We start from the raw sequence: 91498 nt of genomic DNA, 5'->3' as shown, positions 1-91498 counted from the left end.
TGGTGAGGGGCGCTGCTCGGCAGCTCGGCCGACGGGGGCGCAATCATGCTGATCGAGTAGCGGCCGCAGGGCGCGTATCGAGATCCGACGCGGGTGATCGCCGTCGCGACGGCGGTGCGCGCGGCAGAACATCAGCCCAGAGTGCATCTCATCTCCGATGGGCGATGAGAGGCGCTTCCAGCTGATGTTCTGCGGTGGTGCCGGTGGCGTGGGTCTCGATACGCCGCTGCGCGGCTACTCGACCAGCATGCAGGGTGCCGCTGCGCGGCTGCTCGGCCGGCATGGAGGGGGCCGCTGCGCGGCTGCTCGGCCAGCATGCGGGGGCGCTGTGGGGCTGCTCGACCGGCAGGGGTGCGTTCATGCTGATCGAGTAGCGGCCGTAGGGCGCGTATCGAGATCCGCTGCGCACAACCTCAGCTGAGAGTGCCCGGCCTCCTCTGTCAGCGGAGGGACCCCCTTCTCAGCTGACGTTGTGCGGCCCGGGCGGTGGAGGACCGGCGAGCGTGGGTCTCGATACGCCGCTGCGCGGCTACTCGACCAGCATGCAGGGGGCCGCTGCGCGGATACTCGGCCGGCATGCGGGGGGCCGCGGCGCGGCTGCTCGGCCGGCTTGCAGGGGGCCGGCGGGCGGCTAGTCGGTCGGCGGGGTGGGGAGCTGGTCCTCGAGGTGGAAGACCTCGGTCAGCTGCAGGAAGTCGGTGTCGGGGGCTCCGTCGAGCTCGACGAAGAACCGGGCCATCTCGGACTGCCAGCGGGCGTTGACCTCGGTGGCGGCCATGCCGGCGCGGGCGGCCTCGAGGGACGGGGTCTCGAAGTAGCCGATCAGCAGGCCGTCGGGGCGGAGGAAGAGGGAGTAGTTGTTCCAGCCGGTCGCCTTGAGGGCGGCGGCCATGTCGGGCCAGATCGCCGCGTGACGGCGGGTGTACTCGGGGATGAGCTCCGGTCGCACCTGGAGCTGGAAGCAGACGCGCTGCACGGGGGTCCTCTCGGGGTGGGTGGGTCTCGATGCGCGCCCTGCGGGCGCTCCTCGACCAGCATGGACGGGGGCGCGGGGTGGGCGCGACCTCCATGCTGGTCGAGGAGCCGCGGAGCGGCGTATCGAGGCCCGCGCTTGCACGGGGTGGATCTCGATACGCGCCCTGCGGGCGCTACTCGATCAGCATGGAGGCGGGTGCTGCTCGATCAGCATGGACCGCGGGTGCCCCGCGGGTGCTGCTCGGCCAGCGGGGGAGCAGTGGGCCGCCAGGCCCGCCGCGTGGGGCGCTCGGTCAGAAGTCGAAGTCGGCGATGTTGTCGGCGGTGAAGGTGAAGGGGTCGCCGAGGAGGACGGTGTTGTCGGCGTCGACGGTGAAGGAGCCGAGGTCGCCGGCCTCGAAGGTGTCGCCCTCCTCGCCGGTGATGTCGCCGTCGATCAGGGCCTTCGCGGCGTAGGCGGCGAGGTAGCCGAGGTCTCCCGGGTTCCACAGCGCGAACGCGGTGACGGTGCCGTCCTCGACGAACTCGCGCATCTGGTTCGGGGTGCCGAGACCGGTCAGCGCGACCTCGCCCTTGAAGTCCGAGGTGGAGAGGTAGCGGGCGGCGGCGGCGATGCCGACCGTGGTGGGCGAGATGATGCCCTTGAGGTCGGGGTGGGTCTGCAGGAGGGCCGCGGTCTTGTCGAACGAGGTCTGGTCGTCGTCGTCGCCGTAGACGGTGTCGACGAGGGTGACGTCGGGGTGGTTCGCGGTGAGCTCCTCCTCCATCAGCTCGATCCAGGCGTTCTGGTTCGTGGCGTTGGCGGAGGCGGAGAGGATCGCGACCTCGCCGCTGTCGCCGATCTGCTCGGTGATCAGGTCGACCTGCGCCTTGGCGATGCCCTCGGCGGTGGCCTGGTTGATGTAGAGGTCGCGGCAGTCGGCGTTGGTGTCGGAGTCGAAGGTGACGATCTTGGTGCCGTTGTCGCGCGCCTCGTTCAGGGCGTCGCAGATGGCCTTCGGGTCGTTCGCCGAGACGACGATCGCTCCGGCGCCCTGCTGGGTGAGCGTGTTGATGTAGGAGACCTGCGCGTCGGGCGAGGCCTCGGCGGGGCCGACTTCGGCGTAGGTGCCGCCGAACTCCTCGATGGCCTTCTCTCCGCCGGCGTCGGAGGTGTCGAAGTAGGCGTTGCCGAGGTTCTTCGGCAGGAAGGTGATCGAGTAGTCGCCCGAGCCTTCGCCGGAGCCGGAGTCGCCGCCGGAGTCGCCGTCGGAGGCGGAGCAGCCGGTCGCGGCGAGCGCGACCGAGACGGCCAGTGCGGTGAGGGTGCCGAAGCGGCGCCCACGGGAGGAGAACATCATCGTCTGCCTTTCGTCGAGGTGCTGTGGGGGTGGTGCGGGGTGGTGCGGGTGCTGTGCCGGTGATGCGGGATCAGGGGCGGTTCCTGCCCGAGCGCCGCAGTCGCGACAGCCAGGCCAGGAGGCTGGTGGACACCACCGAGAGCACGAGCAGCACTCCGGTGATGATGTTGATGACGTCGGAGGTGACGTTGGCCAGGCGCAGCGCCGAGGCGATCACGCCGATCAGGATCACGCCGGCGATCACGCCGTGCAGGGCGCCGCGGCCGCCGAAGATCGAGACGCCGCCGAGGAGGACGGCCGCGATCACCTGCAGCTCGAGGCCGGTCGCGTTGTCGCCGCGGGCGGAGCCGTAGCGCAGCGTGTAGTAGATGCCGGCCAGCGCGGAGACGGCGCCGGAGACCACGAAGAGGATGAACTTGGTGCGGTTCACGTTGACGCCGGAGAAGATCGCGGCCTCGTCGTTCAGGCCGATGGCGAAGACGCCCCGGCCGAACCGGGTGGAGTGCAGCACCACGGCGAAGACGATCGCGAGGATCGCGAACGGCAGCACCACCAGCGGCACCGGGCCGACCAGCTTCGCCTTCGCGAGGTCGGTCCAGAACTCGGGGAAGTCGGTGACGGCGGTGGTGCCGAGCAGCCCCACCGCGAGTCCGCGGTAGAGCGCGAGCGTGCCGATGGTGACGGCGAGCGAGGGCAGCCCCACCACGGTGACGAGGAAGCCGTTCAGCGCGCCGCCCACGGCGCCGGCCACGATCGCGATCAGCGCGGCGACCTCGAACGGCACTCCGGCCTGGTGCAGCGTGCCGGTGAGCACGCTCGCGAGGCCCACGGTCGAGGCGACCGAGAGGTCGATCTCGCCGGTGATGATGATCAGCGTCATCGGCAGCGCGATCAGCAGCGTCGGCGCGATGTCGAGGAAGAGGTAGGTGATGGTGATCGGCTTGTCGAAGCTCTTCACCGAGGCGGAGGCGACGACGATCACGAGGATCAGCAGCACGACGATGGCCGTCTCGCGGCTGAACAGGATCCGCTGCCAGGCGGGCCGGGCGTAGTCGCGGTACTCGCGCGCGGTGCGCGCGGCGGTGGTGTCGGTGACGAGGCTCATCAGGAGTCGTCCCTCTCTGCGAGGAGCTTGCGGGACTGGCGGAGGGAGAGCACGCGGTCGAGCACGATCGCGCCGATGATCAGCACGCCGACCACCGCCCGCTGCCAGAAGTCGGGGACGCCGAGGATCGGCAGGGCGCGGTTGATGGTGAGCAGCAGCACGGCGCCGATCGCGGCGCCCCAGACCGTGCCGGAGCCGCCGAAGATCGCGACTCCGCCGATCACCGCGGCGCCGACCGCGTCGAGCTCGTAGCCCGAGCCGGCCTGCGAGTTGACGGTGCCGTAGCGCGCCGCGTAGAGCACGCCGGCCAGGCCGGTCAGCGCGCCGGAGACGACGAAGGCGACGAGGATCCGCCGGGTCACGGGCAGGCCGTAGAGCCGCGCCGCGTCCGGGTCGGAGCCGATCGCGTAGAACTCGCGGCCGGCGCGCTGGTTGCGCAGGTACCAGCCCGCGGCGATCAGCACGACGAGCGCGATGATCGTGAGGTACGGGATGGTGAGGAACTGGCCGGTGCCCAGGGCGAGGAAGTCCTTCGGCATGTCGGACGCGTTGATCCGGTCGCTGCCCGTCCAGGCCACGTTGATGCCGCGGTAGGCGTAGAGCGTGCCGAGGGTGATCACCAGCGCCGGGACCTTCGCGAATGCGACGAGTGCGCCGTTGATCAGGCCCAGCAGACCGCCGAAGACGACGCCGGCGGCGAAGACGGCGAGGATCGGGATCCCCGGCACGTCCAGGAACAGCCGGCCGGTGAGGTAGGCGGTGAGCCCCAGGATCGAGCCGACGGAGAGGTCGACCGAGCGGGTGATGATCACGATGGCCTGGCCGACGGCGATCAGGATCAGGATCGACGGGGTCAGCAGCAGGTCGCGCCAGCCGTCGGGGGAGAAGAGGAACGTCGGGTTCTTCGCGGTCGTCGCGACGACCACGAGGACCAGCGCGAGCAGGATGCCGGTCTCGCGCGCCCGGATGAACGCGCCGAATCCGGAGGAGAAGGCGCTCGGCGTGGCGGCCGGCTCGCGCTTCTGCGCGGGCGCCTGGGCGGTGCTCATGCGGCGGCCCCTCTCGTCGCGGCGAGCATGACGGTCTCGCTGGTGGCCTCCGCGCGGTCGAGCTCGGCGGTGATCCGCCCCTCGCGCATCACCAGGACGCGGTCGGCCATGCCGAGCACCTCCGGCAGCTCCGACGAGATCATCAGGATCCCCATCCCTTCTCCGGCGAGCTGCGAGAGCAGCCGGTGCACCTCGGACTTGGTGCCGACGTCGATGCCGCGGGTCGGCTCGTCGATGATCAGGACCTTCGGGTCGGTGGCGAGCCACTTGCCCAGCACGACCTTCTGCTGGTTGCCGCCCGAGAGCGTGCCGGCGACGGTGTCGAGTGCGTCGGTCTTGACCTCCAGGCGCGCCGCCCAATCGCGGGCCGCGGTGTTCTCGCGGCGTCCGGTGATCAGGCCGCCCTTCGAGAGCGACTTCTGGATCGCCATCGTGATGTTGCGCGAGACGGAGGAGTCGAGGACGAGACCCTGCTTGCGGCGGTCCTCGGGGACGAGCGCGAGCCCGGCGCGCATGGCGGCCGCGGGGCTGCCGGCCGGGATCCGCCCGCCGGCGAGGGTGACGGTGCCGGAGTCGTAGGGGTCGACGCCGAAGACGGCGCGGGCGACCTCGCTGCGGCCGGCGCCGACGAGGCCGGCGAGACCGACGATCTCGCCCGCGCGGACGGTGAAGGAGATGTCGTGGAAGACGCCGGCCGCGGTGAGGCCGGTGACCTCGAGCAGGACGTCGGTGATCTCGGTCGCCTGCTTGGGGAAGAGCTCGGTGATGTCGCGGCCGACCATCTCGCGGACGATGCCGTCGACGGTGGCGTCGGCGGTGGCGGTGGTGGAGATGTAGGCGCCGTCGCGCATCACGGTGATCGTGTCGCAGAGCGAGAAGACCTCGTCGAAGCGGTGCGAGATGAAGATCAGCGCACGGCCCTCGTCGCGCAGCGACCGGGCGACGGTGAAGAGGCGCTCGACCTCGACGCCGGACAGCGCCGCGGTGGGCTCGTCCATCACGAGCACCGTCGCGTCCAGCGAGATGGCCTTCGCGATCTCGATGATCTGCTGGTCGGCGATCGAGAGGCCCTCGGCGGGGCGGTCGGGGTCGATCCGGACGCCGAGGCGCTCGAAGAGGCCGACGACCTCGGCGCGCATCGCCTTGCGGTCGATCCGGCCGAGGCGGCCGCGGGGCTGGCGGCCCATGAAGATGTTCTCGGTGACGCTGAGGTCCGGGAAGAGCGTCGGCTCCTGGTAGATCACGGCGATGCCCGCGGCCTTGGACTGCGCGGTCGAGGAGAAGTCGACCGGCTCGCCGTCGAGGAGGAACTCGCCGGCGTCGCGACGGTGCACCCCGGCGATGATCTTGACGAGCGTGGATTTGCCGGCGCCGTTCTCGCCGACCAGGGCGTGGATCGACCCGCGCTGCACGGCGATGGTGCCCGAGCGCAGCGCGACGACGGCGCCGAACGCCTTCACCACGCGGGCGAGCTCGAGTGCGGGTGGCGGATCTGATGCCACGGGTGGTACCTCCTCGTCGAGGTGAATCGCGCCTGCTCCACCGTGCTGGTGAAAAAGACTTGAATCGATTCAGTCAGCTTCATCGCTACTATAGGGACGTCGATCGCACGCGGTCAACGAGGAGAGCGGCTCGGCGTTTCGTTGGAGGAAGAGTGGCGCGAGTGAGCATCCGCGACGTCGCCCTGCGGGCCGGCGTCTCGGTGGGCACGGTCTCCAACGTGCTCAATCGGCCGGACGAGGTCTCCGACGATTCGCTCGCCCGGGTCAACGCCGCGGTCGAGTCGCTCGGGTACGTGCGCAACGACGCCGCCCGGAAGCTGCGCAACGGGATCAGCTCGACCGTCGGCTTCGTGGTGCTCGACGGGCAGAACCCGTTCTTCAACGACGTGGTCCGCGGTGCCGAGGACGAGGCGTCGCGGCACCAGATCGCGGTGCTCTACGGCAACACCGACGAGGACCCGTCGCGCGAGCGGCAGTACCTCGACCTGTTCGAGGAGCAGCAGGTGCGCGGCGTGCTGATCGCCCCCTACGGCGACATCTCGCAGCGGCTCGAGAAGCTGCGCGGCCGCGGGGTGCCCGTCGTGCTGGTCGACCGCTTCAGCGGAGACGGCCGCTACAGCTCGGTCTCGGTCGACAGCGTGGCCGGCGGGCGGATGGCGGCCGAGCATCTGATCGCGACCGGGCGGCGGCGGCTCGCCTTCGTCGGCGGGCCGTTCGAGATCCGCCAGGTGACGGACCGGCTGGCGGGGGCGCGGGTCGCGGTGGAGAACAGCGGGATCGCGGTGGACCTGGAGGTGGTGGCGACGACCGCGCTGACGGTCGCGCAGGGGGTCGCCGCCGGGATGCGGATCCTCGATCGGCCGCGCCGCGACCGGCCGGACGCGCTGTTCGCGGCGAACGATCTGGTGGCCCTCGGGCTGCTGCAGGCGCTCGCCGTGGACGGGCGGATGCTCGTGCCGGACGAGATGGCGCTGATCGGCTTCGACGACATCTCGTTCGCGGCGGCGGCCGCCGTGCCGCTGTCCTCGATGCGGCAGCCGAGCTCGGTGATCGGGCGGACCGCGCTGCGCGTGCTGCTCGAGGAGGCGGCGGATCCGGAGCTGATCCCGCGGCAGACGGTGTTCCTGCCGGAGCTCGTGGTGCGGGCGTCGACGCGCGCGCGGCGGTAGGGGGCGGGTCTCGAGACGCGGCTGCGCGGCGGTATGGACGCGTGGGTCTCGATACGCCGCTGCGCGGCTACTCGACCAGCATGCACGGGCGCCGGCGTGATCGCGTGGGTCTCGATACGCCGCTGCGCGGCTACTCGACCAGCATGGTTTGGGGCGCTGCGCGGCGGTAGGAACGCGTGGGTCTCGATACGCCGCTGCGCGGCTACTCGACCAGCATGGAGGCGCGGCTGGTCGGAAGGCATGCAGGGGGGCGCTGCGCGGATCGGCGTGGCGGAAGCATGGTGATCGAGTAGGCCGCGGAGCGGGCGTATCGAGATCCACGTGAGCAGGCGTGCGGAGGAGGCTGGGAGCGCTCACGGAGTCCGGGTGGGAGGAACGGAGTCGGGGTCGGCCCGTCGGGCGGGGCGTGACGCAGTCGCGCGACCGGCTTTCGCACAATTGCGCGGGGGAGGGGTCCGCGGGTTGTCCGGGGTGGTGTGGTCGCCTAGCGTGGGTGGTCCAGCGCCGGACTGGGAGCGGTATCAGGCTTCCGCGGCGCGCGACATCTCGAAGGTGAGACGGATGACACACAGGAGAACGATCAGGACCCGCGCGATCGGGATGGGAGCCGCCGCGCTGGGCGCGGCGATGCTGGTGGGCGTCGGCGCCGCCGCGTCGGCGGAGGAGTACGGCGAGAGCGCGGTCGACGTCGGCGTGGAGATCGCCGAGCCGACGCAGCCCGGCGTGCTGGCGATGACGGTCGCGGCCGCCTCGACGCAGCTGACCGAGGAGGACTCGACCGCCGCGGTGCGGCGCTTCTCCGGACGCCTGCCCACCGTGACGGTGACCGACACCAGGACCGCCGAGGAGATCCCCGACGGCGTGGGCTGGTACGTGCTCGGCAGCGCGAGCGGCTTCACGGGCGACGACGGGCAGCCCGCGATCGGGGCGGAGAACCTCGGCTGGACCCCGCGCCTCGTCGACGGCGGCGAGAGCGGCGGAGTGGCGGAGGGCGAGAAGGTCGACACCGCCCTCGAGGGCGGCGACGACGCGGTCGGCCTCGTCGACCAGGAGCTGCTGGCGCTCGCCATCGACTCCGAGGCGATCGCGGCGGAGGGCTCGTGGACGGCGGACGCCGATCTGCTGCTCACCACTCCGGCGACCGTCGCCCCGGGCGGCTACTCCGCCGTCCTCACCCTCTCCCTCTTCGAATAGACCCGTCGGGAACGACAGGAAAGGACGCGATCATGCGACGAAGCACGATCATCCGCACACTCGCCGTGGCGCTGGCGGCAGGGCTCGCCACCGGCTCGCTCGCCCCGGCCGCCGCCGCCGCGGACGGGACCGGTCCCGTCGACGCCTCCGTCTTCGTCGACCGGGTCGACGGGCTCCCGGAGGACTTCATCGCCGGCGCGGACGTCTCGACGGTCCTCGCGCTCGAGGACAGCGGTGTCGTCTTCCGCGACGCCGCGGGCGACCCGGCCGACCTGTTCGACGTCCTCGCGGAGTCGGGCGTGACCACGGTCCGCGTCCGCGTCTGGAACGACCCGTACGACGCCGAGGGCCGCGGCTACGGCGGCGGCACGGTCGACGTGGAGCGCGCCGTCGAGATCGGCGAGCGGGCCACGGCCGCCGGGCTCGGCCTGCTGGTCGACTTCCACTACTCCGACTTCTGGGCCGACCCCGGACGCCAGCTGGCGCCGAAGGCCTGGGCCGGGCTGACGCCCGCCGCGACCGCCACCGCGATCCACGACTTCACGGCCGAGGCGCTGCGGAGCTTCGTGGCCGCCGGCGTCGACGTGGACATGGTCCAGGTCGGCAACGAGACGAACAACGGCATGGCGGGGTACGCCCGCGCCGCGACCGCGATGGACGCTCCGCTCGCCGCGCTGTTCTCGGCCGGCAGCGCCGCGGTCCGCGAGGTCCTGCCGGACGCGCTGGTCGCGCTGCACTTCACCAACCCCGAGACGGCGGGCCGCTACGCCGGCATCGCGGCCGGGCTCGACCGGTACGACGTCGACTACGACGTCTTCGCCAGCTCCTACTACCCGTACTGGCACGGCTCGACCGACAACCTGACGAGCGTGCTCGGCTCCATCGCGAGCACCTACGGCAAGAAGGTCATGGTCGCCGAGACCTCGTGGGCGCACACGCTCGACGACGCGGACGGCTACCCGAACGTGATCAACCCGAGCACCGCGACCGACGAGTACCCGACGAGCGTCCAGGGCCAGGCGACCGCGCTGCGCGACGTCGTCGCGGCCGTGCACGACGTCGGCCCCGCCGGCATCGGCGTCTTCTACTGGGAGCCCGCGTGGCTGCCGGTCGGACCGCCCTCCGCGCTCGAGGCGAACCGGGCGCTCTGGGAGGGCGACGGCTCGGGCTGGGCGAGCAGCGCCGCGTCGGGCTACGACCCGGTGCACGTCGGTGACGAGTTCGGCGGCTCGGCCTGGGACAACCAGGCCCTCTTCGCGGCCGACGGCACTCCGCTCGACTCGCTGAACACCTTCCGCTACGTCCGCACCGGTGCGGTCGCCCCACGCGCCGTCTCGGCCGTGGCGAGGACCGAGCTCTCCGTCGAGGACGGACAGCCGGTCGTGCTGCCGGCGACGGTGGCCGTCGACTTCAACGACGGCAGCACCGAGCAGCAGCCGGTCACCTGGAGCGACGCGGCGACCTGGATCCGCGGACCCGGCGTCTACACGATCCCGGGCCGGACGACGGCGGGGCTCGACGTCTCGGCGACGGTCTCGGTGAACGCGCGGAACCTCGTCGCGAACCCGAGCTTCGAGAGCGCGGACATGAGCGCGTGGACCCTCACGGCACCGGCCGCCCGCACCGTGACCGGTGACGCGGCCGACGGAGCCGCGGCGGTCACCTTCTGGTCGGACAAGGCATACACGACGACCGTCAGCCAGACGGTCACGGGCCTCGCGGCCGGGAGCTACACCCTCCGCGCCACGACGCAGGGCACCGGCAGCCCGGCGACGGACACCCGCACCCTCAGCGCGGAGACGGCGAGCGGCACGACGAGCGCGCCGCTGCTGCTCTCGGGCTACGGCGCGTTCCAGCAGGCCTCGGTCCCCGTCGTCGTCGGCGCGGACGGCACCGTGCGGATCACCGCGCGCTTCCAGCTCACCGCCGGCGCCTGGGGCGTGCTCGACGACGTCCGGCTCACCGCCGACGCTCCCGCGAGCACGGTGAGCACCGCGGCCCTCGAGTCCGCGCGGAGCGACGCGGCGGCGATCGACCGCGGCGCGTTCACCGCGGAGTCGCTCCGGGCGCTCGACGACGCGACGGCGATCGGCGCCGTCGTGCTCGCCGGCAGCCGGTCGACCCAGCAGGACGCGGATGCGGCGACAGCCCTGATCCGCACCCGCCTCGACGAGCTGACGGTCGCGCTCTCCGTGCCCACCGCCGTCTCGACGCGGTGCATCGCGGGCAAGGTCGTGCTGACCGTGCAGGCGACGAACGACAACTCTGTCCCGATCGCCGTCACGATCGCGTCCGCCTACGGCACGAAGACCTTCCCGGCGGTCGCGCCGGGGCGGAACGCGAGCCACGCGTTCACGACCCGCGCCGTCGGGGTCCCGGAGGGCACCGTGTCGGTGTCCGCGACCGGGAGCGTCGACGGGCACCGCGCCGCCGCCGCGCTCACCCCCGGGTACGCCGCGAAGGCCTGCTGAGGCCGGGCGCCGGATCCCACGCGGAAGGGCCGGTCCCCGTCGTTCGACGGAGACCGGCCCTTCTGCCGTGCGCGGGGGCGCGGGACGTCAGCGGTCGTGCCGCACCACCCGCACCCCGCGCGCGGGCACGACGACCGTCGCGCCGACCGGCTCCCCGGCGACGAGCTCGACGCTGCCCGGGGCGGGCACCTCGGCGTCCGTCTCGGCGTGGTTGATCAGGAAGGTGAAGTCGGCGTCCTCGCCGTGCCGGACGACGACCTCGAGGCCGGCGGGCACCGCCTCGGGCACGACCACGCCCGCGTCGGCGAGCACGGCGTCGGTGAGCGCGGCGAGGTCGTCGCCGACCAGGCGCGTCGAGACGTACCAGGCGGATCCGCCGCCGAGGGAGTGGCGGGTGATCGCCGGGCGGCCCTCGGCGGGGCCCGAGGTGTAGCTCGCGACGGCCTCCGCGCCCTCGAGCACGATGTCGTCGCTCCAGCCGGAGCCGGTGGCCCCGCTGTCGAGCGTGACCACCTCGTCCTCGTGCAGCGGGAGGAACTCGGGGATCGAGAGCCCGAGCACCTCGCGCAGGGCGCCGGGGGAGCCGCCCTCGTAGACGGCGTCGTTCTCGTCGACCACTCCGGAGAAGTAGGAGGCGACGAAGGTGCCGCCGCCCCGGACGTACTCGGTGAGGTTCCGCGACGCGGTCCGGTCCGCCAGGTAGAGCGAGGGCGCGAGGACGAGGTCGTAGCCGCTGAGGTCGTCGTGCGGGTGGGCGAAGTCGACCGTGACGCCGCGGTTCCAGAGCGCCGTGTAGAACGCGACGATCCGCTCGCGGTGATCGAGCTCGACCGAGGGCCGCCACTCCAGGTCGTGCGCCCAGAACGACTCGATGTCCCACAGCACGGCGACCCGGGCGCGGACGACCGAGCCGAGCACGGCGGAGAGCCCGCCGAGGTCGTCGCCGAACTCGACGACCTCCCGCCAGACGCGGGTGCCCGCGCCGGCGTGCGGCAGCATCGCCGAGTGGAACTTCTCCGCGCCGTAGCGGGACGCGCGGAACTGGAAGAACAGGATCGCGTCCGCCCCGCGGGCGAGGTGGCTCGCGGCGTTGCGGGCGAGCTCGCCCGGCCGCTTGGCGATGTTGCGCGGCTGCCAGTTGACGCTCGAGGTGGAGTGCTCCATCAGGATCCACGGCCGCCCGCCCGCGAGGGAGCGCGTCAGGTCGGCGTCCATCGCCAGCAGCACGTGGTTGTCGCGGCGCTCGGCGACCAGGTAGTGGTCGTTCGCGACCAGGTCGACCTCGCGGCTCCACTTCCAGTAGTCGATCGACGGGCAGTTCGTCGCCATGAAGTTCGTGGTGACCGGCTTGTCCGAGTAGCGCTTGATCGCGTCGCGCTCGGCGGTGAAGCACGCCAGCAGCGCGTCGGAGGTGAAGCGCGCGAAGTCGAGGCGCTGGGTCTGGTTCACGACGGTCGCCGAGACGCGCGGTGCGTCGATCTCGTCCCACTCGCCGTAGAGCTGGCCCCAGAAGAGCGTGCCCCAGGCGTCGTTGAGCGCGTCGAGCGTGCCGTACTTCGCCTGCAGCCAGACGCGGAAGGCGGCGACCGAGTAGTCGGAGTAGTCCTCGCTGATCGGCGCGCCGTACTCGTTGTGCACGTGCCAGAGCACGAGGGCGGGGTGCGCGGCGTAGCGCTCGGCCAGCCGCTCGGTGATCGCCACGGCGGCGGCGCGGTACTCCGGCGAGCTCGGGCTGACCATGCCGCGCGAGCCCCAGCCCAGCGTCAGGCCCTCGCGGGTGACGGGGCGGGCGGCCGGGTGCTTCCTCCAGAACCAGGCGGGCGGGACGGTGGTCGGGGTGGCGAGGTCGACGTCGATCCCGGCGGCGTGCAGCAGGTCGAGCAGCTCGTCGAGGAAGCCGAAGTCGTACTCGCCCTCGCGCGGCTCGAGCAGCGCCCAGGAGAAGATGCCGACGCTGACCAGGTTGATGCCGGCCTCGCGCATCAGCGCGACGTCCTCGGCCCAGACCTCGCGCGGCCACTGCTCGGGGTTGTAGTCGCCGCCGTAGCGCAGCTCGGCCCGGCCGGGGATCCAGGGTGCGCGGGGGAGCGGGAGTCCCGCCGGGTCCGGGACGCGGAAACGGGTGGGGGCCGCGTCGGCACCGAGCTCGATCGTCATGCGTGCTATCTCCTTCGACTGTGTGCGGTCCCAGTGTTGCACGGCATGACTCAGCAGTGATCTCGCATTGACAGCCCGCCGTATCGTGTGAGTGACTGTAACCGCTCACAGGCACACCGTCGTCCCTCCCGTCCAGCGAGGCCGGCGCGGTCTGCCGCTCCCACTGCTCCCACAGCTCTCGCTTCATCAAGGAGGACGAATGCGCTCTTCGCTTCGCAGCATCCGGTCGGTCGGCATCGCCACCGCCGCCACCGCCGCTCTGCTTCTCACCGGTTGCACCGCCGGGTCCGGCTCCGACACCGCGGGCTCCGGCCCTGTCGAGCTCAGCTACTGGGCCTGGGCGCCCAACCTCGAGCAGGTCGTCGACCTCTGGAACCAGGACAACCCCGACATCCAGGTGACCGTCAACAAGCAGGACGGCGGCGACCCCGCCATCACCAAGCTGCTCACGGCGATCAAGGCCGGCAGCGGCGCGCCCGACCTGATCCAGGCGGAGTACCAGAAGATCCCCACCCTGGTCGCCTCCGACGCCCTCGCCGACATCTCGAGCGAGGGAGCGGCGGACCTCGAGGACGACTTCTCCGCCGGCACCTGGTCGGCCGTGACCCTCGGCGGCGACGCCGTCTACGCGATCCCGCAGGACTCCGGCCCGATGATGGCGTACTACCGCGCCGACATCCTCGAGAGCCTCGGCCTCTCGATCCCCACCACCTGGGACGAGTACGCCGCCCTCGCCGAGGCCGTGCACGCCGCCGACCCGACGAAGTACCTCGGCACCTTCTCCGCCAACGACGCGGGCTGGTTCGCCGGTCTCGCGCAGCAGGCCGGCGCCTCCTGGTGGTCGGTCGACGACCAGAGCTGGGGCGTCGACATCGACGCCGGGCCGACCGAGCAGGTCGCCGCCTACTGGGGCGGACTCGTCGAGTCCGGCGCGATCGACAACAAGCCGATGTACACGCCGGAGTGGAACGCGGGTCTGAACGACGGCTCGCAGGTCGGCTGGCTCAGCTCCGTCTGGGCGCCCGGCGTGCTCGGCGGCAACGCGCCCGACACGGCCGGCAAGTGGACCGCCGCTCCGCTCCCGCAGTGGGACGCCGCGAACCCCTCCTCCGGCAACTGGGGCGGCTCGACCACCGCGGTGACCAGCCAGACCGAGAACACCGCGGCCGCCGTCGAGTTCGCCACCTGGTTGAACACCGACCCGACCGCCGTCGCCGCCCTCGCCGACATCTCCGGCGTCTACCCGGCCGCCACCGAGGTCGCGAAGGACGCGCTGACCACCTCGCCCGAGTTCTTCAGCACTCAGAGCGACTTCTACGAGATCGCGGCAGCGGCCTCCGACTCCGTCGCGCCGTTCACCTACGGCCCGAACGTCAACGTCGCGTTCAGCGCCTACAACGACGAGTTCGCGAAGGCCGCCGAGGCCCGCACCGAGTCGGCCTTCGTCGACGCCGTCGCGGCGATGCAGGAGATCACGACCGACGACCTGGTCAAGAGCGGCTTCTCCGTCGAGTAGCCCTCCGCTCCGTGCGGGAGGCGATCGCAGGATCGCCTCCCGCATCCCCCTCCCCTCACTCCTTCCCTAAGGAATCGGTATGGCCGTCACACACCCCACCCGCGCGGGCGCCGCTCCCGCTGCGCCGCGTCGCCGGAAGGGCGACTTCCGCAGCCGGGTGCTCACCCCCTACGCGATGCTCGCCCCCGGCATCGTGCTGTTCGTCGCGTTCATGGCGGCCCCGATCTTCTACACGCTCTTCCTCAGCTTCCAGAAGAAGCAGGTCGTCGGCCTCGGCCTCGGCTCGGGCGCGCAGAAGCAGGTCTTCGCCGGGTTCGAGAACTACCTCGGCTCGCTGAGCGACCCGGAGTTCGCCGCGAGCGTCGGCCGCGTGCTGCTCTACGGCCTGATCCTCATCCCGTGCATGCTCGGCCTGGCGCTGCTGTTCGCGCTGCTGCTGGACTCGAAGCGGACCCGCGCGGTGTCGTTCTCGCGGATCTCGATCTTCCTGCCCTACGCGGTCCCGGCCGTCATCTCGTCGCTGCTCTGGGGCTTCCTCTACCTGCCGGCGGTGTCGCCGTTCTACTACGTGTTCGAGCAGCTCGGCTGGGACGCGCCCCGGGTGCTCACCTCGGGCGCGGTGATCTTCGGCATCGCGAACATCGCCCTCTGGGGCGGCGTCGGCTTCAACATGATCGTCATCTACACCTCGCTCAAGGCGGTCTCGAGCGACATCTACGAGGCCGCGCGGATCGACGGCGCCAGCGAGATCCAGATCGCGCTGCGGATCAAGATCCCGATCGTGGCGCCGGCGCTGGTGATGACCGCGCTGTTCTCGATGGTCGCGACCCTGCAGGTCTTCGCGGAGCCCACGACGCTGCGGCCGCTCTCGAACAGCCTCTCCACCTCCTGGTCGCCGCTGATGCTCGTCTACCGCGACGCGTTCACCCGCGACGACATCTACTCCGCCGCCGCGACGTCCGTCGTGATCGCGCTCGCCACCTTCATCGTCTCCTTCCTCTTCCTCCGGGTCGTGCAGAAGCGAGCCTTCGGACAGGAGGACTGACCCGTGTCCACCACCCTCGACCGGCCCACCACGACCGGCATCGCCACCGGCTCCGCCGCCAAGGCGCCGCGCACCTCCGACCGCTTCGCCGGCCGGCCGAGCGCGATCGCCACCGCCGTCCTGCTGGTCGGCGCGATCTACTGCCTCTTCCCGGTGCTCTGGGTCGTCATGGCGTCCACGAAGGACGGCGGCGAGCTCTTCTCCACCTTCACGCTCGCGCCCAGCACGCACCTGTTCGACAACATCGTCGCCCTCACCCAGTACCGCGACGGGCTGTTCTGGCGCTGGATGCTCAACACCGCGCTCTACGCCGGCATCGGCGCGATCGCCTCCACCTGGGTCAGCGCGATCTCGGGCTACGTGCTCGCGAAGTTCGAGTTCCCGGGCAAGAAGGCCGTCTTCAACGTCCTGCTGATGGGCGTCCTCGTCCCCGGCGTCATCCTGGCGATCCCGCAGTACTTCCTGCTCGCCAACGTCGGCCTCACCAACACCTTCTGGGGCGTGCTGCTGCCGCAGATCATCAGCCCCTACGGCATCTACCTCGCGCGGATCTACGCCGCGGCGGCCGTGCCGACCGACGTGATCGAGGCCGCCCGGACCGAGGGGGCGGGGGAGATGCGCATCTTCGCCCGCATCGCGACGCCGATGCTGCTGCCCGGACTGGTGACGATCTTCCTCTTCCAGTTCGTCGCGATCTGGAACAACTTCATGCTCCCGTACATCATGCTCGGCGACGACTCGCTCTTCCCGATCACGGTCGGACTGAACGGCCTGCTCAACCAGGGCGCGTCCGCTCCGGCGCTCTACACGCTCGTCATCACGGGCGCGCTGCTCTCGGTGATCCCGCTGATCCTGATCTTCCTGGTGCTGCAGCGCTTCTGGCGGGTCGACCTCGCCGCCGGGGCCGTGAAGTGAGGCTCGTCGACAAACGCGTCCGCAGTGCGCGCCGCACCCTAGGCTGACGACGTGTCCACCACTGCCGGCCGCTCCCGACCGACCATCGAGGACGTCGCCGTCGCCGCCGGAGTGTCCCGCGGGACCGTCTCCCGGGTCCTCAACGGCGGCAAGTGGGTCAGCCCCGACGCCCACGCCGCCGTCGAGTCCGCGATCAAGAAGACCGGGTACCGGGTCAATCCGCACGCGCGCAGCCTGTCGCGCAACCGCACCGACTCGGTCGCGTTCCTGCTCACGGAGGACGCCGGCTCGCTCTTCGAGGACCCGAACTTCTCGATCCTGCTGAAGGGCGCCGCGGCCGCCCTCGCCGAGCACGACGTCTCGCTCGTGCTGATCCTCGCGGGCACCGCCGCCGAGCAGAAGCGCGCGCTGAACTACATCGAGGCCGGCCACGTCGACGGGGTCCTCCTCGTCTCGGCGCACGCCGGCGCGAAGCTGCTCGCCGACATCCAGGGCTCGAAGGTCCCGGCCATCGCCTGCGGCATCCCGATCGGCTACGAGAAGCGGATGGGCTACGTCGCCGCGGACGACGACGAGGGCGCCCGCGAGATGGTCGCATACCTCCGGGGCCTCGGCCGCCGCCGGATCGCGACGATCGCGGGGCCCGCGGACACCCCGGGCGGCATCACCCGACTCGCCGGCTACCGCGACGAGCTCGGCGACGCGTTCGACGAGGCCCTGGTGCAGCACGGCGACTACGGCCGCGAGAGCGGGGCCGCCGCGATGGAGCTCCTGCTGCGGGAGAACCCCGACATCGACGCGGTCTTCGCCGCCAACGACCGGATGGCCGCGGGCGCGATCGAGGTCCTGCTCCGCTCGGGGCGGCGCGTGCCGGAGGACGTCGCGGTCGGCGGGTTCGACGACTCGTCCGTCGCCGTCTCGACGACCCCGCAGCTGACCACGATGCGGCAGCCGTTCACCCGGATCAGCGCCGAGATGGTGCGCCTGCTGCTGCAGACCATCGACGGCGAGCGGCCCGCGGCGATCACGCTGCCGACCGAGCTGATCGTGCGCGAGTCGGCCTGAGCGCCCGGCGCGCACGACGCACTGACCTGCACGACGCACTGACCCGCACGACGCACTGACGCGCTCGGCCCCGAGGCGCTGACGCACTCCCGCGGCGACGTCCGACTCGCGGGCGCGCTGCAGCACTCGACACCGGCGGCCCGGAGCCGTCGCTAGCGTGGTCCGGGTCGTCACCGACCGGATCCGAAGGAGCATCTCGATGACCGCACGCCAGGACACCGTCACCGCCGCCGCGGTGCGCCACCTCCCGTGGGCCGCCCCTCTCGTGGAGCCCGCGATGAGCACGACCGAGGACCGCCACGACCGCTGGCGCCTCACCAGCCGCGCGGTGCTGCGCGACGGCCGCCCCTTCGTGCCGGTGTCGGGCGAGTTCCACCCCAGCCGGGTGCCGCGCGAGCGCTGGGAGGAGCGCCTGCGGCTGATGCGCGCGAGCGGTGTGAGCATCGTCGCGTTCTACACGATCTGGATCCACCACGAGGAGGTGCGCGGGCAGCGCCGCTTCGACGGGGACCTCGACGTCGGCGCGTTCGTCGACCTCTGCGCCGAGGTCGGGCTGGACGTCGTGCTCCGCCTCGGGCCGTGGTGCCACGGCGAGGTCCGCAACGGCGGGTTCCCGGACTGGGTGCAGGCGGCCGACGTGCGGCACCGGACGGACGACCCCGGCTACCTGGAGCTCGTCCGCGAGTGGTTCGGCGCGCTCGGCGGCGAGCTGGCCTCCCGCTGCGGCCCGGCGAGCAATGTCGTCGCGATCCAGCTCGAGAACGAGATCTACGACCAGCCCGGGCACCTCCGGACGCTGAAGACCCTCGCGCGCGAGGCCGGGCTGACCGCGCCGATCTGGACGGCGACGGGCTGGGGCGGCGCCGACCTGCCGCTCGACGCGGTCCTGCCGCTCTTCGGCGGCTACGCGGACGGTTTCTGGGTCGAGGCGGACTCCGCCTGGGACACGACCTTCCGCGACCACTTCTTCTTCAGCCACCAGTGGGACGACCCGGGGATCGGCGCGGACGTCCGCGGGACGAGCGACGCGGTGACGCCGCGCGCGCCCTCGCCCGAGTACCCGCCGGCGACCTGCGAGCTCGGCGGCGGCATGGCCACCGCGTACCACCGGCGCCCGGCGGTGCAGCCGCTCGACATCGCGGCGGTCGCGCACACCAAGATCGGCAACGGCTCGGCCTGGCAGGGCTACTACATGTTCGCGGGCGGGACGAATCCCCGCAGCGCCCTCGCCGAGGGGCTGCAGGAGTCGCAGGCGACCGGCTACCCCAACGACATGCCGCGGTTCGACTACGACTTCCGCGCTCCGATCGGCGCGAGCGGGCGGCCGTCGCCGACCCTCGCGCTGCTGCGGCGCCAGCACGCCTTCCTCGAGGCGTTCGGCGAGCGGCTGGCCGACATGCCCTCGACCCTGCCGGACGAGCTGCCGACGAGTCAGCAGGACGTGGACACGCTGCGCTGGGCGCTGCGGAGCGACGGGACGAGCGGCTTCGTCGTGCTCACCTGGCACCAGCCGCACGAGCCGCTGCCGGAGCACCCGGGCGTCGTCCTCGAGGTCGGGCTGGACGAGGAGGTCGTACGGTTCCCGTCGGTCCCCGCGCCGGTGCCCGCCGGGACGCTGGCGGTCTGGCCGGTGCACCTGGACGTCGGCGGCGTGCGGCTCGACTGGGCGACGGCGACTCCGCTGACGCTGCTCGACGGCGCGGTGCCGACGCTGGTGCTGGTCGCGGCGCGCGGGATCGTGGCCGAGCTGGCCTTCGCGGAGGGCACGGAGCTGGAGGTCGGCGGCGAGCCGGTCGGGCGGCTCCTGCGGCTCGACGTGGACGAGCCGGTGCTGGTGCACGCGCGCGGGGCGCACGGCGCGGGCGCGGTGCTGATCCTCTCCGCGGACGACGGCGACGAGGCGAGCGTGCTCGTCGACGCCGCCTCGGGGGCGCGCCGTCTGGTGCTGTCCGAGGACCCGGTCTGGACGGACGCGGCGGGGCGGCTCGCCGGCGATCTGCGGGCGGGCTCGCGGCCGCCGCGCGCGTGGGACCCGGAGCGGCGGCTCTTCGAGGCCGTCCGCGGATCGGCTCCGGCCGAGGCATCGGGACGCGAGCAGCGGGGATCGGACGAGGTCGGCGTCGTGCTCGTCCGCGAGAGCACCGGCGTGCCCGCCTCCTACGGCGAGACCGCGGGCCGTGCCTCCGCGCCGGCGGACGCCGACTTCGCGGCCGCCGCCGTCCACCGGCTCGAGCTCCCGGCCGCCGACTCCGGCGCCCGGCGCCGCGAGCTCGAGATCCACTGGGCGGGTGACGTCGCGCGGATCCTCGTCGCGGGCGAGGTCGTGGCGGATCAGTTCTGGGACGGCGGGCCGTGGATCCTGGACCTGGAGCAGCTCGCCGCGGGCGCGCCCGGCGACGTCGTGCTCGAGATCCTGCCGATGTCGCCCGGGGCGCGGATCGGTCTGACCGGGAGCGCCGAGGAGCGTCGGCGCCGCACGTCGTCGCCGCTGCTCGAGCTCGGCCCGGTCGTCGTGACGCACTGGTACCGGTGGACCGAGGACTGACCCGGGGCCGGGGCCCGACGGAGGGCTCGACCGACGCCCAGGCGGCGTGCACGCCGGGAATCTAGGGTGAGCGGATGACCTCCTGGAGCGCCGCAGACATCCCCGACCAGACCGGCAGGACGTTCGTCGTCACCGGTGCCAACAGCGGCCTCGGCGAGGCGACCGCGCGGGCGCTCGCCCAGCACGGCGCGCGCGTGGTCCTCGCCTGCCGCACCGTGGAGAAGGGCGAGCGGGCGGCCGAGCGGATGGGCGGCGACGTCGTCGTGCGCCGGCTCGACCTCGCCGACCTGTCCTCGGTGCGCGAGTTCGCCGAGGCGACCGGGCCGATCGACGTGCTCGTCAACAACGCGGGCATCATGGCGGTGCCCGAGGGGCGGACGAAGGACGGCTTCGAGCTGCAGTTCGGCACGAACTTCCTCGGCCCGTTCGCGCTGACCGGGCTGCTGCTGCCCCGGATCGCCGACCGCGTGGTGTCGCTCTCGAGCCTCGCTCACCGCTTCGGCACCCTCGACTTCGACGACCTGAACTGGGAGCACCGCCGCTACAGCGCGTGGCCCGCCTACGGGCAGTCGAAGCTCGCCGACCTCGTCTTCTCGTTCGAGCTGCACCGGCGCCTGCGCCGCGCCGGCTCGAGCGTCGGCTCGATGGCCGCGCACCCGGGCATGTCGCTGACCGAGCTGCACACCCACGCCGCCTCGGGCCAGGGCGCGCTGATGGGCGCGCTGATGCGCACCGTCGGGCAGAGCGGCGACGAGGGCGCGCTGCCGACGCTGCTCGCGGCGACCTCGCCGGAGGCGCGCTCCGGCGCCTTCTACGGACCGAGCGGCCTCGGCGAGGTGCGCGGGGCTCCGCGCCAGGTGAACCCGAACCGCGCCGCCCGCGACCGCGACACCGCGCGCCGCCTCTGGGACAGCGCGGTCGAGCTGACGGGGGTGTCGCCGCTCGACGCGAGCTGAGCGGCGGCTCGTCGGAGGCGTGTCGGGGCGGGCGTCCGCGGACACCCACCTGCTGGGCGGCCCGGCTCCTCCGTACACTGGCGAGCGCGCGCGAAGCCGCCGCCGGACATCGAGGAGCATCGTGGCAGCACGACGAACGACCGCCGCCGCGACCCTGCACGACGTGGCGCGGGCGGCCGGGGTGTCCCTCGCCACCGCGTCGCGCGTGCTCAACGGCAGCGCCCGCAAGGTGCAGGGGGAGTACCGCGAGCGGGTCGAGGCGGCCGCGACCGCGCTGGGCTACTCCGCGAATCCGGCCGCGCAGGCCGTCGCGCGGGGGACCACGTCGACGATCGCGCTGCTCGTCAGCGACATCACCGACCCCTACTTCTCGGGCATCGCCTCCGGGGTGATCGCCGCCGCCGACGCGGCGCGCCTGGACGTGCGGATCGCCGTCACCGACCGCGACCCGGACCGGGAGCTCGCGCTGGTGCGCTCGCTGCGCGGCGGGCGACCGCGGGCGATCGTCCTCGCGGGCAGCCGCTTCGCCGCCGACCGCCACCGCGACGCACTGATCGCCGAGCTGCAGGCCTACGAGGCGGCCGGCGGGCGGGTCGCGATGATCAGCCAGGGCGGGCTGCCGTTCCCGTCCGTGCAGGTGGACAACCGCGCGGGCGCCCGGGCGCTCGCGGCGGCGCTCGCCGAGGCCGGCTACCGGCGCTGCGCGATCGTGCGCGGTCCGGAGGCGGTGCTCACGTCGTCCGACCGGGTCGAGGGCTTCCTCGAGGGGCTGTCCGCCGCGGGGGTGGACGTCGATCCGAGCCTGATCGTCGAGGCGCCGCTCACCCGAGACGGGGCCTTCGATGCGGCGGGCGCGCTGCTCGCGGAGCGCGCGGGTGACATCGACCTGGTCTTCGCGGTGACCGACCTGATGGCGGTCGGCGTCGCGTCCGCGATGCGGGCCGCCGGGATCGAGCCGGGCGCGCAGACCGGTGTCGCGGGCTTCGACGACGCGCCCCTCGCGGAGGACGTGCACCCCGGCCTCAGCACCGTCGCGGTCCCGCTCGCGGCGCTCGGCGAGCGCGCCGTCGCCGCCGCCCTCGGCGAGGACGCCGACGGCACCGCGGTCGAGCTGCCGACCCGCGTCGTCCTCCGCGCGAGCACCCCGCCGCGCCGCTAGCCGCCCCTTGCTGGTCGAGTAGCGCGCAGCGCGTATCGAGGCCCACGTCTGCACACGTCGGATCTCGATACGCCCGCTGCGCGGGCTACTCGATCAGCATGCATCGCCCGCTGCGCGGCCGACGCGATCAGCATGGGGCGCCCGCTGCGCGGCCGACGCGACCAGCAGGGGGTGCCCGCTGCGCGGGCTCGTCGGTCAGCGCGTCACCTTTGCTGGTCGAGTAGGGCGCAGCGCGTATCGAGACCTCACGTGTGCACACGTCGGATCTCGATACGCCCGCTCCGCGGGCTACTCGATCAGCATGGGGCGCCCGCTGCGCGGCCTGCGCGATCGCGCAGCGGCGCGCGATCGGACGCGGAACGGGGTCCGGCGCACCTGCGGGGCCCGCTGCGGGTCCACTCGCGCTGAGGTGCGCTTGCGAGTGGACGCGGAGCGGGGTCTGATCGCGGCGTGGGGCCCGTTGCGCGTCCGGTCGCGCAGGCGGCCTGATCGCGTTGCCCGCGCAGAGGTGGGAAAGCGCTTGCCCGGAGCGCAGTCGCGCGACTAGCATCGGGGAAAACGCTTCCCCTCCTCCGAAAGGCGCACCGTGTCAGAGTCGACCACCCCCACCCTCGGGATCATCCTGAACGGCGCCTCCGGCCGGATGGGCTACCGCCAGCACCTCGTCCGCTCGATCCTGGCGATCCGCGAGCAGGGCGGCGTGCTGCTCTCCGACGGCACGCGCGTGCAGGTCGAGCCGCTGCTCGTCGGCCGCTCCGAGGCGAAGCTCGCCGAGCTCGCCGGCAAGCACGGCCTGACGAACTGGACGACCGACCTCGACGCCGCGCTCGCCGACCCGAAGTGGCAGGTCTACGCCGACTTCCTCGTCACCAAGGCGCGCGTCCCCGCGATCAAGAAGGCCATCGCCGCAGGCAAGCACATCTACACCGAGAAGCCCACGGCGGAGTCCTACGCCGAGGCGCTCGAGATCGCCGAGCTGGCCAAGGAGGCCGGCATCAAGAACGGCGTCGTGCACGACAAGCTCTACCTGCCCGGTCTGCAGAAGCTCAAGCGCCTGATCGACTCCGGCTTCTTCGGCCGCATCCTCAGCGTCCGCGGCGAGTTCGGCTACTGGGTCTTCGAGGGCGACTGGCAGGCCGCCCAGCGCCCGAGCTGGAACTACCGCAGCGAGGACGGCGGCGGCATCATCGTCGACATGTTCCCGCACTGGAACTACGTGCTCGAGAACCTCTTCGGCCCCATCGAGGGCGTCTACGCCAAGGCGACCACGCACATCGAGACCCGCGTCGACGAGAGCGGCGCGCCCTACACCGCGACCGCCGACGACGCGGCCTACGCGATCTTCGACCTCGCCGGCGGCATCACCGCGCAGCTCAACTCCTCCTGGGCCGTCCGCGTCGACCGCAAGGAGCTCGTCGAGTTCCAGGTCGACGGCACCCTCGGCTCGGCCGTGGTCGGCCTGTTCGGCGCCAAGATCCAGCCGCGCGTCGCCACCCCCAAGCCCACCTGGAACCCCGACCTGCCCGAGACCCACGACTACGCGCAGGACTGGCAGGAGCTGCCCGTCAACGACGTGTTCGAGAACGGCTTCAAGACCCAGTGGGAGCAGTTCATCCGCCACGTGGTCGAGGACGCCCCGCACGAGTACGACTTCTTCGCCGGCGCCCGCGGCGTGCGCCTGGCCGAGCTGGGCCTGGAGTCCTCGCGCGACGGCCGCCGCATCGACGTCGCCGCGCTCGACGCCGCCGCGGACGCCGAGGCGCTGGCCCAGGCGGGCGCCGTCCAGTGAGCGGGCTGACCCTCCTCGGCGCCGACGGCGCGACCCGCACGATCGAGCTGCTGCCGGCTCCGGCGCACACCCGTCCGATCGCCCCGCTGCGCTCGCGCACCGCCTACGCCGCCGCGCACGTCGTGCCGCTCGTGCACGGCGAGAACCGCCCCGGGCACCCGGCCCAGATCGACTGGGACGCCACGCTCGGCTTCCGCCACCACGTCTGGTCCTGGGGCCTCGGCGTCGCCGACGCGATGGACACCGCGCAGCGCAACATGGGCCTGGACTGGACCGCGACGCAGGAGCTGATCCGCCGCAGCGCCGCCGAGGCCGCCGCGGTCGGCGGTGCGCTCGTGGTCGGGATCAACACCGACCAGCTCACCGAGGACGTGGTGCCGCTGGACGCCGTGATCGACGCGTACGTCGAGCAGCTCGCCTTCGCCGAGGACGCGGGGGCGGAGGTCGTGCTGATGGCCAGTCGCCACCTCGCCCGCGCCGCGGAGACCGCCGCCGACTACGAGCGCGTCTACGCCGCCGTGCTCGCGCGCGCCACGAAGCCGGTCGTCCTGCACTGGCTCGGGACCGCCTTCGACAGCGTGCTCGAGGGCTACTTCGGCGCGGTCGACCCGGTCGACGCGTTCCCGGTGGTGCAGCGGATCATCGAGGACAACCTCGACTCGGTGCGCGGCATCAAGATGTCGCTCCTGGACGCGGACGCCGAGATCGCGCTGCGCTCCCGGCTGCCCGAGGGCGCGACGCTCTTCACCGGCGACGACTTCAACTACGTCGGCCTGATCGAGGGCGCCGAGGACGCCGACGGCACCCGGCGCTGGTCGGACGCGCTGCTCGGCGCGTTCGCCGCGCTGGCGCCGAGCGCCTCGGCCGCGATCCAGGCGCTGGACGCGGGCGACGTCGCCGAGTACCGCCGCGTGCTCGGCCCGACCGAGGCGCTCTCGCGCCAGGTCTTCGCCGCGCCGACGCAGTACTACAAGACCGGCGTCGCCTTCCTCTCCTGGCTGAACGGCCACCAGCCCGCCTTCTCGATGGTGGGCGGGCTGCACTCCGCGCGCTCGCTGCCGCACCTCTCCGAGATCGTCCGGCTCGCGAACACGTCCGGCGCGCTCGAGCGGCCGGAGCTGGCCGCGGACCGCTGGAGCGGGCTGCTCGCGTTGAACGGCGTCGAGATCCGCCGCGCGGTCGAGGCGGCGCACGCGTGAGCGCCGTCGACCCGCGGCTCTCGCTCAACCAGGCCACGATCAAGCACGCCTCGCTCGCCGAGGCGCTGGACACCACCGTCGCCGCCGGGATGACGGCGATCGGCCTCTGGCGCGAGCCGGTCGCCGAGGTCGGTCTCGAGGAGGCCGTGCGCCGGGTCGCCGACTCGGGCCTGCGCGTCTCCTCCCTCTGCCGCGGCGGCTTCTTCACCGCGCCCGAGGGTCCGGAGCGGCGTGCCGCGATCGACGAGAACCGCCGCGCGATCGAGGAGACGGCGGCGCTCGGCGCTTCCGCGCTCGTGCTCGTCGCGGGCGGTCTGCCGGCCGGCTCGCGCGACGTCGTGGGCGCCCGCGCCCGCGTGCAGGACGCGCTGGCCGAGCTCGCCGACGACGCGGTCGCCGCGGGCGTGCAGCTCGCGATCGAGCCGCTGCACCCGATGTACGCCTCGGACCGGGCCGTCGTCTCGACCCTCGGCCAGGCCCTCGATCTGGCCGCGCCGTTCGACGCGGCCGCGGTCGGCGTCGTCGTCGACACCTTCCACATCTGGTGGGACCCGCAGGTCCTCGCGCAGATCGCGCGCGCCGGAGCGGAGGGCCGCATCGCGAGCTACCAGGTCTGCGACTGGGCCACTCCGCTGCCGGCCGACGTGCTGCTCGCCCGCCGCTACCCCGGCGAGGGCGTCATCGACTTCGGCTCGCTCACCCGCGCGGTCGTCGAGGCGGGCTACACCGGCGACGTCGAGGTCGAGATCTTCCACCAGGAGGTCTGGGACACGGCGTACCCGGAGGTGGCGGAGCGCGTCGTCGCGTCGTTCGCCGAGTGCGTGTCGCCGCACCTGGGCTCGCGCCCCTGAACTCCCGGTCCGCCGGCGCTGGAGGGTGAGCGGCGGACCGGGAACCCCTTCCCGCGGGGAGCGGGCGGGCTGGGCGTCTGTGGGGGCTCGGCTCCTGTGGTCGCCCGGCCCCCCTGCCCGCTCAGGCCCCGCGCCCGCTCAGCTCCAGGGCAGGTCGAGCGCGTCGAACGTCGTCTCGCGGCGCAGCGCCTCCTGCAGGGCGTGCTCGATCCCGTCGACCACGCGGTGCCGGCCCTCGATGTCCTGCACCTCGCGCCAGGCGTCGTCCGGCAGCGCGCGCGGCGACGGCGCCGCCATCACCGCGTCGAGCAGGCGCAGGAAGCCACCGGTGCGCTCGAGCCCGGCGTGCAGCGGGGTGCCCAGCTCGCGGGCGGCGAGGAGTCCCTCGAACGGCGTGATCCGGTCGTACTGCAGGGTCCGCGGCGGCAGGTCCTCGCGCACCAGCTGCACGACGTCGAGCGTGTAGTAGAAGCGGATCGTCCCGCGGGTGCCGACGATCTCGACGGAGGGCTCCTCCGGCCGCTCGGCGCAGAGGGTGACCGCGGTCGTGACCCGGAGCCCGTCCGCGAGGGTCAGCACGGCGACCGAGGTGTCGTCGGCCTCGATCTCGTTCGCGCGCCGCAGGTCCAGGCGCACGTCCACGACGTCCTCGAGCCGGTCCGCGCCGGCGATCGCCAGCGCGGTCGCGGTCGCGTGCGAGAACGGGTTGGTGAGGACGCCGTCCGCCACGACCGCTCCGTCGAGGGTGCGGCGGCCGGCCCAGCGGGAGCGCGACCAGTAGCGGTCGTCGCGGACCCACGCTCCCGTGGCGCCGTAGCGCACCACCTCGCCGATCTCGCCGTCGGCGACGGCCGCGCGGATCGCCGGGATCGCGGAGGAGCCCAGGCTCTGGAAGCCGACCTGCACGAGCGAGCCGGTCGCCGCGGCGCGGTCGCTGATCGCGGTGAACTCGGCGAGCGAGGCGGCCGGCGGCTTCTCCAGCAGGACGTCGTTGCCGTGGTCCATCGCCCCGAGCGCGATCGCGGCGTGGGTGTGGATCGGGGTGCTGATGATGATCAGGTCGGTGCCGCCGGCGGCGAAGAGGCCGTCCGCATCGGGGTGGTGCGCGACGCCGTCGGGGAGGAGTCCGTCGACCGGGGGCCGCGGGTCGGCGACCCCGACGAGCCGGACGCGCTCGTCGCGGTGCGCCGCGAGGACGGCGCCGAGGTGAGAGGCGCCGTAGCCGCCGATGCCGACGAGTCCGATCCGCGGGATCATGCGCGGGCCTTCGAGCGGGGGCGGATGCGGTCGTGTCGTCTGGGCTGCATGGTCCGGCCAGCGTAACGGAAAGCGGTTACCCGCGACCAGAGGGGTCGATGATCGTCATGCCCGCCGGGCTCGCGGTGTCGAAGACGGGCAGCAGCCGGGCCGCCTCCTCCAGCCCGATCGTGCGCTCGATCAAGCGCTGGGGAGCGAGCACGCCCTGCTCGATCAGGCTCAGCATCCCTGGGTAGTCGCGCGCGGCCATCCCGTGGCTGCCGAGCACGTCGAGCTCCCAGGCGATCACGCGCGCCATCGGCACCCGGGGGTGGCCCTCGACGGGCGGCAGCAGGCCGATCTGCACGTGCCGGCCGCGGCGGCGCAGGCTGAGCAGGGCGTCGGCGCAGGTCTGCTCGCTGCCGACGGCGTCGACCGAGACGTGACTCCCGCCGCCGGTCAGCGCGTGCACGGCGGCCGGCAGATCGCGGCCGTCGGCGAGGAGGACGTGCTCGGCGCCGACGCTCGCGGCGACCTCGAGGGCCCCGGCGTTCCGGTCGACCGCGATCACCCGGGCGCCGAGCGCGTGCGCGACCATCACCGCGCTGAGGCCCACGCCGCCCGCCCCGATCACGGTCACCCACTCCCCGGGCAGGACGCGGGCGCGGCCGACCAGCGCCCGGTACGCCGTGGCGAAGCGGCAGCCGAGACTCGCGGCGGTGGCGGCGTCGACGCCGTCGGGGATCGCGACGAGGTTCGTGTCGGCGGCGTGCAGCGCCACGTACTCGGCGAAGGAGCCCCAGTGGGTGAAGCCGGGCTGCTCCTGATCCGGGCAGACCTGCGCGTCGCCGCGGAGGCACCACTCGCAGCGGCCGCAGCCGCAGACGAACGGCACGGTCACCCGGTCGCCGACCGCCCAGTTCCGGACCCCCGCGCCGACCTCGGCGATGACACCGGCGAGCTCGTGCCCCGGGACGTGCGGGAAGGCGATGTCGTCGTGGCCGGCCCAGGCGTGCCAGTCGCTCCGGCAGAGCCCGGTGGCCTGCACCCGCACGACGACGCCGTCGGCCGGCGCGACCGGCGTCGGGACGTCGCGGACCTCCGGCTCGCCGCGGACCGAGTCGAGGACGAGAGCGCGCATGCCCTCATCCTGACAGCGCGACGGGGATCCGCCCGGGAGACATGAAGGCCCACGCTCTCGCGTGGGCCTCGGAAGTGGAGCGCCGCAGGCGACGCGTCCGGGGTCGACGCTAGCAGTCGTCGGCGCCGAAGCGGAGGTCGGTGAGGGAGACGAAGTGCCAGCCCTGGCGGCCGTCGTGCTGGGTGTAGGTGAGGGTGCTGCCCGAGGGGAAGCGGGTGAAGCGGAAGGTGTCGGAGCGGGTGACGCCGGCCGTCGTGAACTCGTTCCCGGTCATGCGGCGGAACGGGTCGGCGAGGGTGCCCTTGCCGGCGCCGGTGTTCGAGCCGACGGTCGTGATCGAGGTCGGCTCGGTGCTGAAGCCGACGGCATCCCAGTAGGTGGGGACCCACGAGTTCGCGTCGGTGTTCGAGGTGATGTCGAAGATCGTCAGCTGGAAGTCGACCGGGTGGAACAGCGCGCCGTCGGCGTCGCGGAACTCGAAGGTCAGGGTCTGCGCGTCGGAGCCGGGGCTGGGGAGGACGGCGAGGTCGCCCTCGCGGCGCTGGTTGAGCACGAGCGCGCCCGCCGGGCCGAAGCCCGCGAACGAGTACTCGGAGGGGACGCCGCCGGGGGCGTTGCCCGCCCAGCCCGAGCCGTTCTGCGTCATGTTGTAGCGCGTGCCGCCGGAGAGGTCGACCGTGCCCGCGGCGAGGGCGGAGGTGATGCGGATCGTCGAGGTGCGGCCCGAGGCGGAGGTCGCGGAGAGGGTCGCCGGGTTCCCGCCCGAGTCGGCGGCCGCGAACCGGGTGATGCTCGTGCAGGGGGCGGTGGACGCGGCGGCCATCGGGGCGCCGGCCGCGACGGCGATCACCGGGACGGTCCAGAGCGCGGTCGTGGTGAGCGAGCGGCGGGAGAGGCCGGGCGCGATGGAGCTGGTCATGGCGGGGTCCGTTCGGGTGCGGAGGCGGGTGGTGCGGGGCGGGTGCTGCGGAGAGGTGGAAGGGCCGGTCGACGCGGCGGAGTGGCGGGGCGTGGTGCAGCGCGGCCGCTCAGCGGCCGGCGTTGTAGTGGTTCTGCACCTGCGTCTGGGTCAGCGCGGTCGAGTAGACGGCGGCGTAGCGCAGGCTGCCGGAGAAGGAGGCAGGCCCGACGTTGGTCCAGGAGCCGCCGAGGGTGTCGTAGCCGATCTTCCAGTAGCCGTTGCTGGTCTCCGCGGTGCGGAAGGCGGTGTTGCCGGCGACCCTGGCGCCGTCGAGCCAAAGGGTCATCCCGCCGGTCGGCGAGAGGGTGGAGACGACGTGGTGCCAGGCTCCGTCGTTCACCGGGTTCGGGCTGGTGATCGACTGGACGCCGTTGTTGTAGATGCCGAAGACGAGACGGCCGTCCGCGCCGACGTAGGTGTGCCGGTCGTACTGGCTGCCCGCGGTGTCGCGGCTGGTGTTGAAGCTGAAGAGCTTGCCGCCCGCGACCGTGGTCTTGAACCAGATCTCCGTGCTGAAGGTGGTCGGGTTGCTCACCAGCATCGGCGTGCTGAGGTAGCCGTTCGTGCCGTTCAGCAGCCAGGAGCCGCCGGGGTCGCGCGGGCAGGCCTTCGGGGTGGCCGCGGAGCTGGTCATCGCCGGGCGGTAGGTGCCGGCGCGGTTGCTGTTGCCGGTGGAGGTGTCGGGCGCAGTGGTCGATGTGGTCGCCTGCGCGAGCGTGTAGGAGAAGAGCGCGTCGCCCTTGTCCGCGGCGTACGCGCTGTCGCAGGTGAAGAAGGCGGCGGCGCTGCCGACGGTGTTGTTCGAATTGCGGATCGAGGCGACGTAGGCGCCGGAGGTGGCGGGGGCGAGGAAGAGGACGGCCGAGAGGGCGGCGACGACGAGCGCGGCGAGAGTGGCGCGGAGGCTGCGGGGCGCGGCGGCGCGCTCGCGGCGGTGGCGGCTCATCGTGCGGTCTCGGGCTCGGTGGGCTGCGTGGGCTGCGTGGGCTGCGCGGGCCGAGCGGGCCGTGCGGGCGCGGTGGCTCCGGCGGCGGCCTCAGCGGGCTGCGCGGTCTCGGACTCGGCGGGCTCGGCCGTGCGGGCGCGGCGGCCGTGCTCGCCGCGCGGCTCCGCCTCGGCGGGGAGGCCGACCAGCACGGTCCAGAGGACGGGGGCGGCGCAGAGGGCGCCGAAGACGATCCAGCCCCAGAGCGGCAGGTGCAGCGCGGAGGAGACGTTGTAGAAGTCCTCGCCGTTCGCGGGCACCTGGATGCTGCCGACCTGGCCGGAGACGAGATCGACGTGCGTGCCGCCGACCGCGGTGACCCGGATCGGGAGCATGCCGACCGAGACGAGCGAGGCGTCCGTCTGTCCGTCCTCGACGGTCGCCTCGAGGACGACGATCCCGACGAACGGGCGGAGGACGAAGACCGTGAAGGACGCGACGAGCGAGATCCCCAGGACGCGCATCGCCGCGCGGTGGGTGGGGGAGGAGAGCAGGCGGGTGAGCAGCAGGACGAGGACCGAGCCCGCGAGGAGCATCGGCAGGCCCTTCGCGAGCCAGCCGGCGCCGGGGAGCGCGACGACGACCTTCCCGATCAGCTGCTCGGCGCCGGTCGCCCAGGGGTCGGTCGCGCCGTTGATGTCGCCGCGGGTGACCAGGGCGCCGTCGTCCGCGAGGTCGACGACGCGGTGGGTGTAGGTCTCGTCGGGGGTGGTGGAGGGGTGGAAGCTGACGACGTCGCCGACCTCGATGTCCTCGAGGGCGGTCGGGGCGGTGAGGACCAGGGTGCCGACGGGAGCGGCGGTGCCCATCGACGGCGTCTGGACGATGAACCAGCGTCCGCCGGAGGCGTGGAAGAGGAAGGCGGCGAGGACGAGGGCGGCGATGAGGGCGGTGACGGTCCAGGTCGCGATGGTGCGCAGGCGGGTGGAGCGGGGGCGGGAGTCGGGGGCGGTGGGGGTGGAGACGGGGGAGGAGGAGACGGGGATCTCGAGGGCGGTGGTGACGGGGGCGGTGGACTCCGGCTCGGGGGTCTGCGCGCGGCGGGTCTGCAGGGTGGTCACGGGGTCCACCTCCTCGGCGGGGAGGGGGCCGCCCAGGCGGCGGCCCCCGGTGTGCGGGTGTCGGGTGTTCGGGTGCTGTGGGGGGGGTGGTGCGGGTGGGGCGGGTGCTTCGGGGGAAGCGGTCTTCGGGTGGATCTCGATACGCCCGCTGTGCGGGCTACTCGATCAGCATGGATCGCCTTGCGAGCCGATCGATCAGCAGGGGCCCGGGCGGGGTGCCCGGGCCGTCGATCAGCTGGCGAAGGTCCAGGTGAGGGGGAGCGAGGCGGAGAGGCCCTGGTAGGTGTTGCCGGCGGAGGAGTCGAGCGTGACGGCGATGGTGAAGGGGGTGCTGGTGCCGGCGGTGACGGGGGCGGTGGCGAGCGACTTGGCGGCCGAGCCGGCGAGCGCGGCGGCGGTGCCGCTGTAGACGGTGGTGCTGCCGGAGGTGATGACGACGTTCAGCTTGGAGCAGAAGTCGGTCGCGGTGCCCGAGGAGCCGGCGGCGGCGTTGGCCGACTGCGCGCAGGTGGCGCCGGGGGTGAGGGTGAAGGTGTTGGCCGAGACGGTGCCGGCGTTCTTGATCGTGATCGAGGTGCTGACGGTCTGGCCGGGGATCATCGTGGTCGATCCGCCGAACTTGTTGATGGTCGAGCAGGTCGCGGTGTTGGTGCTGATCGAGCCGCCGTCGGTGCTGAGGCAGGTGACGGGCGTGGTGCCGGTCGACTTCTCCTCCATGACCAGCGAGCCGGAGGCGGCGGTGTTGTTGGTGTTGGTGATGCTGGCGACGAAGCCGGACAGGGTGCCGGACATCGAGACCGACAGGAGGGCCGCGGCGGCGACGCTGGTGGCGAGGACGAGGGGGGCGAAGCGGACGCGCTTGCGGGGAGCGGCGGTGTGGTTCGACATGACAGGACTCCTGATCGGGTACAAGGTGAACTGCCGTGCAGTTCGCTGTGGGGTTCTTACTGGCTTGTCGAGTAAGTTACTTGATGGCAAAGATACTTTGCAATTGTTCGAATACCCCCTGTTGTAGGTACATCCGGTGCAGCGCCGGCGGGCCTGCTCCGATCCGCGAGGAGGCCCCCATGGATCCCGAGAACGCACACCTCGACGACGGCGGCGATCAGCCCGCCGGAGCGGCGCTCCGCCACGCCCTGCGGCAGCTCGAGACCGCGCAGCGCCACCTCCGCAGCGCCGTCGCCCTCGACGTCGGAATCGGGATCTCGGAGCTGAGCGCGCTGGAGGCGCTCGCCGAGGAGCCCGGCCTGACGCCCAAGTGGCTGGGGCTCGAGCTGGGCCTGACGACCGGCGCGGTCACCGCGCTGCTCGACCGCCTGGCCAAGGCCGGGCACCTCGACCGGCTGGCGAATCCGCAGGACCGCCGCAGCGTCCTGCTCCGGCTGACCGACTCCGGCACCGCGCTGCTCGCGGCGGTCGACGAGCGCTACGGCGCGGTGAGCGCCGAGGTGCTGCGGGCGTCGCCGCGGCTGGCCGAGGCCGAGGTCGTCGAGGACCTCGCCCGGGCCGCGGCGGTCATCACCGCGCAGACGATCGGCTGAGCGGGGTCCGGCTCGCAGGGATCGGACCTCCGCGGGTCAGCCCTGCGTCGCGCGGTCCTTGCTGATCGACCACAGGTTGCGGCTCGCGGTGCGCTCGTGGTCGAACACGGTGACCAGCGCCTGGATGAGCGCGATGCCGCGACCGGACTCGGCGAACGCGTCCGGCATCTCCCGCGGTCCGGTGTCGACGCCGGGCGGGTCGGCGGTGTCGATCAGCTCGGCGCGGAGCACGTCGTCGTCGACGGTGACGACGAGGCGGCAGAGCACCGCGGTGGTCGAGACGGCGTGCTGGATGACGTTGGAGACGAGCTCGACGAGCGCCGTCTCGAACTCCATCCGGTCGCGCGCTCCCACGTCGGAGCGCTCGGTGAAGAGCGAGTCGAGCATGTCGTGCACGAGATCGATGTCGTCCGGCGGCGTCCGGAACGCGAGGGTGCGCTCAGTCACGGTACGCGTCGCCGGCCGAGGCGTAGCCGACGAGCACGCGGTCGAGATTCGAGAGCTCGAGCACCATCGAGACCTGGGGGCTCGGAGCGGCGATCCGGAGGTCGCCGCCGGCCTGGCGGGCGCTCTTGAGGCAGGCGACGAGGGCGCCGAGCCCGGACGAGTCCATGAAGCTGACCCCGCTCAGCTCGACGACGACGCGGGAGCCGCCCTCGTCGATCGAGCGGCGCACCACCGTCCGCAGCTCCTGGGCGGCCGCGAGGTTGAGCCGGCCGGCCGCGGTGATGACGGCGACGCCGGGGGCGATCGTCTCGGTGCTGAAGGTCATGCGTGCTCCTGCTCGGTCTCCGCCGCGCCGGACGCGGGGAGGGGGACCTCGTGCGTCCGCGTCACGAGGAGGGCGGTGATGTCGTCGATCGCCCGGCCGGAGCGGGCGAGCGCGCTCAGGGCGGTGAGGAAGCCGATGGCGCCCTCGGAGGTGCGGACCAGGTCGGCCGCCTGCACCAGCGACTGCAGCGTCCCGTCGAAGAGGTCGAGCACGCCGTCGGTGAAGGAGACCAGCGAGTCGCCGACCGCCAGATCGACCGTCTGCGTGACCCAGCCGCCGTCCTCGGTGATGCCCAGGGGGAGGCCGAGCGCGGCGAGCCGGTGGAACGTGCCGTCGGCGCGGAGGAGGACGGTGAGCCCGTGGCCCGCGTCGACGAAGTCGAGGCGCCCGGTCGCGGTGTCGAGCCGGCCGTGGAGGAGCGTGGCGAAGGTCTCGGTCGCCGAGAAGTCGGGCTGCAGCTGCTCGCTGACCGCCGAGACGACCTCGTCCGGAGCGCCGCCGGCCCGGGCGCGGAACGCGGCGCGGATGCCCGCGGCGAGGATCGCGGCCCCGGTGCCCTTGCCCATCACGTCGACGAGGGTCAGGTCGACGACCGCCTCCGTCGCGGTCCAGCTGTAGAAGTCGCCGCAGATCTGCCACTTGGGCAGCGAGGCCCCGGCGAGGTCGTAGCCCGCGGGGTGGCGGAACGCGGCGGGGGCCAGGCGCGCCTGCACGTCGGCGGCGCGGTCCCACTCCGCGGTGTCGCGCAGCTCGCGCTCGACCCACTGGCCGAACTCCTCGAAGAGGAGCTCCTCCTCCGGGCTGAGCGCGCGCGGCACGAAGTCGAGCAGGCAGAGCGTGCCGAGCTGCAGGCCGTCGTCCACCGTCAGCGGGCGACCGGCGTAGAACTGCACGTGCGGCGGACCGGAGACGTGCACGTTCTGCGCCCACGCGCCGTCGGCGGTGAGGTCGGGGACGACGAGCGTGCTGCGCTTCTCGAGCGTCGCGTCGCAGAACGTCCCCGCGCGGGGGTAGGAGACCGGCCCGTCGGGCTGCGGCGACTTCGTGAAGAGCGTCGTCTCGTCGAGGATGTGGATCTCCGCGACCGGCACGTGGAAGAGCTCCTGCGCCATCCGCGTGATGCGGTCGAAGCGCTCCTCGGGGCCGGAGCCCATCAGGCCGAGCGCCTCGATGGCGGCGGCGCGCCGTGCCTCGAGGTCCTGCGCGTCCGCCGGCGCCTCGGCGCCCGGCGACGGGTCCTGCGTGGTCTGCTGCGACATCGTTCCCCCCGGTCGGTCAGGAGACGGCGTCGCGCCCCCGCGAAGACGGTATCGCTCGATCCGCCCCCGTTCAGGGCTGGAGCCCGTTAGTCCCCCGGACGGGGGTCATGCATCCGCGACAGCACGAAGATTGCACTCTCGACCGCAGGGTGCAATGATGCACGGTATGCAAGAGAGCGCGACCACCACCCGACGCGATCAGCGCGCCGCCGAGCGCCGCAGCGCGCTGGCCCGGGCCGCTCGCGAGCTGACGATCCGGCACGGCTTCTCCGGGTTCACGGTCGAGGAGCTCTGCGAGGAGGTCGGCATCTCGCGCCGCACCTTCTTCAACTACTTCCCGAGCAAGGAGTACGCGATCGTCGGCCGTCCCGAGGAGGGGTTGGACGACGACAGCGTCGCCGCGTTCCTCGAGCGCCGGCCCGGCGTCTCGCTGCTCCAGGCCCTCGTCGCCCTGGGCGCCGTGCACTTCGCCGCGATCGGGCTGAACGCCGACAGCGTGCGCGAGTTCGTCGCCGTCGCCGATCGCGAGCCCCAGCTCCTCCAGGCCCTGCTCGACGTCGGCGCGCAGCGCGACCTGCTCGTCGCCGACCTGGTCGCGCGCCGCGAGGGCCTCGACCCCGCCGATCCGGCCGTGCTGCTCGCCGTGCAGACCGCCGGCACCGTCGTCCGCAGCGCGGCCGGCGCCTATCTCGACTCCGACGGCTCCGTGCCGCTCGAGCGCCTCGCGCAGGACCGCATCGCGGCCGTGACGCGCCTGCTGCTCGGCTGACCCGGCCGCTTCCCGCCGACCCAGTCCGCCGCCCCGAGCCCTCCCGCCCCCTCACGCCCCACCCGACCCCGAGGACGCCATGACCGCCACCGCCCCTCCGCTCCTGCTCACGCAGCGCCGGATCTGGATCATCTTCTCCGCGCTGATCGCCGGCATGCTCCTCTCGAGCCTCGACCAGACGATCGTCTCGACCGCGATGCCCACGATCGTCGGGCAGCTCGGCGGCGTCGAGCACCAGGCCTGGATCACCACGGCGTACCTGCTCGCGACCACGATCGTGATGCCGATCTACGGCAAGTTCGGCGATGTCCTCGGCCGGCGCACGCTCTTCCTGATCGCCATCGCGCTGTTCACCCTGGCCTCGGTGGGCTGCGCGCTGGCGGGCGACTTCTGGTCGTTCGTCGTCTTCCGCGCCCTGCAGGGCCTCGGCGGCGGCGGGCTGATGATCCTGTCGCAGGCGATCATCGCCGACATCGTCCCCGCCAACGAGCGCGGCAAGTACATGGGCCCGCTCGGCGCGGTCTTCGGTCTCTCCGCCGTCGCCGGTCCGCTGCTCGGCGGCCTCTTCGTCGACCACCTCACCTGGCAGTGGGCGTTCTACATCAACATCCCGGTCGGCATCGCGGCCTTCGCGATCGCCTGGTTCGCGCTGACCCTGCCGAGCAAGCGCGCGACGAAGCGGATCGACGTCCCCGGCGTCCTGCTGCTCTCGATCGCCACCACCTGCCTGATCTTCTTCACCGACTTCGGCGGCGACGCCGCGCACGGCTGGGGCGCGCTCGAGACCTGGGCCTTCGGCGCCGGGCTCATCGCGGCCGTCGCCGGCTTCATCTGGGTGGAGTCGCGGGCCGAGGACCCGATCATCCCGCTGAGCCTGTTCCGCAATCCGATCTTCGTGAACGCGACGGCGATCGGCCTCACCCTCGGCCTCGGCATGTTCTCCGCCATCGCCTTCGTGCCGACCTTCCTGCAGATGGCCTCGGGCACCTCCGCCGCCGCCTCCGGGCTCCTGATGCTGCCGATGATGGCGGGCCTGATGGGCACGTCCATCTACTCCGGCATCGCGATCTCCCGGACGGGCCGCTACAAGGCCTACCCGACCGTCGGCGCTCTGCTCACCGGCCTCGCGATGGCGGCGATGACCACGCTGACCGCCGAGACCCCGATCCCGCTGATCTGCGTCTACCTCTTCTTCTTCGGCGCCGGTCTCGGCCTGATCATGCAGGTCATCGTCCTGGTGGTGCAGAACGCCGTCGCACCCGAGATGATCGGCACGGCGACCAGCACGAACAACTACTTCCGCGAGGTGGGCGCGTCGCTCGGCGTGGCCGTCTTCGGCACGATCTTCACCAACTCCCTCGCCGAGAAGCTGACCACCGTGTTCACCGACGCGGGCGTCGCCGACGTCGGCGGGGCCACCGCGACGCTCGACCCGCAGGCGCTGAGCGCCCTGCCGGACGACGTCCGCGACGGCGTCGTCCGCGCCTACGCCGAGTCGCTGGCGCCGGTGTTCTGGTACCTGCTGCCCTTCATCGCGATCGCCTTCGTGCTCGCGCTGCTGCTCAAGCAGATCCCGCTGTCCGACCAGTCCGGCATGGTCGCGCGCGGCGAGGCCGTCGGCGGCGAGGAGGCGGAGCGCCTGCACCGCGAGAGCCTGGCGGCGCCTGCGGACGCGGTGCCGTCCGCAGCGTCCTCGTCGTCGTCGGAGGCTCCGGAGGACGCGCGCGCCGAGCGCTGAGGCGGCGGCGGTGATCAGGCCGGCAGCAGGCCGATGATCGCCGCCATGACGAGGATCGTCACCAGCTCGTGCGTGATGTTCAGGATCGTCAGCTTCGCCGGGCGGCCCTCGAACGCGTCGTGGGTGATCATCCGCGCGGCGGTGAAGCCGACGAAGAGGAACAGCCCGGTGATCAGCGAGTTCGCGAACCAGCTGCCGCCGTAGAAGGCGTGCGCGATGTCGACGCAGCCGGCCAGGACGAGCGCGGTGACCAGGCTGACCACGAGGGTGACCAGGATCGGGACGAGCGGGCTGCGGCTGCTCATCCGCTCCCGGCTGATGCCGGCCAGCCGCATCCAGAGCGTGCCGAAGACCTTCGGGGTGTACCAGATCGACCCCACGATCATCGTCGACAGGGTGGCCAGGGCGACCGCCCACGGATTGATGTCGGGGACCACGGCGGCCGCCTCTCTCGGAGTCCCGGCCGCGCGGGGATCGCGGCGGCGGCGGGTGCGCTCACCCTAGTGGCGCGCCGCGTCCCGAACGCGGCCCCGCGACCGGACCCGGAACGGGCCCCGGCCCCCTCGCAGCCCCCGTTCCCCGTCCACTGGCAGTCGGAGCGGCACGCGAGTGGACGGAAACCGGGCTCTGCTTCGCGCGCAGGCTCCGGTTCGGGTCCGTTCGCGTCCGGACCCCTGCTCAGCTCCGGCTCGTGGATTCGGCTCCGGCTCGTGGATTCAGCTCTGGCTCGTGGATTCGGGCCGTTCCGGTGTGCCGAGGCTGGTTTAGCGTGCCGGAGGTCCGTCGGGGTGAGCTCCGGCTCGTGGAATCGTCTTCGGCTCGTGGAATCGGGCCGATTCGGCGTGCCGAGGCTGGTTTCGCGTGCCGGAGGTCCGTCGGGGCGAGTTTCGGCTCGTGGGATCAGCTCCGGCTCGTGGAATCGGGCCGATTCGGCGTGCCGAGGCTGGTTTCGCGTGCCGGAGGTCCGTCGGGGCGAGCTCCGGCTCGTGGAATCAGCTCCGGCTCGTGGAATCGGGCCGATTCGGCGTGCCGAGGCTGGTTTCGCGTGCCGGAGGTCCGTCGGGGCGAGCTTCGGCTCGTGGAAGCAGCTCCGGCTCGTGGAACGGGCCGATCCGGCGTGCCGAGGCTCGTCTCACGTGCCGGAGGTCCGCAGGGTGCGACGGCGGGCGACGGCCCCGCCCGCGCAGAACGCCAGCACCAGCAGGCCGAGCACGACGAGCGCGGCGGCGAGCCCCAGCGCCGGCGTGACGACCACGATCCCACCCGGCGAGAACGTCGATCCCGAGAGCGGGGCGTAGGCGAACCAGCCGAACGACGCCTCGCGGCCCGGGGCGGTGGCGCCCACGACGATCCCGACCACGACGAGCAGCACGCCCGCCGCCGGTGCGATCCAGCGCCTCATGCCCATGCCCCCACGCTACGGGGCGGGCGCCGGACCGCGGGCGCCGGTTACGGCGAGACCATCCCGCCGTTGACGTTCAGGGTCTCCCCGACCACGTAGCTCGACTCCGCCGACGCGAGGAACACGTACGCGGGCGCCTGCTCGGCCGGCTGCGCGGCGCGGCCCATCGGGGACTCGCTGGAGCCGAACTCGGGCAGGCTCTCCGGGTCGACCCCGGCCGTCACCTGCAGCACCGACCAGGTCGGGCCCGGCGCGACGACGTTGACGCGGATCCCCTTCGCCGCGAGCTGCTGCGCGAGCCCCTTCGAGAGGTTGTTGATCGCACCCTTCGTCATCGCGTAGTCGAGCCGATCCGGCGCGGGGGAGTGGGCCTCGGCGGAGGCGGTGTTGATGATCGTCGAGCCCGCCGGGAGGTGCGGGAGCGCCGCCTTGATGATCCGGAACGGCGCGAAGACGTTGATCGCGAAGGTCGTCTCGAACTGCTCGTCGCTCAGCTCCAGCACGTCGTCCTGCCAGACCTGCTTGCCCGCGACGTTGACGATTGTGTCGAGCCCGCCGAGCCCCTCGACGGCCTTCTCGACCAGGTCGCGGCAGTACTGCGCGTCGGTCAGGTCGCCGGGGATCGTCACGGCGGTGCGGCCGGCCGCGCGGATCAGCTCGACGACGTGCTGCGCGTCCTCCTCCTCGTCGGGGAGGTAGGCGAGGGCGATGTCCGCCCCCTCGCGGGCGAAGGCGATCGCGACCGCGGCGCCGATGCCGGAGTCGGCCCCGGTGATCAGCGCGCGGCGGCCGGTCAGGCGGCCGGTGCCGCGGTAGCTGTCCTCGCCGAGGTCCGGGACGGGGGTCATCCGCGACTGCAGGCCGGGCTCGGGCTGCTGCTGGACCTGCGGGGTCACGTTCGGGTACTGCGTGGCGGGGTTCGTGAAGGTGTACTGGTCGGGCATCGGGTCCTCCGGACGTCGTCGAGCGGGCGGGCCGGCGCGGTTCCGCGGTCCCGGCTCTCCTCGAACGCTAGCCGCGGGTCATCGGTCGGCGGAGGCGCTTGACGGCCGTCCCGATCGGCGTACGACGTCTGCGGTCCACCCCCGGACGATACGGTCGACCTCATGCCGTCCCGCACCGTCTCCGCCGAGAAGCGCCGCCTGGCCATCTCCGCGTTCATGCTCGTCTTCGGCATCGGGATGGCCTCCTGGGTCGTGCGGACCCCGGCCGTCCGCGACCTGCTCGCCGCGTCGACCGCCGAGATGGGCCTCGTCCTGCTCGGGCTGTCGGTCGGCTCGATGAGCGGAGTGCTCTCCTCGGCCGCCGTCGTGCGCCGGCAGGGGGTGCGCCTCACCGTCGTGATCGGCGGGGCGTCCTTCGTCGCCGGCATCGCGCTGACCGGCGTCTTCGCCGAGCTGTCCTCGGCGTTCGGCGTCGCCGCGGGTCTGGCGCTCGTCGGCTTCGGGATCGGCATCTCCGAGATCGCGCTCAACGTGGAGGGAGCGGCGCTCGAGACGCTCACGGGCCGCTCGATCCTGCCGGCGCTGCACGGCTTCTACAGCCTCGGCACCGTGACCGGCGCGGTCGCCGGCATCGGCCTCACGGCGATCGACTTCCCCGTGGTCTGGCAGCTCGTCGGAGTCGCGGTCGTCGCCCTCGCGCTCCTGCTCGTCGTCATCCGCTCGATCCCGGTGGAGACCGGACGGGTAGAGCGCGCGGTCGCCGGGGCCCCGCGCGAGAAGGTGCGCTCGGTGCCGGTCTGGCAGCAGCCGCGCGTGCTGATGCTCGGTCTGATCGTGCTCGCCCTGGCGCTCGCCGAGGGCTCCGCGACCGACTGGCTGCCGCTGCTGATGGTCGACGGCCACGGTGCCTCGGCGACCGTCGGGACCGTGGTGTTCACCGCGTTCGCCGCGGCGATGACCGTGGGCCGCTTCCTCGGGACGCCGCTGCTCGCCCGCTTCGGCAAGGCCACCGTGCTGCTCGCCAGCACCCTCGTCTCGGCGGTCGGGATCGGGATCGTCGTCTTCGCCGACAACGCGGTGGTCGCCGGCGCGGCCGTGGTGCTCTGGGGTCTGGGCGCGGCGCTCGGCTTCCCCGTCACCCTCTCCGCCGCGGGCGAGAGCGAGGACCCGACCTCCGCCGTCGCCGCCGTCGCGACCGCCGGCTACATCGCCTTCCTCGTCGGCCCGCCGCTGCTCGGCTTCCTCGGCGAGCACTTCGGCCTCCGCGGCGCGATGGCCGTCGTCCTCGTCCTCGTCGCCCTCGCGTCGCTCCTCACCTCGGCGGCGAAGCCCCGCGAGCGCGTCCCCGCCTGAGGTCCGTCCGCCCACCGGAATCGGCGGGTCTCGATACGCCCCTCCGGGGCTGCTCGACCAGCATGACCGGCCGGACCCCTGCGGATCGCGGACCCGCGCGGCGGGCCCCTTCATGCTGATCGCGGCCCCGCGCGGCGGGCCCCTTCATGCTGATCGCGGCCCCGCGCAACAGGCCTGTCCGTGCTGATCGCGGCCTCGCGCAGCGGGCCCGTCCGTATTGATCGCGGACCCGCGCGGCGGGCCCCTCCATGCTGATCGAGTAGCCCGCGCAGCGGGCGTATCGAGATCCACGCGCAGGCACCGGTGTCACGCAGTCGCGTCGGCGATCCTCCTCGGAAGGCCTCGGCCTTCGATCGCGCGCTCCGGCGGCCCTCGACCGGTCCGGCGCGAAGGGCAGCACCCCTCCCCACGTGCACTTCAGCGCCGTCTCTCCACAGTCAGCGCCTCCGCCTCTCGGCGGTACGGACCTGAGCAATACTCTCCTTGCTGCAGGGCCGAGCGCCCGACTCTCCTCCGCCGCTCGCCGCCCTCCACCGGAAGGCATGCGCGATGACCCACCCCCACGACGAGCTCCCGCTGCGGATCACCGAGCGCTTCGCCCTGCCCGACGGCCGGGTCGAGGTCAGCGCCTGGTCGGCCCGCGACCCGGAGCAGTGCGAGCAGCAGCTGCGCACCCGGGCCGGCCGGGCCGGTCCGGTCGGCGACCCCGGCCGTCGCCTCCACCTCGTCCGCCCGCCGCTCGTGCGGATCGAGGAGCGGATCGACGACGTCCTTCAGCCGATCGACCCGCTGCAGCGCGCAGTGGTCGACGTCCGCTGGCGGACGGCCCTGACCCGTTCGCGCCGCGCGCCCTGGCTGCGCCGCCTCGTCGGCCCATCGGATCTCCCCGTGACCGAGCCCCCGGCGGACGTCGCCCGCTGGACCGAGCGGCGTCCATCACCGGAGCGCCCGGCCGATGGGGAGGAGGGCCTGATCGGCGCGTGACCGCCTCGGATCATGCCGGGGAAGAGCGCCGCCTCCGGCAGCGGTTCACCCGATCCGCCGGTCCGATCGTTCCGCGACCTCTCACCGGCCCCGCCGGCGGACGTCGCTGAAAGCGCTGAAGCCGGTCAAGAGGAGACTGATCGCAGCGAGGGCCATCCACCATCTCGGCATGCACGAGGCCGCCGTGGCGAACACGAAGCCCGTCGCCATCGTGAACAGGATCAGCGAGGCCGAGAACCCGCCTCGATCCTCCGGGGTCACAGCGAACCCGCCTGCGAACGATCACACCGGTCCGCTCCATCGCAGAAAAGCCGACGGCCCTCAGGACACTCTTCGGCCTTCTCTCCTAGCTGATGCATCGGTGATTCTCCTTCCCCATCGTTGCGGCGATGGTGATCGAGCACGGCGGTCGATTCTCGGTAGCGGCGATGAAGACGAACGGGCTGCTGGCCGTGAGACCGACGAGTGGAGTGGACACGCCCGTCTGGTTCCCACGAGTCACAGCAGTCCTCCTCGGTCGTGCGCTCGACCGGTCCGAGAAGGAGCGCGACGAGCCGACCGTGTCGATGAACGGTTCAGGATCACCGACGCGGCAACCGTGTATGCGAGAGCGATCGCGAGCACAGCGGACAGCATTCCGGCGGGATTCGGCTCCACCATGAGCGCGGGCAGTCCGTTCTCCGTCGTCGATTGTGCAGCGAGCATCCCGGGAAGTACGACGTCTTCATCCGTCGCCAGCGCGAAGCTCAACGACCCCATGAGCCCGAGAAAGACGGCGGCTGCGCCCAGAGCTAGGCCTGCCGGGGCTTTCGTGAGGGCGCCTGCCACTGCAGTCATTTCAAGCACTCCTTTGTGACGTGATGACCGGTGTCTTCGAGCTTGAGAAGACCGGTCCGTATCCGCGCTCTGCGGTTGGCGACGAAGGGCAGGAGGATTCGTCGGCTGCTCTCGAGGCGGTGGCGCGGGACGCGGCACTCGACCCGAGGCGACGGGAGGCGAGAGCTTCGTTGTGGGGCGGCCCGACGCGGAAAGCGGGCAGAGCGACCGTCACAACCGGCCCGCTCTGGCCGCTGTTGTGGGACGTGGGTGGAATGTCTCACTCGATCGGTGGCCTACTCGAGCAAGGGGGCGACAGTGGCTCTAGCGTCCCCGCCGCGCGAAGTCACCGAAAGCGCCGAAGACGGCCTCGAGGAGGCTGATCGCGGCGAGGGCGATCCACCACGTCGGATTGCACGCGGCGACCCCGGAGAACACGAAGACCGTCCCCCTTGGTGAACATGACCAGCGAGTACGGCAACCCGTCCTGGTTCTCAGGAGTCACAGCAGACCTGCTCGCGAGCGATGACACCGGTCGCTTCCGACGGAGAAGAGCCGACGGCTTGCACGACACTCTTCTGCTTTCTCTTCCGGTCGGAGCATCGAAGGTTCTACTTCCCCCGCCGGTGGAAATCGACGAACGTGCTGTATCCAGTCAGGAGCAGCATGATCGCGGTGAGGATGATCCACCACGCCGGGCGGTTCTCGGTGGCGGCGATCCACACGAACAGGCTGCCGGTCGTGAAGCCGACGAGCGGAGTCGAAACGCCCGCGTCGTTCTTACGAGTCAATGCAGGCCGCCTTGATCGCGGCCACTCCGGTCACTTCCGCTGCCAGATCGCCGACGGCATCGATGATCGCTTGCCGCTTCTTGTCAGCATTGGATGAAGTCTTCCACGCGCGGTAGATCACTTCCATGGCCTTTTGAATGGTGCCGAATCTCGACGCCAACTTCGCGATCTTACCCGCGAGATTAGCATTGAGGGCGATTTCGCCGGCCACTACGGCGAGGCATTGCGTCCACCCCCAGGCGTCACTCGGATCGGCGATCACCGGGAATGCCGTCGCCTCGTCGAACGCCACGGTCTGGATGAGAGTATCCCCGTCCAAGGAGAAGCTCGTGGCGACAGTACGGCCGAGGGCGTCATACGCCCATGGGGTCTGATAGCCACCGACCAGATCGCCCTCGGGCAAGCGGACCGCGACCGAACCGTCCGGCTCGACCGTCGCCTTCGCTCCGGCTGGAAGCGAGAGGGGGAAGCGGTACTCGTGAGCCGCTGCGGCTGAGTCGACCCTGATCAAGGTCTGCGTGCCCTTGTCCGTCGGATAGCTGCTGATCACCGCGTCCTCGAGGGTGGTCGTCAGGACCGGTTCGTCCGAGCCGACGAAGAGGCCGTCCGGAAGAGTGTCCGGGTCGACCAGTGCGGAAGACGACACCTCGCCAGGGAGAGTGATGCCCGCCGCATACACTCCGGCGTCTGTCACGACCGTGTTCGTCTCGGGAACAGCCTCGGTGGTGATCGCGGCCGATGACATCTGATCACTGCTCTCGATTTTCGACATCGCTTGAGCGGGACTCGCCGCTGCAATGACGACCGCCGCAGCGACCAAGCTCGACACAACGATTGTGGGACACGTTCTTGACCTTGTTCGCATGATTACTCTGTGCACTCCTTTGTGACCTCATGACCGACGTCTTCGAGCTTGAGAAGACCGTTCGGTTTCCGCTCTCTGCGGTTCACGGTGAAGAGTAGGAGGGTCGAACGGCTGGTCTGAGTGCGATGGCGCCCGACGTTGCATTCGACGCCCCTGCGACGGGGGCTGAACGGTTCGTCACGAAGAGAGGCCTCACTCCGTGGGGCGCATCATCGTCGCCGGTGATCCAACGCGATCCGCGCCTGTACAGGCGTCCGCCAGTTGCTCGTCCTGCCGACTCCGTTGGTAGACAGGTCCTTCTGCGGCGCCGAGCGACCGCCTCGATGCTCATCACCCAGTGATGAATCTGGCGCGAGACACGGCATACGTATATGGCAGCGGGGCTCCGCGGGAAGACACTGCGGCACGACGGAAAGGGCGGAGGCCGGACTTCGAAACTCGACCTTCGACGTCGAGCCGCTTCGCGCCCCACGGCGGAACCGCCGCCGAACCTCTCCCGGTGGAGCGGGAGGAGTTCGACGGCGGCTCCGGAACGGCGCGGCGGTCGAGGCGGCCCGCCTCAGCCCTTGACCGCTCCGGAGGTCATGCCGGCGACGATCTGGCGGTTGAAGAAGATGTACATCACCAGCGGCGGGATCGTGATGAGCAGGACGTCCATGAAGAGGAGGTTCCAGGACGAGACCGACTGCGAGGAGAAGTTGTAGAGCGTGAGCTGCACGGTCGCGTTGTCGTCGCCCGGCAGGAAGTACAGCGCGTAGGTGAAGTCGTTGAACACCGTCACGGCCTGCACGACGATCACCGTCACGATCACCGGCTTCAGCAGCGGCAGCACGACGGTGAAGAACAGGCGGAAGGGCCCGGCGCCGTCGATGGTCGCCGCCTCGTCCAGCTCGCGGGGGATCGTCGAGACGAAGGCGCGGAACAGGAGGATGCAGAAAGAGAGGCCGAAGGCGACGTGCACCGCGATCAGGCCGGGGAGGGTCTTGAAGAGCTCGAGGCCCTGCAGCACCCAGATCGTCGGGACGACGGCGGGCGGGATGATCAGGCCGGCGAGGACGAAGCCGTTGACGAGCGGGTTCCACTTCGACCGGCGGCGCTGGAGGACGTAGCCGACCATCGCGGCGAGGACCACCATCACCGTGACGGAGACGATCGTGAGGATCGCGCTGTTCGCGAAGGCCCGCAGCAGCACGAAGTTCCGGGCCGAGACCACCTCCTGCAGGTTCTCGAGGAACACCCACTCGGTCGGCAGCGTGAAGCCGAGCAGCGACGACTCCTGCTGCGTCTTCGCGGCGGTGAGCACGATGAAGAGGAAGGGGACGATGAAGACGATCACGGCGAGGACGATCGCGGCGATGCCGCCGCCGTAGCGCCAGGCCCGGGAGCCGCGGCCGACACCGCGCTGGCGCACCTTCGCGCGCAGCGGGTCGTCCTCGAGCGGGGTCGGCGAGAGCGGGGCGGGAGTGAGCGGCGTGGTGGTCACAGCTCCTTGTCCTTCCGGTTGAGCCAGGCCGAGAGCGGGAAGATCAGCGCTGCGACGACGAGGAAGAGGATGACGTTGCCGGCGGTCGAGAGCCCGTAGAAGCCGGCCTGGTACTGCTTGTAGATGACCGAGGCGACCACGTCGCTGGTGAAGCCGGGCCCGCCCTTGGTCATCGCCCAGATCAGATCGAACGAGCGCAGTCCGCCGATCAGGGAGAGGAGGATGACCGTCACGGTCGCGGGACGCAGCAGCGGCAGTGTGATGTGCCGGAAGTTGTGCCAGGCGCCGGCGCCGTCGACGCGGGCGGCCTCGAAGTAGTCCTGCGGGATGGCGACGATGCCGGCGATGTAGATGAGCGTCGCGAGTCCGACGCCCTTCCAGACGTCGACGAGTGCGACCGAGAGGAGCGCCCACTGCGGGTCGGTCAGCCAGCCCGGTCCGGTGAGGCCGATCGTCGCGAGGCCCTGGTTGACCAGGCCGTCGAACGGGTCGAGCAGCACCTTGAAGGTGATGCCGATGCCGATCGTCGAGACGAGGACCGGGAAGAACACGACGCTGCGGAGGAAGCCGCGGCCGATGATCTGCGAGCTCAGCAGCACGCCGAGGGCGAGTCCGAGCACGATCTTCAACCCGGAGGTGATCGCGGCGTAGATGAAGGTGTTGACGAAGCCGGTGGTGAGCGCCGGGTCCTGGAAGAACTCGACGAAGTTCTCGAAGCCGATGAAGGTCGAGTCGAAGAGCGTCCAGCGGGTGAGGGAGAAGTAGAGCGAGGCGACCGTCGGGACCAGGAAGAGGACCACGTAGAAGACGCCGGCCGGCAGGTAGAACCAGGTCGGGTACGGGCTCTTCATCGCCCGGCGCCGCGTCGTCGGCTCGGGGGAGCGGGAGGGGTCGGAGCGCCGAGCCGGGCGCTTCTCCATCGTTGCGGTCATCAGATCTCCGTCGATCGGCCGGTGCGGGGTGAGGGGAGGGGGAGGGCCGAGGGGGCGCGAGCGGAGGGGTGCCCCCGCTCGAGCCCCCGGAGGCTCACCAGCCGTCGAGGCCGAGCTGCTTGGCCTGCTTCGTGACGTCGTCGTCGTACTGCTGCGCACCCTCCGCGGCGGGGGTGATGCCCGAGCCGACGGCGACCGTGATCTGCTCGAGCGCCGGTCCCTTGATCGGCGAGAGGAACTCGAGCGCGAGGCCCGTGTCACCGCTGTCGAAGTAGGGCTGCATGTCCGACACCAGGGCGGGCACGTCGTCGGGCAGCGTGCAGCCGTCGATCACGAACGGACCCTGCGGTGCGGCGATCTCGCTCTGGATGTCGCAGCTCTCGGGAGTGACGAGGAACGCCATCAGCTTCTTCGCGCTCTCGAGCTTCGCGCCCTCGGTCGACTTGGGCACGTAGACCGCGTTGGGCTGCCAGACGGTCAGCGGGTTCGAGTCGGCCGACTCGCCGGGCAGCGGGAACAGGCCCACCTTCTGCAGCGAGTCGGGGTAGTTCTGGATCAGCGGACCGGCCGCGAAGGTCAGCATCGGGTACTGAGCGCCCTCGCCGGTCGCGACCATGCGGACGCCGTCGTCGTAGGTGGCGGAGGCGTAGTCCTCGTTCACCAGACCCGACTCGGCGACCTGCTGGAGGTGCTCGAAGCCGGCCAGCGCGGGCTCGTCCACGTACTTGGCCTCGTTGGCGGTGTACTGCGTCGCCCACTCCGGGTCCTGCTCGAGCACGTTTGCGAAGTCGCCCAGCACGAAGAGCTGCGAGGTCCAGGTGTCGCCGTAGGTCTGGATGATCGGCGCGACGTCGCCGGCGGCCTTGATCTTCTCGCTGTTCGCGATGAACTCGTCCCAGGTCTTCGGCACGGTCAGACCGAGCGACTCGTAGACGTCCTTGTTGTAGAGGACCGCGCCGCCCATCGCCTGCCCCAGCGGGATGCCGTAGAGGTCCGCGTCGGTCGAGACCACGGTGCGGAAGCCCTCGTCGAGCGAGTCGACCCAGGGCTCGTCCGAGAGCGGCGCGAGGTTCTGGTCCGGGTTGAGCGCCTGGAAGAGCGAGCCGGAGTTGTAGGCGAAGACGTCGTTCATCTCGCCGGTGGCCAGGCGGGTCTTGATCAGGTTGTCGCCCTCGCTGCCCTGCGGCCGGGTCTCGATGTCGAGGGTGATGCCCTCGTTCTCCTCCTCGAATCTCGTCTTCAGCGCGTCCCAGAGCTCGACGGTCGCCGTCTGGTTGTCGATCAGCACGCTCAGCGTGGATCCGTCGGCGGAATCGCCGCCGCCGCCTCCGGTGCTGCAGCCGGTGAGCGCGAGAGCGAGAGCCGCTCCTCCTGCGCCGAGGGCGAGCACTGCTCGCCGGTTCTGTCGGGTCGACATCACTACCTCCATGTAGGGACAACTTCTTCGTTGCGGGGGTGCCCGGGGGCTGTCGACCTGCCGGCCGGACCGGTGAGAAGGCCGGGCCGCGGGGCGACGCAGGGAGAACCTACGTCCGTGTCGTGAAACGTGTCAACGAAATTGCGAAAATTCGTGGATCGATCTACACAATCGACGATGAACCGTTACAGTGGCGTTCGCGGAGGCCCCGATCGGGGCGCCGTCGGATCACGGCAGACGGCAGAAGCAGCAGCGCGAGGAGGCGATGATGAGCTCGATCGAGAACGGCCCGGCGGGCCCCGCGACCATCCAGGACGTCGCCGTGCACGCCGGTGTCTCCCGGGCCGCGGTCTCCAAGGTGATCCGCAACGCCTACGGCGTCAGCCCGTCGATGCGCGAGCGCGTCACCGCCGCGATCGAGGAGCTCGACTACCGGCCGAGCGTCGCGGCGCGCGCCATGCGCGGCTCCAGCTTCACCCTCGGCGTCGAGGTGCCCTCGCTCGACAACGCCTTCTTCAACCGGATCGTCACGGGCGCGACCACCGCGCTCGAGGGCACCCGCTACCAGCTGGTAGTGGCGCCGGTGCAGAGCGACCTCGGCGACGACGGGCTGCGGGCCATCGAGGCGCTCGTCGACCGGCAGGTCGACGGACTCATCGCCGTCTCGCCCGTGGTCAGCCACGCCTGGCTCGAGCGGCAGTCGAAGCGGATCCCGATCGTGATGCTCGGCCGGCACGACGCGTCCGTCGGCTACGACACCGTCACCAACGACGACATCGCGGGGACGGACCTCCTGATGGACCACCTCTTCGCACTCGGGCACCGCCGCATCGTCCACCTCACCGAGAGCAGCCAGGTCACGCACAAGCTCGCGGAGGCGCCGCACTTCGTCCGCCGCGTCCGGTACGAGGAGCGGATGCGCGAGGCCGGCCTCGAGAGCGAGATGCGCATCGTGCACGTCGACGCGGCGCGCAGCGACGCCCGGGTCCGCTCGCTCGAGCTGTTCCGCTCACCCGACCGGCCCACCGCCCTCTTCGCGGGCAACGACTCGCTCGCGCTCGGCGCGCTCTGGGCGCGCAGCGACGCAGGACTCGACGCCTCCGAGCTCTCGATCGTCGGCTACGACGACATCGAGATCGCCGCCCACCCGGGTGTGTCGCTGACGACGATCGACCAGCACGGCGAGACGCTCGGCGCCCGCTCGGTCGAGCTGCTGCTCGAGCGGATCGCCGGCAGGACCGACGCCGTGCACTTCGAGGTCGACCCGGTGCTGCGCGCCCGCGCGTCCTCCGCCGCGCTCCGCACCTCCTGACTCCCCGCAGACACCTCGACCACTCCTGACATCCGCAGACACCCACGACCACTCCTGACAGAAGGACGATGATGACCGACTGGACCGCCCGCTTCACGGCCCCCGCCGACGCCCTCGGCGCCGCGCCGCTGCTCCGCCGCGAGACCGCCCTCGAGACCGGGCACGGCGACGTCGTCTCGGCGACCCTGCTCCTCTCGGCCCTCGGGATCGTCGAGGCCTGGATCGACGGCGAGCCCGTCTCGGACGAGCTCTTCACGCCGGGCTGGACGAGCTACGAGTGGCGCCTGCGCTACTCCGAGCACGACGTCACGCGCCTCGTCTCCGGCGACTCCGTCGTCCTCGGCCTCGCCCTCGGCGACGGCTGGTACCGCGGCCGGCTGACCTGGGGCGAGGGCGCCGCGCCCTACGGGACCGAGATCGCGGGCTTCGCCGAGCTGCGGATCCGCTTCGCCGACGGCGCCGAGCAGGTCATCGCGACCGACGACTCCTGGCGCGCCGCGACCGGCTCGACGACCGCCGACAGCATCTACGACGGGCAGGACATCGACGCCCGCCTCGAGCCGCAGGGCTGGAAGGCGGCCGGCTTCGACGACTCCGCCTGGACCGCCACCCGAGAGGTCGACGTCGACCTCTCGAAGCTGGAGCCCTACATCGCCCCGCCGGTGCGCCGCCTGCGCGAGGTCGCCCCGCAGAGGATCTGGACGAGCCCCTCCGGCCGCACCCTCGTCGACTTCGGCGAGAACCTCGTCGGCTGGCTGCGGGTCGAGGTCGCCGGTCCGGAGGGGAGCGCCGTCACGCTGCGCCACGCCGAGGTCCTCGAGGACGACGAGCTGGGCGTCCGGCCGCTGCGCGAGGCGAAGGCCACCGATCGCTTCACGCTCTCGGGCGGCGCGGACGTCTTCGAGCCGACGCTCACCTTCCACGGCTTCCGCTACGCCGAGGTCGAGGGCTGGCCCGGGGACATCGCCGACGGCGCCCTCACCGCTGTCGTCGTCAGCAGCGACCTGCGCCGGATCGGCACCTTCCGCAGCTCCGACGAGCTCGTCAACCAGCTGCACGACAACGTCTACCGCGGCATGGTCGGCAACTTCCTCGACGTGCCGACCGACTGCCCCCAGCGCGACGAGCGCCTCGGCTGGACCGGCGACATCGCCGCGTTCGCCTCGACCGCCGTCTACCTCGCCGACGCCGAGGACTTCCTCCGCGACTGGCTGCGCGACCTCGCCCTCGAGCAGGCGCACCACGACGGCGCCGTCCCCTTCGTCGTGCCGGACGTGCTGAAGCGCCGCGCGGCCGAGACCAGCTTCCCCCCGATGGACTCCACCGCGCTCTGGAGCGACGCCGCGGCCTGGGTGCCGTGGGCGGTCTGGCAGGCGTACGGCGACCCGACCGTGCTCGAGGAGTCGTTCGCGTCGATGGCCTCGCACGCCCGCCGGGTGCGCTCGAAGCTGTCCGAGTCGGGGGTCTGGGACACCGGCTTCCAGTTCGGCGACTGGCTCGACCCCGACGCGGCGCCCGACAAGCCGGCCGACGCGAAGGCCGACACCGGCGTCGTCGCCACGGCCTGCGCCTACCGCACGGCCCGCATCGTCGCCGAGAGCGCCGCGGTGCTCGGCCGCACGGAGGAGGAGCGCGAGTTCACCGAGCTGGCCGACGGCCTCCGCGAGGCGTTCCGCGCGCAGTACGTGTCGGATCAGCGGGTCCTCAGCGACTGCACCACCGTCTACTCCCTCGCGATCGTCTTCGGCCTGCTCGACGAGGACGAGCTCGGCTGGGCCGGCGACCGCCTCGCGGAGCTGGTCGCCGAGAGCGGCTACACGATCTCCACCGGCTTCGCGGGCACCCCGTTCATCACCGACGCGCTGTCCTCGACCGGTCACATCGATGCCGCGTACCGCCTGCTGCTGCAGCGCGAGTGCCCGTCCTGGCTGTACCCGGTGACGATGGGTGCGACGACGGTCTGGGAGCGCTGGGACTCGATGCTGCCCGACGGCACCATCAATCCGGGCGAGATGACGAGCTTCAACCACTACGCGCTCGGCGCCGTCGCCGACTGGCTGCACCGCGTCGTCGGCGGCCTCGCGCCGCTGGAGCCCGGCTACTCCCGCCTGCTGATCGCCCCGCAGCCCGGCACCGACCTCGACTGGGCGGAGTCCACGCTGGAGACCCCGCACGGCCTCGCCTCCGTGCGCTGGGACCGCCGCGGCGACGCGATCGACCTGGCCGTCACCGTCCCGGACGGCGCGACCGCCGTCGTCCGCACGGCCGGCACCGCGGACCGCGAGCTCGCCTCCGGCGCGCACACGCTCACGCTCTGAGCACGGAGGGGCCGTCCCGCGAGGGGCGGCCCCTCGCTCAGACGTCCGCGATGTGGTCGCGGACGAGGGTGCCGAACCGCCCTCTCGGAACGGCAGAACCGCGGAGCATCAATTTCAGTCCCGGTGATCCGGCGATGCGTCGCAGCGCCACCGCGGCATCGCGCCGAGCCCCGGTCTGCGCATCGTCGCCGATCCTCCATCCCCCGATGTCCTCTGCGCGGTGTGCATCTCTGATCTCCATCAGGTTGTAGATGTCGACGAGGTCCTTCTGGGCGCGGCGCGACTCGTAGGCGAGTGCTTTGAGGATCAGCGCTCGCTCGACGCCGGGGACGCGAGTCGAGAACGTGAGGTGCGTCTCGTCGAGCAGGACTGCCGTCACGCCGAGTTCGAGCGTTCCGTGCAGTGCCAGATCCAGACCTGGCGCGCTGTCGAACCCCCGGCCGCCGTGCTCCATGCTCTCGAACCGTCCCGTCAGAGACGGGACCAGGACATCGATCGCCCGCGCACCCGATGTGTAGTGGTTGCCTGCACTCGGCGTGTACCCGAGCCCGATCAGCACGTCGTGAAGTGTCCCCTGTGCGGCGATGAGGGGGGACACCGCGGCGTCCGCGTCAGCGGTTCTGCGCACGACGATTCCTGAACTCGGGTACGCACCGCAGAGAAGTGCCACCATCTGCCCGCCGACGATGCAGGCGTCCTCCATGTCGGAGATCGCGAGCGACGCGTCCTTCAAGGCGTGGAGCGCGGCGTCGTCGGCTCCGGACGTCGAGGGGAGGACGACGGACGTCATCGCAACCACGCCAGCTCCTTGTCGAGGAGGCGATCGACGGCCTCGTCCACGTCGGAACCACCGGTCCGCCCCAGATCCCAGGCGGCGATGAGTGGATCGACCGTCCTCCCGGCCGGATACCACGCGGACGCCGTCGCCCAGAGAGTCCGGTCCGCCGGAACGACGACCCGCAGCGTTGCTTCAGAGGAATCCGTCTCCGCGAAGCCCGACGACTCCAGCGGGAGGCTCCTCGCCGCGTACACGACGGCGAGCGTCGGGATCCTCCACGGGGCGAGCGTGTCCGCGGCGCTGTCGCCGGAGAGCAGTGCCGTCAGGTCCGATGTCGATGCGCGTTCGGACTGCTCGATGACGGGCCGGTTCGAGTACCAGAGCTGCGAGAGGCCGCCTGGGCCCGGGTACTCCGCGAGGAACCGATCGAGGAGTGCGCGGGGGTCGCGCGCGATCCAGCCCCGCGTGGTCTTCTCGGCCAGGCTCGAGTCGGCTGCGAGCAGGTTCGAGACGGTCACCTGCGAGACGCCGCACTCTCGCGCCAGGTCCGTCTGGAAGCGGGGCTCAGGTGTCCTGGTCAGAATCCGCCGGAGCGCGAAGAGTGCATAGGGCGCGCGCCGGTGCCCGCCGATCTGCTGCCGAATCTCCGCTGCCGGCGTCAGCTCTTCTCCACGAAGGATGACGACTCCATCGGTCGTGCCGAAGAGCGCCACTCGGGGGTCGGCGAGCGCGACACGTCGACTGATGCTGTTGATCCGGGGAGCCACGAATCCGATTGTCGTTCCTGCAGCCGCTGCAGCGACCTGCTGGCGCATTTCGCCCGCAGTGGGGGGACGTGACAGGAAGACGAGGCGCACATCGATCCGTGCTCCGGAGGGAGGGGTGATCTGCACGTCACGCGGGCCGAGGATGCGGACAGCCGCTCCCGCATCCGAGAGCAGCTCCTGCAACGGCACTGCAGTATCGGCTCGGGTCATGAGAACAGCCTATAACCGTCTGAATGAATTCGTTCAGAAGCTTATATCTGGTGTTCGACTGAGTGCGCTTCCGTGCGTCGGCCGGGTCACGCCGCGACGGCGTCCTCCACGGGGTCGGTCGGCTCGTCCGGCTCGACGGGGTCCGGCTCGGCGAGGACCGCGACCGGCGCGAGAGGGGCCCCCTCCTCGGACACGTCGTCGTCCTGCGCCGGTGCCGCCGCCGCCAGCTCGGCCAGGCGCGCCCGCTCGACCGCCGCGATCAGCACGGCGAAGGCGACCTCGAGCGTGTCGGTGTCGCGCAGCAGGACGCGCTCGCCGGTCGCGGCGTCCAGGCGCAGCGTGCGGAAGACGGGCTGCGGGAGGTCGTCGGCGAAGGTGATGAGGCCGTGGACGACGCCGGTGCGGCGGGCGCGGGCGATCCAGCGGTTGGAGTGGGTGCGGAGAAGGATCATGACCGGGACCGTCCTGGCTGCTGGTGGTGCGCGGTGGGGGTGGGAGTGGATCCTCTCCGAGCATCCTGCACGATCGCCCGCTCCGCCTGTGCTTGACAGAAGAGTCGAGCGGCCTCAGTGCGCCCGGGCCCGTGCGCCCGCGGCCGCCCGCAGCGCCGCCACGAACTCCGGCACCACCGGATTCCCGGTGTCGCGGGCCAGCACTCCGATCTCGCGGACCGCCCGCGGATCGTCGATCGGGATCTCGCGCACGCCGTCCTCCGTCGCCGACGGGCTCGGCGGCAGGATCGTCAGCCCGAGCCCCGCCGCGGCCAGCCCGCGCGCGGCCCGGTAGTCGCCCACCTCGAAGGCGGGCTCGGGGTCGCGCCCCTCGAAGGAGAGCAGGCGCCGGGCCGACTCGTGCAGTCCGTAGCCGGGCGAGAGCATGATCAGGTCGAGGCCGCGCAGCTCCGCCACCGTCACCGAGCGGCGGCCGGCGAGCGGGTGCCGGTCGTCGACGACCGCGAGCAGCGGCTCCGTGTACAGCGTGGTCGTGCTGGTGCCCGGCAGCTCCGGCGGATCGGCGACGATCGCCAGCTCCGACTCCCCGTCGGCGACCGCCCGCAGGCAGAGCGCGCGCGAGCCGTGGCGAAGCCCGAAGCCGACGCGCGGCCACCGGCGGCGGAAGCGGCGGATCACGTCGGGGACGAACGTCTCGCCGAGCAGCGTCTGGAAGGCGATCGCGATGCGGCCGTCCTCGAGGTCGCGGGCCTGCTGCACCTCGGTGAGGCCCGCCCGGATCAGCGTCAGCCCGTCCTGCGCGACCGCCGCGAGCCGCCGGCCGGCCTCGGTCAGCACGACACCGCGGCCCTCGCGGCGCACCAGTGGCGCGCCGACCAGCTCCGAGAGGCGCGCGAGCGAGCGGCTGGCGGTCGGCTGCGGGACGCCCAGCTCCGCGGCGGCCGCGGTGACGCTCCCCGTCTGCGCGACGGCGACGAGCGTGGGCAGCAGCCGGAGGATCGCGGGCTCATCCATGTGGCCAGCGTATAGGTGGTCCGTGTTCCGGCATTAGTCATGCGCCGAGCGCGGTTCTAGCCTCGGAGGATGATTACCAGCGTCCGCCCCGCCGTCGGCGCTCCCGCAGTCTCGCAGCGCCGGCTGGCGCTCGCCCTCCTCGCCGCCGGGGTCGCGACGTTCGCCGAGCTCTACGCGGTGCAGGGCGTGCTCCCGCAGTTCTCGCGCGAGTGGGGGATCTCCGCCTCCGACGCCGCGCTGACCGTCTCGGCGGCGACCGTCGGGCTCGCGCTGATGGTCCTGCCCTGGGCGTCGATCGCCGAGCGGATCGGGCGCCTCGAGTCGATGCGGATCGCCGTGCTCTCCTCCGTCGTCCTCGCCCTGCTCGCCTGCGTCGCGCCGTCCTTCGAGGTGCTGCTCGTGCTGCGCTTCCTCAGCGGCGCGGCGCTCGGCGCGGTGCCGGCGCTCGCCGTGGCGGCGATCCACGACCGGGTCGGCGGAGCGGCCGCGACCGCCGCCGCCGCGGCCTACGTCTCCGGGACGACGCTGGGCGGAGCCGCGGGGCGCCTGCTGGCCGGCCCGCTCGCCGCGGCGGTCGGCTGGCGCGGCGCCCTGCTCGCCGTCACCGTGATGTGCGCGCTCGCGGCCGTCGCGTTCGTCCTCCTCGCGCCGCGCGGCGGGGTCCGCGGCGGACCGAGGGAGCCGGGCGGCTGGCGGGGCAGGATCGCGGGCGTCCTCCGCGACCCCGTCCTGCTCGCGATCGCCGGGCAGACGTTCTTCGTCGTCGGCGTGTTCGTCGCCGTCTACAACTACCTCGCCTTCCGGCTCGAGGCCGCGCCGTTCGCGCTGCCGCCCGCGCTCGTCTCGCTCCTCTTCCTCACCTACCTGGCCGGCACCGCGACCTCCCGGCTCGCCGGCGTCTGGGCGCCGCGCCTCGGTCCGCGCGTGCTGATGCGGATCGGCGTCGCCGCGATGATCGTCGGCCTGCTCGTGATGCTGTCCCCGCTGATCGTGGTGGTCGTCGTCGGGCTCGTCCTCTTCTCCGCCGGCTTCTTCGCCGTGCACGCCACCGGCGCGGCCTGGACCGGCGCGCGGGCGGCCCCCGCGCTGCGCGGCCACGCCGGCGCGGTCTACACGATCGCCTTCTACCTCGGCTCGGGTGTCGGCGGCTGGCTGCTCGGCTTCGTGGTCGAGGCCGGCGGCTGGGGCGCGCTGACCGCGGTGATGATCGCCCTGCTGCTCGTCGGCGCCGGCTGCGTCAGCCTGCCGAGCCGCGCGAGCGTCGCCTCCGCCCGCTGACCCGGCCTGGCCGGTCGCGGCGGGGCTGCGACAGGATGGAGGCTCGCGCACGGAGTGGGGGACTTCATGACCGACAGCACCCGGACGGATCCGCGGTTCCCGTCCGCGTACCAGCGCGGCTATCGAGGGCCGGGGGCCGCGGCCGGGCCGGCGGGTGGCGCGGGCGCGGGGGAGGAGCGGTTCCGCCGCCCGCGGCCGGGGGACGCCGTCGGTGCGCGGCGCCGGCCGGAGCCCGCGGTGCCGCATGCGGCGGCGCCCCGGGTCGAGGATGCGCCGAGACGTGCGCCGCTGCCGCGCGGCGGGGAGAGCGTCGTCGCGGGCGGCGCGCCGCAGATCTTCGATCCGCGGGCGACCGAGCCGCGGGCGATCGAGGACGACGGGTCGGTGCCGGAGTCGCAGGCGCCGGAGTCGCAGGCGCCGCGGAGGTCTGCGCTGGACGTGCGGGTCCCGGTCGCGCTCGCCGTGCTGGGCGTGCTGTTCGTCGCGGTCGGGCTGGCGATGGTCTGGGCCGCCGCCTCCGCGGTGTACTACTCCAACGGGTCCGAGGTGGAGCAGTTCACCCGGGCGATGATGAACTACCTCCCCGGACCGGCGATCACCACCGGGCTGCTCTCGATCGGCGCGGCCTTCACGGTGCGGGCGGTCCGCTCGTGAGCCGCCACGGGCCGTGGTGGCCGCTGCTCCTCGGCTACGCGGGTCTGCTCTGGGCGCTCGTGCTCGGGATCTGCGCTCTGACGGCCGTCCTGCCCGACAACTGGAGCTACTCCGGTGACGACGTGCCGCTGGTCGCGATCGTGCAGAGCGCGATCTGGACCGTGGCTCCGGCGGTGGGCACCGCGGCGTTCGCGATGACAGCGACGGCGCTCGCGGTCGGCCTCGTGCGGGCGGGCGGCGGCTCCGCGCGGAGAGAGGGGAGCGGCGACGGGGAGGACGGCGACGAGGCGTACGGCGACGCGGCGTACGGCGTCGGGGAGTACGGAGTCGCGGCGTACGGGTTCGGCGAGGACGGCGTCGCGATCGGGGAGGGCGTCCTCGTCGAGTCGCTGCCCGCGCGGGGCTCCGGCCGCCGCCGCACCTGACGCCCGCCCTCCCTCCGCACGCCCCCGTGCGACAGGATGAGGGCTCGATCGCACGAGTCGGGAGACACCCATGGCCGACAGCACCGGAACGGATCCGCGGTTCGACGCCGCCTATCAGCGCGGCTACCGGGGGCCGGCGCCCGAGGTGCGCAGCCGCGAGGAGGAGGCGTACCGGCGGCCCCGCCGCGAGAGTGGACGCCCGAGTCGCGTCGTCGCGGAGGCTGCGGCGCCGAGCCGCGCGGGGGAGCCGGCTCGGTCGGAGTCCGCGTCGGTCGCGCTCGATCCCGTGGCGAGCGCCGAGTCCGAGCAGGAGTCGACCGAGGAGCGGGCCGAGGCTCCGGGCGCAGACGTGCCGACCGCGGTCCGCCCGCTCGGTCGCCGTGTGCCGCTGACCCTCGCGCTCGCCGGCCTCGTGCTGACTCCGCTCGGTGGCGCCGCGGTGTGGTGGTCGACGCTCGCGGCCTACACGACGAGCACGGTCTACGAGCGCCTCGAGTACCAGCAGTACCTGCGGCTGCTGACGCAGTTCAGCGCCACGCCGCTGCTGACCGTCGGCCTCGCCTCCCTCGCCGCGGCCCTCGTGGTGCAGGCCGTGCGGCGGTCGCGCGCATGACGCCGGGCCGGGCGTGGTGGATCGCGGCCGCCGTCTTCGACGTCGTGCTGTGGGCCGCGCTGCTCGCGATCCCGGCGATCATCCTCGTGCTGCCGAACCAGTGGCAGGGCGACTCGCTGACCGCCCCGATCGAGATCGTCGTCCGCGCCGCGCTGTCCCAGGCGGCCGGTCCTCTGGCGACCGCGGCCCTCGGCCTGCTCGTCGCCCTCGTCGTGGCGGCGGCGCACTATCGGCGGCCGCGCCTCGAGCTCCCCGCCGACGACCCCTGGTCCGAGGGCGTCCTCGTCGAGCGCGCCACGCTGACCGAGTAGCGCCGGGAGGGGCGCGTGCCGAGCTCCGCCGTACGTCGGACGTGGGTCTCGATACGCCGCTGCGCGGCTACTCGACCGGCATGGGCCGCGCGGCCGATCATCCGCTCGGCAGATCAGCGGATCAGCGGGGCTGCAGTCACGCGTGGGCCCCATCCATGGTGATCGAGTAGCGCCCGGAGGGCGCGTATCGAGATCCGCCGTACGTCGTACGTGGGTCTCGATACGCCGCTGCGCGGCTACTCGACCAGCATGCAGGGGCCGCCGGCCTGGCAGCGGCGGGCCGCCGCTACTTCGCGAGGGCCCCGAAGCGGAACAGGTAGGTCGCGTCGAGGGTGTCCTCGATGCCGGTGACGCCGGCGGCGGCGACGACCGTCTCGCGGCCCTGGAGCAGCGGGACGATCGGCGCGTCCGCGGCGGTCTGCGCCTGGATCTGCTCGATGGCGGTGGCGCGCGCGGCGGGGTCGGTGGCGGTCGCCTCCGTGTCGATCAGCGCGTCGACGGCCGGGTTCGAGTAGCCGTTCGCGACCGAGGCGCCGGTCGTGGAGTAGGCCGAGCGGAGGAAGTTGTCCGGGTCCGGGTAGTCCGGGAAGAAGCCCAGCTGGTAGGCGGGATACCCGGCATCCGGGGTGAGCTGCGTGACGTAGCTCGTCCACTCCGTCGACTGCAGATCGACCGAGAACAGGCCCGACGACTCCAGTTGCGACTTGATCAGCGCGTACTCCTGGTCGGAGTCGGGACCGTAGTGGTCGGAGGTGTACTGCAGCGGCAGTGTCACCGGGGTCGCGACACCGGCGGCGGCGAGGATCGCGGCGGCGGCGTCCGGGTCGGGCGTCGCTCCGTACGCGTCGGCGAACGCCTGCGTCGCACCGGTCTGCCCGTCGAGGACCACCGAGTACGCGGGCGTGTAGGTGCCGCGGTAGACCTGCTCCGACAGCTCGTCGCGGTCGACCAGCGAGGCGACGGCCTGGCGGATCGCGAGCTTCTGCTCCGGAGTGCCGCCCGGCTGCGTGTTCACGTTGAAGGTGAGGAAGCGCACCGAGCCGCCCGGGCCGTCGACGACCTGCAGATCGGAGTTCCCGCGCAGATCCTCGACGTCGGTCGCGGTGAGCGAGCGGTACGCGACGTCGACCGCGCCGTTCTCCACGTCGAGCCGGAGGTTCGTCGACGAGGTGTACGGCTTCAGCACGACGTCCGCGGTCCTCGGCGCCGGACTCGAGGTCGACTCGTTCGCGGCGAGCTGCAGCAGCCCGCCGTCCTCGTAGTTCTGCACGGCGTACGGCCCGGAGCCGATCACGTCGGCGTCCTCGAGCAGCGCGTCGGCGGGGAAGACCTCCTCGTCGACGATCGGCCCGGCCATGCTCGAGAGCACGTACGGCCAGGTCTGGTCGTTCGGGACCGCGAGGGTGAAGACGACGTCGTCGCCGTCCTGCGCCACCGACTCCATGTTCGCGAGCAGCGGCGACGGCCCGTTGTCGGCCGCGATGTCCACGACCCGCTGGAACGAGAAGACGACGTCCGACGCGGTCAGCTCGTCGCCGTTCGAGAAGGTCAGGCCGGGGGCGATCGAGCAGCGGTAGGTCGTCGCGTCGTCGAAGCCGCACTCCTCGGCCGCCTCGGGGACGGGCGTGGTCGAGCCGTCCGCGTAGCTCAGCAGGTGCTGGTAGATCTGGTTCTGCGGCGTGAAGCTGCCGCGGTCCCAGGCTCCGGCCGGGTCGAGCGAGACGGTCGAATCGGTCGTGCCGATGACGAGGCGGTCGCTCGCGGCGGAGCCGCCCGAGGAGGCGGTGCATCCCGCGAGGGCGACGGCGGTGCCGAGCGCGGCGAGGGCGCCGAGGGCGCGGAGGGTCTGCATGCTGCTGCTTTCGTCCGTGGTGAGGGGGAGTGGTCGAGGGGGGGGGGGGCTAGACGGTCGCGAGCCGGAAGCGCTCGAGCGCGTCGGCGCCGCCGACGAGGTCGGCCAGCAGGTCGCCGAGCACGGGTCCGAACTTGAAGCCGTGGCCCGAGAAGCCGGTCGCGAGAGTGACGCGGCCGACCCGGTCGAGCACGAAGTCCTCCGTCGGCGTGGTGTCGTAGAGGCAGGAGATCGGAGCGGCGCTCGCCGCGTCGACGCCCGGCAGCCACTCGGCGACATAGGCCGTCAGCCGCGCGAGCCGCTCGGGCTCGGCGCGGAAGTCGCGGTGGTCCGGGTCGACGACGCGGCCCGTGCCGTGCTCGCCGACCTTGACGCCGACCCCGGGCGTCGCCAGGCCGTAGATCACCGGCTCGTCGCCGCGGTGGTGCACGAAGCTCGGCCAGGCGTCCAGCGGCACGTCCGTCGTGAAGTGCGCGGGCTGCTCCTGCGTGACGCGCAGCGGCGGGAGGGAGCGCCCAGCCGCGGCGACGAGCCCGCCGACGAGCCCCGGGGTCCAGGAGCCCCCGGCGACGACGACCGCGTCGGCGAGCAGCGGGCCCTCGTCGGTGACGAGCCGGACGCCGTTCTCGCGCTCCTCGATCGTCCGGACGCCCGTGCCCGCCCGGACGATCGCACCGTGCGACTCGGCCGAGGCCAGCAGCGCCTCGATCGCGACGGCGGCGTCGAGGCGCCCGCCCTCCGGGTGCAGCAGCACGTCGGTCTCGAAGCGCAGACCCGGCCAGCGCCGGGTGGCCTCGGCCGCGTCGAGCCGCTCGGCCGCGATGCCGTCGCGCGCGAAGGCCTCCTCGATCGCGAGCAGCGCGGAGGCGTCGCCGTGGTCGATCGCGCCGGTCGGGGTGAAGAGGCGCCGACCCGTTTCCTGCTCGAGCCGTGCCCACTCGCGGGCGGCGCGGCCGGTGAGCGCGCGGTAGTCGTCCTCCGCGTAGCCGCGGCGGAAGATGCGGGTCTCGCCGTGCGAGGAGCCGCGGTCGTGCCCGCGCTCGAAGCGCTCGAGGAGCAGCACCCGGTCGCCGCGCTCGGCGAGGGAGCGCGCGGCCGCGGCTCCGACGAGCCCCGCGCCGACGACGACGACGTCGCGCCCGCTCATCGGGCGCCCACCGCGTCGACGAGGCGCCGGGCGGGCATGGCCGCGCGCACGGCGGCCTCGTCGGCGAAGGCCTGCGGGGCGAAGCGGCCGGGGGCGTAGCGCTCGGCGTCGCCGAGGGTCGTGCTGCCCTGGAGCACCAGCTCGGCGACGAGACGGCCGAGACCGGGCCCGTGCGTCACTCCGGACTCGTTGTCGCCCGCGGCGACGAACAGCCCGGGCAGCTCGGGGACGGGGCCGGCGAGGAAGCGCCGGTCCGCGGTGTACGAGACGACGCCCTGGGTCCACTCGGTGTCGCGGAGCGCGTCGGCGGAGGCGGGGAGCAGGCGCGCGATCAGCGGGGCGAGGTGCGCGTCCATCGCCTCGATGAGGTCGGTGCGCTGCGGGCGGCGGTCGGCGGCGGCCTCGCCGAGGGGCTCGTAGCCGACGCCGTTGCCGTAGGTCAGGCCGCCGAGGTGCTCGCGGATCCAGAGACCGCCCAGCTCGGGCAGCATCAGCGTCGGCAGCGGCGGGAGGCCGAACGGCGCGGTGGTGAGGCGGCTCGCGACGACGCGGGCGAGCGGCAGGCGGCGGCCGAGCGGGGCGAGCAGCTCGTTCGTCCAGGAGCCCGCCGCGAGCACGACGCTGTCACCGGTGACCGTGCGCCCGTCGGCGACGCGGACGCCGCTCGCGCGGCCGTCGGTGGCGAGGACCTCGGTGACGGGCGCGTGCTCGAGGATCTCGACCCCGGCCGCGCGGGCCACGTCGATCAGGGCGAGGGCGGCATCGGGCGCGCTGATCTGGAGGCCGCGCGGCTGGACGAAGCCGCCCGCCACCGCGAAGGCGTCCAGGCCCGGGATCAGCTCGGCCGCCTGCTGCGGCGAGAGCTCGCGGGAGCCCTCGGGTCGCAGCGGATGCTCGGCGAGTGGGCCGAGGTGGTCGCGGACGCCGTCCTCGGTCACGGCGAGCCAGGCGCTGCCGGTGTCGCGGAGGTGGATGTCGCCGCCGCGGTCCGGGTCGACCGCGAGCGCGCGGTAGAAGTCGAGGCCGTACTGCTCGAGGTCGCGCTCCGACTCGTTCCAGTACCAGGCGTAGCCGGCGGCCCAGAGGCCCACGAAGCCCGCGCCGGCAGCGGTGGTGCCGCGCGCGGCGTCCCCGGATTCGACGAGGGTCACCCGGGCGCCCGCCCGCGCGAGGTGCAGCGCGGTGGCGGCCCCGAAGAGCCCGGCTCCGACGACGACGACATCCCTACTCATGCTCGGTATCCAACCAGCCCGGCCCGCTCGCGTCCCCCACATGACGCCCCGAGTCCCTGCTCCCCGCCGCGAGATGCCACTTGTGCACGCGACACGCCGTGGGAAGCGTGCACAAGTGGCATCTCGCGGGGAGGGAAGGGGCGTGCACGTGGGCGGGAGTCGGGGTGGAAACTGTTTCGGTAGGGTCGGGGGACGGGAGAGGGGGGCCGCGTGGCTCGGACGCCGGATACGCGCGTGACGCTGGACGTCGTCGCGGCGCACGCGGGGGTCTCGAAGGCGACGGCCTCCAAGGTGCTCAACGGGCGGCCGGGTGCCTCGGCGGCGACGCGGGCCCGGGTCGAGCAGTCGCTCCGCGAGCTCGGCTACAGCCCGAGCACCCGCGCGCCGCGGGTCGGCGGCGGCGTCACCGTCGTCTTCGACACCCTGCTCAGCGTCTACTCGCTGCGGGTGCTCGAGGGCGTCGTCGGCGGCGCGCAGAGCGAGCGCGTCGACGTCACCACCGGGGTCCTCGCGCCGAGCGGCTCCGCCGACGAGACGCTGCGCTTCGACGCCTCGTTCGTCCGCTCGGTCGCGGCCAAGGGACACCTCGGGATCCTCGCCGTGACCACCGCCATCGACGCGGAGATCGTGGCCGCCGCCGCCGAGGCCTCGCTCCCGCTCGTCGCGGTCGACGCGCCGAATCCGCTCGACCCCTCGGTGGTCAGCGTCGGCTCCAACCACTGGGTCGGCGGGCAGCAGTCGACCGAGCACCTCGTCTCGCTCGGCCACCGCAGGATCGCCTTCGTCGGCGGCGACGCCGGCAACCCGGGGCTGCGCGCCCGCTACGGCGGCTACCGCGAGGCGCTCGCCGCGGCGGGCCTGCCGGAGGATCCGGCGCTCGTCTCGGAGGAGGGGATGGGCTCGGCCGAGCGGGTGGTGCCGGCCCTGCTCGCGCTGGACGATCCGCCGACCGCCGTCGTCGCGACGAACGACATCGACGGCCTGCAGACGATCCGCGCCGCGATCGCCGCCGGGCTCCGCGTCCCCGAGGACCTGAGCGTGATGGGCTACGACGACACCTTCGCCGCGCTGCCGACCGCCGTGCTGCTCTCGACCGTGCACACGCCGATGCACGACCTCGGCCGCCTCGCCCTCGAGACCCTGGTCCGGATGCACGACGGCGTCCCGCCGCTCTCGCACCGCACCGAGCTGGCCACCCGCCTCGTCGTCCGCGAGTCGACGGCTCCGCCGCGCGCCTGACCTCGGCGGAGGCGGGAGCTCAGGCCGTCGCGCCCCGCGAGGCCCGGCGCACGCCGAGCAGCACGATCAGGCGGAGGAAGCCGACGAGGCCCGTGCCGAGGAGCGCGGCGAGCAGCAGCAGCACCGCGACTCCGGCGACCCAGGTGGTGTCGCCGCGGACGCCCTGCACGAGGAACTCGAGGCAGAAGAGGGCGAGGCCCGCGTAGGCGAGGGTGAGGACGACGATCGTCCCCGGGCGGCGCAGGCGCTGCGCCGGCGTGCGCCAGAGCGCGGGCGGCTCGAGCCAGCGGCGCAGCAGGCGGACGGCCATCGTGCCGAGGAGGCCGATCAGGCCGGCGCCGATGAGCACGATGCCGGAGGAGCCGATCGGCGTCGAGTCGACGTCGGCCAGCGAGAGGGCGATCCCGACTCCCACGCAGACGGCGCCGAGGGAGCCCGCGGCCATCGCCGCCCACACGCCGAAGCCGCCGCGCAGCACGCTCTCGCGCTCGGGCCGGGCGACGAGGGGGGCGTCGACGACGCGCTGCGGGGCGGGCGGGGCGGAGGAGGAGGCAGCGGAGGAGGAGGAGGCCGCGGCGGGCTCGCCCCAGGAGGGCGTCGCTCCGGTGGTCTCGACCACGTTCTCGCGCACGGGGATGTAGCGGAGGGGGGTGTCGATCCGGACCTCGGGGCGGCCGCGGACGACGGCCGTGGCGCTGAGGGGGACGCCGCGGGGGAGGAGGACGGGCGCGAGCAGGAGCGAGCCGGACGGGTCGATCGACCACTCGGGGGTCTGCGGCGGGGCGCCGTACCACTCGGCGGAGGTGGCGCCGTCGAGGGCGAAGGAGATCGGGCGGTCGGCGACGAAGGTGGTCGGCTCGAGGTCGGTGCGGCCGAGGTTGCGGACGGTCGCGGTGACCCGCCACCAGTCGTCGCCCGCGTGCGACAGGCGCACGTCGACGTCGACCAGGGAGGCCGGCTTCGCGCGGCGCTGCCCGATGACGACGGCGACCACGGCGGCGGCCGCGACGACCAGTCCGCCGAGCAGGCCGACGACTCCGAGAACGATCTCCATGGGGCCAGTCAACCATCCGGCGCGGGGGGCGTCTGCGGTGGGGGATCTCGATACGCGCGCTGCGCGCGCTACTCGATCAGCATGAAAGCCATGTTGGTCGAGTAGCCGCGGAGCGGCGTGTTCCATGCTGGTCGAGTAGCCGCGGAGCGGCGTATCGAGACCCGGCGTGGTCGTCGTGGTGGATCTCGATACGCGCGCTGCGCGCGCTACTCGATCAGCATGAAGGGGAGCGGCGCCGCGTGCGGCGGCCATGAAGGGGAGCGGCGCCGCGTGCGGCCACCATGAAAGGGAGCGGCGCCGCGTGCGGCGACCACCGCGGGGCGTGCTCCTCGATCGGGCTGGCCGCGGACGCGGGGTTTGGCTGCTCGCAGCGGGGTCCGCATACTGGAGGACCGCCCCCAACAGGGAGCGTTCAGCTGCGACAGCGGAGGGTGGAGCGGTGTCGACCGTGCGTGACCGGGCCCTCGTGGCCCGCCGAACCGCCAGCCCCCTGCCTCTGGCGGTGGGGGCCGCGGCTCTCCTGGTGAGCCTCGCGCTGGCGATCGTGGCCGCCTCCGTCGCCTCGGCGCCCGTCCGCGTGCTCGGCCTCGCGCTCCCGCTGGTGCGCGGCAGCGCCGTCTGGCTGAGCGTCGCCGGCTACGTGCTGACGCCGCTGCTCGTCTTCCTCGCGACCGGCTGGGACCTCTCCACCCAGCGCGCGCACTCCCTCCGCGACGCCCGCCGCTTCGTGCCCGACGCGCGCTTCACCCGCGCCCTCTACTGGCTGTCGGCCGCCGCGCTCGTGCTCGGCGCCTGGCACGTCCTCAACATCAGCGTCCCGATCTCCGAGTGGCTGAGCCGGTGATCCGCCGCGCCCTCGCGATCGCGGTCACCGCGCTCCTGCTGACCCTCGGGCTCGGAGCGGCGGCGCAGCCCGCGCAGGCGGCGAACGGCACCGCCACGGCCACCTCCACCGCCTCGCTCACCGACATCGGCCGCGGCGCGATCGAGGACCTGCGCACCTGCCTCTCCTCCTCCGACGTCCTCAACGTCTACTACCTCGTCGACAGCTCCGGCTCGCTGAACACCGGCGGCGACGACGGCCGCGGCTCCGACCCCGACATCGCCCGGGCCGGCATCCTCGCCGGCAGCCTGCAGGAGCTCGGCGGACTCCGCGACTCGCTCACGGTCAACTGGGGCGCCGCCTTCTTCAGCCGCGCCTTCGAGCCCGCGGTCGACTGGCGGCCCTGGTCGCAGGAGAGCCCGGAGGCCCTGGCCGGCGTCATCCGCGACAAGACCCCCGGCGGCGGCACCAACTGGCTCGCCGGTCTGCAGGGCGTGCAGTCCGCGCTGGAGAGCCAGCCGAGCGCCGGCTCCGCCTGCCAGCTCGTGATCTGGCTGACCGACGGGGAGATCGATCTCGGCTCCGCCCGCGCGACCGCCGACGCGACCAACGCGCTCTGCGGCGTCCGGATCGACCCCGCCGGCGACGAGCCCGAGGGCAACGGCCTGCTCGCGGCGCTCCGCCAGGCCGGCGTCGTCGTCCTCGGCACGCTCCTGGCCGACGGCGAGCAGCGCGAGGAGGCCCGCGTGATGTGGCCGCTCGTGGAGGGCAGCGGCGCGTACGGCGGCGGCACCGCCACCTGCGGACCGGCCGTCGCACCCGAGGGCTCCGTCCGCGGCGCCGTGGTCGACGCGTCCGACCCCGACGCCCTCGCCTCCGTCTTCCTCGAGCTCGGCGCCCGCATCGCCGGTGGGGCCTCGCAGGCGCTCGCCGCCGACGGCAGCTTCTGGATCGACCCGGGCGTCGCGCGGGTCCAGGCCGTCGTGAAGGACGGCTGGACGCTGCAGGCGCCCGCCTCCTCCGGGCTCGGCACCCTCTCCGCCGCGACACAGGCCCCCGAGGTGACGGTCACGCAGTCCTCCGGCGTCTCGCGGCTCGAGATCACCGTCGACCGGCCCGAGCTGCAGGGGCAGTGGACGCTGACCTCGCCCGGCACCGCCGAGGTCTTCGCCTTCAGCGACCTGCGGATCGTCTTCGACGAGGCCAACCAGGTGCAGCGCGGCGAGGACGGCACGCTCTCCGCGACCCTCACCGCCCGCGTGCAGGACCGGGCGGGAGAGTCGGTCGACCTCTCCGTCTTCGGCGAGGCGGCCTTCAGCGCGACCAGCACCGCCGACGGCGCGACGACCCCGCTGTCGAACGCCGCCATCGATGCCGCCTCGGGCGTCATCACCCTCCCCCTTCCCTCCGACGTGACCGCGTCCGAGCTGCTCGTCACCGCCTCGCTCGAGCCGCTCACCACTGCCGAGCACGCGATCGAGCTCGCCCCCGTCACCACGCAGCAGCGGATCACGACCGTGCTGCCCGCCGCCTTCCCGAGCGTCGCCTCCCCGCTCGTGCTCAGCGAGCTGACCGGCGCCGACGGCCGCGCGGAGGGCACCCTCGCGATCCAGGGGCCGACCGCCGGCGGCGACGGCCAGGTCTGCCTCTCGGCCGCGCCGACCGTCACCAGCGACAACGCCGACCGCGCCGACGCCTGGCAGTGGAGCTTCGCCGACGAGTCCGGCGCGGTCCTCGCCCCGGGCGCCTGCCTCGACGTCGCGCAGGGGGGCTCGCGCACCGTCACGGTGAGCGCCGAGAACCCCGTCGCCGCCGACTCCTCGGTCGCCGCGACTCTCCCGCTCGACGTCCGCACCGCGGGCGGCAGCAGCGCCCCGCAGACCGTCGCGCTCTCCTTCCCCTCCACCTTCCCGGTCAACGCCGCCGCGATCGGACTGGTCGCCCTCGTCCTCCTGCTGCTCGGCGTCCTCCTGCCGCTGCTCGGCCTGTACCTCTTCAACCGGGCGAAGGCGAAGATCGCGATGGAGGGCTCGTTCCAGCGCGGCACCGTCCCGGTCGAGATCACGCCGGAGGGGGTGCGCTCGGCGCTCGCGCACGGCCGCCTCGACGAGTGCTTCCGCTACCTCCGCAGCGAGACCGGCGTGCGCGAGCTGCCCGACGCCGAGCTCGGCCGCCTCCGCGCGCACGTGCCGCCGTGGCCGCTCAAGGCGCCGAGCTACCGCGTCGGCCCGCCCGCCGGCGGCGTGATCGTGGCCTCCCGCACCGGCACCCGCGGCACCTCCGCCGGGCGGCCGCTCGCGAACGGCGGCGTCGAGTTCTCCGCCCTCCCGCTCGACGTCTTCTGGGCGATCGTGGTCTCGGAGCAGGAGCTCGAGCGCCCCCGCGGCGACGCGCCCGTGCGCGCGACGGCCGTGCTCTACCACCGCGTCGACCGCGACGACGAGGGGCAGTACGACCGCCGCCTCGAGGATGTGCTCCGCGACTCCGGCGAGCCCGCCTGGCACACCGTCGAGCGGCTGCGGCGCGAGCGCGCGGCCAAGCGACCGGAGCAGCAGCAGCCCGCGCGCTCCGAGCCCGCCGAGCAGCGCTCCACCGTCCCGCCGAGGAGCGCTGGGCAGGGCGCCGGCGCCCCGGGCTCCACGCCCACCGCGACTCCGCCCCGCCCCACCTCGCCCCCGCGCCCCGGCGGTCCGCCGCCGAGGACGCAGGGCGCCCCCGGTCGCCCCGGCGGCCCGCCGCCGCCCCGGCCCGGAGGCGCGACGCCGCCCCCGCCGCCCGGCCGCTCCGGCCCCCGCACCCCTCCGCCCCGCGGTCGCTGACGGCTCCGCCCCACGGCGCTCCTCCGCCCACGGCACCGCCCCCGATCGCACAGACCCGCCAGACGACACCGCGCTACCGCAGAACACCGCGCGACCAGACGAAAGCAGGACCTCATGCTCAGACCCTTCCTCCTGATCGGAGTCGGCGGCTCCGGCGGCAAGACCCTCCGCGGCATCAAGTACCAGCTCGAGCTCAAGCTCCAGCAGCTCGGCTGGGAGGGCGGCATCCCCGCCGCCTGGCGCTTCCTGCACTTCGACACCCCCACCGTCCAGGACGGCATGGAGTACCAGGCGCCGTTCCTGCCACGGCAGGACTATCGCGGCCTGGTCAGCACCGCGGCGACCTTCGACATCGTGCACGGCTCGATCACGAGCGCGCACTCGACGAACAACGCGATGCGCCACGACATCGAGCGCCAGCTGCCCGACCCGCGCCTGGTCAAGGTCGACGTGACGAAGGGCGCCGGCCAGTACCGCGCCGTCGGGCGCGCCGTCGCGCTCGCCGCCACCAAGGAGATCGCCCAGGCCGCGCGCCTCGCGATCGGCCGGATGAACGACGCCGAGTCGCTCGCCGAGCTGCAGACCCTCGGCCAGCGCCTGCGCGCCCGCGACGACGGCGGAGACGGCAGCCCGATCGTCATCGTCATCTCGTCGGTCGCCGGCGGCTCGGGAGCGGGCCAGTTCCTCGACATCATCGAGATCATCAAGTCGACCGCGAAGCAGTACCCGTGGTCGAACCAGTTCTTCAGCATGCTCTACGCGCCCGACGTCTTCGACCAGCTCTCGGTCACCGCCGGCATGCCCGGCAACGCGCTCGCCGCGATCTCCGAGACGATGAACGGCTTCTGGACCGACACCCCCTCGGCCGCGACCCTGGAGCTCCTGCGCACCAAGGGCGTCGCCCCCTCGTACGGCGCGGCGATGGACCGAGTCGGCGCCGCATACCCCTTCATCGTCGGCCGCAGCAACAGCAAGGTCACCTTCGAGGACCAGAACGCCGTCTACGACGCCGTCGCCACCAGCCTCACCGCGTGGATGATCGACGAGCGCGTGCAGGACGACATGATCGCCTACTCGTCCGGCAACTGGCAGGCCCGCTCGGCCGCCAACGTGCTGCCCGACAACTCCGGCCTGATGAGCCCGGCGCACCACTCGCCGCCCTTCTCCTCGATCGGCTTCGGCCGGGTCACCCTCGGCCGCGAGCGCTTCCTCGAGTACTCCGCCGAGCGCTTCGCCCGCTCCGCGATCGACCGGATGCTCTTCGCGCACGCCGAGGAGGACCCGCAGTTCGAGCGGATGACCGAGCGCGAGTACATCGAGAAGTCGGCCGACAGCGAGTACCAGCGCTTCCTCCGCGAGCTGCGCCTGAACGAGGAGACCGCCGAGCACAACGACGTCACCGACGCGCTGCGCGACCAGAGCACCCTCGACCTGATCAAGGCCGAGCTGCAGCGCGGAGCCGACGACGAGCTGGCCCGCCCCGAGTCGCTCGACCGCCAGGGCGGCACCGACATCACCACCTGGACCGACCGCCTCGTCAACGAGTTCACCCGGCACAGCCCGCGGCTGCTCCAGCGCGACCGCGAGGCCCGCCAGCGCCGCCTGGACGAGTGGACGCGCACGATGCCCGGCCACATCCTCGAGACCGTCTCGCGCTACGTGGCGCAGGACGGCCTGGCCGTCGTCACCGCGATGCTCCGCCGCCTCGAGCGCGGCCTCAAGGGCACCGTCGACGCCCTGCGCGTCGACGCGCGCCAGCACGAGGAGTGGGTGGGCACGCTCAGCTCGCTCGTCTCGGACGAGCTGCGCACCGCCGCGAACCAGCAGTCGATCCGCCCCGACCAGGAGGCCGTGCAGTTCGCGATCCAGCGGCTCGGGCAGGCGCTCGAGTGGTCCTCCGAGGCCGCGCTGCGCGACTCCGCCTGGGCGCTGCTCGCCGAGCTGCGCGAGACCTTCCTCGGCCCGCTCGCCGACTACCTCGAGGGCTCGCGCACCGCGCTGCTGCAGCGCGTGCACTCGCGGAAGACCAGCGACGACCGCGAGAACGCGTACGAGTTCTGGCCCCGCCGCGTCGACGAGACCGTGCCGCGCAAGTACTCGCCCGCGCCCAACGAGCGGATGCTCGTCGAGCCCGAGAAGTACCCGGCCGAGTTCCAGAAGCTGGTGCGCGCCTCCGTCGACGGCGACGCCAAGTACCAGGACGCCGTGCTGCGCGTGCTCGCCGAGCAGCTGGTCGGCGTCAGCCCCGACACCGAGTCGGACGCGGGCGCCTGGTCGCTCGTCGGCAACCCGCGCACCTGGAAGCCGACCGTCACCGCGGACCCCGCCGTCTCGAACCCGGCGCAGCGCGCCTCCTTCGAGCTCGCGACCGACCCCGAGACCTACGTCGGCCGCGCCCGCGCCTGGATGAAGCGCGACGGCACCCCCTTCGCCGCCTACATCGGCGAGGACCTGCTCGGCTTCTTCGACTCCGAGGTGCTGCCGCCCGACGTCTTCGCCGCTCGCCGCGACCGCTACCGCGAGCAGCTCCAGGCCGCCCTCGGCGCGAGCGAGCCGCTGGTCAAGCTCAACCCGGCGCTGCTGCGCGCCGTGCACGGCAAGGCGATCAACGAGGACACCTCGCTGGTCTTCAGCTCGATCCCGTTCCGCGCCGGCACCGAGATGTACGAGGTGACCAAGGGCGTGCTCGGCCAGATGGGCGTCTGGGACGACGCGACCAGCGAGTCGTGGTTCCAGGACCAGAAGGTCGACGGCATCGAGGTCTTCGCGATGTCCGGATTCCCCTACGAGCCCATCGTGATGGACTCCGTGATGGAGCCGATCGCCCGCGGCTGGCTCGCGCAGTCGAACACCCAGGACAGCCGCGAGGCGTTCTGGAAGTTCAAGCGCGCCCGCCTGCTCGGCGAGAGCATCCCCGCCGACCCGCGCGCCATCGAGTCGATGATCCGCGGCTGGTACGTGGCGAAGGCCCTCGGCCGCCTCGCCGTCGACGCCTCGCAGGGCGAGAAGGGGCCCAAGCTCTCGGTCTGGGACCCGGCGGCCCGCGCGCTGGCGGACTTCCCGCACCCGCTGCTGAGCGAGCGCAACGCGCGCCCCGCCGACTTCCCCGGCGTCGTGCTGCAGTCGCTCGCCATCGCGATGGCGCTCTGCAACGTCGACGGCACCCTCGCACCGCTCGCCGCCTACCGCGTGCTCACCTCGCTCGGCGGCAGCCGCGGCGAGGAGACCGAGCTGGCCGAGTGGCTGCAGACCGGCGCGCTGCCGGCCGGGGCGCCGACTCCGGAGCCGTCCCGCGCGGGCGCTGCGGACGGCGACCTCGCGTCGCGTCGCGCCGCCGTGCAGGCCTACCTGACCGGCGAGCTCGCCCGCTTCGACAGCGACATCGTGCAGCAGGACGACATGGTCTCGGTCTACGACTACCCGGTCACCTGGGAGATGCGCGAGCAGTTCCGCGAGGCGCTGCTGGGCCTGGTGTCGTCGGTCGTCTCGACCGGCCCGCGCGACTCCGGGATCTGAGCGTGCCCCCGGAGATCCGCCCGGACGGTTTCTGGCCCGACGGCAAGGCGGCGATCGTCCTGCTGCCCAGCGGCGCGCAGGGCGAGACCCTGCTCGAGCTGGCGGCGCAGTGGACGAAGACCGGCCTGCTCGGCCAGGCCCTCTGGGTGCTGCCCGAGCACGTGAAGACGTCGCCCTTCGCACCGCCGCAGATCGAGGCGGTGGTGCTCGGCGTGGGCGCCGACCTCGAGTCGGTCGCGATCGCGGTCGACCTGTTCGAGGCGCTGGCGGAGGAGCCGCTCGCGCTCGTGCGCCTGGTCACCCTCCGCTCCGCCCTGCCCGAGCGCGAGACGGACGCGGCGCAGGATGCCGTCGCCGACCTCGTCAGCCGCTGGGTGCGCACCTCGATGCCGCTGCCGAACCCGTCGGCGACCCTGGCCGACCAGACCACGGAGCTGCGCCGGGTCACGCTGATCTGCGCGCCGACCGCCTTCCAGCTGCGCGAGCGGGTGGAGGCGCACGAGCACGGCTTCGTCGTCATCGCCTCGCCCGAGGACCGCTCGAGCCCGTGGTCCGGCGACGCCTTCGTCCGCGACGACGAGCGCTTCACCGGCTTCACGCTGACCCACCTGGCGAGCGTCGCCGGGCTGTGGAACGGCGTCACCGACGGCAGCGTCGAGCTGATGAGCCGCGAGTCCGACGGCGGCGACTCCGTCTGGATCTCGCGGGTGTTCCTCAACGCGGTGCTGACCGAGTCGCTCGGCCGCCGCGTCGCCGCCGGCGTGCTCGAGAACGCCGCGCGCCCGGACTCGCTGCTGATCGACCCCAGCGTCAGCCCGCCGCCGCCCGGCACCGCCTACATCGACGACGGCCAGATCGCCGGCTACGTCGACAGCATGGTCGCCGGGGCGCTGCGCCTGGACGGCGGGGCGCTCACCTACGACTCCGCCGGCTCTCTCGACGTCCCGGAGCCGGAGCGGATCGGCTTCTGGGCGCAGATCGGCCGCTTCTTCGCCTTCTCGGCGGGCAAGCTCGTGCAGATCCCGCGCTGGGCCGTGCTCTGGGTCACCTCGAGCGCGAACCGCTCGGTCACCCGCGCCCTGCACACCTCGCAGGGCTCGGCCGTGGTCGGCGCCGACTACGACGAGGTGCTCGACGTCCGCGACCGGCTCCTCGTCGCCGACCTCGAGCATCTGCGTGAGGACGAGACCCGCGCCCGCACCGAGGCCGACGCGCCCGCCGCGATGGCGCACGTCCGCACCACGCCGCAGCTCTGGGCGGGTCTGCGCGAGCTGGTCTTCGGCGCGCTCGACGGCAGTGCCGATCTCCGCGACGCGGGCTTCGCGCCCGTCGAGGGGGCCGTGCCGGTGTTCGGCCGGGTGGGCGACGTGCTCGCGCTGCCGGACGACCCGTGGGTCGCGTCGGGCTACGACGTGCCGCCGGGGTTCCCGGAGCGGGTGGACTGGTACGCGCTGGCGCTCGCGGATCCGCGGGAGAAGCTGCAGAACTGGGTGTCGGCGTCGGAGGCGGCTGTCGCGGCTGCTGCGGTGCCGGCGGAGGGGCGGAGTGAGGCTGCGGCTCCGGAGGCTGCTGCTGTTCCTGAGGCCGCCGCTTCCGAGGCTCCTGCGTCCGAGACTCCCGCGTCCGCCGCTCCTGACGAGGCCGCCGCGCAGGACCCCGCGGCCGGCTCCTCCGACTCCGCCGCGTTCGCGCCGCCCGCGCAGGAGACGCTCGTCGAGGGCGAGGCCGCCGAGGCGCGGCCCGTCGTGCAGATCGAGGTCCCCGCGGAGGAGGCTCCCGAGCCCGCCGAGCCGCCCGTGTCCGCCTACGACGCCGAGGCGCGCCGCTCCCGCCGCCTGCAGGCTCTCGGCGAGTACGACCTGTGGGCCGGGAAGCAGAGCTCGTCGTTCGTCTGGCGCTTCCTCGACCGGATCGGCGCCGAGCGCCGCCGCGCCGAGGACGAGGTCGCGTACCTCAGGGGCGAGATCGACGCGATCCGCCCGCAGCGTCCCGGCGAGCTGCTGGGGCTGAGACGCGAGTTCCACCGCACGCTGCTCGTCGGCTGGGTCACCGTGCTGGCGCTCGCGCTGGTCGTCGGCGTCGGCATCTGGTTCGTCAACGACTACGCCTCGCGCCAGGCCGACGGCTCCTTCGACCCCGGGCTGATCACCTCGATCCTGCTCTGGGTCCTCGTGGGCCTCGCCGGGGCCGGGGTGCTGATCACGCTGATCTCGCTCGTGCGATACCACGCGGGCTGGTCGCGGTTCGAGCGGCGGATCCGCGTCGAGCGCACCCGCCTCGCGCACTACGGCCGCAGCGCCCGCCGCGCCCGCGAGGAGGCCGCGCGCCTGCGCTCGGTGCACCGCCAGGCCGTCGAGTGGCTGGTGCTGCTGTCCAAGGCCGTGCACCGGCCGTGGCACGTGCCGCCGGTGTGGCTGCAGCACGAGACCTTCGACGTGGAGCGCGGCGCCATGCCGTTCGCCGTGCGCCTCGCGACCGTCAGCGGCGAGGAGACGGCGGCCGTCGCCCGCATGCGCGCCGCGATGACGTCCAAGCTCGTCCGCCGCGGCTGGCGGCACGAGGCCTTCGAGGCGCTCGTGCAGGAGATGGCCGCGGACTACGGCGCGGGCCAGGGCTTCGGCCTGTCGGCGCTCGACGAGGACCTCCCGCACTCGTCGAACCACACGCGGCGCATGCTGCTGCGCGCCCTCGACGACGAGTCGCTCCTCACCCGGATCGCCGCTCCGCGCCTGGCCGACATCGTCGCCTCCGTGCAGCGCGACGAGGAGGCGATCGCCCGCCCGCGGGTCCGCCCGATGGGTACCAACCCGCTGAACGCGCTGCGCCGGCCCGAGGACTTCGAGGGCGTCGAGCTCGACGTGCCGTGGGACGACTTCCTTCTCGACTCGCTGACCCGCGCCGACCCGATGACCCCGGTCAGCGCCACGGTGCTGACCGAGCTGCAGGTCGGCGAGCGCTACCACGAGCGCGTGACGAGCTTCCTCGTCGCGCCGTCTCGGCTGCAGGAGCGGCTGCGGTTCGACCCGTCGGCGCCGATCCATGTCGTGCCGTTCGAGGCGTCGACCGGGTCGCCGGTGGATCTGGTGTGGCGGGTGGACGTCGTCGGACCGGTGCCGCGCGCGGCGATCCGGCTGTGGGACGGGGCGGTGCGGGCGTCGGCGCCCGTCGTCCCGGCTGACGGCGACTCGGGGGTGTAGTCGGTGGTCGGGAGGCCGCCGCCGCCGCGACCTCCCGCGGTGCGGCGGGCGGCTCCGGGGCGCGGTGCCGGTCGGTCTGGCGTGGGGCGCGGTGCCGGGCGGGCGGGTGCTCGACGTGGGCGGCGGCGGGCGCCGTGGTGGGCCTGGATCGTCGCCGCGGTGGTCGCGGCCGCTGTCGCGTTCGCGGTGGTCGGAGTGGGGGAGACGGTAGGGGTGCCGGGGGCGGGATCTGCGTCGTCCGGTGTCGCTGCTGGTACGGCCTCGACCGATCCGGCGACTCCGTCCGCTGACCCTGCGACGGCCGCACCGACCGCGTCCGCCTCCTCCGCCGGATCGTCCGCCCCGAGCGTCCCCGCGGATCGCGCGGACTCCGCCGCGCTCGCGCTGGCGACCCTCGCCTCGCTGCCCGTCGACGACGGCCGCGCGGACGTCCCCTACGACCGCGACCTCTTCGGCGAGTCCTGGAAGGACGTCGACCGCAACGGCTGCGACACCCGCAACGACATCCTCGGCCGCGACCTGCTCGACCCCGTCTTCAAGCCGGGCACGCGCGACTGCAAGGTGCTCTCCGGCACGCTGATCGATCCGTACGACGGCGCCGCCGTGTCGTTCGTCTCCGGGAGCGACACGTCGCGGCTCGTGCAGATCGACCACGTCGTCGCTCTCGGCTGGGCCTGGCACCACGGAGCGTGGGCGTGGTCGGACGAGCAGCGCCTGGCCTTCGCGAACGACCCGGCGAACCTCGTCGCCGCCTCCGACGACACGAACCAGTCCAAGAGCGACGCCGGCCCGGGGGAGTGGCTGCCGCCGGCGCCCGAGCTGCGCTGCGGGTACGTGGAGCAGTTCGTGGGGGTGCTGGGGGCGTACGGGCTGGCGGTCGGGACGGAGGACCGGGCGGCGGCGCAGGCGGTGCTGGTCGGGTGCTGAGGCGCGCAGGGACTGTGCCGCCCGCGGAGCCCGCGCGCCGTGCTCGGCTAGCCTGAGCGGCACTATGGCCTTTGATTCGGACGCGGATTGGGACGACCCGGACCCGTTCGACCGGCCACCGCGTCGGCGGCCCCGGCGCCGCCTGTCGGCCGGCGAGGACCGCGTCACCGCGATCCTCCTGCTCGTCTTCCTGCTCGTGCTCGGCGCGATCCTCTTCGTCTTCGTCCTCATCGAGAACCTGACCTTCGATGCGAACCGTGTGAACAACCGCCTCGACGGCGTCTCGGTCCTCGGCGAGACGATGTGGATTGTCCCCGGAGCCGTGGGCCTGTCCGCCCTCGCGACGCTCGTCGCACTCCTGCGCCCCGACAGATCCCGCCGCATCTGGTGGATCCCGGTGGCCGGCATGGCAGTCACCGTCGTGGCATTTCTCGTCGCGTCCGGAATCGTGATCATCGCCGGGCGGTGAAAGTAGAGGGAAAAGTACTAGCAAAGGGAGACTCGAGCACAGACACGAGCGTCTCTCGCTAGTTGTTCTTCTTGATGTTTCTACTCTCGGGCTATGCCCGCTCTTACTCCCGCTGATCTTTCCCTCGAGCTGGGAGTGTCTCAGAAGCGTATTCGCTCTGTTCTCCGAGAAAACTTCGGGAATCTCGATCCCGACACCACCCGTTGGGCTCTCTCGGACGAGCAGGCCGACCTCGTTCGGACTCGAATTTCCCGACGTGCTACGGGAACGCGGTTCACGCTCGTTCCCGGAGATCAGGTTCGAAGACGATCGGTGCATGCCGCGTACGGCGGTCAGCAGCAGGGAGGCATTTCCACGCCGAAGTCCCTCGGCGAAATCCTGATCTTCACCGACCCAGCGAAGGGTGCCCGGTACGGGTACGACCGCTTCGAGGGCCTGCGCGAGGACGGTTCTTACTCGTACACGGGAGAGGGTCAGATCGGCGACCAGGTCTTTCTCCGCGGCAACCTTGCTCTCCGCAACGCCGCTGTTCAGAACCGCGTCATTCGGCTCTTCACTGTGCAGGGAACGAGCGTGACCTACATCGGAGCCTTCACCACGGGTACCCCGACCTACCGCTTCGAGACCATCCCCGACACTGAGGGAACGCTTCGACAGGGAATCATCTTCACCCTCGTCCCGATCAGCGCTGACGTCTCGACCCTCCCTGCGTATGGCGGTCGCCCGGTGGCGTCGCCGGAGCTCTCCGACTGGTCGGCGCCGGAATCGTCCGATGTTGTCATCGCGGGTGCAGATCTCAGCCCGATCGAGGAGCGCGTTGTCTCCCGGGTGGAATTCGAGCTCCAGGCGGCGTTCGGTGAGTGGCTGGCGGAGAACGGAACTCCGCCGAGTCGGCTCACCCTCCCCGTTGGCTCCACCCGGATTGAGCCTGATCTCTACGTGAAGTCGAGCGGCTGGATCATCGAGGCCAAGAAGTCGACTGCTCGCGCCTACGTGCGCACCGCAATCGGGCAGGTTCTTGATTACGCTCACGTCGCCAATGGCCTCGGCTGGGCGGCGGTGCCCGTCATTCTGCTTCCGGGCCGTCCCGAGGCAGACCTTCTCGAACTGATCGGGCGGCTCGGAATCATCACCGCTATCCGGACCGACGACGGCTTCGACCTCGTCGATCCCTAGGCGGTTAGCAGGGCTACCGCGGGGAGATCGGCCGGCGCCCACTCCAGTGGAGTGAGTTCAGAGCGCGTCGCCCACAGCATCGCGTCATGGTCGGTGCTGACGGTAGGACTCTCCGAGGAGAGTGTCGCCCAGAAGCACGACAGCCGAATCGTGCGTGCGAAGCCCGCGGTGTCGTCGACGGTCAAGAGTTCGCCGACCTCGATCTCGACGCCAAGTTCTTCGCGGATTTCTCGGGCGAGCGCCTGCTCGTGCGTTTCGCCGGCCTCGACCTTGCCGCCCGGGAACTCCCACTTGCCGCCCGCGTCCTTCTCGGGTCGGCGTCGGCAGGCCAGGATGCGGCCGTCGCTCTCGATGACGGCGGCAACAACCTCGAGGACATCCACGACTCCATGATGGGGCACCTCGCAACGAAGGCCGAGGGCGGCACATCGAGGGATTGTGCTGACTTTCCGGCACTGAGGCTTCGTTCTGAGGCGAGCCGGCCGGAGAGCCCACGCCTCCAACCCGGTCTTTTGACGCCCCCGCCACCCCCGTGTTACGTTCGCTCTCGGACATGTGACTGGTCGTGCAGGCAGGATCCGACGAAACGCGTACGAAGCGTCGTCGGGTCCTTTTTTTGTGCCCGGACGCCTCCTGACGCGCCGATGACGGTGTGGGGACAGCGACGGAAGCGGCAGAAACACGCGGCAGCACAGCGCAGGGAAGCGCGCGTCCCCCACACACCCGAAGGAGTACCGATGAGTACCCAGGACAGCGCGAAGGCGATCCTCGAGCACGTCGGCGGCGCCGGCAACGTCTCGAAGCTGCAGCACTGCTCGACCCGACTGCGCTTCGCGCTCGCGGACGACCAGAAGGCCGATGTCGACGCCCTCAAGGCGGTGCCCGGCGTGATCGGCGTCGTCATGGGGCCGCAGACGCAGGTCATCGTCGGCAACGGCGTCGCCGAGATGTACGCGGCGGTCGAGAAGCTGCGCGGCGGCACGGAGGCCACAGCCCCGAAGGCGAAGCAGCCCCGCTCGCTCAAGCGGCTCGGCGCGACGATCATGGACTTCGTCGTCAGCGTCTTCACGCCGATCATCCCGGCCATCGCAGGCGCCGGCATCTTCAAGTCGTTCCTCGTCCTCGCCTCGGCGGTGGGCTGGCTCGACCCCGCGTCCGACAACTTCCGGCTGCTGTCCGCCATCCCGGACGCGGTGTTCGGCTTCCTGCCGCTCCTCGTCGCCTACACGAGCGCCAAGAAGCTCGACGTGAACCGGCCGCTCGCTCTCGGACTCGTCGGAGTCCTGGTCTTCCCGGCCTTCACCACGCTGCTCAACCAGGAGGGCGGAGTCGCCCTCTTCGGCATCCCGGTCCCGGTGATCGCCTACAACGCGCAGGTGTTCCCGGCGATCCTCGCGGTCCTCCTGCTCTCGGTCGTCGAGCGCTTCTTCACGAAGCACTCCTGGGGCCCGATCCGCACCTTCTACGTGCCGCTGATGTGCCTCGTCATCGTCGCGCCGGCCACGATCTTCCTGCTCGGACCCCTCGGCTACTGGCTCGGCTCGATGCTCACCGGCGCCCTGATCGGCCTGTACGGCGCGCTCGGCTGGGTGGCCGTCGCCCTCCTCGCCGGCGTCCTGCCGCTGATCATCTCGGTCGGCATGCACAAGGCCTTCATCCCGCCGACCATCGCCACGATGGCCAGCGCGGGCAAGGACACCTTCTACCTCGCCTCCTCCCTCGCGCACAACGCGGCGGAGGCCGGCTCCAGCCTGGCGATCGCCCTGCGCACCAAGAGCGCGGCACTGCGCGCGACCGCCTTCTCCGGCGGCCTCTCCGCTCTCTTCGGCATCACCGAGCCCGCCCTCTACGGTGTCACCCTGCAGAACAAGCGCGCGCTGATCTCCGTGATCTCGGGCAGCGTCGTCGGCGGTGCCTACATCGGCGCCACCCAGGTCGCCGCGTTCGCGCTGGTCAGCCCGGGCGTCGCGAGCATCTCGATGTTCATCGACGGGCTGAACCCGTGGAACCTGCTCAACGCCGTCATCGGCCTGCTCATCTCCGTCGCCGTCTCGTTCGTCGTCTCCTTCATCATCTGGCGCGACGACGCCTCCGCCAGCGTCCAGGCCCTCGGCGACGTGGTCGCGAAGGACGCCGCCGACGCGACCGCCCTGACCGCCCCGCTCAGCGGCGACGTCATCCCGCTGAGCGAGGTGAACGACCCCGTCTTCTCCGCCGGCGTCCTCGGCGAGGGCATCGCCATCCGCCCCACCGACGGCGTCGTCCGCTCGCCGTTCGCCGGCACGGTCATCGCCGTCCTCAGCTCCAAGCACGCGGTCGGCCTGCGCCGCGACGACGGGGTCGAGGCCCTCATCCACGTCGGACTCGACACCGTCCAGCTCGACGGAGCGCCCTTCGACGCGCACGTCGCCGTCGGCGAGCGCGTCGAGGCGGGGCAGCTGCTGCTCACCGCCGACCTCGCCGCGATCACCGCCGCCGGCTACGACACCACCACCCCGGTGCTGATCACCAACTCGGCCGAGTACACCGTGCTCATCGAGGCCGCCGACCGCGTGTCGGTGGGCGATGCGATCATCACCGTCACCCAGAAAGAGAAGGAGCTCGCCGATGGCGCTGCCTGAGGGATTCCGTTGGGGCGGCGCACTCGCCGCCAACCAGGTCGAGGGCGCGTGGCGCGAGGGCGGGCGCGGGCCGGCCGTCAGTGACGTCGCCTCCTACAAGCCGAAGGCCGACCCCAAGGAGTACGCGATCCACCACCGGAACACGGTGGCGAGCATCACCGCGGCCATGGCGGACGACGACACCGAGTACTACCCCAAGCGCCGCGGCATCGACTTCTACCACCGCTATCCGGGCGACCTCGCGCTCTTCGCCGAGATGGGCTTCACCACCCTCCGCGTCTCGATCGCCTGGACCCGGCTCTACCCGACGGGGGAGGAGGCGGAGCCGCTCGAGGAGGGCATCGCCTACTACCTCGCGCTCTTCACCGAGATGCGGCGCCTGGGCATCGAGCCGCTGGTCACGCTCTCGCACTACGACCCGCCGCTCGCCCTGGCGCTCAAGCACAACGCGTGGGTCGAGCGCCGGACGATCGAGCTGTTCGAGCGCTTCGCCCGCACCTGCTTCGAGCGCTTCGGCCACCTGGTCGACATGTGGCTGTCGTTCAACGAGATCGACGGGATCATCCGCCACCCGTTCACCTCGGGCGGCATCATCGAGGAGACCGTCGAGGGCGGCGTCGAGCAGGCCTGCTACACGGCGCTGCACCACCAGTTCGTCGCTTCCGCGTCGGTCACCCGGATCCTGCACGAGCTCTGGCCCGAGGCGCGGATGGGCTGCATGCTCACGATGCTGACGACCTACCCGAACACCTGCCACCCCGACGACGTCGCGGCCACCCAGGCCAAGGAGCGGATGCTCTACCTCTGCACCGACGTCCAGGCCGGCGGCGCCTACCCGCGCCTCGCCCTGCGCGCGCTGGCCAAGCGCGGAGTCGAGATCCCCTTCGCGGAGGGGGACGCCGAGCTGCTGCGCGGGCACCCGGTCGACTTCATCTCGTTCAGCTACTACATGTCGATGACGGAGTCGGTGCGCCCGGACGCCGAGCGCACCCCCGGCAACACGGTCCTCGGTGTGAAGAACCCGTTCCTCGAGTCGAGCGAGTGGGGCTGGCAGATCGACCCGGTCGGCCTGCGCATCTCGCTGATCGACCTCTACGACCGCTACGGCAAGCCGCTGTTCATCGTCGAGAACGGGCTCGGGATGCGGGACGAGCTCGTTCCGGCGGACAATGAGGGGGAGGATCCCCGCATCCACGACCCCTACCGGATCGACTACTTCCGCGCGCACTTCGAGCAGATGATCCAGGCGGTCGACGAGGGTGTGGAGCTCCTCGGCTACGTGAGCTGGGCGCCGATCGACCTGATCAGCGCCTCCAGCTCGCAGATCTCGAAGCGCTACGGGTTCGTCTACGTCGACATGGACGACCTCGGCCACGGCAGCACGAACCGGTACCGGAAGGACTCCTTCCACTGGTACCAGCGGGTCATCGCGTCCAACGGCGCCGACCTGGGATGACCCTCGCCGCACCACCCGCCCGCCGGGCCGCGCAGACGCCGTCGACGGAGACACGCATGCAGACCATCAAGAAGGTGCTCAACTCGAGCGTCGTGCTCGTCGTCGACGAGCGCGGCGCCGAGCGGGTGCTGCTCGGCAAGGGCATCGGCTTCGGCGCGAAGGCGGGCGAGAGCATCGAGGCGTCCGCGGTGGACCAGGTGTTCGTCGCGCTCGACGACGCCGACCAGCGGAACCTCGTCGAGCTGCTCGCGCAGATCCCGGCCGAGTTCGTCGAGCTGACCCGGGCGGTCGTCGCCGACGCGGAGTCGGAGGGGCTGCGGCTCGACCCGCACGTCTACCTCGCGCTCACCGACCACCTGCACTTCGCCGTCGAGCGGCAGAAGCGGGGCCTCGCCGTGACCAACCGGCTCGCCTGGGAGATGCGCTCGGTCTACCCCGTGCAGTACGCGGTGGGGGAGCGGGCGGTCGCGGCGATGCGCTCGCGGCTCGGAGTGGACGTGCCGGACGACGAGGCGGCGAACGTGGCCTTCCACCTCGCCAACGCGGAGCTCGGTAAGGTCGGCATCGACTCGCTGCGGATCGTGCAGCTCATCCGCTCGGTCACCGCGATCATCCAGCACACGAGCGGTGCGGCGCTGGACCGCGAGGACCTGCGCTCGGCCCGCTTCGTGGCGCACCTGCAGTACTTCGCCGAGCGGTTCTTCTCGGGCGGGCTGCTGGTCAGCTCGGACGACTTCCTCTTCACCAGCCTGAGCACGCGGTATCCGCGGGCGATCGCGACGGCGGAGCGGGTGCGGGCGTTCGTGCGGGCGGAGTACGGTGCGGAGCTGCCGAACGAGGAGGTGGCGTTCCTGGCGCTGCACATCGCGCGGGCGGCGCCGGAGTAGTCCGCGGTCGCGGTCTGCAGGTCACTGCGGCCTGCCGGTCACTGCGGCCTGTCGGTCACTGCGTCCGGTCCGTCACCATGTCCTGTCCGTCATTACGGCCTGTCAGTCACTACGGAGAGAGCAGCATGACCCGCGGCACCGTCCACTTCGTCCGCCACGCGCAGACCCTGTTCAACGTCAACGGCCAGCTGCAGGGCTGGTGCGACTCGCCGCTGACCGCGCGGGGCGAGCGGCAGATCGCGGCCCTCGGCGAGCGGATGCGCGGGGTGCCGCTGGTCGCGGCGTTCATGAGCGACCTGACGCGGACGCGCACCACGGCTGCGGCGGCGCTCGCCGGGCATCCGTCGATCGAGCCGGTGCCGACGACCGCGCTGCGGGAGTGGCACTTCGGCGGCTTCGAGGGGCAGCCGAACGCGTCGCTCTGGGAGCCGGTCTTCGCGGATCACGGCTACTCGTACGTGCCGGCCTCGGCGGACTGGCCGCGGATGACCGACGCGGGCCTGGACACCGTGATCGACGCGATCCACCGACACGACCCGTCGGGGCGCGCGGACACGGCCGTGTCGGTGCGGCAGCGGGTGGAGGCGGCGCTCGCGCTGATCCTGCCGGCCGCTGAGCACGGCGACGTGCTGGTCGTCACCCACGGCACGGTCCTCGGCAGCCTCCTGCGCGCGATCGACCCGGCGCACCGGCCGCGCGCCGGCTTCCCCAACTGCGGCATCGTCCCGGTGACCGACGGCGTGATCGGCCCGATCGACGCGAGCTGCGCGGTCGAGTGACGCGCTGTCCACTCGGTACGGCGCCTGCGGCGCCTACTCGACCAGCGTGGGTCTCGATACGCCGCCTGCGGCGCCTACTCGACCAGCATGGGCGGGGCGGGCGGACGCCTGGGGCGGCGGTGCTGATTCGGGCCGGTCTCGATACGCCGCCTGCGGCGTCTACTCGACCAGCATGGTCGAGCGGCGAATCGAGGCGAGCGCAGGGCTGGCTGCCCCCCTCCATGCTGATCGAGTAGCGCGCGGAGCGCGCGTATCGAGATCCCCCCACCGCAGACACCCGAGCCGCCGAGGCGTCCTCGAACAGTCGAGACGTCCCGCCCCATCTGGACGCCTCGACCGTTCGAGGACGCCTCGCCGCAGCACCCCCGCCGGTCAGCCCTTCAGCGGGTCGTTCCCCCAGTTCATCAGCGAGTAGCGCCACTTCGTCTCGGTGACGTCGCCGGAGGGGCGCTGCTTCGAGTGCCGGGCGACGTAGCCGGTGACCTTCTTCATGTGCGCGTAGTCGTCCTCGCTGAGGTCGGCCTGCTTCGTGCCGAGGATCTCGATGATCCGCCGCCCGCTGTGGTGCCCGACCGATTCGCCGCCGCTCGCCGGCTTCTGCCCGACCTCCTTCGACTCGTCCTTCTCGAGCCACGACTCGATCTCCTTCGCCGTCATGTTCACGGCGTCGTGGAAGTCGTCGCGGATCCCGCGCTTCTCGTCGTCGGTGGTCTCGTCGCTCATCGTGCTCGCTCCTCGGGTCGGCGCCGCTGCCCGCGAGCGCTCCGGCTCCACTCGAGCGCCCCGCGGGCGAGAGGTCAAGCCCCGTGGCGCTCGACGGGCGCGCGCGTAGCGTCGGAAGCCAGCCGTCCGAGACCACCCATGCAAGAGGAAGGGGCCTCCATGCCCTCACGCAACACGCTCGTCCGCAGCCTCCACGACCTCGGTGCCGCCGCCTGGTTCGGCGGTTCCCTGATGGGCGCCGTCGGCCTGAACGGCGCGGCCTCCACCTCGTCCGACCCGTCGGAGCGCCTCCGTCTCGCCTCGAACGGCTGGGCCCGCTGGACCCCCGTGCAGCTCGCCGCGATCGCGGCCCACGGCGTCGGCGGCATCGGCCTGATCCTCGCCAACAAGACCCGCCTCGCGAACCAGCAGGAGAGCCGCACGAACACCGTCGTGAAGACGATCGTCACCGGTCTCGCGGGCGCCGCCTCCGTCACCGCCGCCATCGCCGGCGCGACCCAGGCGAAGCACACCGAGGAGGGCGCCCCGGGCGTCACCGAGGCGTCCTCGAGCAACTCCCCCGAGCTGACCACCGCCCTGCGCATCCAGAAGGCCACCCAGTGGCTGATTCCGGTGCTGACCGGCGTCATCATCGTCCTCGGCGCGCAGCAGGGCGAGCAGCAGCGACCGGTGAAGGGCCTCTTCGAGACCACCGCGCGCATGTTCCGCAAGTAGCCGTCGCGCGGCGCCGTCACGGTCCGCAACGCGGGGCCGCACGGCGTCACGCTCCTTCCACTCCGCCTCCGCCCGGGCCACCCTGGGCGGAGGCGGAACCCGTTCCCGGAGCGCGGTCCCGCCGTCATCGCGGCGTGCCCGAGAGGCCAGGGAGCGGTCTGCAACACCGCTGACGCGGGTTCGAATCCCGCCGTCGCGTCGATGACGAGCGTCGGTCGGGCCTAGATCCGCGGACGCGCGGCCTCGAACGCCGCGATCACGTCCTTCGGAAGCCGCCCGCGAACGCCGACCTCGTGACCGTTCGCGAGCGCCCAGCTGCGGATCTCGGAGGGGGATGCCGTCGACCGGTCCTGAGACGGCAGGGCGATGACGACGTCGGAAGCCCGGGAGCGCGTCGCAGCGGGCGTCGAGCGCACCTCGGGCTCGACGGCTGAGCGTGCCGGCTGAAGGTGCGCGAGAAGGATCTCGAAGGTGTCCGGGTGGACCATCCGAGTCCCGTGCTCGAGCGCACGGTCGTGCTTGCCGCCCGAGAAGGAGCCGTCCGTCACGAGGACGGCGGTGAGGCGGGACACGCTGCTGACCACCCGGACCCCGAGCTGCTCCGCGCGGCGTTCCAGCTTCTCGCGCTGGCGCTCGTCGCAGCCGGTGAAGGCGACGCGGTCCCCGACGTGGAGGGGAGCGCCGTGCGCCCAGATCCGCGGCAGCGGCCCGAGTCCGGCGCTCAGTCGGGCGATCCGCGCGCCGTCCGCACGATCGATGAGGGTCTTGACCGAGCCCGCCGGCACGGACAGCAGCGCGGCGAGGGCCAGGAGCTGCTGCCGTTCCGACTGCGACACCCGTCCGTCGTCGAGCGCTCGGTGGGCGAGGGCCTGCAGGAACGCGGTGTGAGCGGAGGCGACGTCCGCCGCGGAGAGGCCGAACGTCCGGGTGAGCTCGTCGAGGGCGGAGGCCTCCGACAACGACAGATCGCCGTCGGTGAGGCTGTCGAGCAGCAGCTCGAGGTAAGCGATCGTGCCGACCGGCGCGCCCTCGTCGATGAGCTCGAGAAGTCCGACATTCGTCAGCTGCTGGACGAGGGGCTGCTGCTCCGGTCGCTTGGGCGTGATGCGGACGGGTGCGGTTCCCCTGGCCGCGGTCGCGCGATGGCGTGACACAGCGGCTCTCGACGGCGTGCTCGGCCAGAGCGGGGTACGCGGAAGCGCGGCCAGAGCGGGACGCGTCCGTCGACGGTCGGCGACGAGGTAGCTGCTGAGCAGTGCAGCCGTGGCGCGGGCGTCGCCGAGCGCCGAGTGGGCGTCGACCAGCTCGACTCCGGCGCCCCAGCAGCAGTCGGCGAGCCGTCGGCGCTTAAGGTCCGGGAGATAGTGGTGGCTCCCGTCCATGGTGCAGAAGGTGGACAGCTGCGGGACCGCCCATCCCGCCGCCTGGAACTCCTCGTGCAGGAAGGCCGTGTCGAACTTCGCGTTGTGAGCCACGATCGTGACCCCACCGAGCGCGGCGGCGATGGTGGGGGCGAGGTCGCGGAAGAGCGGCGCGCCGGCGACGTCCGACGCGCGGATGCCGTGGATGTGGGTCGCGCCGACCGGTCCCTCCGGGTCGAATCGGGAGACCCATTCGTCGATCACGACGCCCTGCGCGTCTGTGCGGACGATCGCGAGTTCGAGGATGCGGTCCTTCCGCGGGGACAAGCCTGTCGTCTCGACGTCGATGACGGCGAAGGCGGGAACCGCGGAATTCGTCGTCCTCGGCGCGGTCTCGGGCGCCCGCTCCGTCTCCAGCAGGCTCAGAAGCCACTTCACGATCCCCACAGATGTCTCCCTCGTCGAGTGCCGGTCTTCATGCTGGCAGACGGTGGCGCGAGAGGAGCGTGGTGAAGAGCAGTTCTACTCGGAGCAGTCGCACCGGGCCTGCGTCGTGGCCGGTCAGAGCGCCTCCGAGCCGGGCAGCACCAGCTCGACCTTCGTCTAGGGGCATGACTCGACAGGGTTTGCTCGACCGTTGCATCGGCCGAGCTCTCGGCCTGAGCGGTCCCGATCACGTTCGAGACGCCGGTCGCGCAGCCGGCGGTGTAGACGGTGGCCAGGAGCCTGAGGAACAGCCGTCGTCTCGTCGACGCGCCGGTCTGCTCCAGAGGCCACTGCTCAGGTGTTCCTCGCTCCTCGAGCGTATTTGGACGCACGGTAGTCGGCGACCGCCGCCTTGCTGGAGCGGTACCGCCCATCGCTTCCGATGATCGCCTCCAGTCGCCCTCGACTTGCGGCCTGTCGCAGAGCCACGAGGCTGAACTCCTGATCAGCAAGAGCTTCCAAGGGCACATACTTCGCCGGTCCGGCGATGTTGGGGATCAGGCGATGCAGATTGTCGATGACGGAACGGCTGATGACCTCCGCGAGAGGACCGTCGTCTCCCTCGTCCGAACGCTGCAGCGCACGAAGATATCTCGACCGCTGCTCCTTCAGGATGATGGCGGGCGGCCAGCCGAGCCTGATCAACAGGAGATTCAGCAGCAGGCGACCGCTCCTGCCGTTTCCGTCGATGAAGGGGTGGATCGTCTCGTACTCACGATGAAGTCGTGCGAGCGCTTCAGGGACCTGAGCGATGGCGAGGTCGCCGTTGTTCAGGCGGCCGCGCAGAGAGTTAGCACGGTCGACCCATCCGCCGATCTCCGCTGCTACGAGCGTGAAAGCAGGCGGCTGCATCCCTCCGGCGAACGGGTGGATCTCGTGTCGGCGCCAGTTCCCCGGGCCTTCCGCGTCGTGAGCCTCCGGGTGGGGAGAGATGTCCCAGGCCTTCGTCATCATGACCGCGTGTATGCGGCGAACCTCGGTGACGATGACGAGGCCGTCGTGCTCCCAGGAGGTCGGCTCCATCGCCTGCTGATAGACCCAGCGTGCTGCCTCGGCGTAGCCCAGCACCTCCATGTAGTCCTTGAGCTCCTTCGAGCCCACGGCGCGGCCCTGCTCGAGCAGCTGCTCGACTTCGCGAAGAACGAGAGTGTTGCCTTCGATGGCGGTCGAATGATGCGCTTCGAGATGCCAGAGGTCGTCCCACAGCTTCTTCGCTTCGTGCGGCTTCGGCAGCCCTCCGTAGTTCGCGAGTTCGTCGATCGCAGTGGCGAAACGGCGGTAGACGACCTCCCGGCTCGGTCGGCCGCGCCCCGGCCGTGTGGCGTTCGAAGTTGTCACAGCTCTCCCTCGCTAAAAAAGCAACGACAAATTACCAGGAAGGGCTGAAGGGCCGTGATGTCTGTCGCGTTTCGTTCTACTGCGGGGTCGCGACGCAGACGGCGGAGGAGAAGGCGCCGGTGCCGGTCTCCTCGGCGAGGACCTCGCCGTCGAGGGTGATGCGGCAGGTGATGTCGCCCTCGTCGTCGGCGCCGTTCGTCGCGGTGATGGAGAAGGCCTGGAAGGCGGCGCCGCTGGCGACCTGCTGCTCCTCGGTGAAGGGGAGGGGCTGGCCGGCGACCTGCTCGACGCCGGAGTCCGTGCCGTCGAGGGTGGTGTAGAAGATCGAGGTGCTCGTGCCCGCGCCGGTGACCTCGTAGACCAGGGTCTGCGGGGGTCCCGAGGTCGCCGAGGCCTGTGCGGTGGCGATGGCGTTCGAGATGCCGGTCGCGAAGCCGGCGGTGTAGACGATCGCCAGGATGATCGAGAGCAGGATCGCCACGGTGTTGAGGATGACGCCGGTGATGGCGGCGCCCTTCCTCCGGCCCTTGAGGAACAGTGCGATGACGCCGAGAACCAGGCCGACGAAGGCGACGAAGCCGGAGACGAAGTTGACGATCGGGATGACGGCGCCGACGAGCGCGGCGATGCCGATGATCAGGGAGGCCAGCCCGAGGCCGTTGCCGCTCTTCGGCGGCTGCGGGCCGGAGCCGGGAGCGGGCTCGGAGAACAGGGCGGGGTTGTGGATCGTCATGCCGAGAGTCTCGCAGCCGCTCGGTTGACCCAGCTATCTCTATATAGGTAGCCTCGGCGCATGACTCCGCTCAGCCGCATGACTCCCGCGACCGCGGACGTGCTCCGCGCGCTCCTCGACGCCTCCGGGCCCACCTGGGGGATGCTCGTCATCAAGGGCACCGGCCGGCCGGCGGGCAGCGTCTACCCGATCCTGGAGCGGCTCGAGGGAGCCGGCTGGGTGTCGTCGACGTGGGAGGCGGACACGGAGCGCAGCGGTCCGCGGCGACGGCTGTACGAGCTGACGAGCGAGGGGGCGGAGGCGGCGCGGACCGCGGTCGCCCGGTTCGAGGCCGCGGCGGCCCGGCCGGTCCGGCTCTCCGGAGCGGCGGCGCGCGCGTGATCGATCTGCTGCTGCGACTGCTGGCCCGGCTCCTCCCTCCCCTCGCCCGCGAGCGCTACCTCGAGGAGTGGCGGGCCGACGTCGCCGGTGCGGGCGAGGCGGGGCTGCGGCGCCGCGACGTCGTGCTCGGCGCGCTCGTGCTCAGCGCCACGCTCGATCGCGCGCTGCCCGTGCACTCGGGGGAGCCGCGGTTCCTCCGTCCGCGGCGCCTGGCCCGGCGCGGTCTGGGGCTGCTGACGGCGGCCGCGGTGATCCTGATCGGCGGGTACCTGACGGGTGGTGGCGTGGTCCCGGAGGGGGTGTCCGCGGGGGTGGTCGGCCTCGTGCAGGTGACCGGGCGGGCCCTCGTCGTGCTGGCGATCGTCGTCGGGCTGGTCGGGGTCGCGCACGTGCTGGAGGCCGCGCGCTCCGCCGAGACACGGCTGGCGAAGGTGTCGCTGCTCGCGGGGCTCGCGGGGCCGGCGATGGTGGCGATCGGAGTGCTGGTGCCGGGCGCGCCGTGGCCGCTGCCGTTCCTGGGGTTCCTGGTCTCGGGGGCGGCACTCGCCACGGGTGTCGCGGTGATCGGCGGGACGCGGCCGGTGGCGTGGGGGCACCGGACCGCTGCGCGTTCTCGGCGCGTCCCGGTCGCCCTGGGCGGGGCGGCGCTGGTGCTCGCGGTCGTGGTGGTGGGCGCGATCGACCTGCTGGTCTGGAACCCGCTCGCCAAGGTCCCCGGCACCGACCTCGCCACGATCTACCGCCTGCTGGCCGAGCGCGACGGCTTCTCGCTGGACGGCACGCTCGTGCTGACGGCGATCTGGGCGGTCTTCTGGACGGTGCCCGCGCTGCTGGTGACGGCGCTCGCCGCGCATCGGGTCGGCGACGCATTCACCCCGCGGCGCCTCGTGATCGTGATGCTCGCGCTGGTCGGCGGGGCGATCTTCTTCCGCTTCTTCACCGGCTTCGCCATCGGCATGTCGATCGCGGACTCCTTCGCCACCAGCGGCAACGACGCGTCGCTCGTGTCGGCGGTCCTCCCGTGGGTGGGGCAGCTGTCGTTCGCGGTCGCGGCGATCGCCTTCGGCTGGACGCCGCGGGTGCGGATGCGGCCGGCGGCGGTGGCCGCCTGAGGGGAGCGGTGCTCCTGCTGGTCGAGTAGCCCCGGAGGGGCGGACTCATGCTGGTCGAGTAGCCCCGGAGGGGCGGACCCATGCTGGTCGAGTAGCCCCGGAGGGGCGTATCGAGACCCGGCGTCGTCGTGAGGGTGGGTCTGCAGGCCCGAGTTCCGACGGTGGTGGATCTCGATACGCCCGCTGCGCGGGCTACTCGATCAGCATGAACGCGCTCGCTGCGCGGGGTCCACCCAGACGAGGCGTGCACACGCTCATGCTGGTCGAGTAGCCCCGGAGGGGCGTATCGAGACCCGGCGTCGTCGTGAGGGTGGGTCTGCAGGCCCGAGTTCCGACGGTGGTGGATCTCGATACGCCCGCTGCGCGGGCTACTCGATCAGCATGAACGGGGCCCGCTGCGCGGGCTACTCGATCAGCATGAGCGCGGCCGCTGCGTGGGCTGCTCGATGGGCATGCAGCGGCGCCCGCGTGCGGGCTGGTCGGTGGGCGTGGAGCGGTCGGCGAGGGCGGGTGCCGGGGCGGTGGATGCAGAACATCAGCAGAGAGCGGTCGTCATCGCCCATCGGCGATGAGGACGACTCCTGGCTGATGTTCTGCGGCCGCGGACGCGGGAGCGGGGCCGGCGGAACCCCGCCGACCCCGCTCCCGGTGTCGTTCCTACTTCTGCGCGGTCCTCCTGCGCGTCGCGGTCAGCGTGAGCGCACCCGCGCCGCCGGCGATCAGCGCGACGGCCAGCGCGGCGAGCCCCGTCGTCCCCTCGGCGCCCGTGTGCGCGAGCGCCGCACCGGGCTTCGCGGTCGGCTTCGCCGTCGGTGCCGGAGCGACGGGCCCGGCCGTCGCGGTCGGCACGGCGGTCGGCGCCACCGTCGGCT

Annotated in this window: 78 protein-coding genes and 1 tRNA gene (1 of these 79 only partly in view); 41 read left to right on the top strand and 38 right to left on the bottom strand. The window is 72.3% G+C overall.

Annotation, left to right across the window (positions count from 1 at the left end; genetic code table 11):
- Nucleotides 1–631: 631 nt before the first annotated feature.
- The 5 genes from HQQ82_RS08760 to HQQ82_RS08740 form a co-directional block, all read right to left on the bottom strand.
- A complete protein-coding gene (locus HQQ82_RS08760) occupies nt 632–976 on the bottom strand; it encodes an L-rhamnose mutarotase (protein ID WP_173232653.1) in 345 nt (114 codons plus the stop codon).
- A gap of 292 nt (nt 977–1268) precedes the next feature.
- Complete coding sequence (gene rhaS / locus HQQ82_RS08755) at nt 1269–2315, bottom strand: rhamnose ABC transporter substrate-binding protein (protein WP_173232652.1); 1047 nt, start codon at nt 2313–2315, stop codon at nt 1269–1271.
- A gap of 70 nt (nt 2316–2385) precedes the next feature.
- Nucleotides 2386–3420: an ABC transporter permease gene (locus HQQ82_RS08750; protein ID WP_173232651.1), complete on the bottom strand. Its 1035-nt coding sequence runs from the start codon at nt 3418–3420 to the stop codon at nt 2386–2388.
- Nucleotides 3420–4469: an ABC transporter permease gene (locus HQQ82_RS08745; protein WP_173232650.1), complete on the bottom strand. Its 1050-nt coding sequence runs from the start codon at nt 4467–4469 to the stop codon at nt 3420–3422. The genes HQQ82_RS08750 and HQQ82_RS08745 overlap by 1 nt, the downstream gene beginning before the upstream one ends.
- On the bottom strand, nt 4466–5971 hold the full coding sequence (locus HQQ82_RS08740; protein ID WP_367947886.1) for a sugar ABC transporter ATP-binding protein: 1506 nt from the start codon (nt 5969–5971) through the stop codon (nt 4466–4468). The genes HQQ82_RS08745 and HQQ82_RS08740 overlap by 4 nt, the downstream gene beginning before the upstream one ends.
- 152 nt (nt 5972–6123) lie before the next feature.
- On the opposite strand from HQQ82_RS08740, the gene HQQ82_RS08735 reads away from it, so the two are divergent.
- From HQQ82_RS08735 to HQQ82_RS08725, 3 genes are all read left to right on the top strand, one after another.
- Nucleotides 6124–7140: a LacI family DNA-binding transcriptional regulator gene (locus HQQ82_RS08735; RefSeq protein WP_367947885.1), complete on the top strand. Its 1017-nt coding sequence runs from the start codon at nt 6124–6126 to the stop codon at nt 7138–7140.
- A gap of 561 nt (nt 7141–7701) precedes the next feature.
- Nucleotides 7702–8334 carry a hypothetical protein gene (locus tag HQQ82_RS08730; protein ID WP_216848424.1) on the top strand — a complete coding sequence of 211 codons (633 nt, stop codon included), beginning with the start codon at nt 7702–7704 and terminating at the stop codon, nt 8332–8334.
- Nucleotides 8335–8366: 32 nt separating this feature from the next.
- A complete protein-coding gene (locus HQQ82_RS08725) occupies nt 8367–10805 on the top strand; it encodes a glycosyl hydrolase 53 family protein (RefSeq protein ID WP_173232648.1) in 2439 nt (812 codons plus the stop codon).
- Between the two features lie 87 nt (nt 10806–10892).
- On the opposite strand, the gene HQQ82_RS08720 is transcribed toward HQQ82_RS08725, so the two are convergent.
- Nucleotides 10893–12962 (bottom strand): beta-galactosidase, encoded by a 2070-nt coding sequence (locus HQQ82_RS08720; protein WP_173232647.1) that lies wholly within the window; start codon nt 12960–12962, stop codon nt 10893–10895.
- Nucleotides 12963–13161: 199 nt separating this feature from the next.
- Between HQQ82_RS08720 and HQQ82_RS08715 the strand changes: the two genes are divergently transcribed.
- From HQQ82_RS08715 to HQQ82_RS08670, 10 genes are all read left to right on the top strand, one after another.
- Nucleotides 13162–14478, top strand: coding sequence for an ABC transporter substrate-binding protein (locus tag HQQ82_RS08715; protein ID WP_173232646.1), 1317 nt, complete (start codon nt 13162–13164; stop codon nt 14476–14478).
- A 79-nt stretch (nt 14479–14557) separates the two neighbouring features.
- Nucleotides 14558–15523, top strand: coding sequence for a carbohydrate ABC transporter permease (locus HQQ82_RS08710; RefSeq protein WP_173232645.1), 966 nt, complete (start codon nt 14558–14560; stop codon nt 15521–15523).
- Nucleotides 15524–15562: 39 nt separating this feature from the next.
- Nucleotides 15563–16438: a carbohydrate ABC transporter permease gene (locus tag HQQ82_RS08705; RefSeq protein WP_243616213.1), complete on the top strand. Its 876-nt coding sequence runs from the start codon at nt 15563–15565 to the stop codon at nt 16436–16438.
- Between the two features lie 51 nt (nt 16439–16489).
- Nucleotides 16490–17503, top strand: coding sequence for a LacI family DNA-binding transcriptional regulator (locus tag HQQ82_RS08700; RefSeq protein ID WP_173232644.1), 1014 nt, complete (start codon nt 16490–16492; stop codon nt 17501–17503).
- Between the two features lie 199 nt (nt 17504–17702).
- A complete protein-coding gene (locus tag HQQ82_RS08695; RefSeq protein ID WP_173232643.1) occupies nt 17703–20048 on the top strand; it encodes a beta-galactosidase in 2346 nt (781 codons plus the stop codon).
- A 74-nt stretch (nt 20049–20122) separates the two neighbouring features.
- On the top strand, nt 20123–21004 hold the full coding sequence (locus tag HQQ82_RS08690) for an oxidoreductase (RefSeq protein WP_173232642.1): 882 nt from the start codon (nt 20123–20125) through the stop codon (nt 21002–21004).
- 121 nt (nt 21005–21125) lie between these two features.
- Nucleotides 21126–22163, top strand: a complete 1038-nt coding sequence (locus HQQ82_RS08685; RefSeq protein ID WP_367947884.1) for a LacI family DNA-binding transcriptional regulator — start codon at nt 21126–21128, stop codon at nt 22161–22163.
- Between the two features lie 643 nt (nt 22164–22806).
- A complete protein-coding gene (locus HQQ82_RS08680; protein ID WP_173232974.1) occupies nt 22807–23952 on the top strand; it encodes a Gfo/Idh/MocA family protein in 1146 nt (381 codons plus the stop codon).
- On the top strand, nt 23949–25151 hold the full coding sequence (locus tag HQQ82_RS08675; RefSeq protein WP_173232641.1) for a DUF993 family protein: 1203 nt from the start codon (nt 23949–23951) through the stop codon (nt 25149–25151). The genes HQQ82_RS08680 and HQQ82_RS08675 overlap by 4 nt, the downstream gene beginning before the upstream one ends.
- Nucleotides 25148–26002 carry a sugar phosphate isomerase/epimerase family protein gene (locus tag HQQ82_RS08670; RefSeq protein WP_367947883.1) on the top strand — a complete coding sequence of 285 codons (855 nt, stop codon included), beginning with the start codon at nt 25148–25150 and terminating at the stop codon, nt 26000–26002. Before HQQ82_RS08675 ends, HQQ82_RS08670 begins: the two co-directional genes overlap by 4 nt.
- A 138-nt stretch (nt 26003–26140) precedes the next feature.
- On the opposite strand, the gene HQQ82_RS08665 is transcribed toward HQQ82_RS08670, so the two are convergent.
- The 6 genes from HQQ82_RS08665 to HQQ82_RS08640 all read right to left on the bottom strand — a co-directional run bounded on the left by HQQ82_RS08665 (nt 26141) and on the right by HQQ82_RS08640 (nt 32274).
- Nucleotides 26141–27259: a Gfo/Idh/MocA family protein gene (locus HQQ82_RS08665; RefSeq protein ID WP_173232640.1), complete on the bottom strand. Its 1119-nt coding sequence runs from the start codon at nt 27257–27259 to the stop codon at nt 26141–26143.
- A 76-nt stretch (nt 27260–27335) separates the two neighbouring features.
- A complete protein-coding gene (locus HQQ82_RS08660; protein ID WP_173232639.1) occupies nt 27336–28379 on the bottom strand; it encodes a zinc-dependent alcohol dehydrogenase family protein in 1044 nt (347 codons plus the stop codon).
- A gap of 109 nt (nt 28380–28488) precedes the next feature.
- On the bottom strand, nt 28489–29298 hold the full coding sequence (locus HQQ82_RS08655; protein WP_173232638.1) for a hypothetical protein: 810 nt from the start codon (nt 29296–29298) through the stop codon (nt 28489–28491).
- Nucleotides 29299–29407: 109 nt separating this feature from the next.
- Entirely contained in the window at nt 29408–30286 is an 879-nt protein-coding gene (locus HQQ82_RS08650) for a LamG domain-containing protein (protein ID WP_173232637.1), read from the bottom strand.
- The gene (locus tag HQQ82_RS08645) at nt 30283–31386 is read right to left on the bottom strand and encodes a S26 family signal peptidase (RefSeq protein ID WP_173232636.1); all 1104 of its coding nucleotides are present in this window, start codon (nt 31384–31386) and stop codon (nt 30283–30285) included. The genes HQQ82_RS08650 and HQQ82_RS08645 overlap by 4 nt, the downstream gene beginning before the upstream one ends.
- Before the next feature lie 231 nt (nt 31387–31617).
- Nucleotides 31618–32274 carry a hypothetical protein gene (locus tag HQQ82_RS08640; RefSeq protein WP_173232635.1) on the bottom strand — a complete coding sequence of 219 codons (657 nt, stop codon included), beginning with the start codon at nt 32272–32274 and terminating at the stop codon, nt 31618–31620.
- Between the two features lie 179 nt (nt 32275–32453).
- Between HQQ82_RS08640 and HQQ82_RS08635 the strand changes: the two genes are divergently transcribed.
- Nucleotides 32454–32927, top strand: a complete 474-nt coding sequence (locus tag HQQ82_RS08635) for a MarR family transcriptional regulator (protein WP_173232634.1) — start codon at nt 32454–32456, stop codon at nt 32925–32927.
- 36 nt (nt 32928–32963) lie between these two features.
- Here the strand turns inward: HQQ82_RS08635 and HQQ82_RS08630 are convergent, their stop codons facing one another.
- From HQQ82_RS08630 to HQQ82_RS08620, 3 genes are read right to left on the bottom strand one after another with little or no spacing between them, the layout of a single operon-like run.
- Entirely contained in the window at nt 32964–33374 is a 411-nt protein-coding gene (locus HQQ82_RS08630; RefSeq protein WP_173232633.1) for an ATP-binding protein, read from the bottom strand.
- Nucleotides 33367–33699: an STAS domain-containing protein gene (locus HQQ82_RS08625; RefSeq protein WP_173232632.1), complete on the bottom strand. Its 333-nt coding sequence runs from the start codon at nt 33697–33699 to the stop codon at nt 33367–33369. Before HQQ82_RS08625 ends, HQQ82_RS08630 begins: the two co-directional genes overlap by 8 nt.
- The gene (locus tag HQQ82_RS08620; protein WP_173232631.1) at nt 33696–34958 is read right to left on the bottom strand and encodes a PP2C family protein-serine/threonine phosphatase; all 1263 of its coding nucleotides are present in this window, start codon (nt 34956–34958) and stop codon (nt 33696–33698) included. Before HQQ82_RS08620 ends, HQQ82_RS08625 begins: the two co-directional genes overlap by 4 nt.
- 157 nt (nt 34959–35115) lie before the next feature.
- On the opposite strand from HQQ82_RS08620, the gene HQQ82_RS08615 reads away from it, so the two are divergent.
- Together HQQ82_RS08615 and HQQ82_RS08610 are read left to right on the top strand one after the other, a co-directional pair.
- Nucleotides 35116–35727, top strand: a complete 612-nt coding sequence (locus tag HQQ82_RS08615) for a TetR/AcrR family transcriptional regulator (RefSeq protein ID WP_173232630.1) — start codon at nt 35116–35118, stop codon at nt 35725–35727.
- Between the two features lie 79 nt (nt 35728–35806).
- On the top strand, nt 35807–37465 hold the full coding sequence (locus HQQ82_RS08610; protein ID WP_173232629.1) for an MDR family MFS transporter: 1659 nt from the start codon (nt 35807–35809) through the stop codon (nt 37463–37465).
- Nucleotides 37466–37479: 14 nt separating this feature from the next.
- On the opposite strand, the gene HQQ82_RS08605 is transcribed toward HQQ82_RS08610, so the two are convergent.
- From HQQ82_RS08605 to HQQ82_RS08595, 3 genes are all read right to left on the bottom strand, one after another.
- A complete protein-coding gene (locus HQQ82_RS08605; RefSeq protein WP_173232628.1) occupies nt 37480–37902 on the bottom strand; it encodes a DUF1761 domain-containing protein in 423 nt (140 codons plus the stop codon).
- A gap of 695 nt (nt 37903–38597) precedes the next feature.
- Nucleotides 38598–38873 (bottom strand): hypothetical protein, encoded by a 276-nt coding sequence (locus tag HQQ82_RS08600; protein WP_173232627.1) that lies wholly within the window; start codon nt 38871–38873, stop codon nt 38598–38600.
- 41 nt (nt 38874–38914) lie between these two features.
- Entirely contained in the window at nt 38915–39811 is an 897-nt protein-coding gene (locus tag HQQ82_RS08595; protein ID WP_173232626.1) for an SDR family oxidoreductase, read from the bottom strand.
- Between the two features lie 162 nt (nt 39812–39973).
- On the opposite strand from HQQ82_RS08595, the gene HQQ82_RS08590 reads away from it, so the two are divergent.
- Together HQQ82_RS08590 and HQQ82_RS08585 are read left to right on the top strand one after the other, a co-directional pair.
- Nucleotides 39974–41164, top strand: a complete 1191-nt coding sequence (locus tag HQQ82_RS08590) for an MFS transporter (protein WP_173232625.1) — start codon at nt 39974–39976, stop codon at nt 41162–41164.
- A gap of 549 nt (nt 41165–41713) precedes the next feature.
- Nucleotides 41714–42148 (top strand): hypothetical protein, encoded by a 435-nt coding sequence (locus tag HQQ82_RS08585; RefSeq protein ID WP_173232624.1) that lies wholly within the window; start codon nt 41714–41716, stop codon nt 42146–42148.
- 498 nt (nt 42149–42646) lie between these two features.
- Here HQQ82_RS08585 and HQQ82_RS08580 read toward each other — a convergent pair whose 3' ends face one another.
- From HQQ82_RS08580 to HQQ82_RS08555, 6 genes are all read right to left on the bottom strand, one after another.
- Complete coding sequence (locus HQQ82_RS08580; protein WP_173232623.1) at nt 42647–42985, bottom strand: hypothetical protein; 339 nt, start codon at nt 42983–42985, stop codon at nt 42647–42649.
- Nucleotides 42986–43575: 590 nt separating this feature from the next.
- On the bottom strand, nt 43576–43755 hold the full coding sequence (locus HQQ82_RS08575) for a hypothetical protein (protein ID WP_173232622.1): 180 nt from the start codon (nt 43753–43755) through the stop codon (nt 43576–43578).
- Nucleotides 43745–44527 (bottom strand): hypothetical protein, encoded by a 783-nt coding sequence (locus tag HQQ82_RS08570; protein ID WP_173232621.1) that lies wholly within the window; start codon nt 44525–44527, stop codon nt 43745–43747. Before HQQ82_RS08570 ends, HQQ82_RS08575 begins: the two co-directional genes overlap by 11 nt.
- A 652-nt stretch (nt 44528–45179) precedes the next feature.
- The gene (locus tag HQQ82_RS08565) at nt 45180–45977 is read right to left on the bottom strand and encodes a carbohydrate ABC transporter permease (RefSeq protein ID WP_367947911.1); all 798 of its coding nucleotides are present in this window, start codon (nt 45975–45977) and stop codon (nt 45180–45182) included.
- 122 nt (nt 45978–46099) lie between these two features.
- On the bottom strand, nt 46100–47035 hold the full coding sequence (locus HQQ82_RS08560) for a carbohydrate ABC transporter permease (protein WP_173232620.1): 936 nt from the start codon (nt 47033–47035) through the stop codon (nt 46100–46102).
- A 94-nt stretch (nt 47036–47129) separates the two neighbouring features.
- Nucleotides 47130–48452: an ABC transporter substrate-binding protein gene (locus HQQ82_RS08555; RefSeq protein ID WP_254071350.1), complete on the bottom strand. Its 1323-nt coding sequence runs from the start codon at nt 48450–48452 to the stop codon at nt 47130–47132.
- A gap of 268 nt (nt 48453–48720) precedes the next feature.
- Between HQQ82_RS08555 and HQQ82_RS08550 the strand changes: the two genes are divergently transcribed.
- Together HQQ82_RS08550 and HQQ82_RS08545 are read left to right on the top strand one after the other, a co-directional pair.
- Nucleotides 48721–49764, top strand: a complete 1044-nt coding sequence (locus tag HQQ82_RS08550; RefSeq protein ID WP_173232618.1) for a LacI family DNA-binding transcriptional regulator — start codon at nt 48721–48723, stop codon at nt 49762–49764.
- Nucleotides 49765–49835: 71 nt separating this feature from the next.
- Nucleotides 49836–52082, top strand: coding sequence for an alpha-L-rhamnosidase (locus HQQ82_RS08545; RefSeq protein WP_254071349.1), 2247 nt, complete (start codon nt 49836–49838; stop codon nt 52080–52082).
- Nucleotides 52083–52119: 37 nt separating this feature from the next.
- On the opposite strand, the gene HQQ82_RS08540 is transcribed toward HQQ82_RS08545, so the two are convergent.
- The 4 genes from HQQ82_RS08540 to HQQ82_RS08525 all read right to left on the bottom strand — a co-directional run bounded on the left by HQQ82_RS08540 (nt 52120) and on the right by HQQ82_RS08525 (nt 55303).
- Nucleotides 52120–52881 (bottom strand): hypothetical protein, encoded by a 762-nt coding sequence (locus tag HQQ82_RS08540; protein ID WP_216848423.1) that lies wholly within the window; start codon nt 52879–52881, stop codon nt 52120–52122.
- Entirely contained in the window at nt 52869–53837 is a 969-nt protein-coding gene (locus HQQ82_RS08535) for a hypothetical protein (protein WP_173232615.1), read from the bottom strand. Before HQQ82_RS08535 ends, HQQ82_RS08540 begins: the two co-directional genes overlap by 13 nt.
- 86 nt (nt 53838–53923) lie before the next feature.
- Nucleotides 53924–54289: a hypothetical protein gene (locus HQQ82_RS08530; protein ID WP_173232614.1), complete on the bottom strand. Its 366-nt coding sequence runs from the start codon at nt 54287–54289 to the stop codon at nt 53924–53926.
- Between the two features lie 114 nt (nt 54290–54403).
- Nucleotides 54404–55303 (bottom strand): LysR family transcriptional regulator, encoded by a 900-nt coding sequence (locus HQQ82_RS08525; RefSeq protein ID WP_173232613.1) that lies wholly within the window; start codon nt 55301–55303, stop codon nt 54404–54406.
- 69 nt (nt 55304–55372) lie between these two features.
- Here HQQ82_RS08525 and HQQ82_RS08520 point away from each other — a divergent pair, with 69 nt between their 5' ends.
- From HQQ82_RS08520 to HQQ82_RS08500, 5 genes are all read left to right on the top strand, one after another.
- Nucleotides 55373–56581 (top strand): MFS transporter, encoded by a 1209-nt coding sequence (locus HQQ82_RS08520; RefSeq protein WP_173232612.1) that lies wholly within the window; start codon nt 55373–55375, stop codon nt 56579–56581.
- A 66-nt stretch (nt 56582–56647) separates the two neighbouring features.
- Entirely contained in the window at nt 56648–57235 is a 588-nt protein-coding gene (locus HQQ82_RS08515; protein ID WP_173232611.1) for a hypothetical protein, read from the top strand.
- On the top strand, nt 57232–57660 hold the full coding sequence (locus HQQ82_RS08510; protein WP_173232610.1) for a hypothetical protein: 429 nt from the start codon (nt 57232–57234) through the stop codon (nt 57658–57660). Before HQQ82_RS08515 ends, HQQ82_RS08510 begins: the two co-directional genes overlap by 4 nt.
- Before the next feature lie 70 nt (nt 57661–57730).
- Nucleotides 57731–58273 carry a hypothetical protein gene (locus HQQ82_RS08505; RefSeq protein ID WP_173232609.1) on the top strand — a complete coding sequence of 181 codons (543 nt, stop codon included), beginning with the start codon at nt 57731–57733 and terminating at the stop codon, nt 58271–58273.
- Complete coding sequence (locus tag HQQ82_RS08500) at nt 58270–58584, top strand: hypothetical protein (RefSeq protein WP_173232608.1); 315 nt, start codon at nt 58270–58272, stop codon at nt 58582–58584. The genes HQQ82_RS08505 and HQQ82_RS08500 overlap by 4 nt, the downstream gene beginning before the upstream one ends.
- Nucleotides 58585–58870: 286 nt before the next feature.
- Here HQQ82_RS08500 and HQQ82_RS08495 read toward each other — a convergent pair whose 3' ends face one another.
- From HQQ82_RS08495 to HQQ82_RS08485, 3 genes are read right to left on the bottom strand one after another with little or no spacing between them, the layout of a single operon-like run.
- Nucleotides 58871–60436, bottom strand: coding sequence for an ABC transporter substrate-binding protein (locus HQQ82_RS08495; RefSeq protein ID WP_173232607.1), 1566 nt, complete (start codon nt 60434–60436; stop codon nt 58871–58873).
- Between the two features lie 49 nt (nt 60437–60485).
- Nucleotides 60486–61583 (bottom strand): FAD-dependent oxidoreductase, encoded by a 1098-nt coding sequence (locus tag HQQ82_RS08490; RefSeq protein WP_173232606.1) that lies wholly within the window; start codon nt 61581–61583, stop codon nt 60486–60488.
- Nucleotides 61580–62815 (bottom strand): FAD-binding oxidoreductase, encoded by a 1236-nt coding sequence (locus HQQ82_RS08485; RefSeq protein WP_173232605.1) that lies wholly within the window; start codon nt 62813–62815, stop codon nt 61580–61582. Before HQQ82_RS08485 ends, HQQ82_RS08490 begins: the two co-directional genes overlap by 4 nt.
- Before the next feature lie 234 nt (nt 62816–63049).
- Between HQQ82_RS08485 and HQQ82_RS08480 the strand changes: the two genes are divergently transcribed.
- Nucleotides 63050–64054, top strand: coding sequence for a LacI family DNA-binding transcriptional regulator (locus HQQ82_RS08480; RefSeq protein ID WP_173232604.1), 1005 nt, complete (start codon nt 63050–63052; stop codon nt 64052–64054).
- Between the two features lie 19 nt (nt 64055–64073).
- On the opposite strand, the gene HQQ82_RS08475 is transcribed toward HQQ82_RS08480, so the two are convergent.
- Nucleotides 64074–65108 (bottom strand): hypothetical protein, encoded by a 1035-nt coding sequence (locus tag HQQ82_RS08475; RefSeq protein WP_173232603.1) that lies wholly within the window; start codon nt 65106–65108, stop codon nt 64074–64076.
- A 439-nt stretch (nt 65109–65547) separates the two neighbouring features.
- On the opposite strand from HQQ82_RS08475, the gene HQQ82_RS08470 reads away from it, so the two are divergent.
- The 7 genes from HQQ82_RS08470 (at nt 65548) to HQQ82_RS08440 (ending at nt 78035) form a co-directional block, all read left to right on the top strand.
- Nucleotides 65548–65952 (top strand): hypothetical protein, encoded by a 405-nt coding sequence (locus tag HQQ82_RS08470; protein ID WP_173232602.1) that lies wholly within the window; start codon nt 65548–65550, stop codon nt 65950–65952.
- Nucleotides 65937–68750, top strand: a complete 2814-nt coding sequence (locus HQQ82_RS08465) for a hypothetical protein (RefSeq protein ID WP_173232601.1) — start codon at nt 65937–65939, stop codon at nt 68748–68750. Before HQQ82_RS08470 ends, HQQ82_RS08465 begins: the two co-directional genes overlap by 16 nt.
- Before the next feature lie 114 nt (nt 68751–68864).
- Nucleotides 68865–72266 (top strand): tubulin-like doman-containing protein, encoded by a 3402-nt coding sequence (locus HQQ82_RS08460; RefSeq protein ID WP_173232600.1) that lies wholly within the window; start codon nt 68865–68867, stop codon nt 72264–72266.
- Nucleotides 72267–72268: 2 nt separating this feature from the next.
- Nucleotides 72269–75463, top strand: coding sequence for a hypothetical protein (locus tag HQQ82_RS08455; RefSeq protein WP_173232599.1), 3195 nt, complete (start codon nt 72269–72271; stop codon nt 75461–75463).
- A 159-nt stretch (nt 75464–75622) separates the two neighbouring features.
- Complete coding sequence (locus HQQ82_RS08450; protein WP_173232598.1) at nt 75623–76390, top strand: HNH endonuclease family protein; 768 nt, start codon at nt 75623–75625, stop codon at nt 76388–76390.
- Between the two features lie 64 nt (nt 76391–76454).
- Nucleotides 76455–76859: a hypothetical protein gene (locus HQQ82_RS08445; RefSeq protein ID WP_173232597.1), complete on the top strand. Its 405-nt coding sequence runs from the start codon at nt 76455–76457 to the stop codon at nt 76857–76859.
- A 312-nt stretch (nt 76860–77171) separates the two neighbouring features.
- Complete coding sequence (locus HQQ82_RS08440; protein ID WP_254071348.1) at nt 77172–78035, top strand: YDG/SRA domain-containing protein; 864 nt, start codon at nt 77172–77174, stop codon at nt 78033–78035.
- On the opposite strand, the gene HQQ82_RS08435 is transcribed toward HQQ82_RS08440, so the two are convergent.
- Nucleotides 78032–78418: a (deoxy)nucleoside triphosphate pyrophosphohydrolase gene (locus HQQ82_RS08435; RefSeq protein WP_173232595.1), complete on the bottom strand. Its 387-nt coding sequence runs from the start codon at nt 78416–78418 to the stop codon at nt 78032–78034. The two genes, HQQ82_RS08440 and HQQ82_RS08435, sit on opposite strands and share 4 nt — an antisense overlap.
- 354 nt (nt 78419–78772) lie before the next feature.
- Between HQQ82_RS08435 and HQQ82_RS08430 the strand changes: the two genes are divergently transcribed.
- From HQQ82_RS08430 to HQQ82_RS08415, 4 genes are all read left to right on the top strand, one after another.
- Nucleotides 78773–80656: a beta-glucoside-specific PTS transporter subunit IIABC gene (locus tag HQQ82_RS08430; protein WP_173232594.1), complete on the top strand. Its 1884-nt coding sequence runs from the start codon at nt 78773–78775 to the stop codon at nt 80654–80656.
- The gene (locus tag HQQ82_RS08425; RefSeq protein WP_173232593.1) at nt 80643–82112 is read left to right on the top strand and encodes a glycoside hydrolase family 1 protein; all 1470 of its coding nucleotides are present in this window, start codon (nt 80643–80645) and stop codon (nt 82110–82112) included. The genes HQQ82_RS08430 and HQQ82_RS08425 overlap by 14 nt, the downstream gene beginning before the upstream one ends.
- Nucleotides 82113–82168: 56 nt before the next feature.
- Nucleotides 82169–82999, top strand: coding sequence for a PRD domain-containing protein (locus HQQ82_RS08420; protein ID WP_173232592.1), 831 nt, complete (start codon nt 82169–82171; stop codon nt 82997–82999).
- 125 nt (nt 83000–83124) lie between these two features.
- On the top strand, nt 83125–83778 hold the full coding sequence (locus HQQ82_RS08415; RefSeq protein WP_173232591.1) for a histidine phosphatase family protein: 654 nt from the start codon (nt 83125–83127) through the stop codon (nt 83776–83778).
- A 372-nt stretch (nt 83779–84150) separates the two neighbouring features.
- Here the strand turns inward: HQQ82_RS08415 and HQQ82_RS08410 are convergent, their stop codons facing one another.
- On the bottom strand, nt 84151–84501 hold the full coding sequence (locus HQQ82_RS08410; protein WP_173232590.1) for a DUF3140 domain-containing protein: 351 nt from the start codon (nt 84499–84501) through the stop codon (nt 84151–84153).
- A 159-nt stretch (nt 84502–84660) separates the two neighbouring features.
- Here HQQ82_RS08410 and HQQ82_RS08405 point away from each other — a divergent pair, with 159 nt between their 5' ends.
- Together HQQ82_RS08405 and HQQ82_RS08400 are read left to right on the top strand one after the other, a co-directional pair.
- Complete coding sequence (locus HQQ82_RS08405; protein WP_173232589.1) at nt 84661–85215, top strand: hypothetical protein; 555 nt, start codon at nt 84661–84663, stop codon at nt 85213–85215.
- Nucleotides 85216–85343: 128 nt separating this feature from the next.
- Nucleotides 85344–85414, top strand: a tRNA-Cys gene (locus tag HQQ82_RS08400).
- A gap of 22 nt (nt 85415–85436) precedes the next feature.
- Here HQQ82_RS08400 and HQQ82_RS08395 read toward each other — a convergent pair.
- The 3 genes from HQQ82_RS08395 to HQQ82_RS08385 form a co-directional block, all read right to left on the bottom strand.
- Nucleotides 85437–87023, bottom strand: a complete 1587-nt coding sequence (locus HQQ82_RS08395; protein ID WP_173239167.1) for a histone-like nucleoid-structuring protein Lsr2 — start codon at nt 87021–87023, stop codon at nt 85437–85439.
- A 333-nt stretch (nt 87024–87356) separates the two neighbouring features.
- Entirely contained in the window at nt 87357–88400 is a 1044-nt protein-coding gene (locus tag HQQ82_RS08390; RefSeq protein ID WP_173232587.1) for a Fic family protein, read from the bottom strand.
- A 76-nt stretch (nt 88401–88476) separates the two neighbouring features.
- A complete protein-coding gene (locus tag HQQ82_RS08385; protein WP_173232586.1) occupies nt 88477–89133 on the bottom strand; it encodes an MmpS family transport accessory protein in 657 nt (218 codons plus the stop codon).
- Nucleotides 89134–89193: 60 nt separating this feature from the next.
- Between HQQ82_RS08385 and HQQ82_RS08380 the strand changes: the two genes are divergently transcribed.
- Both HQQ82_RS08380 and HQQ82_RS08375 read left to right on the top strand, forming a co-directional pair.
- Nucleotides 89194–89514 carry a PadR family transcriptional regulator gene (locus HQQ82_RS08380; protein ID WP_173232585.1) on the top strand — a complete coding sequence of 107 codons (321 nt, stop codon included), beginning with the start codon at nt 89194–89196 and terminating at the stop codon, nt 89512–89514.
- A complete protein-coding gene (locus HQQ82_RS08375; protein ID WP_173232584.1) occupies nt 89511–90626 on the top strand; it encodes a hypothetical protein in 1116 nt (371 codons plus the stop codon). Before HQQ82_RS08380 ends, HQQ82_RS08375 begins: the two co-directional genes overlap by 4 nt.
- 657 nt (nt 90627–91283) lie before the next feature.
- Here the strand turns inward: HQQ82_RS08375 and HQQ82_RS08370 are convergent.
- Nucleotides 91284–91498 carry the 3' portion of an amidase gene (locus HQQ82_RS08370; RefSeq protein ID WP_254071347.1) on the bottom strand. The gene runs 1744 nt beyond the window's last position, so 215 of the gene's 1959 nt are visible here — the last part of the coding sequence; its start codon lies off the right edge, out of view; its stop codon occupies nt 91284–91286.

The sequence above is a fragment of the Rathayibacter sp. VKM Ac-2856 genome, from assembly GCF_013205055.1.
In the GTDB taxonomy this organism is placed as follows: Bacteria; Actinomycetota; Actinomycetes; order Actinomycetales; family Microbacteriaceae; genus Rathayibacter.
The sequence above is the reverse complement of the archived record's forward strand: the minus strand, read 5'-3'. Positions and strand labels throughout refer to the sequence as shown.

Bases quoted from the DNA above. Each gene is read 5' to 3' on its own strand.
- rhaS (WP_173232652.1), bottom strand. From the start codon at position 2,315: ATGATGTTCTCCTCCCGTGGGCGCCGCTTCGGCACCCTCACCGCACTG.
- HQQ82_RS08750 (WP_173232651.1), bottom strand. From the start codon at position 3,420: ATGAGCCTCGTCACCGACACCACCGCCGCGCGCACCGCGCGCGAGTAC.
- HQQ82_RS08745 (WP_173232650.1), bottom strand. From the start codon at position 4,469: ATGAGCACCGCCCAGGCGCCCGCGCAGAAGCGCGAGCCGGCCGCCACG.
- HQQ82_RS08730 (WP_216848424.1), top strand. From the start codon at position 7,702: ATGACACACAGGAGAACGATCAGGACCCGCGCGATCGGGATGGGAGCC.
- HQQ82_RS08725 (WP_173232648.1), top strand. From the start codon at position 8,367: ATGCGACGAAGCACGATCATCCGCACACTCGCCGTGGCGCTGGCGGCA.
- HQQ82_RS08720 (WP_173232647.1), bottom strand. From the start codon at position 12,962: ATGACGATCGAGCTCGGTGCCGACGCGGCCCCCACCCGTTTCCGCGTC.
- HQQ82_RS08715 (WP_173232646.1), top strand. From the start codon at position 13,162: ATGCGCTCTTCGCTTCGCAGCATCCGGTCGGTCGGCATCGCCACCGCC.
- HQQ82_RS08710 (WP_173232645.1), top strand. From the start codon at position 14,558: ATGGCCGTCACACACCCCACCCGCGCGGGCGCCGCTCCCGCTGCGCCG.
- HQQ82_RS08695 (WP_173232643.1), top strand. From the start codon at position 17,703: ATGACCGCACGCCAGGACACCGTCACCGCCGCCGCGGTGCGCCACCTC.
- HQQ82_RS08690 (WP_173232642.1), top strand. From the start codon at position 20,123: ATGACCTCCTGGAGCGCCGCAGACATCCCCGACCAGACCGGCAGGACG.
- HQQ82_RS08680 (WP_173232974.1), top strand. From the start codon at position 22,807: ATGGGCTACCGCCAGCACCTCGTCCGCTCGATCCTGGCGATCCGCGAG.
- HQQ82_RS08665 (WP_173232640.1), bottom strand. From the start codon at position 27,259: ATGATCCCGCGGATCGGACTCGTCGGCATCGGCGGCTACGGCGCCTCT.
- HQQ82_RS08660 (WP_173232639.1), bottom strand. From the start codon at position 28,379: ATGCGCGCTCTCGTCCTCGACTCGGTCCGCGGCGAGCCGGAGGTCCGC.
- HQQ82_RS08655 (WP_173232638.1), bottom strand. From the start codon at position 29,298: ATGACCAGCTCCATCGCGCCCGGCCTCTCCCGCCGCTCGCTCACCACG.
- HQQ82_RS08650 (WP_173232637.1), bottom strand. From the start codon at position 30,286: ATGAGCCGCCACCGCCGCGAGCGCGCCGCCGCGCCCCGCAGCCTCCGC.
- HQQ82_RS08640 (WP_173232635.1), bottom strand. From the start codon at position 32,274: ATGTCGAACCACACCGCCGCTCCCCGCAAGCGCGTCCGCTTCGCCCCC.
- HQQ82_RS08635 (WP_173232634.1), top strand. From the start codon at position 32,454: ATGGATCCCGAGAACGCACACCTCGACGACGGCGGCGATCAGCCCGCC.
- HQQ82_RS08625 (WP_173232632.1), bottom strand. From the start codon at position 33,699: ATGACCTTCAGCACCGAGACGATCGCCCCCGGCGTCGCCGTCATCACC.
- HQQ82_RS08620 (WP_173232631.1), bottom strand. From the start codon at position 34,958: ATGTCGCAGCAGACCACGCAGGACCCGTCGCCGGGCGCCGAGGCGCCG.
- HQQ82_RS08615 (WP_173232630.1), top strand. From the start codon at position 35,116: ATGCACGGTATGCAAGAGAGCGCGACCACCACCCGACGCGATCAGCGC.
- HQQ82_RS08610 (WP_173232629.1), top strand. From the start codon at position 35,807: ATGACCGCCACCGCCCCTCCGCTCCTGCTCACGCAGCGCCGGATCTGG.
- HQQ82_RS08600 (WP_173232627.1), bottom strand. From the start codon at position 38,873: ATGGGCATGAGGCGCTGGATCGCACCGGCGGCGGGCGTGCTGCTCGTC.
- HQQ82_RS08595 (WP_173232626.1), bottom strand. From the start codon at position 39,811: ATGCCCGACCAGTACACCTTCACGAACCCCGCCACGCAGTACCCGAAC.
- HQQ82_RS08590 (WP_173232625.1), top strand. From the start codon at position 39,974: ATGCCGTCCCGCACCGTCTCCGCCGAGAAGCGCCGCCTGGCCATCTCC.
- HQQ82_RS08585 (WP_173232624.1), top strand. From the start codon at position 41,714: ATGACCCACCCCCACGACGAGCTCCCGCTGCGGATCACCGAGCGCTTC.
- HQQ82_RS08580 (WP_173232623.1), bottom strand. From the start codon at position 42,985: ATGACTGCAGTGGCAGGCGCCCTCACGAAAGCCCCGGCAGGCCTAGCT.
- HQQ82_RS08570 (WP_173232621.1), bottom strand. From the start codon at position 44,527: ATGTCGAAAATCGAGAGCAGTGATCAGATGTCATCGGCCGCGATCACC.
- HQQ82_RS08560 (WP_173232620.1), bottom strand. From the start codon at position 47,035: ATGACCGCAACGATGGAGAAGCGCCCGGCTCGGCGCTCCGACCCCTCC.
- HQQ82_RS08555 (WP_254071350.1), bottom strand. From the start codon at position 48,452: ATGTCGACCCGACAGAACCGGCGAGCAGTGCTCGCCCTCGGCGCAGGA.
- HQQ82_RS08550 (WP_173232618.1), top strand. From the start codon at position 48,721: ATGAGCTCGATCGAGAACGGCCCGGCGGGCCCCGCGACCATCCAGGAC.
- HQQ82_RS08545 (WP_254071349.1), top strand. From the start codon at position 49,836: ATGACCGACTGGACCGCCCGCTTCACGGCCCCCGCCGACGCCCTCGGC.
- HQQ82_RS08535 (WP_173232615.1), bottom strand. From the start codon at position 53,837: ATGACCCGAGCCGATACTGCAGTGCCGTTGCAGGAGCTGCTCTCGGAT.
- HQQ82_RS08530 (WP_173232614.1), bottom strand. From the start codon at position 54,289: ATGATCCTTCTCCGCACCCACTCCAACCGCTGGATCGCCCGCGCCCGC.
- HQQ82_RS08525 (WP_173232613.1), bottom strand. From the start codon at position 55,303: ATGGATGAGCCCGCGATCCTCCGGCTGCTGCCCACGCTCGTCGCCGTC.
- HQQ82_RS08520 (WP_173232612.1), top strand. From the start codon at position 55,373: ATGATTACCAGCGTCCGCCCCGCCGTCGGCGCTCCCGCAGTCTCGCAG.
- HQQ82_RS08515 (WP_173232611.1), top strand. From the start codon at position 56,648: ATGACCGACAGCACCCGGACGGATCCGCGGTTCCCGTCCGCGTACCAG.
- HQQ82_RS08505 (WP_173232609.1), top strand. From the start codon at position 57,731: ATGGCCGACAGCACCGGAACGGATCCGCGGTTCGACGCCGCCTATCAG.
- HQQ82_RS08500 (WP_173232608.1), top strand. From the start codon at position 58,270: ATGACGCCGGGCCGGGCGTGGTGGATCGCGGCCGCCGTCTTCGACGTC.
- HQQ82_RS08495 (WP_173232607.1), bottom strand. From the start codon at position 60,436: ATGCAGACCCTCCGCGCCCTCGGCGCCCTCGCCGCGCTCGGCACCGCC.
- HQQ82_RS08490 (WP_173232606.1), bottom strand. From the start codon at position 61,583: ATGAGCGGGCGCGACGTCGTCGTCGTCGGCGCGGGGCTCGTCGGAGCC.
- HQQ82_RS08485 (WP_173232605.1), bottom strand. From the start codon at position 62,815: ATGAGTAGGGATGTCGTCGTCGTCGGAGCCGGGCTCTTCGGGGCCGCC.
- HQQ82_RS08475 (WP_173232603.1), bottom strand. From the start codon at position 65,108: ATGGAGATCGTTCTCGGAGTCGTCGGCCTGCTCGGCGGACTGGTCGTC.
- HQQ82_RS08460 (WP_173232600.1), top strand. From the start codon at position 68,865: ATGCTCAGACCCTTCCTCCTGATCGGAGTCGGCGGCTCCGGCGGCAAG.
- HQQ82_RS08445 (WP_173232597.1), top strand. From the start codon at position 76,455: ATGGCCTTTGATTCGGACGCGGATTGGGACGACCCGGACCCGTTCGAC.
- HQQ82_RS08430 (WP_173232594.1), top strand. From the start codon at position 78,773: ATGAGTACCCAGGACAGCGCGAAGGCGATCCTCGAGCACGTCGGCGGC.
- HQQ82_RS08425 (WP_173232593.1), top strand. From the start codon at position 80,643: ATGGCGCTGCCTGAGGGATTCCGTTGGGGCGGCGCACTCGCCGCCAAC.
- HQQ82_RS08420 (WP_173232592.1), top strand. From the start codon at position 82,169: ATGCAGACCATCAAGAAGGTGCTCAACTCGAGCGTCGTGCTCGTCGTC.
- HQQ82_RS08415 (WP_173232591.1), top strand. From the start codon at position 83,125: ATGACCCGCGGCACCGTCCACTTCGTCCGCCACGCGCAGACCCTGTTC.
- HQQ82_RS08410 (WP_173232590.1), bottom strand. From the start codon at position 84,501: ATGAGCGACGAGACCACCGACGACGAGAAGCGCGGGATCCGCGACGAC.
- HQQ82_RS08405 (WP_173232589.1), top strand. From the start codon at position 84,661: ATGCCCTCACGCAACACGCTCGTCCGCAGCCTCCACGACCTCGGTGCC.
- HQQ82_RS08385 (WP_173232586.1), bottom strand. From the start codon at position 89,133: ATGACGATCCACAACCCCGCCCTGTTCTCCGAGCCCGCTCCCGGCTCC.
- HQQ82_RS08380 (WP_173232585.1), top strand. From the start codon at position 89,194: ATGACTCCGCTCAGCCGCATGACTCCCGCGACCGCGGACGTGCTCCGC.